We start from the raw sequence: 112,716 nt of genomic DNA, 5'->3' as shown, positions 1-112,716 counted from the left end.
TATTAGAATATATATAATAGATAACTTTTTAAATTTGACAGCAAATCAACTGGAAATATATGCTACAATTGTTTTATAAGAGTATTAATAAAGGAGTTCTAATTTATTATGAAAAAGATACTTTTTTTAATAATATCTATAACATGTCTACTTATGCTTTCTGGTTGCAGAAATATTAATAGTGTTGTTTTGAGAGGTTTCTACCAAAGCGAAAGAACTTCTGATGGATACATTGTCCAGATTTCAATATACTCTGATGAAAAAAGTTTTGTAGAATATATTGATAACAGAGAGGTTAACAGAGGGACTTTTGATATTTTAGATGGCAAAAAATATAGCTTAGTTGGAGACAAACAAACTATTGAAATAAACTTAGATAAAAATAATTCTTTTGAAATTACTATAAAAAAAGTTAATGATGGAAATCCTATTCTACTAAAGAACATGAGTGATACTACAACTCGTTTCTCTACACCTTTTGATGATATTGATAAATATAAAAATTTAATAAAAGAATAACTTTAAAAGTTGAACATAAAAAACCTTAGTTTTAGAATTGATAGGCTTTGATAATGGACATGTAAAAGAATCAGTTGAAAATGGAAAAAAGCCTATATATGTATTTAAAAAAAGTATTGATTTTGAATAATAGAATTTTGGGAGGTTTATAAAAATGAAAAAATTTATTTTAAGTACTCTTTCTCTAATCTTAATTTCTCTTTTAATAAGTTGCAATAATAAATCTTTAACTATACAAAAATCTATTGATGCCTTCTTTAACAAAAACTCTTCCAATGAAAAAGTAGATATTTTACTTATAAAAGAAATTGGTAATGAGAAACTTATTTTAGCTCATAAACTTGAAAAAGATGGAGAGCAATCCACTAATCTTTTTTTACTCAATGAAAATAATGAGATTTTAAGTTGGACTAGTGGCCAAATGCCAATTAGTCAATGTTTTACTGTAAATACTTTAATTTATAATGACAAAAGAATTATTTTTGGCAGTTTTAATGATAGTAAGTACATTCCTTCCGAAGATAAAAAGATAGGTGTGAATATTTCTAAAATAGATATCATTCTTACAGCCAACAAAAATATTTGTGAAGATGTCTCTTTAGATAAAGGGTACCTTTTAGTAATTGATGATTCATCTGATATTCAGGAAGTTACCATTTTAAATAATAACAATGAAATTCAAAGCACACTTAGCGATATCGATAATATAATAAATCAAACTGATTTTATTATATATAAAAAATAGTTTGTTTTATATACTATATTCTAAAATTACTATGTAAATTTAGTTTATATGCTATTTGAAATAAGGACTAACTAAGGTAATAAGCTTTAATTTCTCTATTCTTTAAAAGCGAAAAGAACAACATTTGCAAATTATTATACTATAAATCTATTTAATACTACTTTCTATATTTTTGTATAAATATATGCAAAAATACAGAAAAACTTAATAAAAGCAATACTATACCAGTTAACTGTATGGATGTAAATAAATTAGAAGTATCTCCTGATTTTCCTATTACTATTAATGCTGTAGAAAAAATAGATCCTTCTATTAATAATAAAAGCTTATCTTTAAGTTCTACATTCTTTAATAAAATGGATAGTAAAGTTCCAACCAAAAATATAATGGCTATTAAACTTACTATTATCAATAAAGTCATATTAAATTCTCCTCTCTTTAATAATTTCTATTATACCATTATTATTCTCATATTGTTTGACATATTCTAGTTTTTTATGTATAATAAGTTATGTAAGATATATCCAAATAAACAAATAAGGAGGATTATTCTATGAAGAAAATATCTAATTTACTTGATTATTTAGAGACATCTAATGTAAAAGCATTTGCAACTACTCCCGAAGCTTTAGCTATATATGAAAAGGTTAGAAGCAATGCACTTAATGTTACTATTAGTGAGGCATTTGTTAAATACGACAACAATGATGGAACTATAGTAACATATGACGAATCTAATCTTACCAATATTCCAGAAGAGTTTACTTCAAAAAATATATCTATTTTATCTAATGCTTCAAGTGATTCAGGGAATAGATATTCTTGGATTAAATTGACGGTAGAAGCTTATGATTTTGGAAATAACAGTTACATGTTTTGTGGATTTTTCAAATGGTTAACTAAACCTTTCTTTTCTGGAAATGATGTTATTACTCTTGGTCATGATGCAAGTATCTCATTTGATACAGATAGTGCTTTCGGATATTACCAATGTGAATATATGACCTCTCCTACTAGTGGAACTATAACTAGTAACAGAAGTTTTAATTTTAGTTTAGATAAGAAGAATACTACTGCATCTACTACTGGAGTTGGTGCTAAGTTCCCTCTTCAAAAAACACCTGATGCATATCCCGCAGTTCATAGTGGAGCTTTATACTGTAATGGTTGGATAAACAATAATGAAGGTGGAAATATACAAGTATCATATGGTCATAGTCAATTAAGTTTTGATTTTTCACTTGAAGGTGCCGTAACATGGCTTCCAAGTGGAGGAATTAAATTTAATGTTACTGGATATCAAGATGTTGCAACTCATGGAACAGCGGTAAGAAGATAATATAATAGAACAAATTTTAAATTAGCTTATATTTTACAGAGAATCAGCAATGTTGATTCTCTGTTTATTTTAATAAAAATTTCTGCATATTTGTGACTTTTTTAAACTTTTGATATTTTAATTAATAAATTATGATAATATAGTATCATTTAAGCAAACTTACAGTATCTTCTATTTCTCTATACAAATAGAAGTCACCATAAACTCAATTTGTGATGACTTCCTAACTTTTCTTATAAACTTAAAAACTTTTCAAATCTTTCTCTAACCTTTTCTTCACCAATTATTTGCATTATTGTGTAAAGATCTGGTGTATTAGTTCTATGAGCTAAAGCTATTCTAACTGCTCCTGCAACATCAGAAATCATACCTTTATATTGATCAGGATTTGCTTTAAATTCTTTTCTGTTAGCGCAGTAACCAAGGTTTGCTCCTATTACTTTTAAATCTTCAAACCAAGCTTCTTGGCTTCCAGCATTGAAGTTAAATTCATTTTTATAAACTTCAATTATTGCCTTAGCTGCTTCTATTGTAAGACCTTTTGGAAGTTCTACTTGTTCCAAAGTTTCTTTGTAGAACAATTCATCAAAGAAATAGAAAATCTTTTCTTTAACTTCATCCCATTTAGCAAAGTCTTTTCTTGGTTTTGGACCTTCTTTATCTATGTTGAAGATTTCTTTTGACATCTCTTCATTTTCTGTAACTAATTTATACATTTCTTCATCAAATTCTTTAGCCCAAGCTATGTAGTTATCATAAACATCTGAAGCCTTCATTAAAGCTATACGATCTTTAGCAACATCATTTAACTTAACTAAATCAAATAAAGCTCCGCTTTTACCCATTTTTTCTAAGTGAATTTCAAACTCATGATAATCTGTTGCAGGATTTTCTGCTCTCCACTCTTCAAAAGTTGAATTAACTATGTTTAATAGATATTCAATTACTGTTACTGTAGGATACCCCACTTCTTTGTAGTAAGATACAGCAGCCTCTGCATCTTTTCTCTTTGAAAGCTTTCTCTTAGATCCCCCATCTTGCTTCATTATTGTTGGAATATGAGCATATCTTGGAGCTTCAAAACCTAAAACTTCGAATAATTGAACATGTATAGGAAGTGATGATAACCACTCTTCTCCTCTTATTACATCTGTAGTTCTCATTAGATAGTCATCTACAGCATGAGCAAAATGATAAGTTGGAAGTCCATCTCCTTTTATAAGAACTATGTCTTGATTATTTTCTGGGAAAGATATATCTCCCTTTATTAAATCATGAAACTCAACTCTTTTTTCTGGATTTCCTGGGGACTTTAATCTTATAATATACTGCTCTCCATTTTCAATTCTCTTTAGGGCTTCTTCTTCAGTTATATCTCTAAACTTAGCATATTCTCCATAATATCCTGGAGTTATTTTGTTTGCTACTTGTTTTTCTCTAAGTTCAGCTAATTCTTCTGGAGTTGCGAAACATGGATAAGCTAATCCTTTTATAAGTAAATCTTTTGCAAAAGTATTATATATATCAGCTCTTTGACTTTGTCTATAAGGACCGTATTCTCCTTTAAAAGTTTCTTGTCCAGTCATTCCTTCATTAAAGTCCATCCCAAAATCCTGCATAGTTTTTATAGTGTCTTCTATAGCACCTTGTACTTCTCTTTTTTGGTCAGTATCCTCTATTCTTAAATAGAAAACTCCTTCTGTTTGACTTGCTAATCTTTCATTAATTAGTGCAGCATAAACTCCACCTATATGTTGAAATCCTGTTGGACTTGGTGCATATCTTGTAACCTTTGCACCTTCTTTTAAATTTCTGTTTGGGTATTTATTAGTATAATATTCTCTTGAATTTTTAACCGCTGGGAATATTATCTCTGCTAATTTTTCAAAACTCATTACTACATCTCCTTTGAATATAAATATAATTACACACCTATGCCCTGTAGAAGCGTTCCTTAGCTTCATTAAAGTCTTTTAAAGAAAGATTAGAACAACATCTACAGTATAAACGTGCATAAAAAATAAAAGCCTCCCATCCTAAAACTACTTAGGACGAAAGACTAATTCCGCGTTACCACCTAAATTGATTAATTTCTTAATCCACTTAATTTATCTTTAAGGGAATAACCCCATAAATATACTACGCCAAAAGGCTTTCTATTCACTGCTCCAAAGCTTCCTTCAATGGTTTTAAATGCTGGGCTTTCACCTTCCCCAAGCTCTCTAAGATTTAAAATATCATCTACTCTTCTTTATCATTGCATTTTCTTTAATTATTTACAAAATACAAATCAATTATACATGGGTAGCAGGTGGATGTAAAGTTTTTTCTAAGCTTAGCTATTTCTTTTAATACGCTTTAGGTTATATATATTAGATGCACCTGTAGTTATCCCTGCTATGCAAGCACCTAATCCATAAACAGTTCCTGTAGCTACCCCTATAATTCCAACACTTAATAAAATGCCACCTATTCCAAGGCCTACAACTGATCCAGCTTTAGCTATTTTCTTGTTTGGAAAAGTTCCATTACCAGCTTTTTTAGAAATTTCATAGTATTTTTTAGTATGTTCCTTTACATCAAATTTTTTCAAAACACAACCTCCTATTCAAAAATATCATCTATTAAATTATCAATCATAAACGCAAATACTTTTTTGCCATCACACAACATATTGTCCCTTTGAGATACTGTAGATAACATTGCAAACAAAAGAGAAATGGCTAAGTCTTCCTCAACCTTTAAAGAAAGAAATGGTTTGTTAATCATGAATTTGGCACCAATATGGCTTCTATCTTCCATCTCACTTCTTTGCTCAGTATTAAGTTTATTATAAAAGCTTAAAAAATCAGGATTATTTACATCATACATGAAACTACTTTGACTATATTCAAGATATATTTCTTTCAATGCATCAGCAACTCCATATTTATTTTTCTTTTGAGAAATTTTTTCTTCTACAGTAGCATAAAGTTTTTCTAATGTATTTTTTAACACCTCATAAAATAATGCTTCTTTGCAATCAAAAAAACTATAAAATGAGCCCTTTGAAATACCAATGTTTTGACAAAGAATATCTACGCTAGTTTTCTTATATCCATACTTTTGCCAATTTATTTTGCACTCTCCTATTAGCTTTTCATTGATAATCTTCTTTTCATCTCCAGTAAATCCTTTTGGCATAACAAATTGCCTCCTTATGATATATGACTAAATATTTTTATATAGTCATATATTATCCCTTTAATAGCTTATTGTCAATAAATAAAAAAATAGCCTGTAGATCTCATTTGAGAAATACAAGCTATAATAACCTTTTATTGAATTATATTTCAGTAATCTTTATACTTTTCATTTTTATCTTTTTCTATCTTCTTTTCCTTAATTCTAGATGCTATAGCCCAGATAAGCATTCCTATAGATCCAAGTATAACTCCAGCCCATAATAAGATAAACAAAGCTCCTATAAAAAAGGCAATATCCATATATTCACCCCTATTTTATAACTACAGCTGTTCCATAAGCCACCATCTCAGCGGCACCTTGTACAATTGAAGAAGATGCTAATCTCATTCCTATAATAGCATTAGCTCCCATAGCTTCAGCTTCATCAACCATTCTACCAACAGCTATTTGCCTAGCTTCATCCAACATTTCAGTGTAACCTTTCATTTCTCCACCAACTAAATTTTTGAAGCCAGCCCCGATATCTTTACCTATGTTTTTACATCTTACTGTACTTCCTTTTACATATCCCATTATTTCTTCTATCTCTTTTCCTGGAACATTTTCTATTGTTAGTATTAACATTCTTTTACCTCCTAGCACTTATATTATTCGTTATATAGTATTCCATCTTTTCTTTAATATCTATATATAAATTAATACGCAACTGGAGCAAGAAGTATTCTTCCTGAGCCTCTATATACATTAACTAAACCTTCACCAGAAACAGCTGAACCTATTAAACTCTTACCTGATTTTTCAACTCTAAGCTCTAAGGTATCTGACCAAGCTACTGCATAGTTACCATCAATTTTAACTTCATCTTTCTCAACTATAAGCTCTACTAGCTCATCTCTTGGAACAGGACTTTCTAAAACTGCAACACCTTTTCCTTTAAGACATAAATTAAACAGACCTTCCTTTGCTAATAAAGCTGACGATATATTAGTTCTAGCTACTACTTTTTGTTGAACAGTAGATTCACAAGCTAAAAATAATCCATCATCTAAAACCATGCCTCCCCAGTCTTCTACATTTTCTAAAAGAATATGTTTATAAGTAGGCTCCAGCATCAATAATCCATTTCCTTGATACTTAGGCTTAATTGCTGATTCTTTTGTAACTTTTGAAGATAAAGCTTTTCCAAACAAATCACCAAGTCCTTTTACATCAGCACCCATAGTAACATTTCCAGCTGTCCATTGCATTGCCCCTGCACTTATAACATAAGCATTCCCTTTAAGTTCAATAAGAACTTGTCTCCTTCTTATATTCATTTGTGATGCATAATAAGAATTAATAGCAGTTTGAAAATTTACACTTAAGTCCTTTCTATATTCAAGAACTTTTATGTCTCCTTTCGATTCTACAATTTCAATATTATCGTTTTCATAAAGATTTTTGTAAGTTACCATATTCTCATTCCTCCTTTATTTCCCATCATATCAATTATATAGCTTGATTAAGGTTTTTACTACTAAATTTCTCACATTAACATAAACTTGACATATGCTTAATATCTAATCTATATTTAGTACATAGATAGACAAATTTCTTCACATACTAACAATTATGTGAGAAGTCTAAATTTTTACTTTTTGAGGTGTTGTTTATGGAAAATGTTTTTGATTATGAAGATATACAGCTGATACCAAATAAATGTATAGTTAACAGTCGTTCAGAATGTGACACTACTATAACTCTTGGTGGACATACCTTTAAACTTCCTGTTGTTCCAGCAAATATGCAAACTATTATAGATGAAAAGATAGCTACTTATTTAGCTGAAAACGGCTATTTTTATATTATGCATCGTTTTAATCCTGAAAAAAGAATTGATTTTATTAAGGAAATGCAAGGTCGTAATTTAATTGCTTCTATAAGTGTTGGAGTTAAAAGTGAAGAGTATAAATTTATTGAAAAATTAGCAGATGAAAAACTTTGCCCTGAATTTATAACAATTGATATAGCTCATGGTCATTCAAATGCAGTAATAGATATGATCAAACACATAAAAGCTCTTCTACCTAAAAGTTTTGTAATTGCAGGAAATGTAGGAACTCCTGAAGCAGTAAGAGAACTTGAAAATGCTGGAGCTGATGCAACTAAGGTTGGAATAGGTCCAGGTAAAGTATGTATAACTAAAATAAAAACAGGTTTTGGTACTGGTGGATGGCAATTAGCTGCTCTTCGTTGGTGTTCAAAAGCTGCAAGTAAACCAATTATAGCTGATGGCGGTATTCGTACTCATGGTGATATAGCTAAATCAATTAGATTTGGAGCAGCTATGGTTATGATAGGTTCATTATTTGCAGGTCATGAAGAATCACCTGGAGTAACTATGGAGAGAGACGGAAAGTTATATAAAGAATACTTTGGTTCAGCATCAGAATTCCAAAAAGGTGAAAAGAAAAACGTTGAAGGTAAAAAAATGTTTGTTGAATATAAAGGTTCATTAAAAGATACTCTAATAGAAATGCAACAAGATCTTCAATCTTCTATATCTTATGCAGGTGGAAATAAACTTGATGCTATAAGAAATGTTGATTATGTTGTAGTTAAGAACTCTATTTTTAATGGGGATAGGGTTTACTAAGACAGTTTATAATTAATAGATTAAATATTAGAAGTAATTTTTTTACTCCAACTATGATGATTAGGTGTTTATCGTAGTTGGAGCATTTTTTTACAAAAATAAAAAATAATATATTATATGAAATATGCTGTAGTTATAAGTTCCTGAGGAATATATATATCTATATATTTTGCTATATATCTATATAACTATATATAGTGTTTATGCGGCTTCAGGGCACTTTTGTGATTAGGATTTTAATATTAAGTTCTACTTAAAAATAATATATTTCTTTTAACTTTTATTTTTTTCTATTTTCCATATATTTTTCTACATCATTTAAATCAAGTTCCCCCTTGTGGACTTTATTAACTACCTCATTCTCTTCTGTATACCAAAGTATTTTTCCTGTTTCTACTTCCATTTTTAATATAGCTCCTCTTGGAGTAACAGTCTTTACTTCAACACCATCCTTATGTGATATTGTAACTTTATCTTGTAATATATACTCTGATTTTCCATCATAAGATTTAATATTTTTTTCAAGTCCTTTTATGAATCCTTTAATAGACTCTTCTGAGGCATACGTTACATAATGTATTAAAGGACGTTCTCCATTGATATTTACATATGATTCTACTAGCTCTTCTTGATTTTCTATATTTGTTATCTGACTATTAGAAGTTTCATCATTAGTAACCGCTAATACTTTATTTGTATTTAATGTAAATAAGGTTCCTCCAATAACAGTTAGCGTTACTACTCCTGCCACTATTCCCTTTTTCTTAGATCTTAAATTTAACATATTCTCTACCCTCCTTTTTGTTATATTTACTTTTTTATTAGTTAACTGTGATGACATTATAGAAAGCTTTAAAGTATTTTTATATCTAGCAGATTTCACTAAAAGCATTGCATATTCTTTAATATCTTCTGTTTTAGAGTCATGAATAACTTTCTCATCACAGGATAACTCACATTGTTCGTTAAAGAATTTTCTAAACAAATATATTAATGGATTGAACCAATAAATTGCTGTTCCTAATATCATAAGAAGTTTTGTAATATTATCTTTTCTTTTAAAATGAATTAACTCATGTCTAAATATTAAGCTTAACTCTTTATTTGAAAAGTCTTGCTTAGGTAATATTATGGTAGCCCTAAATAGTCCTATTAAAGCTGGCGATGAAAGTCCATTTACTACTTCAACCTTTATATCTTTAGTTATACTTAAAGCTTTTCTTTCCTCATTTAAAATTCCCTCAATTCTCTTGTCTGTTACACTTGCCATATTGTTTTTAATTTTTGAATAAAATCTCCCTTGAAAATAAGCATAGTAGGATAAAACTGCTATTAACCCTATAACCCAAATCCACATTCCAATATAAGTGTAATCAACTAGACTTATGTTGTTTGCAGGCACTTCAGTGAAGTTATATATAACTTTATGGTAAGTGGTGTATCTTTCTTTTGCAAAATCAGCTATATTGACTTTAAGCTTAATGCTTACTACTAAAAGCATTCTTATGATAACTATAAGCGCTAAAAAATAGTTAAATCTATGACTGTATCTGACTAAGAACTTATCCTTCGTAAACATGATTGCAGCTATTAATATACTTACTAACAAGCTTGTTCTTAAAACTTCTAAAAAAACCTCTCTCATATCCATTACCTATTCTTTATCCATTTTTCAAGTTCATCTAAATCTTCATTAGTAATTTCATCACTCTCTTCTAAAGTTGATATAATACTTTTTAAGGACTTTCCATGTAGATAACTAAAGAAATCTTTAGTTTCAAATTTTAAATAATCATTCTCCTCTACTATTGGGCTGTAATAGACTTGTTTTCCTATTTTCTCAGTTATAAGAAATTCTTTTTCCACAAGTCTTGATAGAGTTTTTGATGTGGTACTAAGCTTCCATTCTAAAGCTTCTTCCATATGTATAGCTACATCTTTTGTAGATACCTGATCTTTTTTGCTCCAAATAAACTTCATTATCTGAAGCTCTGTTCTAGGCAGTTTCTTCATTTTATAATCATCCTTTCTTCCATTATTAACCTAAATAAATCATATACGACAATTGTCGTAGTGTCAATATAAATTTAGTATATTTTTACTGTAGAAGTATTTCTTAGCTCTATTAAATCTTTTATCTTTTAAATTCTTTATATGCATTTTGGTTTTAACTATATAAAAATTAGGTTATAATTAACTAATAGAGGTTTAAAATAAACACTTGGAGGTGGTATATCTGCTTGAACAAATAAACTTAAACAAAGAACTTTTAGAAGAAATAATTGATATATGTAAAAGACATGCCGAAATTGAAAAAGTAGTTTTATTTGGCTCTAGAGCAAGAGGAGATAATTCACCTAAAAGCGATATTGATTTGGCAATATATGCCAATTCTAACTTTTCAGATTTCATTGAAGATATGGAGAATAATACTAGAACTCTATTAGAATTTGATTTTTCAAATATGCGTACAGTAAAGGATGAATTTTTTATTGAGCAAGTTAACAAAGAAGGGATTATTATATATGAGAAGTGTTGATTTTAAATTTATGAATTTAAAAAATGCCTATTCTAGGTTAAAAGAAGTAAGTGATATTTATGATGGGAAAAATGATATTATAAGAGATAGTTTAATACAAAGATTTGAATTCACCTATGAACTTACTCATAAAACCCTAAAAGAATTCATGAAATACTTAGGTGTAACGTTAGAAAACTCATTTCCTCGTACTATATTTAAAAAGGCTTTCGTAAACAACTTGATTTCTGATGATAAAGTTTGGATTAACTTATTGGAAGATAGGAATTTAACTTCTCATATTTATAACGAAAACATGGCTGATGAAATCGCAGATAGAATAGTTACTAAATATGTATCCGCTATTGAAGAATTGGTAGAAAACTTAGGAAATTTATTATAGTACTTAAAGTGAAGGAATCTCAGATTTATTGAGTTTAACCTTCACTTTTAACTTTCAATAATTAATTATTAATATCCAGCTATAAAATCCTATACTTCTGCCCCTTACTTCTTATATTCTCTGGTATCGTATAAGTTATAAGCTTCTTTTCTAACAACTTACATAGTGATCTTTTTATATTTCCTGGTACATTTTCATATCCTAGATATTCTGATATTTCTTTTTTTGATAAAGGCCCATCAGCTAAAAGTTCTAATATCTGGTCTTCAACTTTTCCTATGAAAACATCTTTTTGTTGTTTTTCATCAATGTATAAGTCTTGATATTCATCATCAAAATAACAAGTGTTTTCATATAATTTGACTATGAAATATGCCCTGCTATCATCAGTTTCAAATATAGGCTCTGGTGAATTGTTATCTTTCATAGCTTTTATCATTCTGGCTAATCCAACAGCATTTCCATTTGCAAGTCCCAAACTTTCTAAATACTCACCTATTCTTCTATTTCTATAAATTCTAGCTGTAACTTCACCCTTATCTATATCTCCCTTTGCTATAAACTTATCTGGACCAGGATAACTTACAACTACAATCTTTTCCTTATCTATTCTCACTTCTATGGGGGTATTTTGTGCGTAATCTCTATGGTAAAAAGCATTTACTATAGCTTCTTTTATAGCCTTTAATGGATAGTTAAAAAATATCTCACCATCTATATTTTTTGATTTAATAATGGCGTTCTCTATATAGCTCAAAACTGCTTTTATTTGCTCATGAATAGGCCCATGAAACTTCTTTTCTATAAAACCATCACAAGTTGTTCCAAGAAAATGAACCAATTCAAGTTGACAACCTGGAATGAATTTTTCTGGACTATCAGAAAAAATCAAAAGACCTATATTCTTAGGTCTTAGTTCATCATCAATCATATCTAATTTTTTTAACAGCTCTTCTTTTGAAAGTTTTGATATCTCTTCATATAGTTCATTTCCTGTATCATAAAGATATTCTTTGATTAAAGACAGTCTCATATCTTCATAATTTGCATTTAAGTTTACTTCATCATCAAAGGGATTATCATATTTTTGACTTAATGTTTCTGATGAAGTCGTTATACTTTCTTTTTGATTATCTATAGCTTTCTTTCCATTCTCTGTAATACGAAAGATTTCAATGTCACCTTTTGTGGATTTTATAGGATTATTTTCATTTACTACAAGTGATTGAATTTCTATATTATCTTTTGAGCTTTCCAACCTTTTCGTATTTTTATCCATTTTAATTTGTACTAGATCTTTTATATTAAACTCTTTTATAATTCTTCCATCAGGTACAACATCACCATATAAAAAATCAGCTAAAGCCTCGTATTCATCTCCTTCCTGACTATCAAGATTTATATTTGCTGATTTCTTAACTTCCTTGTCTTTTTTATTTTTCTTAGTTTTCTTCTTATTGATTTCATTATCATAGTAGCTACATATAGCATCATTTAATACACTGCTCATACCAATATCAGGCTCTTTATGAACCTTTATTATTTCTAATATTTTATGTGTTGTTTCTTCACTGAGATTTACATCAACTAAAAACATGTCTTCTAACTCATCATTTTCACTAGCCTTCATTGCAGCCTCAAGGCTTTCATATTTCTTCATATATATCAGCTCCCTATTTAAAAGTTCCATGTATTATATGAAAAAACTCTAGAAATGAATCCACCTTATTAGACATTAACCCCTTTAGATAACTTCATTATTTCTTCTTTTCTTTTTGGATCAATAATATCTAGATATTGATGTAGCTTTTCATGCCACTCTTTTTCACTTTCCGTACCATAATCATATTCATCATACTCATTAGATATTTCTTTTAAAAGTAAAGCTATTTCAAAATCATCTAATACCTTGAATAATTCTATAAACTCGTCTTCAAAAATACAATCAGCACCTAATACATCAACTAAATCATTTAGGCTATGAAATTCTTCTCTGATTATCTCTATTTTTTCTTTCACATCTTCACAATCTCTGATTTCTTCTGTTATTTCTTTGAATATACTGTTATCTAGGCTTTCCCCATCTTCATATTCAATGATATCTTCAGATGATTTATCTAAGCTAAGGAATATCATTTCTAACCTATCATTCTCCAGACTGATTTTTATATGTGGTATGAGTTTTTCTACAACTATTTTTATATATTCAATCATGTTTTGATTTTTAATAGATAAACTCTTGATTATCTTTTCTGTTCCATCATAAATACTTTTATTAAAATCATCAGATGTTTCTAATTTATCCTTTAGATATATTCTATCACCTTCGCTGATATCTAATTTTGTTATTTCTTTTCCAGCTAATGAACACCCGAGTGAATTCGTGAGTACAAGGGTGAAGATATTAATAAGCAGATGATGTGATTGAACATTAAAGCCTTTTAGTAAGGCTTCTATGTCTTCTTGTTTAAAATAAGAACAAAACTTATTTTCCATATCAATTTTCTTTAAGTAATCTTCTATATATTCAACTCCAACAAGTTTCATTTCATCATATCCAAGAGGGTAATCTATAGATCCTTGAGTTTCATGGGCCCCAAACCTAACATCATACTCCTTAAAAAACAAGGGAATTCCATACTCCAAAGTATCTACATAGGCATAATTTATAGTTTCAAGTCTTGTTTCATGTACCTGTTTTAATAGATTTTCACATTCTTTTACTTTTTCTTTGATTATTTCTTCTCCATCCTTAAATAATTTCTTGATTTTAAGCTGTTTCATGGCTCTTAGCTTAGCATTAACATGTGCCTCTTTTTTTAGTGATAGGCCTATTGTGTAATAAATAGATAACATGATTTTATCTGCAACCTCAACTCTTACTGATGAACTTTCATTTCTAGTGTAATAACCTAGAGTTTCAGTTAAAATGTTTAAAATCAGGAGTTGGATATTCTCTACCTCTTCTATGGTTAAAAATCTGTTTAAGTGCAAAACTTGTAACAGAGATTGAAGATAATGCTCATCATTTAGTTGATTTTCAAGTAGATCTTCTTTATTAATAATCTTGTTGTTCATCTTCCTCCTGATCCTCCTCTTTATCATCAATCTTCAAATAATCTTTTACGCCATATTTAATATTGTGGGCTATGGAATCTAAATACTTATCTCTTAGCTGTTCTAGCGAACCTTGACACTCATTATCAAAATAATTTTTCATGATTTCTATTAATTCATCATCACCTACAAAATCTAAAGTTTCGTTTTTGTAATAATAAAAAATTTCTATAAGTTCATCTAAAGTCTCTAAATAGTTATATTGAGAAATGTATGGTGAATCACAAAATACTTCTATGATATTTTTAATTATTGCTCCACCAAACTCAACTCTACCATTATTCCTTAAAGATTCGCTTCTTGTTCTTAATATGGTTTTTATGTCCTCATCAGAAAGTTTTAATCCATATTCTAGGGTTTCTTCATTAAAGGCTTTAATCTCCATAAAAGTCTGTTTAGTTACTACAGAATCAGAAATTTTCATAAGTTTATTTTCTTCCATAAAATCCTCTCCTAAAATTTTATATTTTACTATTGACTTTTTGTTTTAAATATGTTAATATTAAATTATATATACTTTTCATTGTTTCAAGTAATAATTTTACCACTGGCTATATCTATAGTCAATGGTTTTTTCGTTCAAAAAGACCGCTTCAATAAAGATTAAAAATCTTATTGCGCAGTCTTTTCTAATTAGAAATAAAGTTTCTATAACCATTGCTTCTCTTTCTAAATTTGTCGCTTTATGTCTGCTTTATCTTATACACTTACCTAAACTTCTTACAACATTGTTGGAAATAAAAGTTGGCGGTATTAGGACTCCTATTAAATCCCACAAGCACTCTCTTTATGGATATTTTCATTCCTTAAAATTTCACCCTTATAATTTACATTGCTAAAATCCGATACCTTCAGTTGCTTCTTACCTGTGATAAAATTTTTGAATAATACAAAACACTTATTAGATTCCTCTAAAACAAGAACAAACCAATTTATATAAAAACTTAAATATTTGCTCGCTACGTTATGAAAGTCCTTCAGAAACTGTTTGAACTCTCTCCCTCTTTTCCTAATTTTCAAATTATGCTTACCATCTTTATTTAAAATAACAATCTTTTTAAAATATTTTAAATTAAAACCCATTGATCCATCTATTTTAGCTTTAATATTATTGTCTTTTGCAAAATAAAAATAGGCCCAATTCCTTGGAGATGATATATAATCGCTTGTCTCATTAATTATTGGTTTTAAAATTTTATTTAATATTTCTCTATTAATAGTTGATTTGCTAGATGGCTTTATGAATTTATTATCATATTTATCTTTACAATTTAAGATTATAATATTTTTTCTTTTAAGCCTTTGTCCTTTTAGCATATATTCTTCTTTATCTATCCTTCTAAATAGAAAGTTCTTATTAAAAGTATGATTTCCCTTAAAACTTTCCTTGATTTTAACCTCATCCACTTCTATATTAAGGAGTTTTTTATTCATTATCTTAGTTCCTGCAGCGCTTAATATTTTATGCCTCCAATGAAAAGCTGTTTTTAAATCTATTTTTAAAGATTTAGCTATCTGTCTAAGAGTTGCCCTTTCCTCTATAAAAAACATATATTTAATCCATAAATCAATAGGTTTTTTGCTGTAACTTAAAGGTGATCCTGTTATGTCAGAAAAAACTTTTCTACACTTTTTGCATCTATATCTTTGTATTCCTCTATTGCTTTTACCATATTTAATCACATTATCTGCACTTTTACATATAGGACACGATTTATGATTATTGGGTTTAAAAAGTTCTCCTACATTCTTAACATACTCTTTTAAAAATAAATCTTTTTCAGCTATTTCCCTAGGTTTATTTTCTATAATTAAATTTGCAATGTTATCATAGTTCAAAGGATTCATCTCCTAAAAAATTAATCCTTTGAATTATTACCTTTTAAGTATATTTTAAATCATTAATTTTCTTTTTCTTATAATTATCTTTTAAAATATTTTAATCTAGCTGGAGACTTTGTTGCAACCACTTAGTTATATACTACAGATAGATGAGAAAAGGATCTTAATGTAACCACTTCGTGGTGTACTACAGAATAGATGAGAAAAGGATTTTTATGAAGCTCCTCGAGCTTCTACAGGATATATGAGCAACTTTTTATTCCAACAATGTTGTATGGGTTTGGGATAGTTCTCCAAAAGGTCTCAGCCAAAAATCGACATGACGGCATTATTTCTAAATGCTTAATCTATCTGTATTTTCCTATAAACAAGAACTAAAATTCCTAATGATACAATTCCTATTAAAAATAGTGGAGATATTAATTTAATATTCACATCACCTAGCGAAGTTAAAATATTCATTCCATGAGTTGCAGGAAGTATATTAGAAACCCTTCCTATAACAGTTGGAAGCATTTCTCTTGGAAACATAGTTCCACTTAAAATCATTGATGGAAGAAATATTAATTGTGAAAACATGGTCATAACAGTATTACTTTTTGATATTAGCCCTATTAAAATTCCGATTATAGAACTAACTGAGATAACTAAGATCAAAAACAAAAAATACATTAATATATTATTTGGTATATCTGCTTTAAAAATTATAGGGGAAATTATAAAAATTATTGCTGAAACTATTAGTATATGAACTAAAGCTGATAGAAAGGATGTTATTAATATTACCCATAAAGGAACGTTTCCCACCTTATAAGTTTTCTTGATATCTGATGAGAATATTTCTACTATTGGTACTGGTGTACCAAGATAAGCCGCCATCGAAATTGCTACTATACTCATTGACTGTATTATTCTGCTTTTAGCATTTGGATCTATTGTAGTAAACACTGAACCCATAATTAAAAAGAATATTAGGGGCAAAATATAATATACAATCAGAACATTTTTATTTCTAATATCTAACTTACATTGTAGCCAAACACTATACATATTAGTGCACCTCTTTCTTTATATTTATAAGTTCTATAAATCTTTCTTCTAAAGATAAACTTTCAACCTTTAAATCTACTAGAAAATCTTTTTCTGCTTTAACAATATCTACAACTTCAGAAATTGCTTCAGTTAAATTTTCTGATAATAAAGTTACGCTATATTTTGTTTTATCTACAATGCTAGAATTTTTGAATCTGGTATACTTTAGAAGTGAATTATTTATGGTGCTAACTGCAATCTTCTTTTCTTTTTTTCCTTCTGTTACTATATCTCTAGAATTGCCCAAGGCTCTAACTTCACCTTTAACTATTATCACAAGCCTATCACATAAGGCTTCAACCTCAGCCATATCATGACTTGCTAATATTATAGTTACCCCTTCCTCCTTAAGTTTTCTTATCTCTTCATGAAGAGCTACTCTTCCTTCAACATCTAAACCTGCTGTAGGTTCATCTAATATTAGAAGTTTTGGATTATTAGCTATAGCCAAAGACAAATGAAGTCTTCTTTTTTGACCAGTAGATAAATTTCCATAACGATTTTTGTACTGTTCTTTAAGCCCAAACTTATCTAAAAGATCAACTCTTGTTTCTAGCTTCCTCCACTTGCAAAAAAACTTCATAGCTTCTAAAACTGTTATATCTTCTTGAAGTGAAGTAGATTGAAGCTGAACTCCTATTAGATTTTCACAAGAAGTATCTTTCCTTATGTCCTTACCAAAAACCTCAATAATTCCACTATCAAAAGACTTTATTCCCTCAATACATTCTAAGGTAGTTGTTTTTCCTGCTCCATTTGGTCCAAGTATCCCAAATATCTCCCCTTCATTTACATCAAAATCAATACTCTTTAAAACCTGGAAATCCCCATAGCTTTTCTTTAGATTATTAACCTTTAAGGCTACACACATTTTATTCCCCTCCTATTCCTTCTGGAATTTCTATATTGTTTTTTATTATATAAGTTTCTAAGGCTTTATTAATATAATCATCTGCTCTTTTCAAAAGTATCTTGAAATCTTCTGGCCAGTTATCTACATCTTCACGAAAATCCATGAGCTTTCCAAACACCTCACTATTACCATTAGTAAACTTCATGATGTTCCCCCACCACTCCTTTGCAAGCTCTTGTCCTTCAAAACTTTCTGGATCAAGGCCCTTACTCTCAAGTTCGATAGCCTTTTCACAGCCTGATTTCCACCAATCTATAGAAGTATCCGATTTATTATTTTCATAACCCTCAGCCAAAGTATTTAGCGTATTTTCATCTAAATGATTAACCACCCAGTAAAACTCATTATTTTCATTTACCAGATTCATCATCTTAGCATATTTAGACCAATCAATATTGTTAGTTTCTTTTATTTCATAACTTAACATATTTATAGATTCCTCTAATTTTTGAAGCTTAGATATCTTATCTCTAATTATTTCTGCCTGAGTATTTAGTATTTTTGTAGCATCACTTGGCTTATTAACAGGCATTATTCTATCCTTTATATCATTTAAAGAAAACCCTAAAGATTTTAAGGTAATTATCTGATGAAGTAACGCCATATCTTTACTGTTATATAATCTTCTTCCCCCTTCGCTAAAACTTGAAGGTTTCAAAATATCTATTTTATCGTAATACTGAAGAGTTCTTACAGAAACATTGGCTTCCTTTGCAAGTTCTCCCACAGTCATCATTTTGATATTCTCCATTTTCTACCACCCCTTAATTTAATTATAATATACGACGTTACGTCATGAGCAAGAGTTTTATTAATCTATTTATAAATTTTCACAAAAAAATATAGGGTATCTTTTTATAAAAATACCCTATAACCATATCAAATGATTATAACCCTATCGCATTTATCTGCCACATTTTTATCATGAGTTACGATTATTATTGTTTTTCCTTTTTCTTTTAATAAGGCTAATAATCTTAATATATTAATTGAATTTTCTTCATCTAAAGACCCTGTTGGTTCATCTGCCAACACAATTTTACAAGGTTTAAGTATAATCCTAGCTAGAGCAATCCTCTGCTGTTCTCCTCCACTTAATTCAAATATTTTGCTATTTCCACACCCAGATAATCCAACATCAGATAAAGCTTTTTCCATAAGTACTTTTTTTTCTTTTTTACTTACCTTAACATATCTTAAAGCTAAATCTAAGTTGTAATATACCGTTTCATCATCTACCAATGCAAAATTCTGAAACAAATAACTTATCTTTTCCCTCAATATCTTTGTTGCTTTCATAGAATTCGGCTTTAGATTACTTTCTCCATCTATTATTAATTCACCTTCATCAAACTTTTCCAAAAGCCCTATTATATTTAATATTGTGGTTTTCCCTTTTCCACTTGGTCCAGTTATAGCTATCATCTCACCTTTACTAATTTCCATCGAAAAATTATCAAGTACTTTTTTAGTTCCATACTTTTTTATTATGTTCTTTAATTCTATTATTGCCAACCCTATGCTCCTCCCTTTATAAATTCTACAATTTTTTTCTTTTCAATCCTATTTAGCATTATAAGGGATACCATAGATTCTATAGAAAAACCTAGTATAAATACTATTATAATAACTTTAAGCGATGCTAGTGAAAATGTAGCTGAAATTAGTATAGTAATTACCCAACTTACCATAATTAAAATAAAATATTCTTTATATTTTTCTATATTTCCATATCCATATAGCTTTTTTATAGCTAATCTTATTTTAAACTGCTCAAAAAAGTTATACACATTTTGAATTATAATTATCACTATAATAAGTAAAGTCGAAAGTATTCCTGTAACAATCCATACAAACATCTCTTTATACTCTTTTGTTGTAGACGCAACTTGTTCATCTGCATAATTTATATTAAGTCCATATGATAAATATCCAAATTCATTTAGAATTGGCTCTATGAACTCTTTATCAGTCATACTAGGGTCTACCTTAACCTTAAATGGATTTCCTTGAACATTAAATAATTGAGAATTCCACATTGGGAGCCCTCCTTTTTCTGTACCAACAAACAAAATAGGATCAGTTACATAGTATCCTTCATCTCCATTAACCATAAAATTATAAGAAAAGAACTTTTGTCCTGATTTAGTCCATATTATCTTAATCTCACGTCGAATATCAGGAAATGAATTTATCCACCTTTGATGAAATTCCTTAATCTCATTCTCTTTGTCTTTATATTTATCAGGTACTAATAATATCCAACTATCGTCATTCTCAGATATCGAAACCTTATCTCCGTTTAAATCATATGCTGGATTTTCAAGTAAATAATTAGAATTAATCAAAGCAAATCTATTAGTGTCTGGTAAATCTTTATTTAACTCCTTACTTATTTTAGTATAACTTTCAAATTCAGCAAATATAGCTCCTCTCTCATTAAAGTATTTATAAATTTCTATATTAGTATCTGAAAACTGCATTTCTAAACTCATTTTATTTAAACTTAGTACTCTATAATTAGAAACCTCTTCCCATTTTTTATAAGAATCATCAAAAGCTTTTTTTATATTGTCATAATTTATAACCTGCTTATTAATAAAAAATATTAACCCAGTAAATAGTATTACCTTAATTATAGTATTAAAAAACAATATTTCTTTTGTTGGTTGGTTATTCTTTATAGCTACTGTTACTTTGATATTCCCTACATAAACAAATGGTATAGAGGCTGTTATAAATGTGAGCAAAGTTAAAACTATATATTTGAGTACTAGGTCTTTTAAGAAATATAAATGATATATATTAAACTCTTTAAACAGTATTAAACTCATAATAATTATTGAAACAATAATAGTTATGAATTGCAAAAGCAATATTATAACTATTCTTTTTTTCCATATATCTAAGGTTGAAAATCCTAACAATTTTTCTACAGCAACTTTTTTATATGATTTCAATACATCATACAAAATTAATAGCATAATCATAAAAAATAATACAGCTATCTCTAAATGACTGTTTTTTACAACTCCTCCTATGTCTCTTGACACAGATGCATCTATAGTTCTTATTCCTAATCCATCCTTTAATCCATCAGTAAAAAACTCAATACCTTTTCCTTCTGGAACAGTCACAGTACAAGGTCCATCTAAAAAGAGACCCTCATTCAACATGCTTTGAATTGTTCGTATTTCCATATTTATTCCATCAAAACTAGCAATTCTTCCTATCTGATTTTCCTCTCCAGTATCCTCTGTAGATAAAAAATAATCACTATCCATTAATGTCTTATCTAATTTTTTCCCCCATACAAGCTTAAAATTATCTATATAATCATCATTTGTAGAATATATATATTTGATTATCTTTTCTTCTTTTCCATTTCTCTCAATTCTGGTGAAATATATTGATGAATCCTGTCCATTAGAAGAATCTAATATTTTTTTATATTGAGCTTCTTTAGGAAATGAATTAATTTTAGATGGTATAATAACTTCATAGCTATTCGGTAAATGACGTTCTACATTTTTCATATTAAATATTTGAGTTTCTTTTTGCTCTTTATATAATATGAAAAAAGAGAACATTGAAATTGTTAAAAGCAATGCTGTAATAAACTTTTTCAATGTCTCTCCTCCAATTTAATTTATTATTTTACCAACCAGAAACTACATAATCTCCAGCTCCATCATCTCTTACATACTTCCAAGATGATGTATATGTTGCAGCATATATTCTAGCAGTATCATAAGATGGATAACTATCAGAACTAGCATTAGCAGTTACTCCAGGTGCTGTAAGTGCACTAGTTACAGACGAACCACTTAATACAGCTTTAGCTGCATGACTATTGGCAGAATTAGAGTAATAGCTATAAGCCATATAATAGCCATTCCCTCCTGAATATATACCTCTTGTCCATTTATCAGATCCTGGTAAGTTCCTTGTATTTCCGCTAGATTGAAAGAAAGATACAGCAAAAGCTGATATTCCTGTCATTGCTATTAAAGAAATCCCTAATAAAGATGTAACTAAAAACTTTTTCATCAAATCACTCTCCCAAAAAATTATTATGTAACAAGCTTGTTTACTTAAGATAATATAACACATATTCAAAAATATGTAAGTAGAATTTTGTCGTAAAATAAATAATTTAATCGACATTATTCCTCTTTTGTTTTTTTATAAAAAATTTGACTTTAAATACAGACATTTATATCTTTTATTTAAATATAACTATATAAAAAGGATGCTGCTTTACACAACATCCTTCTAAAAATTATAATTCTAAATACTTTTTAACTACATTTTCTACAGTGAATCCAAACTCTTCTATTACCTTTGGTCCTGGTGCACTTGCTCCAAAATGGTCTATAGTAAGCGTTGCTCCATCAAGTCCTACATATCTTTCCCAACCAAAACTTGCTCCCATCTCTATAGCTAGACGTTTGCGAACATCATTAGGAAGTACTGATTCTTTGTAAGCTTTATCTTGCTTTTCAAATAAATCCATACTAGGCATAGATACTACTGAAATATCTTTTCCTTTTTCTAATAAGGCCTTTTGAGCATTTATTGCTAAGTTAACTTCTGATCCAGTTGCTATTAATATACCTTCAGGTTTTGCTCCTTTTTGAGGTGATAGTACATATGCACCTTTTTTTAGATTACCAGGAGCTAATTCCTTTGTTCCATGAATTACTGGTAAGTTTTGACGAGTAAGCACCAATAATGTTGGATGATCTTTTGATGTTATTGCAAGTTTCCAAGCCTCAACTACTTCATTACCATCTGCTGGGCGAATTATATTTAGGTTTGGTAATCCACGTAAGCTTGATAATTGTTCTATAGGTTCATGAGTAGGCCCATCTTCTCCAACTGCAATTGAGTCATGAGTTAAGACATAAGTTACAGGAAGATTTTGTAGCGCCGCCAGTCTAATAGCTGCTTTTATATAATCTACAAATACAAAGAATGTACCTCCATAAACTCTTGTTCCACCATGTAACGCAATTCCATTCATAACTGCTGCCATGGCAAATTCTCTAACTCCAAACCATATATTACGACCCTCATATTGACCTGGTTCAAAATCTTTTTGTCCAGCTATCATAGTATTATTAGAAGATGATAAATCTGCTGAACCACCCCAGAAGTTAGGAATATTCTTTGCAAGTGTTTGAATAGTTTGATTGCTAGTTACACGAGAAGCTGCACTTGAACCTTCTTCAAATACTGGTAAATCTTTATCCCATCCTTTAGGAAGTTCTTCTGAAAATGCCTCTTCAAATTGAGCTGCAAGCTCTGGATAAGCTTTTTTATATCCATCAAATAGATCTTTCCACTTCTCTACTTCATTTTCTCCTGAAGCCACAATAGTTTCTTTAAATCTCTTAGCTACTTCCTCTGGAACCTCAAAATCTTGATGGGCCCATTCATAGCTCTTTTTAGCATGAAGTACCCCTTCTGCTCCAAGTGGTGCACCATGAACTTTTGATGTACCTTGATTAGGTGCTCCAAAACCTATTACAGTTTTCACTTCTATTATAGTAGGTTTATCTTTTTCTAACTTAGCTTCTTCTATAGCTTTAGATATTGTAGCTAAATCATTTCCATCTTTAACAAGTATATATTGCCAGCCTTGAGCTTCAAAGCGTTTTCCAACATTTTCTGTAAATGCCTTTGATGTAGGCCCATCAAGAGATATATCATTTGAATCATAAAGCAAGATAAGTTTTCCAAGTTTCATATGTCCAGCCATACTAGTTGCTTCTTGTGATACACCTTCCATCAAGTCTCCATCACCACAAATAGCATATGTGTAATGATTTATTACCTCATATTCAGGTTTATTATAAACTGCTGATAAATGAGCTTCTGCCATAGCAAAACCTACAGCCATAGCTATTCCTTGGCCAAGTGGTCCTGTAGTAGCTTCAACTCCATGAGTGTGATGCACCTCAGGATGTCCTGGCGTTTTACTTCCCCATTGTCTAAATTCTTTTAAGTCATCTATAGTTACATCGAATCCAGCTAAATGTAACAAGCTATAAAGCATAGCTGATCCATGTCCTGCTGATAAAATAAAGCGATCTCTATCTACCCACTTTGAAGATTTTGGACTCACCTTTAGATGTTTGCTCCAAAGAGCATATGCCATAGGAGCTGCTCCCATTGGTAATCCTGGATGACCTGAATTTGCTTTTTGAATAGCATCCATACTTAAAGTACGTATTGTATTTACTGCTAATTGATCTACATTATCGAACACTTTCATTCCTCCTTCTTCATTTTGAAACTCAACATTAGTATTCCTGTACTTAACTTAATTATATACTTTAAGTTATGGAAAATAAATATTTTGGCATATTTTTCTTAATTAATAATTAGTTTCTCTTCATTCTCATACAAAAACTTTAACATCTCTATATTAATATCAGCCAAGTTTTTATATTTATTGAATTTACTAAAGTAAGCAATACAGACAATTTGAATTGAATAAATAACATAAGAAATTGCTTGTTTCTCTTCTTTAGATAAGTTACATTCTTTATATTTTCTTTCTGAATATGATATGACAGAACATTTACTTGTTGGTGCTAATGTGAACTATTTAAGAAACATTGCTACAAAGACTTTATCGCCTTCATAAAAAGTAGTATAGCAAATGATAATTGCAAAATGACTATTTTCTCTTTTGTCTCTTTTATTTCTGATAGTAACATGTTATTGTCTCGTGAAATTCCATGAGCAACAGAATTTCTTGATTTTAATGTTTGATTAATAAACACTTGCCACAAGCAATCCTTATCCACTCTACTATTCTCCAAATTAAACCCTATATTATCGATATCTATTAAATAAGGAAACTCTACAGTACCATTTATCAACACTTGTTTCATTTTGGAAATAAGAGTAATATTAAATTGGATATCATTTTCAAATACCTTTTCAATATCACAATCAGTTATGAAACCAAAAAAATTTCTCCCTCCAACTTCACCAAATATTTTTTCAACTACAGAAGCTTTTGGATTTTTATTATTTTCATACAAAAATGGTTCAATAGTGTATTTTGTATCCAATTCATCAAAAATAGTTATCAACTTTCTAATTTTTTTCTCATTGCCCTTCTCATTAGAATCAAAAAACTGCATACAATAAGTTTCTTTCATTTTCTCTGATGTATATTTAAAGTATTGATTACTATTAATATCTCCAATTAGGCACTTCAATGATTCACTTAAAAACCCTTCTAGATTTGCTACCATTAATACAATAGTAGCTCTACATATAACCTGAAATTTAGGATCATCATCACTCAATTCATCTGCCATATTTATTAATATATCAACTTCATTCCAACGAGCATCAAAGTCTTGAAAAAAATCACCTGACAATGTGCTCATTTATGACAATACCCCCCTTACTCTTTCAATTCTAGAAATAATTTTCGATTTATCATTTGTACTTCCTGAAATATCATCATAAAATTCTTTATCTTTAAATAACTCCCCAAAAGCTTTAACATTATTACTGTTTATTTTCAGAGTACCATTACGTTTATTTTCAGATACTGCTATAGCTAATGCATCATATACTGCAGCATTAAAGCTTGACTGTAAAACGTACGAATTAGATTCATACTTATATTTTGCAAAAGCTTTCTCTCCAAAATTTTTATATATTATATCAATAACTTCAGTAAAGTGCTTTTTCATAATTTCCAATTCATCTTCACTTAGTTTATTATACTTTTCCATCTGTTCTGACAAAAATTTCTTAAAGGATTTTTTCATTAAATTAACTTCATTGTTATCCAGAGCAAAAAAACGTAATACATATTCGACGTCTTGCATTTTTTTTACTTTAACTTCATTATCTACATCACGAAGATTTATATTAAGTAATTTCATGTATTTTTCATATTGAGCTAATACTTTTATCAAATCATTAAATTTTCCTCGGTATATTGCATTTCTTAATTCTTGAGCTTCAAGTTGTACTGCTCCTGAGTTAAGTCTTTCAAAAATATCATATTTTACTTGAGTATCTATTGTAGAATCAATTCTTAAACATTTTATTGTACGTTCTTCTAGTCTTCTTACTAAGAACGGTGGTAAATCTTTATAATACGATCCATTTAAAGGTTTCAATGCCTCAAGCCCTTCAAGAGCAAAGGTATTTGTCATAAATTCATTTATAGCTGTTAATCTCTGTTGTCCGTCTATGACAGAATAACGAGATATATCTTCCTCTACCTCTTCATCAACATCAACATCTTGAGATAAATATATTGTTGGAATAGGAATGTTCAGTATTAAACTTTCAATTAATTTTGATGATGCTACATTATTCCATCTATGATTTCTTTGATAATCCGGATTTAACTTGATAATTCCTTTCTTTATTTTTTTCACGAGTGTTTCTAAGTCATATTCTATATTCTGTGTTTTCACCGTTCTTTCTTTCGCTAATTTCTGCAATTTTTCAAGACTATCCTTTAAATTATCTTCATCCTTCATCTTGTCACCCCCATGATATTTATATATTTCAGTTTATCATTTAAAATATTCTTTCTTGCTTTATTATTGAACAATTCAATCTTTCTTAATATAACATGCTCATCACTTAATTATAATTTATCAATCAACCTATCAAAATCACTTTTGAATATTCGATCTTGAGTAATTCTATATTTTTCAAATTCACTTTCTGCAAATGCTTTAGCCATCTCAGATGTTACTTTACCACTATTTTCAAGGATTTCTCGTTCATTAAATTGTAAAAATGCATTCAATTTCTTTGCCCAATCCTCCATAGTCACTGGGATTCGTCTTCTTGCTTGATCTTCTGCATAATCAAGATACATACTTACAATTCTATCCAAGTTTTCTAATTCCTCTTTTACCAGATAGTTTTTTGCAATCGATACATCTCGTTTCACAATCTTTCCATCTGGAGCATTCTTCCATGTGGTTAACCCCATATGTTCCTTAGTAGCATCTGCTCTCTTCATGATAACTTCTGCAGCTGTATGCCCATGGATTGCGAAATGAAGCTTATTTTGTACAACTGCAAAAAATTCTTTTGTAGTTGGCGAATTCACATTATAATCCATTGCCGTTGCATAAATATCGGTAATTTTTTGATAAAATCTCCTCTCACTTGCCCTGATTTCTCTAATTTCATCAAGTAGGTGTTCAAAATAATCCTCATCAAGAAAAGCACCGTTTTTCATTCGATCATTATCTATTATATACCCTTTTACAGAATAGTTTTTTAAGATATTAATTGCCCACTGGCGGAATTGGACTGCTCGTGTTGAATTTACCTTAAAGCCAACTGAGATAATTGCTTCCAAACTATAAAATTTACGGTTACGTTGTACTTTGCGCTCACCTTCAGTTTGAACTGTTGAGAATTTCTTAACAGTTGCCTCTTCATCTATCTCTTTTTCTGTATATCCATTTTTCAAATGTAGGCTAATATTAGATTTTGTAGTATCATATAATCTTGCCATCATATCCTGAGTTGCCCAAACATTTTCTTCTGCGTACATAACTTCAATTGATTTTTCACCAGCCTCCGCCGTAAATATCAAAAATTCAGCAGTACTATTTCTTATTTGAAGTTTTTTGTTTTTCATAATTCTCACCACTTTCTTTTGGTAAAACTTCCATGATATCTCCTATGTCAACTTTAAGAGCATTGCAAATCTTAGCTAATATTTCAGTTGTAATATTTTCATTTCTTCCAAGTTTTGCCATGGATGCTGTACTGATTCCGGATAGTTTTATCAAATCCTTTTTTTTCAGTTCTCTATCAATTAAAATTTTCCATAATTTTTTATAACTCATTGACATGAATCCACCTCAATAATCTTTATCATATTTAAAATCATATTATCTATTTCTAGTGTTATATCTATATTTAGATTACATCAAAAGATTTCTCGTTACAATAAATATTTACATCCGCATACTTTTTTATTCATATATAAATATAATTATTATGAATAAAAACAACTCCCCTTATTATTGCTCCTTATGTAAATTAGTATAAACCAGGTTTTCGCTCATCTAAAAATAAGAAAGCCCTCTGCAAATTACTTTACAAAGAACCATATTATTTTTATTACCTTCATTTTTAAACTATATACACTATCCAATAATTAATTTATCCTCATTCTCATACAAAAACTTTAGCATCTCTATATTAATATCAGCTAAATTTATATATTTATTAAATTTACTAAAGTAAGCAATACAGACAATTTGGATTGAGTAAATAACATAAGGAATTGCTTGTTTTTCTTCCTTGGTTAAGTTACAAACACTATCATATCCTTCTATTATTTCTTTGAATATGATAAACCAAACTTCTAATTCTTTAGATGTTTTTTCAGGGAAAGTTTCTGATAATATTGAGGTTGCTGCATAACATGGATCAAAAATTCTTAAGTTTCTCTCTGATAATTCAAAGTCTATGAAACTTACTAGTTTATCATCCCTCATAATTATATTACTTGGATTAGGATCTCTATGAATAATGTGCTTATTTAAATAAGGGTATAGTTTTCCAAACTCCTTATCATATTTCTTATAGAAATCTATAGGTAGGTTCATGATATTTTTAATATCTTCATGGGCCCCTGATGTTACATTTTTGATATCAGGTTCATTACATATTAAATCCTTGTCATATCTCTCTAATATCAAATGAAGTTGTCCTATTATTTCACCTAGATATCTTGCTTTATTTAAATCCTCATAAATTTCTTTGCTTGTTAAAGAACTTCCATGAATTTTTCTTGATAACATGAAATATATGTTTTGATATTCCACATACTCCTTGTTGTTTGTTGTTTCTATTGGTATAGGCCCATCAAACCCAGCTTCATGTAAGTCCTTTGATATCAAGATATGTTGTTTTAATCCTGATAGATTTATGCTTACTTTTAATATAAACTTATCATCTATACCCCAAACATTTTCAAGTTTACTTCCATTGAATCCATATAAATTTTTAATGTCTGCATTTTCTCTTAAATCCCAATTTAATAAAATCTTTTTTATTTGTTTTTCTGTTATCATAACATGTTCCTCCTGCTTTAAATTGATTCTATAAGGTTTGTTAACCTTATACTTTTTCATGTATTCCTTAGGAGAACATCCATACTCACGTTTAAAAGCTTTAAAAAATCCTGCATAAGTATCAAAGCCATAACTTAATGCAACATCTATATTCTTTTTCCCTAAACTTATTTCATATATTGCACTATGAAGTTTTCTTTTTAAGATATACTTATTTACAGGTATACCTATCCCCTTTTGAAATAAGTGATAGTAATGAAATATTGAAAATCCTGCTTTTTTAGATAATTCCTCATCTGATATCTCAGACTTCAAATTATCTTCAATATAATCAATGCTATCTTGAAGAATATCTAAATAGTTCATATGGGCCTCCTTTAAGCAAAATTCACTTGCAAGCTTATTTACTAATATCATGATAACAGATATTTTATTTATTTGATTTCCTGCTTTGCTAACATAAAAGTAGGTTATCTCATAAAATGATATGAAAATCATCTAGAGATAACCTACTATTAAACTTTGTAGATTCTATTCATTACAGCTTCTATTAATGCCACCAATATAATTGCTAATAATAAGAGTATAGAAACATCATTTAGTAGAGCAATAGACACTATGATACAAGTAGATAAAAAAACATAGATATATCCAAATTTTTTTTCATAGCTTCTATCTATTTTAATTAGAATGAGTCCACTAAGTAAATAGAATAACGAAACTAAAAACAAGATTATTTTTATTGAATTATTTTTAGTCAGACTACATGGCATAAAGTTTTTAGTTGCAATTAATTGGATAACCGCAAATAACAAAAGAATATATATGATGTTTCTTATAACATGTACATATTTCACTTTTATACACCCCAAACTTAAATGTACGGTTTAAATATCACCTTTAAAATCTTCCACTATACCTTTAATTCTATCACTTAATAAATCCATTTCTGTATTATTTACTTCAATAGACTTTCTTAGTTCTTTTGCATTTCTTTCAATCACTCTTAAAGTCCTATTAACATTGTTAAGTGCATTGTTTATTTTATCTTGTACCATGATATCTGAAAAGAAATTATCAAAAAAGATATCAGTCATATCACTAAAATCTCCAGATACATATTTCATATCTAAGGATATATTTACATCATTTAATTCTTTTTTGAAGGATTTTACTAGATATTGCACTTCATTTAAAACTCTATTTGCGTTTTCTATATGCCCACGTTTTATCATTGAGGACATTACTCCTCCCCCAAACATATCTAGAGTTCCCCAGCTTTTAGCTGATTCAAATTCTTTTTTTGCCTCTTCAAGAACTTCTATCAAATACATCCCTAACTTACTTAAGTATAAACTTCTCTATAACCTCAGCTAACACACCTTGGTTGTTATCATTTTCACATACATAATCACAAGCTTCTTTCACTCCATCTACTGCATTTCCAGCAGCAACGCTTAACCCTGCAACCTTAAGCATAGACATGTCATTGTAGTTATCTCCAACAGCTATGGTTTCTTCAATTTTAACTCCTACCATTTCTGCCAAATGAATAAGAGCATCTCCCTTATTAACCCCATATTTATTCAATTCTAAATATCTATTTGAAGAATAACTTACACTTATAACTCCATCTGTTATATCTTTCATCCCTTCGCCAATACTCATAAGATATGGAATATCTAAGCTTTGATATATTATCTTAGCAATAGGAGTATCCTTTAAGAAGTCAATTGAGGCTTCCTTTAATTCAACAAATTCGTTATTTTGATTTATGAATCTATTTTTTTCATCTTCATTTAGGTTATATAAATAAACGGTATCTGGGGTATATATGTGAATACATACATCTTTATCAAGTCCATATTTAAATAATTCATCCGCTTTTTCAAAGGAAAGCCCATTAAAAAATAAAGTTTCATTACTGAAATTTTCAATTAAAGCACACCCATTAAAAGAAATAACATACTCATCTTTCTTTTGAAGTAAATCTAAGTCTCTTAATACATTTTGGATAGCCCAGTATCCTCTTCCTGTAGCTGGTACAAACTTTACGCCCATTTCAGTAGCCTTTTTTATAGCTTCCTTATTTCTTTCACAAATTTCATGGTTGTCATTTAGTAAAGTTTCATCTAAATCACTAACTATCATTTTATACATATAACTTCTCCTTAAACACTTTACTTGTTTCTATACTACTAATTTACCACATAATCATAGTAATTCTTTTCTTTTTTTGAAATATACCTTATAATTGTACAGATTTTTAGTATATTTTAATTACTCAAGCTAATTATAAATATATCTTGAAATAAAGTGAGGTAATGCAATTGAAATTCTTTATTCCACTACTTATTAGCTTAAATTTATCAGTAACCCCTGCTCCTGCAAACTTGCCAAGGCAAACAGGCTCTGATGATATTATAAATGCATATGTTTTAGCTTATGAGGCAATGTATACAGGCGATAATGAAAAACGTAGAGACTATATTATATTAGATATGGAATCTGTATATTTTACTGATACTACTTATGAACAAAGACAGCAAGCCATTGAGTACTTTAAAAAATTTAATAAACCAGTTTTAAGTGCCTCTATATTCAAATTACAAGAAATTGGATTAGCGGATAAACGTGGTGAGATTAATAAAATAAGTGCAGATCTATTAATGATAACCTGCGCACAACCCTACACAGATGGCATGATTATTGAAGGTTACAAGTGGACTGGTCCAATTGCTGCATATCAATATAAAATATATCTAAAATTTATAGATAATAAATGGAAAATTGAAAAAGTAGATTTGCTGGGAATATCTTAATGTACATTAAATAAAGAAAGCTAAGTTTTTAGCTTTCTTTATTTTAAAAGTATTAATTCAATTTTTTAAGGTTAAATATAAACAATATATATCCACAGAAACACATAAAAATACAAACCCCAAGGGCTGCTTCTATAGATATGTCTGCTGCTTTTCCAAGAAATACATTCCCACCTGCTCCTACTAAATCTCCAAACATGGAAAATATGGATAACAAAGTGGCTCTATCGATATTATCTATATTTTTATTTTCAATATCCAATATTAGTGGTGATAGGATGGCATAACTCCCGCATATTAAAATTATAGAACCAACAGTTAATATTCCGTTAGATGTAAAAAGAAGCACCACGCAACCAGCTGTTATAAGCATATATAAAAGTTTAATGCTTTTATTTTTTCCGAATCTTTCGCTTAGCTTATACCCTCTAGCAGAACTCAATCTCACAAGCTGAACTATAACTCCAATTAACCCAAAGTATTTAATATCAATTCCACTTTTTAAGTACTGAGATTGATTTAAAAATACACTTACCGCTTGAACTACTTCCCCTATTAAGGCGGCAGAAACCACTAAAATTACGATATTTTTCTTTTTTAAAGCTTTTAATAAACTTTCTTTAAACTTTGGTTTAGTTTCATGTTTAACTTCAACATCTTTTATAAATAAAGTTAAAACCAATGCTAATCCATAAGGTATCATTGTCCAAAAAGCTGTACTATCAATAGATTTCCTTATAAGAAATGGTGATAAAAGCGAAGCAATTAAATACCCTGCCGTTGATGAAGCGTTATATCTTCCAAATACTTTTTCCCCCTCTTCTTCCTTTATGGAAGAATAAATAAGTGCGGAATCACATCCAGAAACACCAGACAAGGCTAAAGCCAAAAGTACTCTTTCAAATAAAAACATTTCAAAAGAATAGGCATTATAAAAAACCACTTTACTTAAAAGATAGACTAGATTTGATATGATTAAGGTCTTTTTATAACCAAACCTATCTCCAAACCAACCCCAAGGAATCTCAAAAATAATAACTAAAATCCATGATATAGATTCTATTAAAAATATATTAGACAAGGATAAATTCCTATTTTCCCTGTAAAGCACAGCCACAGGCCCATAGAAAACAAACCCTTGTAGAAATATAATCCCGTACATAAGATAAATGTTTAATCTTTTATTCAATTTTAATGCACCTCCAAAATTACACGACAAAAAGACCTTCAATGAAAAAGGCTTAAAAATAATTGCAATTCTTTGGTACATTAAATCGGTCTAAACATTCACTTATCTCCTCTTCACTTTATTATACATTTATAATATCACATTAATCTTAAAATTTGTATAGTATCTTTTAGGATACTTACCATTAGAAATACTAGTACTTGTTTATAGAAATTCACATGATTATAATAATCTATATCAAGTTTTTGCTTGAGCAGATATATTATATTGATTGGAGATTTTATTTATGAAAACTATTGAAGCAATTGCCCTTCGTCAATCCACTAGAAGTTATAAACCAGAACAAATCAGTGAAGATGAATTACAAACTCTACTTACTGCTGGATATGCTGCACCAGTTGGGATGGGAGCTTATGACTCTCTTAACTTAACAGTTGTTCAAAAACTAGATTTATTAGCTAAGGTTACTGAAGCTGCTGCTACATTTTATGGTAATCCAAAGGCTAACCCACTATATGGCGCTCCAACATTAATTATTGTATCCTCAACAATTAATGAAAAAGCACCAAGCATTGGACTTGCAAATGGATCATGTATAGTTGAAAACATGAGTTTAGCTGGTACAGATTTAGGATTAGGAAGCGTATACTTAATGGGAGCTGTAATGGCTATAAATACTAATGAAGAACTTTTAAAAGAACTAGCTTTACCTGAAGGTTTTGTTCCTGTTTGTGCTTTAGCAGTAGGATATCCAACTAAACCTCTTGAAGAAAAGTCTAATAAACATCATATAAAAACTAATATAATCAAATAGTTAAAAAATCCCTCTGAGTTTTTTCTCAGAGGGATTTAAATATCTCTTATTAATTTTTAGTAGTTGAACTTTTATCATTATCTACAGGATAATTACGAACTACAAAAATCTCTACTCTTCTATTTTTAGTTCTTCCATCTTCAGTTGAATTATCATACTTAGGCTTATATTCACCATAAGCTCTTGTAGACATATGTGATGGGTTTAAACCACCTACACCCACCATATAATTAAGTACATTTATAGCACGTGAAGAACTTAAGTCTAAATTGGAATCATATTTACTATTTTTTATAGGAACATTATCAGTGTGACCCACAATCTCAATTTCATTATTAAGTGGCTTAAGAGACTTTGCAACTTGATTAAGTAAGGGTTCTACATCTTTAAGTATAGATGCATCTCCCGAATTAAATAACACAGCATCTTGTATTATTATGTTTAATCCTGCACTGTTAAGGTCAACTTTAACCTTATCTGAATAACCACTTGAGGATATTTCTTTTTCTATCATTGCCTTAACATCATTCATTTGATTTTCTTCCATGGTTTCATTAGTAACCACATCATCTACAGAAACCTTATCTCCGCTACCTTCCATTATCCCATTTCCACCACCAAGAACTGAATTAAATCCTTGGCTTACACTCTTTAATTTATCTTGATCTATCTTGCTCATAGCAAACATAACTATAAATAAAGCAAGTAAAAGTGTTAGCATGTCTGAATAAGGAATAAGCCATGTTTCATCTACGTGGTCTTCTTCATGATGTTTTTTCTTAGCCATCCCTATTCTCCTTTACTTTGATTTTCGTATCTCTCTCTATCCTTAGGTTCAAGCATACCAGAAAGCTTTGTTTCAATGCTTTTAGGGTTGTCCCCTGATTGAATAGATAAAATCCCTTCAAGTATTATGTACATTTTCTTAACTTCATCAGCTGATTTTCTTTTAAGTCTAGTTGCAAATGGATGGAAAATTACATATCCAAAGAAGATACCATAAAGTGTTGCAACGAAAGCTGCCGCAATCATATGTGCAAGCTTCTCTGTATCATTTAAGTTTGCAAGAGCACCTATAAGTCCAATAACCGCTCCCAAAACTCCAAGTGTTGGTGCAGAACCTCCCGCAGTTGTAAAAACAGAAGCACCTACACGATGTCTTTCTTCCAAAGAATCAATTTCAATTTCCAAAACTTCTTTTATGTAGTCAGGGTCTATCCCATCAACTACCATTCCTAATCCTTTTTTCAAGAACTTATTGTCCATCTTTTCTATTTCTTGTTCTAAGGATAATAATCCATTTTTTCTAGTAGCCTGAGCCATGGTAACTATTTGACTAACTATTCCTATTGGATCTTCTCCTTGTTTATCACTAAATAAGGCTCCAAATATTTTTGGTATTTTAAGAAAATCCTTTTTAGGAAAAGAGTTCATTACCGCTGCAAATGTACCAACAAGAATTATTATTGCTGCCGCTGGATTTAATAATACTGCAACATCCGCTCCTTTTACAATCATTCCTACAACTATTGCTAAAAGTCCTGTAATAACACCTATAATTAAAAATATATCCATATTATCCCCCTGAATTGCTATTATAACTTACAAAATTAAAATTAATTATATTATAACACTCCAATTTTAAATCAAAAAATCCTTTATCTAATGTATTTTTGTCTAAAATTGCTTACAAAATCTTAATTATATCCTTATAGCTCAACCATAGTACATTATTTGTTCTATTGTTATAACCAAATTAAAAAATATAACACAAACCTAATAATATTTTTAACTTTAATTTACAAAATTTTCTCTATCTATAGTTTTGTATACGTTTCTCCAATTCTTCTTTCGCATAAGCCCTTAGTTCTACAGGGGACATCACTTCTCCATAACCTATAAGTCCTAATATATAGTCCTTGGCATAATCATATTTATATAGATTTATAGTAGCTTTTATATACTCTACCTCTTCTTCCACTTTATAAATCTCAAAGTTCTTTAAAACATCATCGTTAATCTTTTTTATTTTAATAACAACTGGATATTTTTCAACTTCTGATCGACTGTTTATAAATTCCTTGCTACTTTCATTCCAATACTCTTCTAAAGAAAAGCTTCCTGGCAAAACAAATTCCTCTTCCAAAAGACTACATTCAAGTATCCTATCACATTTAAAAGTTCTTATCTCATTACTCTTTTCACAATAACCTATGATGTACCAGTCCATCTGCTTCACAACTATTCCATAAGGTCTTATATCTCTCTTTGATGAACCTCCTTTTTTATTTTCATAGCTAATGTTGATTTTCTTAAGCTTCCATATAGCTTCCATGAGAACATCAAGGGCGTTTATCTTGTTAAAAATTCCCCACCATGGAGTATCATCAACATAAAATCTTTTAGATATGTTGTTTATGTCTTTATTGATTTCAGCTGATAGACCTTTTTTCATTTTTAAAAGCGCATTATTAACCTTCATTGCCATGTCACTTTGTTTATCTGGTTTTATTCCCATTCCATTTAGATATAGGTTAATAAGTTCAGAGGCCTCAAAGTTTTTTATACCAACAGTATACCCTTCTACAAAGTGAATTCCTCCGTTTGGCCCAGTATCTGTTGTTAATGGGATTCCAGCTTCACATAGAGCATCAATGTCTCTATATATGGTTCTAACTGATGTTTCTAACTGATCTGCAAGTTCTTTAGCTTTTATTTTTCCCTTTGCTTCCACCAAAAGCAGTATTGAAATCATTCTATGTAATCTCATGAACATCACCTCATATTTTAAGGTAAATTATAAATTTATGACAATAAGTTGTCAACAATATCTTGTTATACTTAACCTATCAGAAATTGAAAGGGGAACTATTTATGAAAATAGGTATTTTAGGAACAGGTTTTGGAGCTTATCACGCTCAAATTTACAGTAAACTAAAAAATATAGATTCAATTATAATATGGGGAAGAGATGAGGTGAAACTTAGAAATATAAAAAATGATGTAAATATCGAGACAACAACAAATATCACTGATATTCTTGATGACCCTAATATCTTTTTAATAGATATATGTCTTCCAAGTTCATTACACAAAGAATATACTATAGAAGCTTTAAAAAATGGAAAACATGTATTTTGTGAAACCCCCGTAGCATTAACTCTTGAAGATGCTATTTTGATGGAACAAGCTTCTAAAAAGTATAACAAAAAAATCTTTGTAGATATGTTTATAAAGTTTGATGAACCTTATGATATTCTTTATAAGCTTGTAAAAGAAAATAAGTATGGAGAATTAAAAGCTCTACATTTAAAAAGAAAAACACCACCCTTATGGGGCTCTTTAGGTTTAGATGAAATTACAACAAAATTGATGTTACATGAATTTGATTTTGCTACTTGGCTCTTAGGCCCATCAGATGATATTCTATCAACCTCAACCCAAAAAGATAAAGATAAGGCCCATGTAGAAACTATCATGAACTATGAAAACTCCTTTGTTGAAATTCAATGTTCTTCCATGATGCCAGAATATCATCCTTTTACAACCTCTTATGAAGCTATATTTGAAAATGGAACCTTAGAATATTTAGAAAACGGATATTATAATAGAACAGAAAAGTCTTTAAAGCTATTCACTGATGACTGTCAGCAAGAAATCGAACTTTCTGAAGTTGATTGTTACGAAAGTGCAATCAAACATGTACTTGAGTGTATAGAAAAAGATGTACCAAGTAAGCTAAGTATTGATGATGCTATAATTTCATTAGAAACAGCACTTAAGGTTAAAGAAATCATATCATAATTCTGATAGGCCTTTACTTAAGAATTAGGCCCATCACACTAACTTATTTAATAAATTTTGTGATGGGCCTAATTACTTATTTACTTTTCTCTTTTATAAGTCCATTTTTATAGGCATATAAAAGCATGTTTAAATCACTTATCTGTTCATTAAGTTCGACTCCTATATCTGTATCTCTTACTCTTTGCCTTAGTTTAGCAGTTTCTAAGATAACTCTAGAGGATAATATATCAGTTTCTTCTTTGATAGCTTTTTCAGTAGATTCAAAAGGTTCATGAGAAACTAATAAAAGTCCAAAGGAGTTATATATCAAAGTGTATCCTGCTATTCCTGTCTTTTCTTGATAACTTTTAGAAAAACCACCATCAATGACAAGAAGTTTTCCATTTGCCTTAATAGGGCTTTCCCCTTTTATTCCTTCAACTGGTACATGTCCATTTATTATGTGATAGTTTTCTCCTTTAAGACCAAACTCAGCTGCAATATTATCACATAGAAATTCTTCATCTCTATATTTATAATAGTAGTTTTTCTCTTCTTTATGAGTTTTCTTATCCTTAAGAAAATATCTCTCAAAGGTAGCCATTTTATTTTTCCCAAACAAAGGAGAATTTTCTCCTATCCAAAGGTACCACATTATATCCATTCCATAGGATTTTCTTTCATTATCATCTTTATTAAAATATCCTTCTCTAGCTAGGGTATCAAACTTATCTAATAGATCTTTTCCCTTGTATACTCCACCATCTATTTCAACAGCCTTAAAATCTCCTTCTTCATCTAAAGGTATACATCCATGATACAACAAATTACAGTTGAATTTTAAATACATGCTACCTTTAGCAAACAAAAATCTTATATGCCTATTTAGTTTCTCGCTATTTATAAAAGAATGTGTAAGTTTATTTATAAGTTCCTCTTCCTCAAGAGTAAGTTTATAAGGATTGTCCTTATCTATCGTTGGAAAAAAGCTATCTATAAGCTCATATTCTTCCCCCTCAAGTTCAAGTTTACCATTAGCGAAATTAATATTATTAAGAATAAGCCTATCATCCATCTTAAACTCTTTTCTTCTTTCTATAATTTCTCCTTCTAGTTTAAACTGAATTACACTTATAGCTTTATGCATCTTTGAGATAAGTACTGCTTCTTTATTACTATATTCCCTGCTGCATTCAAAGGTTGGTATAAATCTTTCACAGGGATCATCTTTGTAATACTCAATTGCAAAGGTAGCAAGTGGCAATAAATTAATTCCATAACCATCTTCTAAAGTATCTAGATTCGCATATTTCGCTGATATTCTAAGAACATTTGCAACACATGCCCTAGAGCCTGAAGCTGCCCCCATCCATAAAATATCATGGTTTCCCCATTGAATATCCACAGAATGATATTTTTCTAAAGTATCTAATATTATATCCGCTCCTGGTCCTCTATCAAAAATATCTCCTATTATATGTAGCCTGTCTATAACAAGCCTTTGTATAAGATTAGAAAGTGCTATGATGAAATCTCTAGCCTTATCTATATCTATTATAGTTTTTATGATTTCTTTATAATAAGCATCTTTATCTTCTTTATTTTGATGTTCATGTAAAAGCTCTTCTATTATATATGAAAACTCTTTAGGAAGTGCTTTTCTAACCTTAGAACGAGTATACTTTAAAGATACAGTTCTACATAGTTCAATTAATCTATATAGAGTTATTCTATACCAGTCATCAACATTCTCTTCTTGCTCTAATATAATATCTAGTTTCTGCTCAGGATAGTATATTAAAGTTGCCAAGCTTCGTTTATCACTTTCCCTTAAGGTTTCTCCAAATATATCATCTAATTTTCTCTTTATTACTCCTGAAGCGTTTTTTAATATATGCTTTAGAGCCTCATTTTCTCCATGAACATCTGTAATAAAATGTTCTGTTCCTTTAGGTAGGTTTAAAATAGCCTTTAAGTTAATTATTTCGGTGCTTGCTGCATTTATTGTTGGGTATTGTTCTGCTAATAAGTTCAGATATCTTATATTTTTTATTACATTTTCTTTATTTATCTGCAATTCCTTATTCACAAAATCACTCCTAATTCACAATTAGTATATCACATATACATTTATGCTATATTATTAAAGTTTAATAACAATATCTTACTACGTTCACCTTTTAAAAACAACATTTACTGGAAATTGTAACTTTTTATTTACCACGTTGTTTATTTTCATGAACCATCTTAATGAAACTTTACTTTATATGTTAAAATAGTATTATACTTATTAGATATTAAAAGGAGTTGTTTTATATGCAAGATTTTAATTTTTACACACCTACTCAAGTTGTTTTTGGTAAAAAAGGTGAAGATAAGGTAGGAGAACTAGTTAAAGCCCTAAATTGTAAAAAGGTATTAGTTCACTTTGGAGGAAATAGTGCCAAGAAATCTGGTTTATTAGATAGAGTTTTTGATTCTTTAACCCAATCAGGAATCGATTACGTAAGTCTTGGAGGTGTAGTTCCAAATCCTAGACTTTCTAAAGTTTATGAAGGTATCGATTTATGTAAAAAAGAAAATGTTGATTTTATTTTAGCTATTGGCGGAGGAAGTGTTATAGACTCCGCTAAAGCAATTGGTTATGGTATGGCAAATGATTGTGACGTGTGGGATTTTTATATGAAAAAAGCTGTTCCAACAGGCTGCCTACCTATAGGAACTATACTTACTTTGTCTGCTGCAGGTAGTGAAATGAGTAATTCTTCTGTAATAACTAACGAAGAAGGATGGCTTAAGAGAGGCTGCAATTCAGACTACTGTCGCCCAAAATTTGCAATAATGAATCCTGAGTTAACATATACACTTCCACCATATCAAACAGCTAGTGGTTCTACAGATATTCTTATGCATACCATGGAGCGTTACTTTACTCAAGGTGGAACTATGGAACTTACTGATGGTATAAGTGAAGCTCTTATGAGAACAGTAATTAATAATTCCAAAATACTTATGAAAGATCCAACTAACTATGAAGCACGTGCTGAAGTTATGTGGGCTGGAAGTCTTTCTCATAATGGATTAACAGGTTGTGGTTCTATAGGTGATTGGGCTTGCCATCAATTAGAACATGAACTAGGTGGAATGTTTGACGTAGCTCATGGTGCTGGATTAGCTGCTGTTTGGGGAAGCTGGGCAAGATATGTTTATAAATATAACGTAGCTCGTTTTGCTCAGTTTGCTGTAAATGTTCTTGGAGTTCCTAATGATTTTTCTGACCAAGAAAAAACTGCTTTAGCTGGTATTGAAGCTATGGAAGCTTACTATAAATCAATAGATATGCCTATTTCTATAAAAGAACTTGGTGTTGAGCTTAATGATGAACAAATTCACGAGCTTGCTTATAAATGCAGCTTCCAAAAAACTAGAACTATTGGAGGCGTAAAAGCATTAAATATGGAAGACATAATAGAAATCTATAAAATGGCTAGATAGTTAATATAAAAGAGTTAATAGTGATTGTTGAAAATCCTTCACTATTAACTCTCTTAATTATCAATATAAAATGAGTGCAATGAAACTATAGACATTCATAAATAGATTCTTCTAAAACATCCATCCCATATTTAACCTGTTCATCGGTCATAACTAATGGCGGTAAAAATCGAATTACATTTCCTAAAATTCCTGCATTTAAAAATATAACTCCTTTTTTATAACACTTTCCGATTATCTCTTTTACTAAAGCTGAGGCTGGCTCTTTTGTTTCTTTATCTTTTACAAGTTCTATTGCCATCATGGAACCTAGTCCTCTAACATCACCAATTACATCGTATTTTTCTCTCATGTCACTTAGTCTTTTGTGCATATATTCTCCAAGTTTTTGTGACTTTTCACATAGGTTTTCTTTTTCTATTTTTTCTATTACTTTAAGGGCAGCTATACATCCAAGTGGACTTCCAGAATAAGTTCCCCCTATGCCTCCAACACAAGCAGAATCCATTATTTCTTTCTTTCCTACTACTGCACTTAAAGGAATTCCTGCTGCAATGGATTTTGATAAAGTTATTAAATCTGGCTCTATTCCATAATGTTCATAGGCAAACATCTTTCCTGTTCTTCCAAAACCAGCTTGAATCTCATCTACTATAAAAACTATATTATTGTCATTACAGATTTTTTGAAGTTCCTTCATGTACCTTGCTTGTGGAACTACGAAACCACCTTCCCCTTGTAAGGGTTCAACTATAAGGCAAGCTATCATATCTGGAGAAAGTGTTGTTTTCAGCATACTTTTTAAGCTATCTATACATTCCTCAACATACTCTTCTTCTGAAACCCCAAATGGTGCTCTATAAGCATAAGGAAACTCAAACTTATAAGTTTCTGGTGCAAATGGACCAAATCCATTTTTGTATGGCTTGTATTTACTTGTTATAGACATAGTCATGTTGGTACGTCCATGGAAAGAACCTGTAGCTGATAATATTCCTGTTTTCTTAGTGTAGGTTCTAGCAAGTTTTATTGCATTTTCTACTGCCTCTGCTCCACTATTTGCAAACATAACCTTCTTCTCATAATCACCAACTGTTATTTCAGTTAACTTCTTTGCCAAAGCTCCATAAGATTCATAAGTCACTACATTGTAGCCTGGATGTATATATTTTTCTATTTGTTCTTTTAAAGCATCAACAACCTCTTCATCGCAATGCCCAACATTTTGAACCCCAATAGCTGCTGCAAAATCTAAAAATACATTTCCATCAACATCTTTAATTAAAGCTCCTTTTGCTTCTTCAATAGCTATATCCGTGGATACAGATACGCCGTCAGCTACATACTTTTTTCTCTCCTCCAAGATCTCCTTTGATTTAGGTCCTGGTATTTCGGTTACTATTTTTACGTTTAATTCCTCTATCATAAATAAGTCCTCCTAACAATGATAATCAAAAAAAAATGAGAGCCCATGTTAACTAACATGAAGACTCCCTTGTCCCTAATGGTTCAATTTAACTTATATTTATCTGATGTCTAGCCACTGTAACTCTCCCCTATTAAAATGGGAGATAACAGGGGCACGACCCTAGATAAGTTCNNAGTTCAACTAACCTTCAGTGGGAGATTAAAACTCCCTCTGAAGCTAAGTTTCACTTATATTCTAATACTTTCACTTTCATATTTCTATGTCCAAGTCCCATAAGCTTTTTGTCTATATTGGCTAAAGCATCTTTTGTATGTTTAGTGCTATTCTCACTTTCATACAATCATTAAAGTTGTGCAAATCACAATTTAATAATTCTTCTATTTTTTTAATCTTATACTTAAGAGTATTTCTATGCAGAAATAACTTCTCTGCAGTAACTGTTATATTACAGTTTTCATTTAAATAAGTATCTAATATCTCAATTAAATCTTTATCTTTGTTATCTTTACTGCTGATTGCTCCTAGGGTATCTCTAAAGTAATTTTCTAAAACATGTTTGTTTTTAATATTAAATAAAAGAGAATAAACTCCCGCATCTTTATATTTTATTACAGTATTATTAAGTCCTTCACATTTTAAGCTATCAATAGCTATCTCAGCTTCATTTAATGACTGCTTCATCATTTTTAAATCCTTATACGGATTCCCAATACCTGCACTTACAGTAATTCCATCAATACGTTTGTGAATTAACTGCTGAATTTCTATTAAAGCCTTCTCCACTCTTTTCATAAAGTTTTCTTCTGACTTTGCAAAAAAGATAACAGAATCATCCTTATCTATTATTGGAACCTTTAGTGCGTGTTTTTCTAATACATCTTGTACTAATTTTCTGAAAGTTACTTTAAGTTTAGATATACTAACTTCATCATCTAAATCTTTTAACTTCAAATACTTTTCAAATCCATCTATATCTATGACACATATACAACATTCCCCTGATAAATTGTACCCAAAATAGGCAGCCTTTTGTATAGCATCCCCTTCTAATTCTCCATCTCCAAAAAGTATATTGCTTAAAAAGTGAGTAAGAGAATTTTCTTCTATACGAGACAGAACAATTGCGTTACTTATTTCTCTTGAAACCTCAACTAGCTTTACCGCCCAAGGAAGTTCAAACAAAGGCATTCCTAGTTTATTTGCAAGTTCAATAGCTTCACTTGGCACAGTTTTTATATAAGGTCCAACATTTACTACTAGTCCTGCTCCATTTCTTTCATCAATACCCTTTATAAAATCTAATAACATCTCAGTATTATCCTTAATACCAACCCCAGTTATAAAGATAATCTCTCCCCCTTGAAGCCACTTAATTCCTTCTAATGGGTTTTCAAAACATTCCGCTACATATATCCATTCTACACACTTCTCAAGTCCAGTTTCCCCTCCAACAATTTGAAGAGTTTTTAATGAATCTAATTTAAGTATATCTCTCACAGAAATTGACACAACATCCACCCTATTTCATAATTTATTTTAAGAAATCACCATTTACTTATATTATTTTTATCATATATTTATATATAAAAATACCCTTTTAGGTAATTTCTTTAATAAATTTAGCTGAATTTCTGCATCCTTTTTTCTAGCATTTTAACCAACTGAGAAAGAGGTAGGCTTAAAATAAGATATGCTACTGCTAAAAGCGTATAAGATTCAATTGTCAAAAATGATTGTGACGCATAACTTTGAGTTCGTAGAAGTAATTCACTAACTGCAACATAAGCTAAAAGTGATGTATCCTTTAACATCATAACCAAATAATTACCGAATACAGGAACAACATTTCTAAGCGCTTGAGGAATTATTATTCTTACTAATAGCTGTGTGTTAGTAAGACCAAGCGCTAAAGCTGCCTCAGTTTGTCCAATCTCTATTGCAAGTATTGAAGATCTTATTACTTCTGATATATAACATCCATAGTTTATTCCAAGTCCCAAAATCCCTGCTGTTAATGAGCTTATCCTAAACTGATACCCAGGATTCCAAAACTGTACAATCATTGATATCAATAAAGGTACAACATAATACATATATACTAGTTGTACTAAAAGCGGTGTTCCTCTTATAAACTCCAAAATCACAGTTAAAATGCCTCTTAATATCTTAAATTTACTTATACGCCCAATTGCTATAAATAATCCTAATATCATTGCCAGTAAAAAACCAAATATAGTCGCCTGCAAAACAATCCATAAACCATCAATTAATGAAGGCACTAAATACTTAAATGCAGTATAAAAATCTAAGTTAGCTAAAATATCCATATAAGTTACCTCCTCTTTCTAAAAAAGAATCCAAAAGGATTCTTTTTTATTATTTACTCTGACCATCTTCCACTGAAACAAAATAATCTTTGTTCATTCCATACTTCTCAAGTAATTTAAGTACTGTTCCATCTTCTTTCATCTCATCAAGCTTTTCATTAACTGCATCTGCTAAACTTGTATCATCTTTTCTAACAGCAGCTGCTACCATTCCTGAAGCTTCTGCTTCATATGGAGATAAGATCTTTAAACTAAGACTGCTGTCTTGTGATAATGTGTATCCTGCAACCATACCATCTGTTATACATGCATCAATTTTTCCAGTGTTAACAGCTAACATAAGTTCAGATTGACTACCAAATACCTTAACTTCTTTTACTTGACCTGCTTGTTGCCATTTTTGAGCTGTTTCTAGGAAGGCTGTTCCCTTTTGTCCACCCAAAACTAAATTTTTCAAATCATCTTTACTAGTGACTTTAGAATCTTTAGGTATAACTATAGCTTCACCTTCTTTGTACCATATGTTTGTAAACAAGGCTAACTTCTTGCGTTCTTCTTTAACATACATTCCGTCTGTTACCATATCAACAGAGTTATTATTTAACTCAACTAAAAGATTTTCAAAAGGTATCTGCTTCATTTCAACTTTATTAATTCCAAGTCTTTTTGCAATTTCTTTAATTATTTCAGCATCAATACCACTAAACTCATTTGTCTTTGCATCAATAAAAGCAAATGGTGCATCATTTGAAGATGCTACTGTAAGAACCCCTTTTTCTTTTATTGTAGTTAAAGTATCCTTTTTCCCACTACTTGCTGCTGTGGACTTTCCACCACATCCTGTCATTACCGAAACTGAACTTATTAACGCAAGAATAACTAATAATTTTTTATATCCCCTTTTCATATACATTCCCCTTTTTATGTTTATTTTTAAAGCCTAAGCTTCTAAAGCAAAATCACTTAATACTCTTGATAAAAACTCTTTTGTTCTTTTGTGTTTTGGTTCTGTAAACATGTCTTTTGGATTTCCTTCCTCAACTATATATCCTTTTTCCATAAATATAACCCTATCTGATACATCTCTTGCAAAACCCATTTCGTGAGTTACAACCACCATTGTCATTCCATCTTTAGCTAATCTTTTCATAACATCTAATACATCTCCAACAAGTTCTGGGTCTAGTGCAGAAGTTGGTTCATCAAATAAAAGCATTTTAGGCTCCATTGCAAGTGCTCTAGCTATAGCAACCCTCTGCTGTTGTCCTACTGATAAAGTTTTCGGATATGCTTCTGCTTTATCCTTTAATCCTACTCTATCTAAAAGTTCAAGTGCATAGGCTCTTGCTTCTTTTTTACTTTTTCTTTTTGTAAGAACTGGTGCAAGCATAACATTTTCTAAAACTGTATATAAAGGAAATAGATTAAATCTCTGAAATACCATACCTACCTCTTCTCTAAGACTTCTGCTATCAATACCCATATCAAGAACATTGTTACCATTATAATAAAGCTTTCCATCGTTAGGTATTTCAAGTAAATTAAGACATCTTAATAATGTACTTTTACCTGATCCTGATGGGCCTATTATGCATACTACTTCCCCTTCTTGTATATCCAAACTTATATCCTTCAAAACTTCTAAATCACCAAATTTTTTAGATAATCCTAAAATGTTATACATCATTTTATCACCCTCCAACTCAAATAAAAAAGGTGCACTGATTTCTAATTTCAGTGTACCTTTGCATTTAAAATTTACTTATTTATATTCTTTTATTTATAATCTTATCTATCAGATAAATGTATATTATCATATTTCTAATCTCTAAGTCTATTTACTTTACTGACAATATTTTAGTGCAGTATGAACAATATATTTTAAAAATTTGTTTAAAGTGCACTATAATAAATTTCTTTAATTTCTTCTATGGTAAATTCTTTAGGATGATTTAGGATGCTTGGTTTTGAAACCTTCATACAATTATCAGCCATCCATGTAACGTCTTCCTTTTTAACTCCAAGCTCACCTAAGGTAACCTTAAGATTAAGATCTTCTAAAAGCTTATTTATAAGCTCAGAACATTCACTGGCATGACTTCCCCCTAATAACTTAGCTATATCACCATACTTCTCTATATCACTTTCCCATGACTTTTGGGCTATTACAGGCGTTAAAGCCGCAAGTCCTTTTCCATGGACAACATCATAAAGCCCACTTACCGGATGTTCAAGTCCATGAGGCGCTGTAACTCCCGCTATACCAATTACCATTCCTCCTAAAGTACTTGCCAAAGTTACCTTTTCTAATGCATCTAAATCACTAGGATCATTATAAACCTTCACTAAATTCTCAGAAAGCAGCTTCATTCCATAAAAAGCCTGTATACTGGTTAGTGGTTGACCAATCTTAGAAACATAAGCCTCCATGTTATGACAAAGAGCATCAAACCCTACTGATGCAAGTATTGCTTTCGGCATAGTCATCATAAGTTCTGGATCTATAATTGAAGCTTTTGCAATGATTGCATTAGTTCTAAGTGATTTTTTATCCTTGGTTTCAGGATTTGTAAGCACTGAAAAACTATTTCCTTCACTGCCTGTACCACATGTAGTTGGTACTAAAACTGTAGGTAAAGCTTCTGCTCCTTCCTTTAATCCAAATATATATTCAGATATATCCCCAGGATTTTTTGAGGAGAAAGCTATACTCTTGGCTGCATCCATAATACTTCCTCCACCAAGAGCTAAGATAACATCACAACCTGTTTCCTTTATTATATCTACTCCCTCATATACAGTTGTAGTTAAAGGGTTTTGTTCCACCTTATCAAAAATCTCATATTCTATATTTTCTTCCTTTAGTAAAGATATAGCTTTATCAAGTAAACCACTTTTTTTAGTACTACTTCTTCCTGTTACGATAAGTGCTTTCTTTCCATACTTGGCTACCTCTATTCCAATCTCTGAACTTCTTCCTCTTCCAAAAAGTAAATTTACAGGTAAATTATAATTAAAATTCATCATAAGACCTCCCAAACTTCATCCATAATATAAAAAAGTGCCTTTATTAATAAAATAAAGACACCTTTGTTTACACAATAATAGCATATCACTCTAAGTTATTCTATAAATCCTCTAAACAAGATTTTAGTGCAGTTTGAACAAATTAAACCCCATTATCAACTAAAGCCTTATTTTTTATAAGGAAAAAGCTTAAGATAAATAGAAATGTACCTGTTCCTATAAGTAAATATTCTATTTTAATCATATCTGCTATAGGCCCAAAGACAAGCATCCCTAAAGGCATCATAGAACTAGATATCATTCCAAACACTCCAAAAACTCTTCCTAAATAATCAGGTTCAACTTTCTCTTGTAGTAAAACTGTAGAAGGCGTATTAAACATAGGCATAACTATTCCAAAGATCCCCATAAACATTAAGTATATATAAAAGCTTGGAACTATTCCAAGGGCTATGGTGCATCCTGCCGAAACAAAACTTGAAAAAGCCATAGAGTATACCCTATTTTTAAAACCTCCCCATGAAGCCATGATGATTCCACCTAAAATCATACCTATTGAAAAGGTTATTTCTATAGCGGTTAATCTCCATACATCATTTCCAAAACTCCTAGTAACTTGAAGTGGAGTTAAAAAAGCTGCTGGCGTAAACAAGAAGAAGAAAATTGCACAAAATATAAAGAAATTTCTTACATAATGATGACCCCTTATATATGCAAGACCTTTGAGCATGTCTTCAAAATAACTTAAATCTGAATTTTCTAATGCTTTTTTATGAGCCTCAACCCTCAAGAATATCACTAAAATAGAAATACCTATAAAAGCTGTAACTATATCAATAAAGAAAATAGTTACTATTGAAGCTTTAGTTAAAAGTGCTCCACTTATCATTGGAGATACAAGCATAATTATTGATTGTATACTTCCATTTGCTGCGTTTGCTTTTGTTAATTTATCTTCTGGCACTATCTGCGGCAAAAATGCACCAACTGCAGGTGTTTGAACTCCCGCGCCTAATGCTCTAATAGCTGCTACAACAAAAAGAAGCCACATCTCTCTATATCCTAACATAAATACTATAGCTAAAATAAGTGTTGCAAGTGCAATTGCGGAATCTGCTGCTATAATAAGTTTTTTACGATCATATCTATCTGCCCATACTCCTGCAAAAGGAGATAGAAAAAATGTAGGTAAAAATCCACATATAATGTATACAGTCATCATTACTCCAGATTGAGTATTCATGGTAACATACCACATGATAGCATATTGAACTAATGATGAACCAAAAAGCGATATTGTTTGGCTAGATAAAAAAAGTACTATGTCTTTTTTCCAGTTTCTATTCATATTAATTATTCGCTCCAATCATTTAAAATTTAGAAGTGAACTGTTGTTCTTATATTATATATAAGGATAGCTGCTTTATCAAATACTTTTTAACTTTTTATGGATAAATTTTAAACAAAAAAGAACGCTGCGAGTATTCACAACATTCTTCTCTCTTCTATAATTTAAATCTATATCCTGTTCCCCATAATGTCTCAATAAATTCTGGATTAGAAGGATCTTTTTCAATCTTTTTTCTTATTCTTTGAATATGTACTGGTATAGTTGCAGTATCACCATAAAACTCATCTCCCCAGATTTTATCAAAGATATGCTCCTTGGTAAACACCACATTAGGATTTGAAGCTAAAAGTAATAAAACTGAATATTCCTTTGAAGTCATCTGAATTTCTTTTCCATAAACCAAAACTCTGTGAGATGAAGTATTTATCTCTAGTCCTCCATGGCTTATTATTTCAGAAGAGCTTTTGTCATTTCCCTTAAGTCTTTCATATCTATTTATGTGGGATTTCACTCTAGCTGTAAGTTCAGCTGGGCTAAAAGGTTTTGTTAAATAATCATCTGCTCCAAAGTCAAGCCCTCTTATTTTATCTATATCCTCACTTCTTGCAGATACAACTATTATAGGAATCTCATACTTTTTTCTAACTTCTTTTATTATTTCATAACCATCTACATTGGGAAGCATTAAATCTACTATTATTAAGTCATATCTACCTTCTAAGGCGAGTTTAAGTCCCTTTGCTCCATCAGTAATAATTTCTGATTTATATCCATTAAGCTGAAGATAATCTCTTTCCATCTCAGCTATATTTATATCATCTTCAATAATTAAAATTTCTCTCATCTCTTACTCTCCTTCTTCTATGGGAAGTGTTATAGTAAAACAAGTTCCTTCATTCATCTTACTTTCAGCCTTTATACTTCCTCCATGAGCATCAACTAATTCCTTAGATATAGCTAAACCTAACCCAGTGCTCATTAAGTCTTTAGTTCTAGCATAATCTATTCTATAAAATCTATCAAATATATAAGGAAGTTTTTCCTCTGGGATTCCCTCTCCATTATCCTTTATATCAATATTTATAAAACCATTATTAACATATAGCTCAACATCTATCTTAGTTTCTTTATTGGAATTATCGTTAATTCCATCTGTAGGTGCGTATTTCACTGCATTTCCTATAATATTTCTAAAAACCTGATGTATCCTTTTTCTGTCTATTTTAACTATTAGCTCTTCTCTTATTTTACTTTCATAACTAAAGTATATATTTTTGTCTTCCAGTTCAAACTGAAATTCTTCCATTAAATCTCCCATAAAGTTTCCTATATTTATTAATTCAAAATTAAACTCTAACTTCTGCATATCAAGCTTTGAAAACAAAAATAAATCATCTATAAGCTTATTCATATAACCAGCATTATTATATATTATCTGATTATATTTCTTTATGGTTTCTTTCGGTAAATCTTCAGTATAGGCCATAGTTTCAATATATCCTTGAATAGAGGTTATTGGAGTTTTTAAATCATGTGAAATATTGGCTATAAGAAGTTTTCTATTTTTCTCATACTCTTTTTTTAATTCTTCACCCTCTTTAAGCCTTTTTGCCATTTCGTTAAAGGATTTTATAACCATATCAACTTCACTATTTTCCTCACAAGCAACATTAATCCCATAATTTCCTTTAGCTATCTCCACAACTCCCTCATTTAAATGTTGAAGTGGAACTAAAATTCTTTTCTCTATACTAGCTAAAAATAATATCTGACCAATTCCTCCAAGTAAAATTAATGACATATAGATAACTCCTATAGCACTAAATCCTATATATCTAAATAACACATAACATATAACTAAATTAAATACTAAGAAAAAAAACCTGGTGTACTTAACTTTAGAATAATACCACTGAAATCCCCTATTGTTTCTATGTATCCTTTCAAGGCTCTTCTTAAAATTCTTCTCTATCCTATGTTTCTCCTCATGTCGTTCCCTATTAGTTAGATAATCTTTTTTAGTAAGTTCCTCAACGTCTTTTTGATATTCTCTAAACAATTCAAAAGAGTCTAAATTAGTTTTTATATTCCTAAGATCCTCTTCAGCATGATACTGTATATGCCTATTGAACTTTATCTCAAGAGATTTTTTCAAGTTTTTTAATTTTTTCTTCATTATATATGCTCCTAGATTTAATAGTATTAACCTTATTTTACATCTAACTCTTAAACATATTTTAACGTATTTATAAAGAAAGTATAAAGTGAATTTCTATTTAAAAATTATTTATATTTGTTTATAAATTTTTTATAGCTCTTTTAAATGAAGTTTAAACCTGTCCATTAATATAAACCTGTAAGAAAAATTCTAGGAGGAAAAAACTAATGGCAAATATTATTGAAGTAAAAAATTTCACAAAACAATTTGGAGAATTTACAGCTGTAGACAATATATCTTTTGAGGTTGAAGAAGGAAGTATATTTGCATTCTTAGGACCAAATGGTGCTGGAAAAAGTACAACCATAAACACACTATGTACCATCATAGATAAAACTGATGGTACCTTAACCATAAATGGAAATGAGGTATCTAAGGAAAAAGGAAAGGTTAGACGTGATATTGGAATAGTATTTCAAGATTCAACTTTAGATAATAAACTAACTGTAGAAGAGAACTTAAAATTTCATTGTGAATTTTACAATGTACCAAAGGAAGACATTCAAAACAGAATAAACTTTGTATTAAACTTAGTAGATCTTGAATCTTGGAGAAAAGCTCCTATAAATAGCCTTTCTGGAGGTATGAAAAGAAGAGTAGAAATAGCAAGAGGACTAGTTCATTACCCTAAAGTTTTATTTCTAGATGAACCTACTACAGGTCTTGACCCTCAAACAAGAGCGAACATCTGGGAATACATATACAAGCTTCAAAAACAAAAAAACATCACTATCTTCTTAACAACTCATTACATGGATGAAGCTGAAATATGTGACAAGGTGGCTATCATGGATCATGGTAAAATAGTTGCTTTTGATACACCTAATAATCTTAAAAAAGAACACACAGGACTTGTAACTAAAATAGGTGTATCAAAGGTATATGATTTTGTTGAGTATCTAAAAATGAACCATATAAAGTATAAACAGGAAGAAACCATGTTTACCCTATACTCAAACAACTTAAAGAAAATAATAGAACTAACATCTAATTTTAAAGATATAATCACAGATCTAGAAACTACTAAAGGTACACTTAACGATGTATTTTTAGCTATAACAGGAAAGGAGATAAGAGCATAATGCGTGGAATGACTGCTATTTTAAAAAGAAATCTAATAAACTTTACAAGGAACAAAACTCAACTTATATTCTCAATAGTTATGCCTTTATTTATGCTTTTTGTTTTCTCATTTGTTATGAAACCAACAACAGCTGATATCAGTCAGCCTATCAACTATTTGATATCAGGCATAATAATAATGTCAGTTTTTCAATCTTCCTTAAGTAACTCTACTAATATATTAGAAGATATATCAATGGGGTTCATGAAGGAAATCATAGTCTCACCTATAGAAAGATGGAAAATCTCTATTGGACAAGTACTATCATCAACTATCATAGCTGTTATTCAAGGTCTTTTGATTATCATAATTGCATTATTCATGGGTCTCACACTTGATGCACCTCAATTTATTCAAATGATAGCTGTGATGACCCTAGTAGGTATAACCTTCAGTTCCATGGGCCTATTCTTAGCAACTGTTGCTAAGAAATCAACTACTTTCCAAGTTATGATTACTGCATTTACTTTACCATTAACCTTTTTGTCAGGCGCTTATATACCTACAACCATTATGCCAAAAATCCTTAGACCTTTTGTATACATAAATCCATTAACCTACACAACATCTATATTCAGATATATAGCTTTAAAAATGAATGATCTATCAACAGCTGAACTTGTAAAAGAAGGAGTTTCTTTTGATATTCATGGTTTCATAGTTGGGCCCTTCACAGGAATACTAATCATAATCATCATGGGCCTTATCTTCTTCTCACTATGCGTATATAAATTCAATAAGGCAGACTTTTCAGATGTTAAAGTATTTAACCCTGAAAGATAGTCATATATAAATATCAAAGGCCCAAGTTCATGAAACTTGGGCTTATGTTTTTATGATGGGCCTCTTTATGGGCCTTTTATATTTTCTTATATTCTCACTATCTTAAACCACCAATATATGAAACATTTAATATTTCCTCCTAAAAAATTAAATACCTTAACCAAGCATCTCTTTAACTTCACTTTCTTTCTGAAATAATAGACATCCTCCATCATGTTCTCCCATAAGCATTCCTGTTTCATTAAGCTTTCTAAACAAGGGTGATTTTAATGCTGCCCTCAATGAATGTTCCTTAAGGTTTATATCTGAATAAGGTGAAAATGGACATGGTTCTGCTGAGCCATTAACATTTATATGAAAGAAACCTCTTCCAGCAGCTAAACATCCACCTGAATATTTCTCATCTCCTGGGAAGGATATAAACACTGCATCTTCATAACTTGCTCTTAGTTCTTGCTGCTTAATTTCTAATATTTCACGTTCTAAATTAGTTGGAGCAAGATACTTGGTTTCCTCTATTACAGGAACATACTCAACAAAAACTACAGCTCTACAACCTTTGTCATATAATTTTTGAAAGAATTCCTTGCTAGTTACTGTATTTACATTCTCTGTAGTTACTGTAACGGATGCTCCATACAAAAGACCAGCATCTTTTAAGGTATCCATTGCTTTCATTATAGTATTGTAAGTTCCAAACCCTCTTCTATTATCTGTCTGCTCCCTATCCCCTTCAATACTTATGATAGGTACAAGATTTCTATTTTTATCAAACAACTTTAAATTATCTTCTCTAAACAAAGTTCCATTTGTAAACACAGGGAAAATTATTTCCTTAATCTCAGCCGCTTTTTCTATAACATCTCTTCTCATTAAAGGCTCCCCACCAGCAAGTAATATAAATGAAACTCCCATTTCTTTTGCTTCTTTAAATAATTCTGCCCATCTTTCTGTACTCATTTGTTTATTCTCTAAGCCTTCACCACAAGATTTATTTTCTCTAGCATAACAACCCTTACAAAATAAATTACAGTTACTTGATATACTTGAAATTAAGAAAGCTGGAACATTCTCTCCTTTTTCTATAAAAGCTTCCCTTCTCTTTTTAGCTTCTTTACTTGCTAAAGCATATTTAACCACAAAAGCAGTTTCCTTTGGATTTTTAAGAGAAGCTTTAACTATTCCCTTAACTATATTCTCTATCCCATTACTAACATAATCCGATAATAAGTTTTTCTAAATCTTTTCATTTTAAAGCTATTTTAACATATAATTTTAACTATAATGATTTACCTTTTATAAAATTTATAATATACTATAAATATAAATATCATATCAATTGATATTCATTTTCATTATGTAAGATTGTAATTTGAGATTATATATATTATCACTTTAAAGGAGGACGATACATGAATAACGTTTTATTTGCTTTTGGACTAACACTTTTTGCTGGTTTATGTACTGGCATAGGAAGTGCGTTAGCCTTTTTCACAAAAAAGACAAACACAAAATTTTTATCTATAAGCCTTGGTTTTTCAGCTGGAGTCATGATTTATGTTTCTATGATTGAAATATTTTTTAAGGCCAAAGATGCTCTTGTAGCTGAACTAGGATTAAAGTCTGGTTCCTGGGCTACTGTTGGTGCATTTTTCGGTGGAATGTTTATAATAGCACTTATTGACAAGCTTATCCCAAGTGGAGAGAATCCTCACGAAGTTCATTCAGTTGAGGATATAAACGACAAAACCTCAGACCCAAAATTACTAAGGATGGGAATATTCACAGCACTAGCTGTAGGTATTCACAATTTTCCAGAAGGGCTTGCTACTTTTATATCAGCTCTTCAACAGCCATCTATAGCTATACCAATAGCTGTAGCCATAGCAATTCATAATATTCCGGAAGGAATAGCTGTATCTGTTCCAGTATATTATGCAACAGGGGACAGAAAAAAAGCTTTCTTCTATTCATTCCTATCTGGACTTTCTGAACCTATAGGCGCATTGATTGGATATTTAGTATTAATGCCATTTATAAATGACTTTGTATTTGGAATAATTTTTGCAGGAGTTGCTGGAATAATGGTATTTATATCTTTAGATGAACTACTTCCTTCAGCACAAAAGTATGGCGAACATCATCTATCCATATACGGCTTAGTAGCTGGTATGATAGTTATGGCAGTAAGTTTATTGCTATTTATATAAGAAAAGACCGTGTACTGGTTTGAGTATACGGTCTTTCTTTCTATTTACTTAGATCAATATCTATTCTATATCTATCATCAATTTCAGGTTCTGTAATCATAGGTATAGCAATCTTATATTTTTTATTCTTATCAACAGCTGGTAGTTTTATTGAAACAATTTTTTCTGCTTGATTCTCCATTACAGCTCTATCTCCATCTTCTGCTCTTTCAGTGTCTTTATAATCTTCATCCAAAATTACAGCCTCATTAATGTTACCATAATCGTAAGCTCCATTTCCTTCTAACTTAAAGGTTAATTTCGTATATTCATGTGTAACTTCAATATTCTTTATTGTAACTGAATTATTATCACTAACTTTTATCGTTTGGTTAATAAGATTTTCCATAGGTACAAACTCCCTATTCTTGTCAATGTTGTATACATGGATTACTTCATCTAGTGCATATCCCTTTGACTTCTCTTCTTGTGTTACAGGTCTGCTTTTAGTTATAACTTCCTGCTTATCACTTTGATTGTTTTTTGTAGTTTGTAGTATTGGATATGAAAATCCATTAACATCTTGCCTCTTTTTTCCCCATTCCTTAAACACCGGAACTACAGTTAATGATTCAACAGTGGATAGATCATCAAATATCTCTATCTTTCCTTCATTTGTATTATCATATTTTCCTGAATAATTTATGGTGTTTCCTAAGGGACTTATGGTCATTTTATCAAGAGTTAATGTACTATTTGGTATTTTTATGTTTTTATCTAGGTTTATAACTTTAGAATTAGAAACATTGTTCATTTTGCTTACATTAAATGTAACTATTTATCTTCAAGCTTGTCTACATAGTTTATAATATCTAATCGTTCTTCTAATTTTTGATTTTCATGATAATTTGTATCCTTTTTTACTACCTTTTCTATTTCAATAATTCTTTTCTCTTTTTTTATTACATCTAAAGCATTGTTTATCAAAATTCTTGTTATCCAAGTTTTAAAATATTCAGGCTTCTTTAATTTTTCTATAGATATATACGCTTTATAAATAGTTTCTTGAAGAACATCTAATGCATTCTCTTCATTTTTCACGTAACTATAGGCTGTCCTATAAAGATTCTCTTTAAAAGTATTTATTAAATACTCAAAGGACTCTTCATCTCCCTTAATTGCTAGTTTAACTCTATCATCTAAATTCATTATTATGCTCCTTAAACTCAAAACTCCTTCTACCTTTATATCGTAGCTACAACTATTAGACAAGTAATTTTTCAAAAAGGTTTTATTTATTTTAATCAAATTTCCATTTTAATTTTCATTATTAAAAAAGCAGCAAAATCACTCTAGATTTTACTGCCTTCTTATATACTTTCAAATTAATGTATGAAATTCATATCCTTCACTTCTTAGTTTATTTATGATTTCTGGTAGCGCCTCTGCTGTAGCTTCTTTTCCATATGTATCATGCATTAAAACAACTAGATTACCATCTCCAGCAACCTTTGTTTTTGTTTCATTAAAAACATCTATGAGTCCGTCTTTACTTTTGGGTTTTCCTTCTGCATCTCCCACGATACAATTCCAATCTATGTAGGAATAACCTTTTTGAGCTAGAATTTTTTCCATCTCAGATAGCCCCTTCCATGAGTAGCTTCCTCCTGGAAAACGAATTACTCTCGTTCTATATTTTTCTCCTAATTCTCCTATGATTAGATTATTAGTTTTTTCTATTTCACCTATAAATGTATTGATATCAATTTTACCACCAGGATATAGTTTTTTATAGTTATGAGAATATGTATGAGCCCCTATTGCATTCCCTTCTATTACTATCCTTTTTAATATTTCTTTAGATTTATCTGATTTATTTAACTCATTTCCAACTATAAAAAAAGTACCATTAACTTTATTTTCCTTAAGTATGTCTAAAATTTTAGGAGTTACAGTTACTGATGGGCCATCGTCAAATGTAAGATATGCAACCTTTTTTTCCAAACTTTTAAAATTTCCAGACTTTAGCATGTTCATTACAGCCATGCTGTCAGAAAAGATACCCATATCTTGATATGCCGATTCTATACTTTCACTAATACCATCGGTGTACAATTCTTTAGAAAAATTAGTTATTATCTTTTCTTTAAGGTTAGTATAATTATAAATAAAAAATGCTACAGCTAAAATAATTATTCCATAAATCAATCCCTTAACTACAATTCTATTCTTTTTCTTTTGTCTAAATATATTTTCCATTTCCCCCTCCTTGTCTTTTATTTTCTTTTCATTATTTATTATGCTTTAAAACTGTTGTATTATTTAACTTTATTGACATTCCCTCTATTTTACAGAAAAAAGACAATCACTTTTTAAAATGATTGTCTTTTTCTATATTATTAAATTAAGAGGCTTGTCTAACTGCCTTAAGTTTCTCAATATTTTTTCTACCCTTTTGTGGTACTTTTATTAAAGCAATTATAACTATTGATACTATACACATAATACCTACAACTATGAATGTTGCTTTAAATCCTCCCAATGCTGAGGCTATAACCGATCCTGATATTGCTCCTATTCCAAAACCTTGATATATTATTCCATAGTTCTTAGTTTGATTATCAAGGCCAAAGAATTCTCCTACTATTGGTGGGAACACTGTTATATTTCCACCAAAACAGAAGGCAATTCCTGCAACACAAGCAAAGAATATTCCAAAGTTTAATGGCACTAAACTTAAAACCAATACCGAAATTGCTGTTACTGTAAAGGTGAAGAATATTACCTTTAATCCCCCAATTTTATCTGATAATGTTCCTAATATTATTCTTCCAGCCGTATTAAATATTGCAACCATTGCTACTGCATTTGCTGCTGTAGATGCTGATAGCCCTACCATCTCAACTCCTATATCTTTTACAATTCCTATTAGATATAGTCCGCTCATACAAGCTGTAAAAAACATTATAAATAATAAATAAGCTTCTTTAGTTCTAAGCATTTCTTTAACTGAAAAATTTCTTTCAGCTAAGTTATCACCAGTAGTTATTTTAGCTGGAGCATCTTTTAGTAATTGTGCCCCCGTAACTATTAACACCATAGCAATTATCCCCCAAATTAAGAAAGTGCTAAGAGCTCCATTTGAGTTTATAAAACTTCCATTTATATATTTAAATACCAAACTTCCTGTTCCATAGGCTCCGACAGAAAGGCCAGATATAAGCCCTTTTTTATTTGGAAACCACTTTATACAGTTAGATAGTGTAGTTATGTAAGCAGCTCCATCGGCAAATCCCACTATAATTCCTGCTGTAATATATAGCATTGAAATAGAGTTTATTCTAGATGTTAAAATAAGTCCTGTTCCTAATAGTATTCCACATATAGTTACTAATTTTTTTATTCCTAATTTCTCTTGAAGTTTACCTGCAAATAATGTTGCAAAAGCTAATGAGAAACTTGTAATTGAAAATGTCATAGACACTTTACTTAGTTCCCATCCAAACATATTAACAAGAGGCTGATTAAATAGGCTCCAAGTGTATATTGTTCCTAATCCCAACTGGGCAATTACAGTTCCTAATATTATTAGCCAAGATTTTTCCTTCCTCATTTTTAAGCATCCCCTTAATTCATTTTTATATCTCTTTTCACTTCAAATTATAGTTGAATTATTTTCTAATCTTACAAAAACGGAATGAGATGCATCAAAAACTACATTAAGTGCACTTATACCTTAATTTTGTGCATAACAAAAAAGTGGCTATCGCCACTTCGCTATATAACCCAAAAAGGAAAGTCCTTTCGAACTTTCCTTAAAATAAGCATTTCTGTATTATCTTGAGTTACTGTCATATTTCTTTAGATCATGATGAACTACGCGCAATACAGGCAGCCAAATCACTATTACTTCTTTCTAGATTCTATATTATATATAGAATTGCTAGCCACTTCTTATATTAATATATACAATTAAATTGAATTTTGTTACAATTTATATCCCCATTATCTCTTTAAATTCTTTTATATGACTTCTACTTACAGGTATTTCTTCTTCTATATCTTTTAATTTTAAGTTATAGGTATTATTAAACCAAGGTATTATTTCTTTTATCTTATTTAAGTTTACTATATATGATCTATGGCATTTAAAAAACTTATTTTTTGGTAAACCATTGTAGAATTCAGATATACTGGTATTAACTGAGTACTCTTCTTTTTTGGTATATACAAAGGTCACTCTTTCTTTTGCAACACAGTAATATATATCATCTAGATCAACCACTATTATCTTTTCATTTTTCCATAAGTTTATTTTATCTATTATACTGGTTGTTTGGCCACTGTCTTTAGGTACACTATAACCTTCTTCTAATTTTCTTAGCATAGATATTATTCTACTTTCTGAATAAGGCTTTAATATATAGTCAAAGGCCTCAACTTCAAAAGCTTCTACTGCGTGTTCCTTATATGCTGTTATAAATACTATAGCCGGCTTTTTCGAGAATTTACTCATATTTTGTGCAAGTAATACTCCATCTAAAGAAGGTATGTTTATATCTAAAAATATTACATCTACTTCATTTTGCTGAATGAATTTAAGTACCTCTATTCCATCTTCAAGCTCATCTACCACTTCTATATTACTGTAATTTTTGATAAAGTATTTAAGCTCCTCTCTTGCCAAAAACTCATCCTCTACTATTATAGCTCTCATAGCCTTCCCCCTTGATGTAAAACTCTATTTTTGTACCTTTTTCTAATCTATTTATGATAAGTCCTTCTCCATAAATAAGTTTAAGTCTTAAATGAACATTATATAATCCTATCTTATTTTCTGGAACATTATCATTATAAACTTTATCTATTATATCCTCATCTATCCCTAATCCACTGTCCTCAATAGATATTTTCACCTTGTTATCTTTATAGTTTTTTACACTAATTATAACAGTACCCTTTCCTCTATTTTTTAATATACCATGAACTATAGCATTCTCTACTAATGGTTGTATTGATAGACTTGGGATTTTTATATTAACATCATCAATATCATAGACAATGTTTAACTTATCTCCAAACCTAGCTTTTTCTATTTCAATATAGTCTTTAACTTGGCTTAACTCTTTATTTATATCTATAAACTCATCTTTAAGTTCTAGGTTAAATCTTAGATAGTTCGATAGATTTATTATAAGTTCTCTAGCTTTATCTGGATTTATCCTAATAGATGAAGCTACAGCATTTAAGGCGTTAAATAAAAAGTGAGGATTTATCTGAGTTTGAAGTGCCTTTATTTCTGCCTTATTAGCCATTTCCTTAACCTGTTCTATTTTAGAAACTTCCATTAATGTAGATATTATCTGCGAAAGTCCTATTGCAAGAGTTTGAAGCGTATAAGTTATTTTATAATTCTTTGTATAATATATTTTTAAAGTTCCTATAACTTCATTTTTCTCTTCTAGTGGAATTACAAGTGCAGACTTTAATATTCCGCTTTTATCTTGAAAATCGCTGTTTTTTATTATTATCTTTCCGCTTTTTATAGCTTCTCTAGTTGTATCAGTTATTATCTCATGCCCTATATTATAGAACTCTTCTCCAACACCAACATAAGCTAAAATATTATTTTTGTCAGTTATACCTACAGCATCTGCATGTATATCCTCTTTTATTATTGTGCATATTTTACTCAAGGACTCGCTGTTTATATTTCTAAAGTAAGGTAAGGTTTTGTTCGCAATATCCAAGGCAAGTTTAGCTTGTTTTGCTGCTATTTTCTCTTTGTCATCCTCTACGCTTTGTACCATGAGCACTATAAATCCCACACTTATCTGCCCAAAAATCATAGGGATTGCAATTTTTGATACTATATCAAGCCCTAAGGAAAATGGTTTGCTAAATACAAGTATAAGAAGCATGGTTATTGTTTCACTTAACATTCCTGCTCCTATACCAAATATCCACCTGTAATTTCTTTTAATCTTTTTATTTATATATCCAGATACTATACCAGCAACTATACTGCTTATAAGACATGGCAATGAAGTAATTCCATGTACATCTATTAAAAATCTATGTACTCCAGACACCACCCCTGTTACTATTCCTATAACTGGGCCAAAAATTATTCCTCCTGAAACTATAGTTATGGTTCTTACATTTACTAATGAACCTTCAACATTTAAACCTGTGTAGTTTGCTAAGACAGCAAACAAGCTAAAAAGCGTGCCTATAATAATGTAGTCTTTTTTCTCATAACTTTCTTTCAAGAAAATCTCTCTAAAACTCTGCAGCCTAGTTACTGCAAATATACACACAAGTAATAAAGCTGCTCTATCTACAAATTGCATTATTAAGTCATACATATCCTATCATCTCCTATTAATTACCTTACATTATACTACAAGTTAGAGTAAACATTTCAATATGCTGAATTTTCAAAATAAAAAGCCTTAGTTTCCTAAGACTTTTAAAATGATACTATATCTTATCCTCTGCAATTGAATCTTCATGCTTACTAATCCATTCATAAGCATCTCTCTTTCCTGCGGTCAGTAGTAGATATAAAGCTTCTATAACAACCATAGCTGATACTCTAGAAAAGCTGAATTCGTCTAAAAACAATTTTTCTCTTGTGGCCGTGTTTATATGATATGTACTTTTATTAGCTAGTGGAGATTTTTCGTGATTAGTTATACTGATTGTTGTAGCTCCCTTTTCATTTGCAATATCCAATAAAGTTACAAGTTTTTTTGATGATCCAGAATTTGATATTGCAATTACTACATCGTTTTCTGTTAATGTGTAGGTGTAGGCAAGTTGAGTTTCCCATATGGTATTTACAACTGAAGATATTCCTAATTGATTAAATTTATAGGCTCCATCCATAGCTACAGGTATGGTATTTCCTACAGCAGTAAATTGAACTATTCTAGCATTTTTAATTATTTCTAAAATCTCTTTTATTATATCTCCATTCATCATTGATATGGTCTGTTTCAATTCTTCAATTTTATTTGCTAATATATTTTGAAGGGATTGCTCTATATTATTTGTATCTAAGTCATTAGATATATTAGTTTCCTCTAAACTTACCATTTCCTTTGCAATACTTATTTTAAGATCGTGAAAACCTCTAAAATCACATTTTTTACAGAATCTTATTATAGTGGCTTCACTGACATTACTTTTATTTGCTAACTCTGAAACGGTCATTTCAATAACCTTTTCGCTATTATTTATAACATAATCTGCAATCTTCTTTTCTGCTTCAAATAAATTTCCATAAACTGATAATATTTTATCTAAAACACTTTTATCTATATTTTTCAAGCCCTTATACTCCTTTACTTAATTTAATTGTAATAACTAATTATACATAAACTCATAATATTATAGTTATAAATTTCAGTCAATATAGTAATGCAAAAATAAAATTTTATTTTTTGTATATATAATCATATGAATTTTAATTTTGTATGTTATAATTATATAAAATGTTATTTTTGAGGAGGTTTAATTGATGAGAAAATTTAATTGGGCTATTTTAGGCACGGGCGTTATAGCTAGAGAAATGGCAGCAGCCTTAAATGAAGTAAATGGTGAAATATATGCTGTATCAAATAGAAATATTGAGAAAGCTCAAGCATTTGCTAAAGAATTCAACATCTCTAAATCTTATACGGACAGTAGTGAAATGATCAATGACCCTAATGTTGATATTCTATACATTGCTACCCCTCATAATCTTCACTACGAATACTTATTAAAAGCTTTAAAGAACGGGAAACATGTACTTTGTGAAAAAGCTATAACTGTAAATGCAAAACAGTTAGATGAGGTAATTTCCATTGCTAAAGAAAAGAATCTAGTAGTAGCTGAAGCAATGACTCTATTCCATATGCCTTTATATAAGAAGTTAAAGGAAATTATTGATTCTGGGTCTATAGGTAAAGTGAAAATGGTTCAAGTCAACTTTGGCAGCTGCAAGGAATACGATGTTACTAATCGTTTCTTCAGTAAAGAATTAGCTGGTGGAGCTTTACTAGATATAGGTGTTTATGCTGTTTCTTTTGCAAGATATTTCTTAGAAAAGAAACCAAATGTAATTTTGACTACGGTTAAATATTTTGAAACAGGGGTAGATGAACAATCAGGAATTATTTTGAAAAATGATTGTGATCAAATGGCAGTAATATCTTTAACTATGAGGGCTAAACAACCTAAGCGTGGTGTTGTCGCAGGAGATCTTGGATATATAGAGGTAAATAATTATCCTCGTGGAGACAAAGCTACCATAACTTACACTGAAGATGGAAGAACAGAAGAAATTACTTTAGGAGAAACTTCAAAAGCTCTTAATTATGAAATTATTGATATGCAGCAATATATTGAAAATAAAACTGGAGAAGATCAACTTCAATTATCTTCTGATGTAACTCATATCTTAAATGATATAAGAAATCAATGGGGACTAGTTTATCCCTTCGAATAAACTCTAAAGTTTACATTTAATAAAATGATTATTATACTAACATTATAATAATCATTTTAACTTTTTATTAATGGGAGGATTTTTTAAATGTATAAATGTTGTATTTTTGATTTAGATGGTACTTTAGTAGATTCTATAAAAGCTATTTCCTACACTTCTAATTTAACCTTAAAAAAATATAATCTCGGTCCAATAGATGAAGACCATTATAAAATTTTTGTAGGAGATGGCTATAAAAAATTAATTGAAAGAGCTTTAATTTATTGTGGAGATAAAGATTTAGTTCACTATGAAGATGCTCTTTTAACTTATACAGATTATTTTGAAATTCACTGTATGCATGAAGTTAAACCCTATGATGGGATTAAGGACATGCTTCATAACTTAAAAAACAAAGGTATTAAAATAGCAGTCTTATCTAACAAACCTCATGCAAGAACCCTTGATAATATCTATGGTGTTTTTGGTGAAAATTATTTTGATATGGTCTCTGGAGAAAGAGAAGGTGTTAGAAGAAAGCCTGATCCTGCTGGAGCCATTATTACTGCTGAAAAATTAGGTTTCTCTCCTAAAGAATGTCTTTACATAGGTGATACAAATACAGATATGCAGACTGGAATAAAAGCTGGCATGGATACAGTAGGGGTTACCTGGGGATTTAGAACTCGCCAAGAGCTTGAAAGTTATTCTCCTAAATATGTTATAGATCATCCTAGTGAAATCACTAAAATAATTTCTCTTTAGATAAAATTTATAATTGATAAAAGAGAGTTGATAATTATGGAATCATCCTTAATCATCAACCCTCAATTGTCATATTTTCTAATATTGGAGTTAAAGTACCTATTCTTCTAAGTTATCAGTATAAATCACAACTGCATCTCTTAAGAACTTTGCAAGTCCTGGTTTTTTCTTGTCATAGTAAGCTGTAAAACGCTCATCATCTACATACATTTGAGCTACACCAGCGTGAGCCTCTTTTGAATATCTTTTCCATGCAAAGGTAATCCATTTGCGGTGCAATTCTGCTACTTCTTGAGCAAGTTCTCCTGCTGGATCTCCTGTTTCAAAAGCTTTCTCTAGACTATCTAAAATATGCTGTCCTAGTTCTTCAAATTCTGAATACTGCTCTTTTGTCATGTTCTTAAATCTTTTATTAGATTCATCAACAACATCATCACCGTATTTTTCTCTTATTTCTTTACCATATCTCTTCTCGTTATCTTCAACTAGCTTTTGTTTAAAGCCTTCAAATTTTTCTTTATCTGACATAATAATTCTCCTCTCATCCTTATCAATAGTTTTCTCAACATTTTTAATAAGTGCATCTAATTGATTTCTTCTTTCAAGGAGTTTCTTATGATGTTCTTTCAGTGTTTCTGTTCTATCAAAACCCTTAGATGTAACAAGCTTCCTTATATTCTCTAAACTTACATCTAATTCTCTAAAAAACAGTATTTGCTGAAGCATATCAACTTCTGCTTCACCATATATACGATATCCTGAAGAATTAATTCTTGCCGGCTTAAGAATTCCTAATTCATCATAATAACGTAATGTTCTAGTGCTGATACCTGCTAATTTTGCTAACTTGTTCACTGTATATTCCATAAGCTCCCTCCTGACATCTTAAATATACACCTTTACGCTGCGTTAAGGTCAAGAGTTTTTAGAATTTTAATTAATTATTTTCACTTCGTTTTCACTAACTACTATAACTTTAGATACTATATTAGTAAATAGAGATACTTCTATAACTCCAGAAATGTTTTTCAAAGTCTTTTCTAACTCACTAGGATTTTCTAAATTATTAAATTTAACATCTAATAATAAGTTTCCATTATCAGTTATTACAAATCCGTCTTTCACAGGAGTGCTTCTTACAGAAAGTTCTCCACCTAACTGAATAATTTTGTTTTCCACATATTTTAAAGAATCCTTTAATATTTCTAATACTATAGGATGTTTTGAAGTAAGGCTTTTTACAAATTTATTTTCATCTACAAGCAGTATATACTCTTTAGCCATATTTGCTATTAATTTTTCTTTTGTATGAATTCCTCCTCCGCTTTTTATAGCATTTAGATTTTCATCCACCTCATCACAACCATCAAAAGCTACTGATATTCCATCTACATACCAGGTAGGAACAACTTCTAGTCCCTTTTCCATGCAAAGCATTTTTGTTTTAAAAGAAGGAGTAACCACCTTTATATTTAAATCTTTTTCTTCTTTAATATATTCTATTAAATATGCTATGGTAGCTCCTCCCCCAAGTCCTATTATTGTGTTATTTCTTATATACTTCATTGCTTCTTTTGCACATTTTTTCTTTAAATCAGTACTCAATTTATTACCTCCATTTTTGCTACGTTAAATAGGAACTGTCACAATAAGAATTAAAAATATCCTTCTTCACTTTCAACTCTCAATTCTCAACTTTATATATCTTCAACATATTTTATTAAGTATTCTTCGGCTTCCCAATTCCATAGCCCATCATATTTGTCTAATATTTTGTTTAATTCTATCATAAACTTACTATCCTTACCATTCTTTATCTCGGATATAGGAGTCAAATTTAGTGATTTATGAGTATATACAAGTTTTTTTCCTCCTGATATCTTAGGAAGATTTAATGTTGTATCTATAACCTCATTTAAACCAAGTATATGAGTTACAATCTTAGAAACATTTATTTTGTTTTCTTCTATTAATCTTAATCCCTGGCGCATATCTTCAGTATTTCCTCCACTGGTTCCTACAATATGAGTAGAGTTATAATGAATATCATAAAAATTTAGTAAAGCTGAGAATTCTTTATTTTTAGGTCCAGAGAAAAAATTCAAACATCCATCATAAGCTAATATATTGCCAGCAGTCTCCACTAATTTATTTACTGGTGCAAAAATAAATACATCATCAAAACCATAATTGTCTTCAGTGAAATTTCTTAGATATTTTGCTTCTTCTTCCACATCTCTAGTATTTACATATTTTAATGTAATTCCTTGCTTCTTAGCTTCATCTTCAGTATATAACTTTTTAGCTAAAGCTATCTTTTCATCTGTTCTACCTGTAACTAATAGGAATTTAGGTTTTATTGGCCCATGCAAAGCTAAATCTATAGCTAAAAATCCCATAGGTCCTGTTGCCCCTAACAAAGCTAAGTTCCCACCTTCACGTATTCCCATTTTATGCTCATATCCATTTGAGGAATTCATATGATAATTTGCATTAAAAGCTCCAATAACACATGATAATGGCTCTACTAGTGAACCTTCAAAAAAGCTTTTTCCATTGTACTCTAAAAGACATCCATTTTCCATTACTACATTAGGAATAATTATTTTAGTTGCATCTCCTCCTATATATTTATAGGAATATCCTGGAGCCAATCCTCCTTCTACACCAAGGTTAGGCTGAATTACAAATTTCTGACCTTCTTTGTACTTCTCTTTCCATTTATCTCCCACAGCTAATATCCTTCCTGAAAATTCGTGTCCTATTATTATTGGATTATCTTTAACATCATCCGGTACCTTCTTGTGCTCTTCTCCCTGTTCTGCTGCTTTATAGCTAGACATACACAAACTATCTGTAATTACTTCTGCTAATATTTCATCCTCTTGAATTTCTGGCAAATCAAATTCTTCTAATCTTAACTCCTTTTTTCCATATAATCTAACTGCTTTTGTTTTCATATCCCCAATCCCTTCCTTCGACAATTATTTAATTATGCTCCGTATGCCTATAAAATTTATTGGTGATTACTTTAAAATTCCTAGCCAATAACCAACTATTCCTACTGCAAATAATATAAATATTAGAGCTATAGGACTTATCTTCTTTTTAAGTAGTTTACTAATTGCTAAGGTTAATACTAATGCCAATAATCCAGGAACTAATTGATCTAAAATAGTCTGTACAGTTGTAACTACCTGATTTCCATCTGCTCCTGTTGTACTTGATACTACTACAGGTATATTTATTGTTGTCCACTTTGATACTAGTGATCCCATAACAAATAATCCTAATATTGAAGCTCCTTCTGTAAGTTTTTGAAGGGTATTTCCTGCTAAATCTTTAACTACATCTATTCCTTTTCTATATCCATAATCAAGACCAAACCATAGGAATGCCATTCTTACCAAATTAAATAGTAGGAAGAATAAAAGCGGCCCCATTATGCTTCCTGTTAAAGCCATTGATGCTCCAAGTGCTGCTGTTATAGGACGTAAAGTTCCCCAAACTATAGGATCTCCAACTCCTGCAAGTGGTCCCATTAATCCAACCTTTAAACTGTTTATAGAACTTTCTCCTATAGGTGCTCCATTAGATTTACTTTCTTCCATTGCAGCTGTTATTCCTAGAATTGGGCCAGTTAAAGCTGGAGTAACATTGAAAAATACTAAATGTCTTTTTAATGCTTCCTGTCTTTCTTCTTTGCTTTTATACAATCTTTTTATAGCTGGAATCATATCATAACAGAATCCTAAAGCATGTATTCTTTCGTAATTAAATGATGCCTGCTGTAGATTACTGCGAATAAACATACTTATAAGATCTTTTTTAGTAAGCTTTTTTTCACTATTATTTTCCTTATTCATATAATACACACCATCCCTCTTATATTAAAATTTAATCATCTAACTCATCATCTAATTCATTATTTTTTGATAAAGTAGTGCCTGCCTCACTAACAGCAAGTTTAGATATAGCAAATTTAGGGTTTAATTGTACATATATAATAGCTAATATTGCACCTATAACTCCGAAAGCCACTAGATTAAATTGAGTAAATCCGGCTATTATAAATCCAAAGTAGAAAAATGCCATTAAATATTTTGCTTCCATCATGTTTAATACCATTGCATAACCAACTACAACTATAAATCCACTAGCTACTTGAAGTCCTCCAGTAACCACATCTGGTATTAAATCTAACATGGCTTTAACTCCTTCTGGACTTACAAAAAGGGAAATTGCTAATACTGGAAGAGCTACACGAAGTGCCTGTACAAGTAATGCTGCTATGTGACATATCTCAATAGCTTTAAAATTAGCTTCTTCTGCATATCTATCTGCAGCATGTTGAAATGCAACGGTTATGGTTCTAGCAAATACAGTAAGTACTTGTCCTGCAGCTGCTACTGGAAGTGCAACCGCTATTCCTGCAGATATTGATTGATTTCCCACTATAACTAATATTGTAGAAATTATACTAGCTAGTGCTGAATCTGGTGATTGAGCTGCTCCTATATTCATCCACCCTAAACATATAAGTTCTAAAGTTCCACCTAAAATAATACCTGTTTTAACATCCCCTAATACTAAGCCAATTAATGTACATGCAATTAATGGACGGTGAGTTTGAAATGAATCCAATACGCTTCCCATACCTGATATAGAAGAAATAATAAATATTAATACAATTTGAATAACGCTTAATTCCATAATTACACACCCCTTATAAATTATAATTTTTCCATTAAACTTACCTTTGGATCTGTAGCAATAGATCTAATTTCTAGTTCTATTCCTTTCTTATTTAATTCTTTGAATGCTTCTTTATCTACTTCATCTACTGAAACTGCTTTTGTTATTTGAATTTTTCCAGTTTTATATGCCATTCCTCCAATATTCACACTTTTTATTCCTACACCCCCTTCTACCATTCTTAAAATATCCTTTGGACATGTGAATAAAAGAAAAACTTTATCATTTTCATACTTAGGATTATTGTACACTCTTATAGCTTTCTCCACTCCTACAACGTTTACTTTTATTCCAGGCGGCGCTACTTGAAGTAATAATCTTTTCCTAATCTCATCCTTCTCAACTTCATCACTGCATATTAATATTCTTTCTGCTTTGGCTTCTTTAGCCCATACAGTCACTACTTGTCCATGAATTAATCTATCATCTATTCTAACTAAATTAATTATCATATTAACTCCTCCTCATAAATAGCTTCATTTAATTCTTTAAATGAACGGATATATTCATTCTTACTATTTTTTATACTCTCATTAATTTCCTTAATTAAATTTATTCCATCTCTAATTGATAGGATTTCTAATAACATAGGCAAACTCACACCTGTTAAAATTTCTAACTTATCATTTATCATAGCTATTTCAAAGGCTGCATTATATGGACTTCCTCCAAATAAATCTACTAATATAAGTATTTCTTCATAATTTTTAAGTCCCTCAATTTTTTCATTATATTTTTTCTTTAAATCCTCTGTATTTTCTCCCGGTAAAAAGGTTATTTTCTGAATGTTTTCCTGTTTCCCAAAAATCATTTCTGCTGAATTTACTAATTCTTCGGCTAATCTCCCATGGGCTGCTATAATAACTGGTATCATGTTTACTCCTCCTTATAAATTCTATCCTCTTGTTTTCCCGCCTGCTATATTATAAGTAACTCCATGAATATAACTGGCTCTTTCTGATGCTAAAAAACATACTAGATCTCCTACCTCTGTTAATTTTCCTGATCTTCCTAGTGGAGTTGTTGAGGTTTTACTATAAGATTCTCTCAATGCTTGTACTGTTATTCCACGGGTATAGGATAAAGCTTCTTCATATTCTAATGTCCTTAATCCAGTTGCTTCTAATATTCCAGGTGCTACTCCTATAACTCTAATTCCATACTTTCCCAACTCCTTGGCCCAAGATCTTGTAAATGAATTAACAGCATTTTTAGTTGCTGCATAAGCACTTTGTCCTTCTGAACCTTCAAGTCCACTTTCTGATGACATATTTACTATTACTCCTCCCTTATTTTTAATCATTTCTCTAGCTACCGCTTGTGCACAAAGAAAAACTCCTTTTTGATTAACGTTTACTATTTTATCAAAAATATTTTCATCAAGCTCATATTTGCCTTGAAAATCTTCAGGATCAACTAATAATCTTGGTATATTAATTCCTGCATTATTTACTAAAATATCAATCTTTCCAAAAACATCTACGGCCTTTAATATCATTTCCTCTACATTTTTTCTGCTGCTTACATCTGTTTTTATATAAACTTCCTTTCCACTGCACTGTTCTAAATTAAACTCTGGTTCCTTAGGATTCATATCACTTACAACTACATTTGCTCCATTATTTAAAAATTCCTGTGCTACAGCTTTGCCTATTCCAGATGCTCCCCCTGTTACTATTACAGTTTTCCCTTCTAATTTTAACCACGAATTTTTCATATCTAAACTCCTCCTAATAATTATTTAAATCCCCCTTCGAGAAATTTTATTTTTTATTATTATTCCATTGTAAATATTTGTTTTCTGTCTATGGTTTTATATTATTATAAATATTTTATTTCGTCAATATATTTATATAAAAAATAAAATTTTATTTCTTTAATATTTTTATATAGAAATTTATTTTTTTATGTATCAAATAAACATTATAATTAAAAAGGGGCTGTGCAATAAAATTTGTAAAAAAATATCGTTGCACAGCCTTTGTAGTTGAGAGGGTAAAGTGGAGAATTGCAAGTTATTGCTGATTTTTTATCATAAAAAAAAGCCAAGCACCTAGGCTATTCCTAAGTGCAAGGCTCTTTAATACATTATAGTATTTAATCTTCAAAAGTTTACATCAACTTTCAATGTATATTTAAAAGCAAAAGCCCTCACGCCAAACACCTTTGCAAAGCGTGGGACCTTTATAAAATAATTTATGTTATAAATTATTTGTTTAAAGCTTCTTCTATAGCAACTGCAACTGCAACAGTAGCTCCTACCATTGGGTTGTTACCCATTCCTATAAGACCCATCATTTCAACGTTGGGATAGGAAAAAGCATACAGAACCCGCATTAAATCTATAATTATGTAAGTCTATTATAATTTTCCAAGACACGTTTTATCACTTTTTTTATAATATACTTTTTTGACAGAAATTGCAACATAATTTTTACAAATTGAATATAAAGATTCACCCTTGTCCATAATTCAAATGAGGTGAAAGAATATGAAATTTACTAAAACTAAAGACTCTTTTAGAATAGATACCATTGTAATTTTATGTGTATTTCTAATAATTACATTAATAATACTTCCTGTAATCTTTCTATTAATATAGTACCTTTTATTTAAATAATACATATAATATATTAAGGGATTTGAGATTTTTTCTATTGACATTTTTGTGTTCACCGTCCTTTAACGGTAAACTAGCCCCATTAAGTTGGGGCTTTTTATTTTTATTAATCTATTTATATGAGGTAGCCTTAAATTAGGGCGTCCCTTTTGTTTCCTTCGTCATGTAGGAGACAAAATATAATTATCGTCAATTTGGACGAAAACTTTTATATATGATGTTGATACTATCCACTACATCTTACATTGTAACTCTGCTCCACAAAACTGTGGAATGAGATATAATCATAAAAAGTGATAATAACTTTCTTACTATCTCTTTAAATCCCCTTCGACAAAATTGACGAAGCTAGTAAATATAAGCTATTATCCCAATTTAGGATTTTAGATGTCGCTTATATTGACATCCGAATATAAACATATTAATAAAAATGAACTGACCTTCCAAGTGAATATCAGTCCAAAAAAGGTAAAAGGGGCTACCTAAGATCGGTAACCCTTGATAAAATCTATGTAATGTCCTTTAAGAACTTTACTATATGAAGATAGCACAATCTTGTGCAATCATCCAAGGTTAAGCAAAGTTTGCATACCCTTTAGAAACAGACCGTTTCAACCGACCTGTTTTGATTATGCATATCATGCATTTTAGAAGTGTTTATTATGCACATCCAAAATGGTCGGTCTAAATTCCGTTCTCGTTTGAAACGACCTCGGATTATTTTCTATATACATCTATAAAACTATCAAAACCCTTATCTTTTAAAGCCTTTACTTGTATTTCTGCGTTGGCTCTATCCTTATAACTTCCAGTAACTACTCTATAAAAAATATTACTATCTGTAGGTTGTATGACTGGTTTAGGTTCTTCTATTGATTTATTTAATATACCTTCTGCTATTAACTTCCCTATGTAGTCATAGCCTTTTTCTTGATATATCCTAACATCCTCAGTAGCTTCTACAAAACATACTTCTACTATTATGGCAGCCATATTAGTTTTTCTTAATTCATATAGATTTTGACTTACCTTAACTCCTCTATTTCTTAATCCTGTTGTAGCTATCCTATCAACTATTCTTTTAGCTACTGGTTCAGCTTTACCACCAGTTCCATAAATCCAAGTTTCTGTTCCTATAGCACCATTATATGAATCGTAGGCTTTGTTAAAATGAATTGATATGAATAACTCTGCTCCCCATTCGTTAGCTTTATTTACTCCATATGCTAAGTCTGTATTAACATCACAATCGGAAGGAGTTACATCTAAGACTTCATGACCTTCTTGTCTCAACCATTTGATTACAGAATCTTTTACTTTTCTATCTTCTGTAGTTTCATCTATAATTGCTCTTGCTCCAATAGCTTGGAAATTATGTCCTCCACGTACTGCTATTTTCATATGTCCTCACCTCTCAATTATTCATTTTAGCTTGTCTAGCTGTACTTTGTCCAAAATAAAAAGCAATCACTAACGAAAATACTGTTAGAAACTGCTCTGATGTAACTTGTTTAGTTATCGCTAATACACAAAATACTATAGTAAGTAATAATGCTATAAGCTTCTTTACTTGTAATAGATTTTTCAATTCCTTCATTATATATCACTCCTCAAATTATCTTTTAAAAATATGGTCTTTAACCTCTTTTACATCTGATTTAATATCTTCAATAATACTAAATTTTTCTGTCAGCTTATCTAATAAATCCTGATATCTCTTTTCTCTATTTCCTGTGGTTTTTAATACATATAATAATAAAAATACAAAAAGTGCATAACCAAAACCTTGGCTAAGTGCTTCTTTCATTAAGTCATCCATATTAACACGTCCTTTCTTTAAATTTCATAATCATCTCCTATTAATTTTTTATATAACAAAAAAGACCCTGAAATTAATCAGAGTCTTTTAATGTCATAGTATTCTATTTTATGTAAAGCTTGTATTAATTTTTACTATTATAAAAATATTCTATAAACTGAGTTGATGTCATCGTCTTAAAATTTTCTTTTATTTCCAACATTCCACTTCTTATATCGTCTGAAATTAAATAATCTGCTTTTCCTTCAATAGCACATTTTACAAACATCTCATCATAGCTATCAAATATCTTTATATTTCTAGTTTCAGATGTATTAATAGAGGTAGAATAATAAAATAATTCCATTAGTTCTTTTAGCATTTCTATCCTATCTTTAACATCTGAAAGATTATATCTGCAAAAGTTTTTAGTTAAATAAATCAATTCACCTATAGTATCTTGTGCAAACAATAATTGTATTCTTCTATGTTCTATTAATTCCATTATTTTATCACAACTTTCATATTTATCAGGATAAAACCACCCATTTATAAATATATTTGTATCCAATACTACTTTAGGTTTATTATATCTCATATCTTCTTATACCTAATGATTTTCTAACTTCTTTTTCACTTAATCCTTTTGATGTAATAGCTTTTTGTGCTATTTTAGTAATTCTACTCATGCAACTTAATGTTTTAGGTTCAGCTTTAATATTCATAAAAACACCTCGTTTATTCCATTTCTTTATTATCATGATTATATCACTCCCTAAAACATATAACAATAACTTATTTGTATATTATATGCTAATTGTGGCTAAATATAATAATTATTTGACATTTTATTAATACTAATTTCTCACTAAACATCCAATAAAATCATTGTTTTATGTTGTACTGTTTTGTTTGATTGATTCGCAATAATTTTCATATACTTTAGTAACATTATCAATAAGACTTTGACATTTAAATACCTTCATAGGATTACCAGCTAACCTTTCATCTTCTTGTGAAATAACTTTTTCAACCTTAATGACTGTACTGGATCTATCTTCATTTTTTATTCTAAATCTTATCTGATTAATTTCTCCACTTCTAGTAAACCATGCTACACACTCAATATCTTTTGCTATTAACTTCATTTAGCATCTACTCCTAACAATATTGAATAAATTACTAATCTCATTATAGCGAACTGGTGTTTCCATGTAAAGAAACATTTTTAAGCTTCTTCTTCAGTTTTATTAAGTACTTCTTCAACTTTTGCTTTCCATGTACCAGGTACTTTATCTATGGTCCATAGTCCAGCATTTATTAAATCCACATATAATTTAACCATCTTTATTCACCTCCTAACAATGCATTTGTAAGTTCTCCTATAGCTTCTGCTATAGCTAATTGAGTTTCTAATTTATCCTTTTCCCTTTGTGCATCAAGCTCTGCTATTGCAATCATTACTATATCGCTTTGAGAAGGTTCCTTAATTATATTTTTAATTGCATCTATTTGTTCTTGTGTAGCACCCTCAATCCACTCTATACCTGTCCATTTAGGCTTATAAAATCCATTAGGGCACTGAATTTGAATGCAATCACTAGGAACTATTTCATTATCTTTTAAAATTACATCTTCTACAAAAAATCCACTTTCATCTATTTTTAATACTTTTTTCATAATTTATCCTCCTATTGCACTGCTTCAAAATTAATAGTAGATAAGTCTATATAACTAAAAACTCCACCTATAAATATTACTTCTCCAGTTGCTTTTACTGTCATTTGTCCAAGTGTCGGACCTGCGCACATAACTGGGAAATAATATATTCTATCTGGTCTATATCCGACCGGTAATATAAATATAATTGTACTTGTTCCAGTTACTTGTATTACGCCTTTCAAGTTTACTATACCAAAATTATTTTTTCTATAACTAGCTAAATTAAAATTATTCACATCTTGATTTATCGTTCCATTTAGTAGAGTTGGAGAAATCCAATTTTCTTGTATTTTATTCGCTTTTTCTTCCAATTGCGAAGTATGAGTAGCAACAGTACTTTGTAAATTATCTATATCTGCATTTATATTATTTATATTTGTTTCTATGGTGACTATTTCATTATTTATATTATCTATATCTTGAAGAATTTCTGGTTTTCCTAATGTCATAAAAATCATCATATCCTTTCATTTTTTATTTTTTAATAAAACAATAAAAATAGCAAAATATATTGATACATTACTATTTTTATAGGTTATAATTATTAAATTGTTAATAAAAATCTCTTAAACATCCATTAAAAGAGGGAATTTATTCGATAGATTAAGGCAATAAAAAAGAGAGCTGCTTAAAGCTCCCTTAGTTCGCAATTCCTTTTATTACAGTTATATAAATTTTTTGTCCACTATTAATTCCCCAACCCAAAGTCACTAATCGTGTTGATTCAGTATAGGTGTAATTAACATCTTCCTCTAAAACCACGCCTCTATATCTCAATTCCAATACATCAACCAGTTTATTATATAATCCTAGTTCCAACGTAAAAGTTGTAGTGTTATTGCTAGTTGCTGTAAATACTCGTTTTATTGGTTGCAATATATTAGTATTAGTAGCATTTAAATAATCAGTTTTAATTTGTTCTACTTCTTCTAAAAATAGCTTTTGATCGGAACTTGGAATGCCTTCTAACCCTGTTGGTTCAATTTCTATAGGAATCATAAAGGATGATATTCTATTTCCATCTTTCTTTATTTCAATTTCAACACTTCCATATCCTACAGACCTTACACAATCAGCCAATAAATCTACTTTAATAATTCCTGTAGATGCTTGGCTTCCATCAAATCCACTAGCTTGTTGAACTATAGTATTGTTTGGTTTATTAAAGATTAAAGAAAAAGAGTTACCCACTAGATTTTGAGCAACTCCACTTTTATTTATGTAAAATGTTAATTCTGTTTTATCACCTTGTTTTAATATTTTAGTATCATAATTTTTGCTATTTAAATCTACTATAATAGTACCTTCTCTGATTGCTTCCATCTATATCACTTCCTTATATGTATTCTATTTCATTCTCTATTTTTACTAACTTCTTGTTAACTACATCAACTTTATATGCCCCTCTAATAACCTCATTAAGAAATGATATCTCTTTAGAAGAATCCTTTAAATTAATGTTTATAGAATCATATATTAAATTCATGTCGTCAGCTCTTTCTCCAAAAACATCTTTAAAAGATTGTTCTACCTCACTAGCTATACAAGGAGCTGTTATTTTACCATCACTTTTATAATATGTTATAAATATCACACTTAATCCCTCCATTTATTTAGAACCTAATACTCTATATCTTATTTGTAATTGTCCATCATTTACCCATGTAATATTATCATTGACATATAGTAAATGGGTAACTGTGCCCTCTAAAACTAACTGATTATTTTCAATATAGTAATCATTCATAAAAAATTCTCCTAAAGCATAATAAGTACTTCTTAAAGTAGCTATAATGCTAACCTGTACGTTTTTATAACTACAGTAATTAAAATCTTCACTGAGGTTTATTCTTGTTTCTTGACCGCTATTAATCCAAACTGTACCAGATTGTACCTTACTTACATAAGAAAAATATAAATCGCCAAGTTTCTGTTTAAAATCCCCCGTTGCTTTAACATCTTTATAAAAAGTTACTGGATATTCATTTCCTAAAGCCCCCATATCAAAATCTAGCCAAGCATCTGATGAAGTTGATCCTGCTCTTTTTGAAATACTAATATATCTATTATTTTCTGCAATTATAGATAATCCATTTTTTGTTGCATCACCTGTTTTGTAAGTAGAAGATATAGTAGCAGAAACTAAATTTGAATTATCTTGAAAATCATAAAAGCTCATAGTTTGATTTTTTATTCTAATAGCTTTTCTTCCACTTGTATCATATGTTGTTAGGTTTCCAGAACCTATATCAAGTTTGAAAGTACCATCTAGAGAAGATATTACTCCAACTTTTATTAGTGAAGCATCTAAAGTTCCCGTCTTAATAAAATCAGCTACAATCTCCCCATCCATTGTTATACCGATTGTAAAGTCACCATTATAACCAGTTGAACTATAACCAAGTCCATTTAAATTCCATCTCCACACCTTAGTTGCAGTAGCTATATCATCAGTATTCATTATTAAAAACTCTCCCTCTCGAGTAAGAGTGTGACCACCAAGAGCCTCTTTAATCTTATTAGTTATGTTATAGTTTTCTGCTTGAAATTGAATAACTTTGTTATTTAAAATTTGACTAGATGAATATTGAGATTTTGTATAGTCTCCTAATTCTAATTTAGTATATTTCTTTTTAGCACAATCCCAAGTATATTTCCTTAACCTAGCCTTTACATCAATATTTAATTTTTTACTATGTATTGTAACTATATCTCCTAAATATAACTGTTGTAATATCCCTAACTCTTTATTTTCTCTTATATTTCTTCTATCTAAAAAATCAACACTAAAATTAATAGCAGGTCTATCTACAAAACTTTCTAGATACATTAATGCTACTTGTCTTCTTAGTTCAGTATAAACTGCTTCTTTATTAGCAAAGTCTGTTGGAGCATCTGTTCTTGATACTTTTATATTAGGAAAATCAACATATTTTATTGAAGGTGTAGGATAATTATTTATTAAAGGACTATCAATAAACTGCTCTGGTAATTCAATTACTTTATCATTTTCATCTCTTCCAGTTGGCATTATTCTAGTAACTTCTTGTCCCTCGATAGTTTCCTCTATATCAATTAAATTCTTACCGTTTTCTATTCTAAAACCTCTATCTGCACCTAATTGAGATAGTATATTAAAGTTAAATTTATTCCTGTCTAATTCCCCACCCCAAACATTTAAAAAGCTATTCTCATCACTTCCCATAATTGCATCTAAAAAGTTCTTTCTAACATAATAGGCAGTGCCAGTTTTAGTGATATTAGAACTAAAAGAAAACCTTGTAGGATATTGAAGTCTGTCTTTCATCCAGTTAAGAGCGTTATATCCATTAAGTCCTGTTGGTCTAACATCAGTTAATCCATTTCTACTTAATTCATCACTTATTTGTACACATGTAACTTCTATATCAGAAGATTTTCTTCTAGTTTTTTTAATAATAAAATATTCTTCCCCTCTTGGAGCATCAGCTTTTATTACATTACCTTTTTGTAAGTATTTACTCTTTGTATCAACTATAGGATTTTCTAATGTAAGAGTATAATCTCCGTTTATTTCTTCATTTATTTCAGCCTTTGTATATTTATCTAAAACGCCTAAGCCATTATTAGCAAAATCAGTTGTATTACTCACATATACACAAATCAATACATTTCACCTCTCTCTTAAAAAGTAAATAACCCCTACTGGATTATAAACTTCTCCAGTTTGGGGTTATTTCTATTTTTGTTACACTTCCTATCCAACTAATAGTATTTAAACCACTCTTTAATATAGGAAACTCACCATTTACTTTATTATTTAAATTTTCTACAGTATCACTATAAGCTTCAATCAATGTAGAATTTAGTATTATATGATTGCTTATGGATTTCAATAAAATATCCTCATTGTTTATTGTTAATGTAATATTTCCACTTCCATAAACCTTTATTAAAGGTCTTGCATTATAAACTAATTCATTACTATAAAAAGAATAATTATTAGTTGTAATAGTGATTAAATTATTTTGATTATAGTATTTATAAGGCTCACATGTAAAACTTATTGTAAATATACCCTTTACTTTTAATTGTCTTTCAATATCTGTATATTCAACCATTTTAACTTTATAATGACGTTCTATATCATCAGCAAAATATAAATCATAATCATTGATTTTATTAAGCCAATTTAATATTTTAGTTACTTTAATATGTATATTCTCTCTGTCTATAAAGTTAAATTCTATATCTACTTTAACATCCTGAAATGTCTCTAAATCTTCAACTATTTCTCCATCGCCCTCTTGAATTTCATATGTTTCATAACGTCTTTTGGGAAGTGGAAAATTAGGACGTTTAGTTACTTTTAAGCCTAAATCTAAGCTGTTTAATTTATTAAATACTATAAAATATTTCCTTGCCAAATAATCCACCTCCTAAATTTTTAGATAATTAATTTCTTCATCTACGTATTTTGCTATTCCTCTACCTACTTGTTTCCCATCTAGTTCACTTACTACAGTTACATATATTGGTTTATTATTGTTATTTACATTTAATCTTTCTGAAAGCCTATCAAAATTCTTGTCCATTTGGTTCCATAGTTGTTGTAAAGGAAGAATTGCTTCCGCTCCAGCTTCTCCACCAATCATTGCGTTATTTCCATTCATTCCAAACATAGTAGGACTAGTCATTATACCCCCATTTTTATACCATTCAACACCTATTTTAGGCATCCTTGGAGGTACTAAACTGAACTCACCTTGTACAGAAAAATGAGGTAGTTTTATTTTTGGAAAAGAGAAGTTTTTAACTAAATTCCACACTGTAGATATAGTATTTTTTATACCTTCAAATGCTCCGTTAACCATATTTCTAAACCAATCAACTTTATTATATGCTAATACAAAAGCACCAGCTAATAAACTTATTACTAAAATAACTTTTGAAATTGGATTCATATTCATTACAAAATTTAATGCCCCCTGTGCAATTGACATTAATTTCGTTGCACCTTCGGCTAAAAGTGTAGAATTTTTTAGTCCATCAAATAACTTTATTCCATCGCTTATTCCACTAGATAATTTAGATACTGCTCCAAGTCCTAATCCAGAAGCTACTACAAATCCACCTAATCCTAATACTACCTTTCGAGAACCTTCGTCCATGTTATTTAACCAACTTGTTATATTGGATATTCCACCAACAAAACCTTCTATTAATGGACTTGCAGTATCTCCAAACTGGATCATGGCATTTTTGCCTTCATTTAAACTTTCCTTTAATCTTTGACCACTTGTATTATTAACTTTTTCAAAAGCTAAGTCTGTTGCTCCCGCACTATTTTGCATTTGTTGTAGCATGTTATTATAGTCATTTCCAGCGTTTTGAGATAATACGAGTGCCGCCTTTCCAGCTTCTGCACTTCCAAACATATCAGATAAACTTTTTCCACCTGTACTTGCATTATCGCTAAGTAATTTTAATACATCTCCTACACTTTTGCCACTAGCTGTTAATTGTGAAAAAGATTGTCCAGTCATTTCTTTTAATACTTTATCTGAAACACTTCCACTTTTACCAAGTTCATTAAGCATAGAATTTAAATAAGTTGTAGTTTCAGCGGACTTAATACCATTGCTTGTCATAATTGCATAACTTGCACCAAGTTGACTTAAATTAACACCTAATGCACTTGCTGTAGGTATAACCTTCCCCATATCTGCTGATAGTTGTCCTACTGTAACCTTACCTTTGTTCTGTACTTGTATAAGCAAATCACTTACGTCTACTACTTCATCACTTTTTAACTTATAGGCATTCATTATTGTAGTAAGTATATCTAAAGATTGTCCTGCTTCTGCAAACCCTGCTTTCGCCAGTTTAGTTGAATTAGTAACAAAATTAACTGCATCACCAGTTTGTTGACCTGCTGATATAGCATCATATACGTTGTTAGCAATTTCTGTAGAAGCAATTCCAGTATCGTTAGATAAATTGAGTATAGACTTTCTTAAATCTTCAATTGGTACTTCTGCGTCATCAGAAATTGTACTAACTTTTGCTATGGAATCATCAAATTCCATACTCAATTTAGCACTAGCAACCCCAAGTCCTCCTATTGCTACACTTGCACCTTTTAATTTATCAGCCATTTCACCAGTTTTTTGGGAAAAAGCATCTATTTTAACAGTAGATATTTTAGTATCTAAATCCTGTAATGCTTTAGTATTTTGTATTATAACTTTTTCAGTTTCATTTGCTTTTATCTTATAGTTATTCATTTGACTTTCAGCTCTTGACATAGCCTTTTCATTTGCTGAATATTCTTTTTGCAAAGTTTCTAATTCTTTTTGTAACGCTTTAGTTTCTTTACTATCTTCCCCAGTTAGCTTAATTTGTTGCTTTAATCTATCTTCCACACTAGATATAGATTTAGCCAATTCTGTATTCCTATCTCTATATTTTTGAATGTCTGTAGCTAAAGCTGAAACAGTCTTGTTTTGCAATCCTAGCAAGGTTGTATTACTTTTTAGATTATTAGATAATTGGGTATGTTGTGTCTTTAATTTATCTGTTTCACTTCCAAATAATTTAGCCTTTTCTGAGGATACATCTAAGTTAGAACTTACTAATTTTAAATTGCTTGTTACTTCCTTCATTTCAGTTATAAACTGTTTACTATCAGAAGATATTTTAATATTAGCTCCCAACTACCTCACCTCACTTTCTCTATTATTATTTTCTATTGGATTATCCAAACAATAGCAAACATAGTCAATGTATTCACAAAAATCTACTTTAGTACAATCTATATAACTAGATCCTTCTGCTATCATTCTCCTATATAACATGTAAACTATATCTTTATGTGTTCTTTTCTTATTTTCAAATTCAAATTCTTCTTCATCATATCCATTTTCTTTGTCATATTCATCAAAGGCACTACCCTCATTTTCTTCATTAGAGATAGTAGTGCCATTTATTTTTTTATTAACTTTTCAACCTTGCTTTGCGTCTTTTGGTTTATTTCTACTCCTATACCTATCCAAAATGTCATTAAATCTATTACATCTAATTCATTATCTATGTCCTCAGTTGTAAATTGGTTATTATAAAAATTTACTAAAAATTCTTTTATTAAATTAAAGTCAGCTTTTGTTGTTCTTCCATTTACCTTTTCACTTTCACTTACAGCATCCATAACGTCATAATAATCCGTCATTTTTCCACAAGTTATTTTAGTTACTTCATAGGTTTTTTCACCTAATTTAATCTTCATAATATATAAATCCCTCCTAATTTTAAATTAAAAAAGAGTAGAAATTAATCTACTCTTAAGCTTCTGTTAATGGTTCTGGTACTGCTGTAAACCATACTATTTTATTTGTTTCACTGTTTATTGCTAAAAGTGCTTTCGCTTCTGTATCTCCAACTTGTAACTCTAATTCATTTATATTAACTCCGTCTTTTCCATCTTTTTCTCTATCTCTGCAAGTAAATTTAATAGTTCTTTCTGCAATCGCAGGTTTATCTGCTTGTGTGTTGTGTTCTGCTCCAAATGGTTCTGGTTTACATACATATTTCCACACAAATTCATATTTACCTGTTTTAGCAACCTTAGTTCGATATCCTACTGCAAAATCTGGACATTCATCCTCAGTACTTTCTATTCTCATTCCCTTTACTGTTTTTTGTCCCATTAATAGAGCTTCATTTTCTTGAGATAATTCTTTTACAACAACTTCTAAACTTTTAGCTGTTAATCCTTGTAAAACATCGTCTAATTTATCATCATAGAATGAATTCTCCATACTTCCACTATAATCTTTTTTAATACTTCCAACTTTTCCCAATAAAATAGGTTCATCTGTAGTATAAGAAGTAGCTGTATTAGTCAATACTTTTGCAAAATAAAGGTCTTTAACTCCTAAATAAGCCATTTAAATCAATCCTTTCTTGTTATAAATTTTCTTCATACAACCATCGAGAAGTTATATGATATAATGTACTTCCATCTGTTTCTGTTTCAGTTTGGTCGGCTCCATCCTGGTAGAAAAAGCCACCTAATTTTAATAGTTTTTTTATTTCTTTTTTTAACTCAGTAACTTCTGAACTATCTTTAGTCCATAAATCTACCGTAATATAATGTTCCTCGGTTGTAGATTCATCATCAGCAAATTCACCCTCTGAATTATCAAATTCTAAATAGGTGATATGAGTATCATTTAAATTTTTATCATACCAACCATATAGAACATCTAAATTTAGGGGTTCCAATGCTTCTGCTACTAGCTCTATAATATCCACTCAATATCACCTCTACTTATTTAAACTTTCTAGTAAATTATTGTACTCTTCTATAAAAATACCTGTCCATTCTTTCCTTTGCTTAATAAAAGCTTTCTTAAATGGAGCGACTGGGGGCATTTTTGAAGTACCAAATTCTATAAATTTCATGTAAAAATATGGACTATTGTCACTCTTTTCCCATCCAATAACTATTTGTAAATTACCTTTTACTTTACGTATCGCCATAGGTATCTCATCCTTAGAATGTTTAAAGGTTCTACTTCCAGCTCTACCACTTCTGTAAACTTGTTTTGATACTGGTAAAGTCTTTTCCAACTCTTTATCTACCAAGTCTCCACATCTTTCAAGAGCTTTATATTCAGTTTTTTCTATTTCCTTTGGTGTGGCTATTTCCTCACACTTTTTTATAAGTTCTTTTAATCCAGTAACTTGTACAGTAGCCATTTAGCTCACCGCCATTACTTGTAAAATTATGTCCTTCTTGGAGTTCCCCATGGTGTCTATAAAAACTATATTAAATTCTTTATCTCTCCATATAACCTTATATTCTTTAGTTTCAAACAACATATCCTTTAATTTATTACAAGTTCTACACTTAAACTTCAAGCTATTTTCAAGTTTACTGTTGTACGCTTCATATTTCTCTTTTCCAAGAAGGTCTAATACTTCACACCAACAACTATAGTAGTCAACCCAAGACTCATTCTTCTTACCTTTATCAATTACTACAACTCTTTTTTTAATAGATATTCTTTCATTTAGCATTTACACCACCTCATTAAATAAGGATAATCTTGCTAAAATGCTTTCTGTTATTCTATCTCTAGTAATATTATTGGCTGTGTTTGTACTTCTATTTTCATACATATCACTAATTAGTTTCTTCTGTAGTAAATCAGCTAATTTCAAGCCTTTTTCATCTGTTTTATATCCTTCGCCTACCATTTCATCGATATAAATACTAGATACTTCTATAAAACTCATTAACTCAATATCTTCTTCATCATAATCTATTTTTAGGTAGTTTTTAATTTCTTGCAGTGTCATTTTTATATCCCATCCTCTCATTTTATTTTAAAGAGAGAAGGGAAAACCCTCTCTCAAATTAAAGTTCTACATAGAAACAAGCTCTAGCATCACCTTTAACTACATCAAATCTTTCAACAACCTTTGTAAATGTTTGGTTATACACGAAACCAGCTTCTTTAGATGTAGCTATTTCGTATTGTTTTCTATCAAAGAATTTAACTAAAGCATATAGATTTACAACATAGAAAGGTAATTTTCCTTCTGTAGCAGGTACTAAATCAGCATTGTCCATAACAACAACTTCTTTACCTTTAAACATTTTTCCACCTTCTACGGCTAAAGAGTCAGTTAAAAGTGGTCTTCCTTGAGAATCAACTAAACCATCTAAATAGTCATATCCATCAACGTTAGTTACTACAACTAATCCTCTTTTTAAAGCTGGAACTACTTTGTTTATAGTTTTTTGAATAGCTTTATAATCTGTTCCAGTTGCACCAGCTACTTTATTAGCTTCTATTATTTCAATTATTTCTTCGTTTTCTGAGTTAACTGAACATTCAGCAACATCGGGAGCTAATAAAGAGTTATAGAAGTCAACTCCAGCATCTTCTAATACAGAATTTTCTACTGGATATATTTTACCGTAATCTTCTACAGCAAATTCTATTGGTTCAGTTGTAATCATTTCTTGTACCATAGCAGTATCAGTTGCTAATTTAGCTAATTTTCTAGTAGTAGACCCCTTAGAAACAGGCATCTTACCAGTATTAGTTGTAACAGGTATTACATGACAATATGGTTTTAAAGCGGGGAATCCTTTTTGTTCTAACTGTACTTGTGCAATGAATGCTTGTGGCAATATAGCACCACTATTAGATACATTTACAGATGCTCTTTCTTCTTCAGTTAATTCTTTTCTTGCTAATATTTTGCTGATTGCTCTAAATTCTAAATCAATTTTGTTGTTTTCCATTTTTACATCATCCTTTCTTTCTTCAACCTTGTTTTGTTTTTCTAAATCTCTTTTTTCTTCTTCTTCTAACTCTTCTGCAATAACTAAGCTTTCTTTTAAAGCTCTTAATTCTTCATTTGCTTTTTTAGAATTTTCTAAATCAGATTTATCTAAAAACCCTCTAACTTCTATCTTTTTAGCTTCAATTGCATCTCTAATTTCTTTTACCTTCATTTAAAATCAACCTCACTTTTTAATAATTTTTTTGTATAAAAAAAGAACTAGTCTAATAGTTCTAGTTCAATCTTTAATAATTCTAATTCTCTTTGTTCTTTTTCTTTATTTAATTCTTTATTTTGGTTATCTTTATATTCCTTATAGCTTCTAACATCAGCCGAAGTTTGATTATAAGCAGGAATAGGAGTAAGTGTACATTCTAGTAATGTAACATCTAGTAATGTTCTTATATCCTCAAAATTATTATTTGTTGACCAAGTTTCGTTATTAGTTATAAATCCAAACGAACAACCTTTTATTAACTTCTTTTTAACAAGATTATAAGCATCCATAGAATAGCTTATTGACTTATCCAATGTTAAACTAAATCTTAATCCAATATTATCTACAGATAAACTCAATGTATTTGTTTCTGTATCTGCTAAAGGCTTATCCCAATCATGGTTATACAACATAAAAATATTATGCCCATCTGCAAGAGTTGAATCAAATGCTCTAGGGTCTATTACTTCATAAAATCCCATGTATTTACTTTTAGAATTAAATGTAGCAACATAACCTTCAATAACCATACTTCCATCTTCTGTAGCTCTAGTCTCAATATTTTCTACAATCAATTGTCTTATTTCTTTTTCCTTATTCATTTAAGCACCTCCTCCCTGATTAGCATTATCTTTAGCTGTTTTATATAAATCTTTTATTTTCAAAGTTCCAGAAGAAGCCAATAAATCATCTCCATCTTCTTTCTTAACTTCTCCTAAAATTCGTCTCACTTCATTTGGTGTGTAAACAGAATTTTGAATATAACTATTTAGTATCTCTGCTTGTTCTTTGGCACTTACTCTTAATAAAACATTTTGATTAGATTCAAAGAAATATCCTTTCTTTCTATCAGCTTCACTTAATAATTTATAAGTTAGCTCTAATTCATTACCTTCAAATAAGATAAGCAGCGTATTTACTAAGTAACTTAAATTAGATTGCTCTAAAGAGTTATTATTGTATCCATCCATTATTCCGATTAAATGTGGTGGAACTCCAAATGATGTACATATATCTACTTGACCCATTTTCTTTAATTCACTGAATTGACTATCTGCAAGGTTTAACTCTAATGGAGTCACAACGTATCCACTAGGCACCGTAAGTATTCTTTTGCTAGATGTGTATAACCTATCAAACATTGATTGTGCTTCTTTTAACTTCTTTTCATCCTTAATATCTGACATGAATTGAACTACAGCTTTTGAACTTAACCCATTTGAAAATAAATCCTTTTGATAAATTTGAGCATAAGCATTGGTGTTAATGGTATCTCTTAAATTATCTTTAACACTAATACTATTAATTCCATCTAGAGTCATACCTTTAAAGTGTAATATATCATCATATGTGCAAGTATATTCTTTTAAGTCTGGACTACAAGTATAATAAACTAATATAGCATTATTCTTTTTTGTCTTAGCTAATCCAATATTGTCAATTAGTAACTTAGTTACATTTATAGGATATAATCCAGTTATTTTGTTAGCTTTCCTAGTTATTAATGCAAAAGCTTCTCCCTTGTGTTGTCTATTGGCTTCCATAGCCTTAAAGAAATCAACCGAACTCATATAAGGATTAGGTCTAAACTTTATTAAATCATATAAATAGTTCTCTTCTGCTCTAACATCTCCTATATCAGTTCTTTGTTTTAGAATAACTGGAACTTTTGCAACATCTTCTGCTAATCTTTTTATACATTTAAAATATGTACTTTCTTTAAATTCTCCATCTGTTATGGCTACTCCAGTTCCAGTAGTCCAAGAATATTTATTTAAATCTTCATATGTCATATTTCTTTTTTCATTGTTAAAAAATAATCCCATTTAATCACCCTCTTCCCATAAATACAGCTATAATTATTAAAAACAATGCTAATAAATAAAAAGCTATGTATACATTTAGAAGAAAAGTGGTAATAAACACAATTAAAAAAGCCAACACAATAAGCAAATCTGCTATTATATCAGCCTTAAATTTTACTATTAAGTTTTTTAATTTTTGTTTCATGTCATTTTCACCTCTTCTTATTATTACCAATTCTGTTTTAATAAAGCATCCGCAGAATCATAACCGTTGCTATTATTAAATACAGCTCTTGTTAAAGCCATTACTAAAGCTATAATTCCATCAATTTTATTTTTTGCCTTTGACTTATCGTATTTTATATTTCCTGCTGGGTCAAAAGTTGCAACAACATTACTTGCCATCCAAGTTAATAAATTATTGTTTGCTATTATTAATCTTTTATCTAGCATTAAAAGTTCAAAGTCTTTTATAGCTGGACTCATGCTCTTATAACCTTGTCCAAAAGGAAATATAGTGTATTTTTCTTCCAATCTTGAAACTATATCTAAAGCTCCAAACCTATCAAAAGCTATTTCATTTGTATCAAATCCATAATTACTATTCATATCATCTATATAATTAAAAAGTTCTTCTGGATTAATATAACTTCCACTTAATGTTTTTAAATCTCCATCTTGTACATATACATCATATCTAACTTTATCTTTTTCAGAACGCTCTAAAAGTGTATCTTTTGGAGTAAATAAATGTGGATATATAATAAATTTATCATTATTAGGGTCATAAAAACATTGAACATAAGCAATAATATCTTTTACAAATCCTAAGTCTAAAGCTCCCCAACATTCCATTCCCTTTAAATCTTCTAAATTTATATCTTGTAAACACTCTCTATAATCTACCATGTTAATGGCGTTTTCTCCATCAAGTGCTACATGCTGATTTAAATATAATCTTCTTGCTTTAGCTTCAAAGGATTTAATTCTACTAGCCTTTATCATAAAGTCCTTTAGATCTTCATATTTTCTGAAAATAGATAAAGCTGGATTAGCATTATACCATTGTTTTTCGTCCATTAAATCACATTTTGCTTCGGCTTCAAATATAGCATAATAGAAATTTTCATCTTCATATTTTCCACTTTCGATATCTTTAGAGTAATTATATAATTCAAATTCAAGGTTATGTGGGTCTTGTCCTGAACTTGCAGTAGTAGTACAAAACATTAATGGTTCATCCCACAAACCCATACCAGTTCTTAATTTCTCATAGGCATCACTGTTTTTGTATTCATGTACCTCATCTAAAATTACAACATAACTTGCGTAGGAATCTAAATTTGCTCCGTCATTCGCTAAGACTCTTAAATTACTATTTGTTGCTTTCCTAAACATCATTTTCTGAGATTCAGTTATCTTTACATGCTTTTTTAATGTCTTATTGTTTTTAATCATTAACTGAATAGTATCAAATAGGTTAGTAGCTTGTTTCTTATCATTTGCAACTATTATGTATTGAGCACCATAAGCTGGGTCTGTAAAATACAGATAAACAGCAATCCAAGAAACTAAAGAACCTTTCCCATTCTTTCTGCTAATATCTAAAAGAGCTTCTCTATGTTTTCTCAATTTAGTATCTTTATTTTTTACACAAAGTAGTTCAGAGGTTATGATAAATTGAAATTTTAAAGGCTTTATTTTCTGACCTTTTTTACCCTTATCTAATTCTAATTTACTAATAAATTTATAAAATCTTCTAGCTTCTTCCTCATCATAAAAAAATTTATCACTATTCCATTTATTTTTTAGCTCTTCAATTAAATCATCTAAGCTATAATTTGTTTGTTCTTCAATATGTTTTAACTTATAATCTTCCAATATCACCACCTACTTTACTATCATGTCTTCCATTTCCTCATCATCTGAGTTTCCATTAGAATTATTTTTATTCATTCTACTTCTAGATGCAGGGGTGAAACCTAATTCTTTTGACCAACTTCTCATATCATTCAATGCTTTATTTGAAATTGCAATCTCTGGTCTTTGCTGTACATATCCATTCGGTGTAGTAAATGTATATCCTTGCTCTTGCAATATTTCCTCACATAATCTCCACTTTGAATACGATTGGCAATAACCTTCTAGAGCTTTTGAATCAATTTCCAATATTTCTCCCTCTGCATCTAATTCTTTAATTATTCTTTTCCATTCTTTTTTTGCTTCTGTATCTAACCAAGTAGGACATTTTAATTTAGGCATATTCTTCACCCCTTTCTCCTGTTTGTTTACTCCCCCTATAAGAAAAATCCAAAAAAACTTGTCTTTGACTAGACAAGGCGACGTTTCTAAGTATTTTCAAAACTTTCGATACCCCACTGGGTATATTTAACGCAAAAATAAAAAGTATATAATAAAATATACTTCTATCCTCCAAACTCTTTTATAAACCTTGCCTTTAACTCCATCAAACCCCTTATAGTATTATCCTTAGTCTTACTATTCTTCTTATATAAGTTATGTATGTGTTGGTGGTTACTCTCACTAAGATATATTAAATTATCTATATCTAATCTCTTGTTCCAATCCTCATCTAACTCTATAATATGATGTACTGTATAACCCTCTACAATCTTTCCTGTTCTATAGAACTCTACTATATCTATACCATATGTACTATCTATAACAACATCTCTAGCCTTATCCCATATTGTACTACTATAAAAGTCTTGGTACTTCTTCTGTTCCTCATCTTGTCTTCTTCTGTAGCTGTATTCCTTATATCGTTCCTTCTCAGATAATTGAAACTCTTCTTTATGTTTAATACAATACTTAACACCATAATCCACTAATACATTACAACCCTGTCTACTACACTTCTTCTTTAAAGGCACTTTATCACCTCTTAGACTTTGACTTTCCTTGACTAAAAAAATAAAACTAGACACAGTTTATAGTGCCTAGATAAATATAAACTTATTTGATTTCCAATTCCTTTTCACATCTCTTAATAAAAGAAGTAACTCTATATTCGCTACCGACAATAATAGTTGCAGGCTTTTTAGTTGTCAAACTCCAATAATTTATAACTAAATAATGTTTATTTTTCATTTTTGTTTTTGAACCTATTCCAGACATTCCACCAACTAAAGCTCCAACGGGTCCCAATATTAAACCACCAACAACAGAACGTCCTATAACAGACTTATCTTTTGAATATAGCTCTTGTCTAGTTGTTTCGTTTAAACTAATTATTTGAGTAGAATGTATTTCCATTATAGGTAAATAGAAACTCCCACATAAATTTAACCCATTGCTACATAAAATAACACGTATTTTTCCAGTAGGTATATTATCTAAAGAATTTTCAGCATTATCAAAATACCCATCAACACATGCATCGCCGCCCCAGTTAACAATTTGCTTACCTATAGATAAATCTGCTGGTAAATCTGGAAATACGAACCCATCTGATTTGTCTATTGCTTGTACAACATTATTTAAAGGGTATCCACAATTAGGACATGAAACAGCCTTATCACTTATATCTTTGTTACATTCTGGACAACTTATTATCATTATATATCTCCCCCACAAACATCATTATACATATTATAACATATATTGTATAATAATACCTTTACAAATTCTAAAGTTCAAGATGTGACCTTTAAAGTTATCGTTTCGCTACTAACCATATCGTATGCATAGATCACATCAACCTTATGTAAATAAAATGAAGGCATAGAATATGAAATCCTACGCCCCTTATTTTCTATATTGGATATAATATATCACTAGTTCTATCAAGTACACTTCTTATATACCCATTTATATTATTTTTAGCATTGAAAGAACTAAAACACTCTGCAAAAAACTCTCGTTCATCTACTAATGCATATCTACTGATGGATGATATACACCTAGAATCAATATTACAATCATCATAAAATCTATTATATAACCCTTTAATAATTTCATCATCTGATATATTATACGTACAATCTAGTGCATGAGCAAACTCGTGACATAGATATTCTTTTAACGTATTTGGGACAAAGTCCGATTTTATTAATAGCCTTTTATCTTTAATATTGTATCTTCCACCAATCTCTGTTCCGTTTTTGTTTATTTCACAATCCGCTATTCCCATAATCATGCTATAAGTATCAAAATCCCCTATTTCTTTAATCTCTACCTTATAATACCTACTAATTAATTCTTTGAATTCTTTGGTAACAAATTCTATTGACTCAATAGGCATATGTTTTAAATCCCAATATGCTTTAATACCTATTGAATCATAATAATTTATTACAGCTTTATATCTATCATAATGGTCTGGCTTAATTAGATATCTAAAATCATGCATTATTTATTCACCGTCCTATATATTTTACATTTAACATATTCTACAAATCGCTCTTAAACCCTTTCAATGTCGAACGGTTCTACACACTTTTCTCTCCTATATCTAGCAATAGCAAAATTAACATTCTTAAAGCTCTTACAATACATATTTAAGAAATCATTTTCTCTAAACTCCTGTAGTAGCTTTTCTACTTCATCGGTTTTTTTAAACAAGAAAAATACTTGTAATTTACCATTCTCTATTTCTTCCACAATCGAATCTTCAAACATATTATTTGTATATAGCCACGCTATTTTATTTTTGCTTCTAAGTTTTATATATCTATTCTCCATTCATCCTATCCTCCAACGTTTTAATTTTCTCCTCAAATTTTATATGTTGTTTTATATTTCTTATTGCTAAAGCCAATAGAGAAGCTGCTAATGCTATAACACTTAAATCTTTCATTTATATAGCCTCCTTGTTCATGTTTTTCAATATTTTATCTAACCTATCAATCATTTTTTGATTGCTCTCATCCAATTTTTCAGCTAACAAATCTACATTATCTATCAATTCTTCCATTAACTCCTCATTAGTTTTTTTCTTACTATCCTTTATTGTTATCAAGGTAGCTCTCCCTACCTTATTTCTATCAATGCCATTAATTCTATTTCCATTTATTCTAAATCTATCTTTAATCATATTTAATCATCCTCCTTAATCTAAATAAGGTCTTAATGCTGTCTTACGACATGTGCCTTATGTTTTTATAATTTATGTGTTGACTTTAATCATTCTATGTATTATCATTATATTGGATATTTATAATCTTATGCTATAAATGAAGGTTTAATCGGCTTTAAATGAATCCATTTATATGCTCCTATTAAATATATATACGAACCTCTAATACCTATATCTTTATACATTTCTTCTATTTCTTTTGCTTTATATCCGTTCATTTTTAACCATAATATATTCGATATCACCATCTCATTATATCTACTATTTGGGTTATTACTTCCAATGTTAGCTCTTTTTCTTTTTATTGTACTTAATTCATCTCTGTTACTACTAGTTCTATTTACAACTTTTTGTGTATTACAAACACTATCCTTATACATCTCTATATAAAATTGCTCTAAAACCGAAAGAGCTTTATTCAAATTTTCTTTTTCTTCTTTACTCATTTCAGAAATCTTTGTATGACAAGACTCTTTAATAACTTCAAATACCAACTCTTGCAAGTCATATTTTTCTTGTAGAATTGCTTTTTTCTTATCAGCATACAAACCACGTTTTAAGAAATATAAATGCCTACTTAAACAATCATTTATTTCTAACCCACTCCCAATGTAGAGATATTTGTCAGAACCCTTTTCTCTCATCCCATAAACTCCAGCACAATAAATGTCACCTTTTATCTCCATCTTATTAACCATTAAAATCTCTCCTTTCAGCTTTTGAGGATAAGCCTAACCATATATTTTTATATTTTTAACGTCCACAATTTTGTGAACGTTCTTTATCTCTCAATTTCTTTTCTAAACTTCTTAATATCTCTCTTGTGCATTAAATAGAACCCAACTAAAATTCCCAAATACACAAAGTTTACAATTAACCATTCCTTCATATCACTACCCCCTTTATTTTTAAAATTATTTTCAAAAAACTATTGCATTACCCCTTATTTCTATGTTACAATTAAGGTGGGTTATTTTATAGTTTTAACAGAAAATAAAAAAACAAATAAGAGAGATAGAATTTTCCATCTCCCTATTTAAAGATTTTACGAGGTTTCCCTCTATTCCATTATAAGAATTTACAAATCTTGTTCAAGCCTATTATTCAAGCCATTTACAAGCATTTACTTATAATTATTTTTTATATTTTATAACCTTCTAAGCTAGTATTCATGCCATTTACACAGCTTTTTTAGAATCCCCTTTAACCTTTTTATGAGTTTGTTTTTTAGAACATTTAGTACATCTTATGTGGTTATTAGCTTCTTTTTTAACCCTAGTTCCACATTGATTACACATTATATGTCCTTTATCTAAAGATTTTTTAAGATTAATGTTTAAATTATTTATAATCTCTTGTCCAAATACATTCCATAGAAAAGCCATTTTTAAATCATCTTGCTTAAATGTGTATTTAATAATACTGTCTATTATATCTAACAAGGTAATATTATTTGCCTTTCCCCAATCCTCAAATTCTTTTCTAGCAGAACTATAGAATATTTCTTTAAAGTCTGTTTTCTTCATATCTTCATCATCATCTTTTTTATATTCTTTTACATAAGCATCAATTTCACTTGTAATAGAAGCTTCTAATAATTTATATTTCTCGATAACTTCTTTATTAACTTCTATATTGTTTTGGTTAAACATTAAATTCTTGACTCTAAATGTACCAAATCCCTTAGAATAATCAAATTTTGTATTACCTATACTTTCTATACTAGAGCAAATTCTGTCCATAACACTATTAGACTTTTCTAAACATTTTCCTTCTTTTTTATTTTTAGCATATTGGAAGAAATAAGGATATTTAGAATCTTTTATAACATTTTTTACATCTGTAGGTAATTTAGGAATAGATAATGTTTTAGCTGAGTCAATTATGTCATTATTGTAGGCACATAGCTTTTGCATTAGTTGATATTCTCCCATAGGATTTTCGGTGTTCCATATCTTAGTTAATGTATTACTAACCTTACCTATATTACTTTTTTCATAAACAAACAACAATGATTTAGCTATATTACTATTATTAATTTGCATTGCTCCTGCTTTACCCATTTCATAGTACTGCGGTCTTATATCATATTTTTCTATCATTTCTTCCGCTAATTTAATAATCCAATCAGTATCTAATACAAGAGCTTCATCACCATCCACGTCAAATTGTAATATTTTACTAATTATATCATGTGTACTTGTGTAAATACCATTAGTTGCAAACCATTTATTTTCTCCTTCTGTTCTTACATTATTTCTTATTACATGTTCAAAACTTAAACTTGGACTTCTTAAAACATCTAATTTGTCAGATTTCTTAAACAAATTACAATATACTTCTCCATCTTTTAATACTCCTTCTGGTACTTTAATATTACCAAACAGCCAGTCAACAAAGGCACAAGGGTCTGATAATATATATACCCTTCTACTTCCTTTAATCTTTATTTTACCGCTACAAACATCCTTTTTAGCCTTTGTCATAGTCTCACTTATTTTCTTCTTTACAAAAGCTGAATTAAGCATCTCTGGATAAATTCTTAAAGCTTCTTGAAAATAATTTCTCTTTTCATTCTTATTTGTAGCACCTAAAAATTTAAGCTGACTATTCCTATCTGTATGTACTTGTTTTATTAACTTCTTAAAATCTGTTGTAAGTATTTCTATTTGTCCATCTGTCATATTAATAAGTTGTTGTAGCATTTGATAATTAATTTCCATATCCTTATATTTATTTTCTTTAACTTCATCTGTTGCACATATATTAGCAGTACAATTATACTTTTTAAACTTTTCTTTATAATCATCCCAGCTACTATAAAATTTCCACAATTTGAATTGAGATTTTGTAAAAATTATTTGAATATTATCTTTTACTACATCATATTCTTTTTCATATATATCTTTAATTTTAGTGCTATATCCTTTTTCTTGACAGTACTCAATATAATTAAAAGGGGTAAGCAATCCTTTAAGCCAGTTTAAGCGAACTTGCATATTTGTTTTAGATATACAAGGTAACATTATTCCTAATCCATCAAAATGAGGTATTGGAATATCCATTGTTTCACCTTTTTTTAATTCCCAATTAGCTACATTTTTAACTCTTTCTCTTCCAATTTTATCTATATATTTAATTTCTTTAACTTTTCTATCAATATAGTCAACTTTGGCACTTACAAATGTTTCAAAATCATCAACAACAATGCATCTATCAATATCAAACCCTTCCCAAACCTCAGAACCACTGTTATTAAGAGCCAAGTAAGCAAGAAATTTATTTATATTCATACCCTGTTTGTTTATATCTTTTATAGTTAATCCGCACATTAAACTCAACATTATTTCATTTAAATCTTTATCTTCCTTAATCATCATGAATTTCTTTTGTCTTGTTTGTCCTGCTCCTGCTGTAAAGAATTGATATTTTTCATTATCTATTGTTAATCCATCTTTAATTATCTTTTCTGTGATTAAGTTATCCATGTCCCCAATCTTAACAGTTATAATCTTATCTGTAAAACTACCTAAATTAAGTCCCATAGTTCTAACTAAGTTATTAGATCCTATGGCAATAACATCTTTAGTTCTAATGTCTTTAGAATTAACAACCCTATCTATATCTTTATTTTTTAAATATATTTCATGTATTTTTTTCTTAATTATTTTTAGCTCTTTTTCTATTTGCATATACCTTGTACTATTTTTAATTATTTCTTTAAATAATATACTGCAATCATTGTTCCATACTTCAACATTAAATTGTTTCTTTACATATGTAGATAATCCTTTTCTAAAGTTATATTTTCTACCTTCTATGTCCCTTCTCATGTTACTGTAAGAGTTTTCCTCTTTAGTTCTAACTAAATTTAACTTAATACAATACATTTTTACTTGTTTATTCATTTTACATCATCCACCTTTATATTTATTTTCTTATACAAATCTATTAAATTTGCTAACATTATTATTTTGGAGGGTTTATCCCGAACAAAATAATAATGTTAGCATGAGTAAAGGGTTCTTTTTACCCTTTACGAAACTATCGTTAAAACATTTCATCTATTTCCTCTAATGAATAATTACAACCCCAAATAACACCTTTATTTCTATCTTCTAATTCATTAGATTTAGTAAATCCTTTTTGTAGTCCTTTAGGTTTTGGCTTATCTTTATCTTTAATATGCTTTTTAACACAATTTCTATAATAATCATGCTTTTCTTCTTCATAATTTGTAATTACCCATTCATAGTAAGGATATTCAACTAATAATTCAAAATCTTCATCCACTAAACCTAAATCAAGCTCCAATCTATAATACTTTTCTCCAGTATCATATTTACCTAAATCATAATAAATATCTGAAATTATTTTATCTTTGTGGCTTTCCAATAAGGCTTTGATTTTATAAGCATCTTCATACTCCTGAGATTTAAGAAATAAAATATCATTCTTATGTGCTATGTCTTTATCTGTAGCAACCCCATTCTTTTCTTTTTTAACAATAGATCCTAATAGACCATTCAATTTCCTATTGTTATGTAAATATTCTCTACTATTTGTAAACACCTTATTGCTATTTATTTCTAATGTTTTATAGTATTTAATACCCTCTTTAAGATTTAATTTACAAAGTTCTTCTGTACTATTAAATAATAAACAATAGAAATTAGGACTTTCTTTTATAACCTTATTTTTGTCAGATATGTAATACCAAAATCCAGGATTATCTATCCTAATCAAATCCAATTTAACAAGTACATCATTATATTTATTAATTGTTTTATCTGTAATCCCTAAATCCTTACATATAGTTTCAAAGCTTGGATAACATACTTCTGCTCTACCACCAACATCTACTGTTAATTCTTGCGTTGCTCTTTTATACATTCTTGCTTTAAGATAACAATAATAAGTAAGCAACTTAGAATTATCTAATTTTTCTATGTCTTGTTTCAATATCTTTTCTTTTTCTTCTTCAAAAAGTTGAATAAATTTATTATCTAAATTTATTTCTAAAGTACAGGAAATTAACTCTTTTGGTTTTACTTCATTAAAATCATATTTTGAATTGATTAACCTTAATTTTTGTAATTGTACAAGTATTTCTTTAAATTGTTCTACACTCCTATTTTTCTTTGTACTTACTGTGTATCCACTTTCTAAAATAATATCTTCTAAAGTAAATTTAATAACATCTTTTCTATTTGTATTTATAAATAGATAACACATAACAAGAACTAACTTACTATTATTAATTAATTGAAATAGACTTTTTTCTTCTTTAACTGGAACAAATAAACTATTGGATAATTTTATAAAATTAAACATATTACATTACACTCCTATCACGTTACTTTTTTGTTTTTTGTTTGCTCTGAAATAATTTATTATTGCAGAACAAGAGAACATTATTCTTTATTATTAATTAATTATTCTCTATTATTACACCTTCCTAGTGCCCCTAAAATTAGGGACGTAATTCTAGCTAATACTATTTTTGTTGCCCCTAAAATTAGGGACACAGTTTTTTAGCTTATTTTATAGCTATTTTCTTTAATCATTTTTTGTTTATGTAGGCTATAAAATATTATTGCTTCTTGTAGTAAATCTGTATTTTTAAATAAGTAAACTTGTTCTTGTTTTAATGTTTTATCTGTAGCCTTTCTATAATAGAATCCTAAACAATATAAATAGTCTCTTAACCTTTTGCTTGTAACTACATACTCCATAATCATGTCCCTCCTTCTTCTACTTTTTCAAACTTGTTTTGATTAGTTTACAGTCCTTTATTTCCAACATTGTTAAATCTTTTATATAGTATTTTTTATCTACTTCAATTCCTCTAGCTAATTTTCTATCAATTAATTTTTCTATATCCTGTGGCATTATATTACAACCTATTTCCCACTTATAAAGGCTGTTGTAAGCTTCTTTTTTATTGTTTTTATCCATGCTTTTTATACATGTAACATCTTTATTAGCTAAATATAAACCTGTGTTACTATAACTTGTACTAAATCCAAAAGTATTCATATATGCATTAGTAGAACCCATATTCATTTTTAATTTTTCTGCTATAGTTTCATAATGTTTGAGTAACTTAATAAGATATTTTTGTAATTCTTTATAACTCTTAATCTCCTTAATATCTTGCTTTATTTTACTTTTATAAAATCCTTGTTCACATTTATGATGTGTAATCCCTTTAAAGAAATAAAGTAAAGATAGAAATATTGGACTTGAATCATAGTGAGACCCTTTTATATCTACAAAGTCCTCATAATTCTCAAAGCAAAACCCATGTACTAACTCATGTCTTATGGTGCTTTTTAATTGCCATTTGTAAAACCATTTACCCCAAACTTGATTTTTTTTGTTATAGTGTACATACTGGTTTATAACTTTACTATTAATCGTTATCTTGTGTGTGAATTTATAATGGTTATATTTATCTTTGTCTGCATCTTCCCATGTTCCTGCTGTTGTCTCTCCTAAATCTTCTTCTACTACAACCACTTTGTTATAAAGCAATGGTCTATGCTCATATTTAAAGCACTTTCTTTTCATTTCCAACATTTCTTTTTGTAATAATTTTTCTAATAATTCCTGTCTTTCTCCCATTTTTTCTAATTCCCCCTTAGTTTTTTAATTAGTTTTGTAACCCACCTGTCCAATATATTGGATTTTTTTCGAAATCTTCTTGACTTAAAACTTGTCTTTTACTATAATTAAGTTAGAAATTTTATATTTGTAGTCAACAGTCTTAGTTTTTAAGATTTTATTTTTAAATGTATAGACTCTCATAATTTAGGCAATAATTAAAATATCAATATTTAGTTATCAAAGAACAAGATAATACATATAAAAAGAGTACAAAAACTACACTACTCCAACAAATAGTAGTGCTGATAATTCAATAAAGATAATATTAAAGTAAACTATACCTCTATCAGATTTTGAGCGAACTTAATAGAGATATAGCTATTTTTGTATAGACTAATAGCCCAATTTAAATTATAACACATAACTAAATATTGTCAATAGTGTGCAAATGTAGCTAAAATGGCTACTTTTTTATTTAAATAAATCGTCACAAAATCCATCTGCATCCCTGTTTTCTTCTATTATTTCTTCTACTTCTTTATAAAACTCTTCATATTGTTTTTTCATTTTTTCGGCTTCATTATCTTCAAATATATCAAACATACTCATATCTTTCAATACTTCTGCTTCTGGAAATCTCTTCAAAAAATTATCTATTTGTTTCTCATTTTTCTTCTTATCTAAAGTTATTATTTTGCTCATTTGGATTACCCCCTAACTGTATCAAAGATATCTTCCACGCTTCTCCAGCTATTAAATGTAGTAGCTTTGGGAAACTTATCTAAAAACTCTTGTTGTAATTCTATAAATTTCTCTTTATTAGTTTCTCTGCATAGTTTACTTGTTGTATTAGTATAATATCTTTCTACATCTTCCATTTCCTCATCTTCAAATCTTTCTTTATCTAATCCTAGTTCTTTAAAAACATAGAAAATCCTATCCCATTTTTCTTCTTCCCACTCCATTGCTGCTTCTGTCAGGATACATTTCAAAGTCCAATCTAAATTGTGTTCAAATCCTTTATTAACTATCTTTTTGTGTATTCTAGTAGCTTCTTTTATTTTGTCTTGTACTAGTAGAGCAGGTACTTCAAAAACCTCATTATTTAATATTGTTTGCATTTCCATAATTTTTAACATTTTGTTATCCCCCTTAAATTTTTATATTTTAATAAATTTTGTGGTGTAAGATCTATTCCAAAAGCTTCTGAAATTAATATAAATTGTTTTAATATCTTTATATTCATTGTTTGTCCCTCCATAGTTATATATTAAACTATTCAATTGAATTTGTCAACTATTTAATTGATTAATTTAACGGTTGATTTTTTCTTTGTTTTAGTATATTATATAAATATAGTAAAAATAACAATGTTAAGGGGTAGGTAATACATATATGAAACTTGAATTAACAGATAATAATAAAGATATGAAGAACTTAATCAAAGGATTAATAGCATCCGATGGTATAACTATGGAAGAATTAAATAATAAAATAAATGAAAAATATGGACGTAATAAATCTTTACAAAACTTAAGTGCTAAACTAAGTAGAAATAGCTTAAGAGCAGATGAATTACTAGAAATATTACTTGTTTTAGGATACACTATAGAAATTAATAAATAATACATATCAAGGCTCCAACATAGGAGTCTTTTCTATTGTCCAAAAACAGTTAAAAAAACAAGGTATTTTACTGTAAATTTAACTTATATAAGTTTAGTAGTGTTATATATCCTATAAGTTATTTAAAAGTAACTTCTTCTATAATTTTTTTAATTTGTTTTTCAGATAGCTTTTTTCTTTTAATTGCTCTTGAAAATATACTGCTTATCATATCCCAATCTGATTCTTCTTGTTTATTTTCTAGTGAAAATGACTTGAAATCTGCTACTTGAATTATATTGTTCATATTTATTCACCTTCTTTTTTAATTTCTATTGTCGGTTATGTTGACTTTTGAACTAAAGCTTGATATTGTTTGGGAACTGTTATAGATTTTTGGATATAGTAAAGCCGTGAAATAGCGACTTTTAACTATTGTTTGGTTTACTGCATGAGTTCCCATCAATAGGTTTCTTAATTGTTACTATCTATTATTCACCCTAGACATTAAGAAACAAGCACAATGAATATTCCACCACTCTAATATTTAAAGTCCTTTGAGCGTTGGACTTAAGGTATTTATAGTATGTATATACTACTTGTCCCCATAGATTTTCTGCATTGGCTCTATGTAACCTACTCTATATTATATTATGTTGCTAGAGTGCATAAACAACTAACCTATATCTAAAAAAGAGTATAGGAAACAAAGCCTTGCAATTTCCTACTTTTTTTGAGATAATCTATTTACGGGTTAGATATCTCCCAGAGGGATATTATAAGGTTTATTAGGCGATATTAAGTTATTGTCACGAGCAGGTATTGGCGTACTTGCTCTTTTTATTTTTATAGAATAATTTCAATTAATTTTAATAGAAAGGCTCCTCAGAGTCATAATAGTCAATGAGATCAATTTTAAACTTTTCTTCACTGAAACTTACATACAGATTTCCTATCTCATTAAATTTCACCTCATTAACTTTTAAGTAAAGTGTTTCTTTTAACCCTATTTTCCCTTCATCACCTTCATTGTTTTTCTCTTTGTATTCATCAATTATTTTTTCCATTCTTTCTATTCTTTTAGCATTAAATCTTACTTCATATATGCCTATAGCACTGTTAAATGATATAACGTTATAATCTAACTTCTTGAGTATATCTAATATGTTCATATGTTCTATCCTCCTATTTATTTAAATTTTCTTTTTCTATTCTTTGTTGTTCCTTTTGTTTCTTATAGGCATCTTTAAAAGCTCCAATAAAGGCTAACAATACAACTAGTAAAAATGTTGCTATAATTAGCCAACCAAAACCAGATGCAAGTAATAATAAAACCATAATTACGCTTCTCCTTGTATTAATTTATTAAATTCTTGCAAATCTCTTAAACAAATTACATTCTCGTCAACAATTGACTCTTTGTTTAAATTATCTTTAGTGTTTAAATATAGTGTATTATTGGTAATACTGTAAACTTTAAAGGTAATATAACCATTACTAGTTGTCTCTTTTGTACATTTCAAAACCCTATAATTGTAACTCTTTAAATTATTTATTCTACCTTGTACTAATTTTCTTAAATCTTCTGGCATGTCCTTAAGTTCTAGCTCTAAAATATTCATTTTCTCATTCTCCCCTTCTATTTTTTAAACTTTATATAGCTCTTATTAAACTCTTCTAAAATATCATAATTGTCAATTTCCCTCTTTAAATCTGATACTAGTACATTTACATAGTTCTGCGTGATTAGTAAAGATGAATGTCCTAGGAGCTTCTGCAAAATTGCTATGTTTTTATTCGCTTGTACGAATTTACGTGCCGCACTATGCCTGTAACGATGTATTCCCGTAGTTGTAACATTTCTACTTCTGTTATAAGATATTAAAGCACCATTTAAAGTTTTTTTGTTTAGTTGATTTCCAAAAACATTGCAAAACAGAAAATCATCTACATTTTTGTATTGTCTTACCTTTAAATATTCTTTAAGAATTTTGATTATAGTACGGTTTAAAGGTACTATAAGAGGTTTTCTATTTTTAGTTACATTCACATATACAACCTCATTTTCAAAGTCTAAGTCTTTTATTTTGATGTTTATAAGGCTATTTAATCTAATTGCTGTGGACATTAAAAAATTTATAACTACCCAAGACCGATACTGTGCAAAACTTGTTTTCTTCATGTCTGGTTTTTTCAAAAGAATTGCTAGTTCCGCATCTGAATATGTCTCTATAGCCTTTTTATCTAATTTAGGTAATTGAATTTTAAACGTATTTAGATATCCTTTTTCCATAAAATAATAAAGAATAGTTTTAAAATCTCTACTATAAGTGAATAATGTTTGGCTACTTACATCTAAATTGTCTCTTACATACCTTACAAAATTATCTACTGTACCTTTATTTATATCTTTAACTTTTGTATCTTCATCCAAGAATTTTGTTATAGCTCTATAACCTTCTTTATAGTGTTTTATAGTTGCATCTCTTAAATTTCTAGCTTTACAATTATCAATGTATTCCTCAAATCCTTCTTTAAATGTAATAGAATTATCTGTCTCAATTTTTAATTTTTTACGCATTTTTAGTATAAATCACCTCTTTTTTGAGGACGAAAAAAAGACACGTCCTTAGCTTTTTTTACTAATAAGACGTGTCTTGTCTTTTCTAGAAAACTTACTGCAAAATCTATATTAAGCAATAAATTCTCTTCTATTTTTTAATCAATCCCTAGAAGTCAATACCACTAGAAGCGTTGATATTACTCGCTTTACAAAATTATTTGTTTAAAGCTTCTTCTATAGCAACTGCAACTGCAACAGTAGCTCCTACCATTGGGTTGTTACCCATTCCTATAAGACCCATCATTTCAACGTGAGCTGGAACTGATGAAGATCCTGCAAATTGAGCATCTGAGTGCATTCTTCCCATAGTATCAGTCATACCATAAGAAGCTGGACCAGCTGCCATGTTATCTGGGTGAAGAGTTCTTCCAGTACCACCACCTGATGCAACTGAGAAGTATTTCTTTCCTAAATCTATCATTTCTTTCTTATATGTTCCTGCAACTGGATGTTGGAATCTTGTTGGGTTAGTTGAGTTACCAGTTATAGATACGTCAACTCCCTCATTGTGCATTATAGCAACACCTTCTCTTACATCATCTGCACCAAAGCATCTAACTTTAGCTCTTGGTCCGTTTGAGTAAGCAATTTCGTTAACTATTGCTAATTCTCCAGTGTAATAGTCAAACTTAGTTTGAACATAAGTAAATCCATTAATTCTTGAGATTATTTGAGCTGCATCTTTTCCAAGACCGTTTAATATAACTCTTAATGGCTCTTTTCTAACTTTGTTAGCTTTTTCAGCTATTTTTATAGCACCTTCTGCTGCTGCGAATGATTCATGACCAGCTAGGAATGCGAAACATTTAGTTTCTTCACTTAAAAGCATAGCTCCTAAGTTACCATGTCCTAAACCAACTTTTCTATCATCTGCAACTGAACCAGGGATACAGAATGCTTGAAGACCTTCTCCTATACAAGTAGAAGCGTCAGCAGCTTTTTTAGTTCCTTTTTTAACAGCGATTGCTGCTCCTAAAACATATGCCCAGCCAGCATTTTCAAATGCTATTGGTTGAGTTTCTTTTGCTATTGTATATGGGTCAAATCCAAGATCTTGACAAATCTTTCTTGCTTCTTCTAGAGATGCAATACCGTACTTTTCAAGAACTGGAGTTATTTGTCCTATTCTTCTTTCATAACTTTCAAATAATGCCATTTTAAAATCCTCCTTCAACCACTTTATTATGCATGTCTTGGGTCTATTACTTTAGCAGCTTCATCGAATCTACCATATTGACCTGTTGCTTTTTCTAAAGCTTCTTGAGCATCTGCTCCTTTAGCGATAGATTCCATCATTTTTCCTAAGTTAACAAACTTGTATCCTATGATTTGATCATCTGCATCTAAAGCAACGTTAGTTACGTATCCTTCAGCCATTTCTAAGTATCTTGGTCCTTTTGCTAAAGTACCATACATTGTACCAACTTGGCTTCTTAATCCTTTTCCTAAATCTTCAAGACCTGCTCCTATAGGAAGTCCACCTTCTGAGAAAGCGCTTTGTGATCTTCCGTATACGATTTGAAGGAATAGTTCTCTCATAGCTGTATTAATAGCATCACAAACTAAGTCTGTGTTTAATGCTTCTAATATAGTTTTTCCTGGTAATATTTCAGATGCCATTGCAGCTGAATGAGTCATACCTGAACATCCTATTGTTTCAACTAAAGCTTCTTGAATAATTCCATCCTTAACGTTTAATGTTAATTTACAAGCTCCTTGTTGTGGTGCACACCAGCCTACTCCGTGAGTTAATGCCGATATATCTGTTACTTCTTTAGCTTGTACCCATCTTCCTTCTACAGGAATTGGTGCTGCGCCATGATTTGGGCCTTTGGCAACTACACACATTTCTTCAACTTCTTTTGAATACATCATTTTTTTTACTCCTCCCTAACAAACGAATTTATAGCCTATAATTAAAGGTTACTCGAAAGGGCTATTCTTCACACGGGAACTTTTTAGTCCCGCCGGGTTATTAATTACCTACATATATTCTATCAAATGAATATGACTCAAACAATATAAATTTTTCAAAATTTAAAAATTCCTCCTGTAATCTTATAATAATGCATAAATTTTCTTATATATCCTTTCCTTCGGAAGTACTGAAAAGTGTGTGTAATACTATCTTTATAGCTTGAACCCAATATATGTTAATGATAAAATAGTAATAATTTGAAAGTGAGGTAATATGAATGAAAAATATAACTAGTATTGTTGTTCAAAAGATGATAGCTTACTTTGAGAAAGATGTTAGAAGGATAAATCATGCGCTAAAAGTTTATACCTTTAGTAAAACTATTGGAGAGATGGAAGGACTAGATGATAAAACTCAGTTAATACTTGAGATATCTTCAATTTTGCATGATATAGGCATTAAAGAAAGCGAAAGAAAATATAATAGTTCTGCTGGAAACTATCAAGAAATAGAAGGGCCTCCTGTTGCTCAAGAGTTACTTAAGGATTTGAATTTGGAAGATGATATTATTAAGAGAATTAGTTATTTAATAGGAAATCACCATAGTTATAACAATATAGATAGTATTGATTTACAAATATTGGTTGAGGCGGATTTTTTAGTGAATGCTTATGAAGATAACATAAAACCAGAGTCCATAAAAGTCTTTAAGGAAAAATATGGACAAACTGAAACTTTTAAAACATATCTAGATTCTATGTACTAATAAAAAAATACAGGTAGCAAAATCTGCTACCTGTATTATATTTATTATAGTCCTTTAGCTATAGCTTCTGCTACACCCTTAGCTCCAACACTTCTCCAAAGCGCTACATCTTCTGAGGCTTCTACAAAAAATGCTTTTATAATAATTGCAGGCATTTCTGTTTTAGCTAATTCTATTAAATATTTAGCATCACCTTTAGCCCCTCTTGACCTGAATCCAATTTTAACTAAATGCTTCTCAATATTTTCTGCATATATTTTTCCTTTATTGCTCCACTTATAATAAAGAACCTCTGATCCTAATGCTCCATTAAATCTATGATAAAAATTATTAGTTTGGCAAGATATATATAAATCTGCCCCCCAAGCATTAGCTTTTTCTACCCCATAATCAATACTATCAGCTAAGCTTCTATGAGCTTCTGGCGGAGTTACATCTAAAACCTCATGTCCTAAAGCTCTTAACTGCTTCATTAGTTCTATATGATAATCTTCTGCAATATCAACCTCTCTTAAAAGCCCTATGGCACCTAAATCTTCTCCAGTTCTTTGATATCCTCTTCTTACGGCAATTCTCATTAATATTTCCTCCTTTGTAACTTCATGGGCAAGTATCGTTCTTTATTAATATATGTACCGTAGTCAGAATTTGTTTTCATAATAAATGGAAAAAGCCAGTAGAAATAATAATTTACTTCTACCGACTTAATATATTATTGTGCTTTGCCTTGATTCTCAACTTCTAGTTTTGACTTTTCTATCTCTGCAATATTTCCTAGGTAATAATGTCTAATTGGTTTTAAATCATCATCTAGTTCATAAACTAGCGGAGTTCCTGTTGGAATGTTTAAGTTTGTAACTTCTTCATTAGATAAGTTATCTAGGTATTTAACTAAAGCCCTTAAACTATTTCCATGAGCTGCTATTATAACTTTTTTATTTAACCTAATAGTTGGAGCTATAACATCATTCCAATATGGTATTACTCTATCTATTGTATCATTTAAGTTTTCTGTTAATGGTATTTCATCTTCTTTAAGATCCTTGTACTTACTTTCTAGTCCCGCATATCTTTCATCATTTTTATCTAATGCTGGTGGGTAGACAGCTGAATCTCTTCTCCACTTATGAACCTGCTCATCTCCATACTTTTTAGCTGTTTCTGCTTTATTAAGTCCTTGAAGGGCCCCATAATGTCTTTCATTTAATCTCCAAGATCTTTGAACTGGAATCCATAAAAGATCTAACTCATCTAATGCATACCACAAAGTCTTTATTGATCTTTTTAATACTGAAGAAAAAGCTACATCAAATGTATATCCTTCTTCTTTAAGCACTTGTCCAGCTTTTATTGCTTCTTGTACACCTTTATCTGATAAGTCAACATCAGACCATCCAGTAAATCTATTTTCTCTATTCCAAACACTTTCTCCATGTCTTAATAATACTATCTTTTTCATTCTTAATCCCTCTCTTTAAACCAGTTATTAAATATGTACTATCTCTTTTCTATATATTAATTTTATCACTACTGATTTAAAATATCACATCTCAAATATCCTAATATAATGAGTTTAAAACTGATTTAAACCATTACTTTGTGTATTTATGTTTAAAATCATCTTATTGATAATTATTATCAATAATCTAAAGACTTAGAATTGCAAAGTTTAATTGCTTATTAACCATTTCAACCTTATTAGGGAGTACTTTACTAATCTCTTCTATAAACTCCATATCTAATCCTAATTCATTAATTATATTGTTGTTTAATGAAAAGCTAGTACTTACTTTTACCAATTTCTCATAATATAGCGTACTTAAAGCATCAGCAACACTCAATATCATTACTTCTAATTTATAATTCTCAGCTCCCAAAGGAGTGTGATGGTGTTTAACTACTGTTTTTATATCCTCATGAAGATTCCATTTCTCACAGAGCACTTCCCCTATATCGCTGTGAGTACAGCCTCCCATTATCATTCTCTCAGCAACAACTTGACTTACTCCTTTTTTCTGAATTTCATATACCTCATCAACTATCTCAGGGAAACACACATCTAATGCAGTGTACCCAATATCATGAATTAGCCCATAGGCAAAATATCTATATTTATCTTCAATTCCAAGCTTTTCAGCTATTAAATTTGCAGCTATTGATGTACCCAAGCAATGTTTCCAATACATTTCACTATTTAACTCTTTAGAATTACCTAAATTAGTAGGTAAAAGAGATTTTATTAAATATGCTACTATTAATTTCTCTACTGTTCTCATACCTAAATAAACAACCGCATCTTTAATTGATTCAATTTTTCTTTGAAGTTTAAAATATCCAGAATTAATATTAGTAAGCAAAGCTTCTCTTAAATTTCCGCATTCATTTATTTTCAATGAAAGTTCAGTAATATTTATGTCCTCTTCTTTGTTTATCATTATTATTAAATCGGATATTTCTGCCTTAATTGTTGGTAGCTTGTCTGTATTTTTAATAACACTTATTACACTTTCTTTTGATATTTTCATTCTTAGCACCCCCATAAGTCTTTTCAGAAAATTATTTATGCTATTTCTTCTCTTTCCCCATTTACAAGTTCTAAAATAAATACAAAGAGTGGTATTCCTATTATCATACCCCATGCCCCTAAAAAGTGCTCTGATAATATAAGAACAGTGAATGTTATGAATATAGGTAAATGTATAGCCGAAGACATTATCTTTGGATTTAAAACATAACTTTCAAAAGCATGTAGTACTACAATCATTACCACTACAGATATTAGTTTAGATATTCCTCCAATCTGTAGTGCACATATACTTAAAGGAATAAAGGAAACTATTACTCCAACTACAGGCATTAATCCTAGTATAAACATCATTGGCCCAAGTATAAAGACATTTTCAAAGCCAAGTAGAGTTAATATTATGCTCGATATTATAGAATTTATTAAAGAAATTACTAGCTGCATTTCTATAACAACAACAAATGATTTCATAAAAATTTTAGCTAAAGATTTATAATATGTATAAAGAAAACTTCCTTTTCCAGTCTCAAATCTTTGAAAAAATGCTTTAAGTTTATGTTGTTCTAATATGTACATAAAAGACAATAATATTGAAAGACCTATGTTAAAGCCTGTATTTTTAATATATCCCACTGCTTTCATAGTAAGTACATTAATGCTGGATAATCCCTTCATTAAAGTATCTTCTTTTATATCTAAATTATATTTATCAAACTTTGATATAAACTCACCAAAATCATAATCTTTAATTCCATTTATCAATAAATTTACTTGATTAGCTATATTAGGAATAAAAACCACTAAGAATCCAATTAAGCCTAACACTACTAAAAAATATGATATTATATCAACTATTCTTTTAGTAAATATCCTTTTAAACCTAGCTTTTTTATACAAGGTTTTTGAAAGATCCAGTATCAGTATCACCTCGATTAGAGTTAGCAGTATTAATGACATAAAGTCTTTTAATAGAAATAATATAATTACTATTAAAACTAGTGCTAGTACCTTTTTAAACGAGTTACTTGTCAAATTTCTTTCAATAAAGTTCAATTCATCATCCCCTATAATTTTACACAATAATCTAATTCTATACCATAATACATACTTATATCAATGTATTAATCTTTACAAAATATAAAATTTATTTAAACTTTATTGCCTATCTCTCCTCCCCCTAATATCTAAGGTTAATTCTTTATCTATAAGAAGATTATTCCTTATCTTGTATATATTCTTCATTGAAAACGTTAGTGTAATGCTTTATAAATATATTATAAGAGGGGGAATTAATATGAAATTTATTAAAAAGTTTTTAATGCTGTTTCTAATATTCATAGTATCATCTACCTCAATCGCTATAGTTAAAGCAAATGCAGCTACTGTTAGTGGACAAGATATAGTTAATGAATCAAAAAAACATCTAGGAAAACCTTATGTTTATGGCGCTACTGGACCTTCATCCTTTGATTGTTCTGGGTTCACAAAATATGTATACGGTCAATTAGGTGTAAACTTATCTAGGACAACCTATACTCAAATCAAAGAAGGAACCTCTGTAGCTAGAGCTAATTTACAGGCTGGTGATCTAGTATTTACTAACTCTGGACATGTTGGTATCTATGTGAGTGATGGACAAATTATTCACGCACCTAGAACTGGAAGTGTAGTTAAGATATCACCAATATGGACATTTATTGGCGCAAGAAGAATATTAAATTAAAACAATAAAGGATGTACTAAGTTATCACTAACTAAGTACATCCTATTTTTATATAATTATGAACCTATATAATCACCTAAATGCTGCTTTACTAGTTCCTGCATATCATTAATGTAACTCGCTTGTATATCATTTTTAACAGAGGTTATATCTTGAATATAATCTTTATATTCTTCTGGATTAACAAAACTATAATCTCTAATTTCATTAACAATTTTGTCTATCTCACTAAATAGAACTTCTCTATCTCTAGTACTTAACCTATCAATATTATTACTTATTTCCTTATCTACAAGTTCACTGATATCTACATTATAGCCATTTGTCTTCATATTATTGATATACTCTTGTGCCCTACATATATTTAATAATTCAGTTTGTGTAAACATAGCTTTTTCCATCATTTGTATCAACTCCAATTTAATTATTCCACTAAATTAATATTTGTATTAAGATATGCTTTTATTCCTTTTAGTTAATAAATTTAGTGGAATATAAAGTTAATACTTTAACAATAGTATCGTAAGTAAATATATTCATATCGTGATAATATATGATGCAGCTTTATTTGCTGTTTTTAATGTCAGCTATAGCAGTTTCAGCTGCTAGACGTCCTATTACAAATGATACTGTCAATCCATGTCCTAGTTGACTTGCAGTTTCTCCTCCTATATAAAGCCCTTCAATAACAGTTTTATCTTCACGTAATGCATGTGCACCTGAATCAATTAATACACCACCATTTGTTATTTGGCTTGCAGGAGAAATTTTAGCTCCATAGTATTTAGGTGTATCAATACGACTAAACATAGAATCTTTACGACCAAACTCTTCATCTTTACCTGCATCAAAATATTTTTGATAAGTATTAACCGTTTCTACTAAAGTTTGTCCATCGTCTAAGCCAAGCTTTTCTGCTAGCTCTTCTAAAGTATCAGCTTCTGTAAAATAACCACTATCTTTGTATTCTTGCATAAGAGCTGCATTATCTACTGACACTTGGTCAAATACTAAGTATGCATATCCAGTAGTTTGCTCAGTGATTTTTTCACCAAGTTCAGTAGTATTAGCTAATTCATTTACAAATCTTTTTCCTTCCTTATTAACTAATATAGCTCCATTGTAACGCACATTGGTCAAAGACACTGCACCATTACCAGTATCAAATGCAACAGTTTGTGGAGATGTAACATCCATATTTCCTATTCCAGCTCCTACTTCCATAGCCATAGTAATACCATCTCCAGTTGCTCCTTCACTTGCTGTCGAAGGATATCCAGCCCACTGAGGAGTATATTTTGCTACCATTTCTGCGTTAGATGCAAATCCTCCTGTTGCAAGAATTACAGCCTTCGCATTTATTTTGTAGTTACCTTTATCGCTTTCAATTTCA

The 112,716-nt window shown here is 29.7% G+C and carries 128 protein-coding genes, 1 pseudogene and 1 other annotated feature (1 of these 130 cut by a window edge); of the genes and pseudogenes, 18 read left to right on the top strand and 111 right to left on the bottom strand.

The window, feature by feature from the left end:
- The first annotated feature begins 108 nt into the window (after positions 1-108).
- Positions 109-519 (top strand): hypothetical protein, encoded by a 411-nt coding sequence (locus B3N22_RS18700; protein ID WP_286909472.1) that lies wholly within the window; start codon positions 109-111, stop codon positions 517-519.
- A 154-nt stretch (positions 520-673) separates the two neighbouring features.
- The gene (locus tag B3N22_RS18695; protein WP_286909470.1) at positions 674-1,264 is read left to right on the top strand and encodes a hypothetical protein; all 591 of its coding nucleotides are present in this window, start codon (positions 674-676) and stop codon (positions 1,262-1,264) included.
- Between the two features lie 157 nt (positions 1,265-1,421).
- On the opposite strand, the gene B3N22_RS18690 is transcribed toward B3N22_RS18695, so the two are convergent.
- On the bottom strand, positions 1,422-1,685 hold the full coding sequence (locus tag B3N22_RS18690) for a hypothetical protein (RefSeq protein WP_286909468.1): 264 nt from the start codon (positions 1,683-1,685) through the stop codon (positions 1,422-1,424).
- A 132-nt stretch (positions 1,686-1,817) separates the two neighbouring features.
- Between B3N22_RS18690 and B3N22_RS18685 the strand changes: the two genes are divergently transcribed.
- Complete coding sequence (locus B3N22_RS18685) at positions 1,818-2,603, top strand: hypothetical protein (protein WP_286909466.1); 786 nt, start codon at positions 1,818-1,820, stop codon at positions 2,601-2,603.
- 233 nt (positions 2,604-2,836) lie between these two features.
- Here the strand turns inward: B3N22_RS18685 and gltX are convergent, their stop codons facing one another.
- The 6 genes from gltX to B3N22_RS18655 all read right to left on the bottom strand — a co-directional run bounded on the left by gltX (position 2,837) and on the right by B3N22_RS18655 (position 7,243).
- Positions 2,837-4,498: a glutamate--tRNA ligase gene (gene gltX / locus B3N22_RS18680; protein WP_286909464.1), complete on the bottom strand. Its 1,662-nt coding sequence runs from the start codon at positions 4,496-4,498 to the stop codon at positions 2,837-2,839.
- Between the two features lie 149 nt (positions 4,499-4,647).
- Positions 4,648-4,870, bottom strand: a binding site (T-box leader).
- Positions 4,871-4,938: 68 nt separating this feature from the next.
- Entirely contained in the window at positions 4,939-5,196 is a 258-nt protein-coding gene (locus tag B3N22_RS18675; protein WP_286909463.1) for a hypothetical protein, read from the bottom strand.
- 11 nt (positions 5,197-5,207) lie between these two features.
- A complete protein-coding gene (locus tag B3N22_RS18670; RefSeq protein ID WP_286909462.1) occupies positions 5,208-5,786 on the bottom strand; it encodes a TetR/AcrR family transcriptional regulator in 579 nt (192 codons plus the stop codon).
- 149 nt (positions 5,787-5,935) lie between these two features.
- Entirely contained in the window at positions 5,936-6,088 is a 153-nt protein-coding gene (locus B3N22_RS18665) for a hypothetical protein (protein WP_286909460.1), read from the bottom strand.
- A 10-nt stretch (positions 6,089-6,098) separates the two neighbouring features.
- Positions 6,099-6,413, bottom strand: coding sequence for a heavy metal-binding domain-containing protein (locus tag B3N22_RS18660; RefSeq protein WP_286909458.1), 315 nt, complete (start codon positions 6,411-6,413; stop codon positions 6,099-6,101).
- A gap of 71 nt (positions 6,414-6,484) precedes the next feature.
- Positions 6,485-7,243, bottom strand: a complete 759-nt coding sequence (locus tag B3N22_RS18655; RefSeq protein ID WP_073017397.1) for an AIM24 family protein — start codon at positions 7,241-7,243, stop codon at positions 6,485-6,487.
- A gap of 197 nt (positions 7,244-7,440) precedes the next feature.
- Between B3N22_RS18655 and guaC the strand changes: the two genes are divergently transcribed.
- Entirely contained in the window at positions 7,441-8,424 is a 984-nt protein-coding gene (gene guaC, locus B3N22_RS18650) for a GMP reductase (protein WP_286909455.1), read from the top strand.
- Positions 8,425-8,704: 280 nt separating this feature from the next.
- Here guaC and B3N22_RS18645 read toward each other — a convergent pair whose 3' ends face one another.
- Positions 8,705-10,069 (bottom strand): M56 family metallopeptidase, encoded by a 1,365-nt coding sequence (locus B3N22_RS18645; RefSeq protein WP_286909453.1) that lies wholly within the window; start codon positions 10,067-10,069, stop codon positions 8,705-8,707.
- A gap of 5 nt (positions 10,070-10,074) precedes the next feature.
- On the bottom strand, positions 10,075-10,437 hold the full coding sequence (locus tag B3N22_RS18640) for a BlaI/MecI/CopY family transcriptional regulator (RefSeq protein WP_021802651.1): 363 nt from the start codon (positions 10,435-10,437) through the stop codon (positions 10,075-10,077).
- A 214-nt stretch (positions 10,438-10,651) separates the two neighbouring features.
- Between B3N22_RS18640 and B3N22_RS18635 the strand changes: the two genes are divergently transcribed.
- Both B3N22_RS18635 and B3N22_RS18630 read left to right on the top strand, forming a co-directional pair.
- On the top strand, positions 10,652-10,963 hold the full coding sequence (locus tag B3N22_RS18635) for a nucleotidyltransferase domain-containing protein (RefSeq protein WP_286909485.1): 312 nt from the start codon (positions 10,652-10,654) through the stop codon (positions 10,961-10,963).
- Positions 10,950-11,345, top strand: coding sequence for a nucleotidyltransferase substrate binding protein (locus B3N22_RS18630; protein ID WP_286909451.1), 396 nt, complete (start codon positions 10,950-10,952; stop codon positions 11,343-11,345). Before B3N22_RS18635 ends, B3N22_RS18630 begins: the two co-directional genes overlap by 14 nt.
- 79 nt (positions 11,346-11,424) lie before the next feature.
- On the opposite strand, the gene B3N22_RS18625 is transcribed toward B3N22_RS18630, so the two are convergent.
- From B3N22_RS18625 to B3N22_RS18535, 19 genes are all read right to left on the bottom strand, one after another.
- Positions 11,425-13,005: an ATP-binding protein gene (locus tag B3N22_RS18625; protein ID WP_286909449.1), complete on the bottom strand. Its 1,581-nt coding sequence runs from the start codon at positions 13,003-13,005 to the stop codon at positions 11,425-11,427.
- A gap of 68 nt (positions 13,006-13,073) precedes the next feature.
- Complete coding sequence (locus B3N22_RS18620; protein WP_286909447.1) at positions 13,074-14,423, bottom strand: DUF6179 domain-containing protein; 1,350 nt, start codon at positions 14,421-14,423, stop codon at positions 13,074-13,076.
- A complete protein-coding gene (locus B3N22_RS18615; RefSeq protein ID WP_286909445.1) occupies positions 14,404-14,904 on the bottom strand; it encodes a DUF6323 family protein in 501 nt (166 codons plus the stop codon). The genes B3N22_RS18620 and B3N22_RS18615 overlap by 20 nt, the downstream gene beginning before the upstream one ends.
- Positions 14,905-15,227: 323 nt before the next feature.
- The gene (locus B3N22_RS18610) at positions 15,228-16,301 is read right to left on the bottom strand and encodes an IS1/IS1595 family N-terminal zinc-binding domain-containing protein (RefSeq protein WP_286909443.1); all 1,074 of its coding nucleotides are present in this window, start codon (positions 16,299-16,301) and stop codon (positions 15,228-15,230) included.
- 345 nt (positions 16,302-16,646) lie between these two features.
- On the bottom strand, positions 16,647-17,354 hold the full coding sequence (locus tag B3N22_RS18605; protein ID WP_286909441.1) for an ABC transporter permease: 708 nt from the start codon (positions 17,352-17,354) through the stop codon (positions 16,647-16,649).
- A gap of 1 nt (position 17,355) precedes the next feature.
- Entirely contained in the window at positions 17,356-18,267 is a 912-nt protein-coding gene (locus tag B3N22_RS18600; protein ID WP_286909439.1) for an ABC transporter ATP-binding protein, read from the bottom strand.
- A 1-nt stretch (position 18,268) separates the two neighbouring features.
- On the bottom strand, positions 18,269-19,060 hold the full coding sequence (locus B3N22_RS18595; protein WP_286909437.1) for a MerR family transcriptional regulator: 792 nt from the start codon (positions 19,058-19,060) through the stop codon (positions 18,269-18,271).
- A 128-nt stretch (positions 19,061-19,188) separates the two neighbouring features.
- Entirely contained in the window at positions 19,189-19,824 is a 636-nt protein-coding gene (locus B3N22_RS18590) for a putative bacteriocin export ABC transporter (RefSeq protein ID WP_286909435.1), read from the bottom strand.
- A 2-nt stretch (positions 19,825-19,826) separates the two neighbouring features.
- The gene (locus B3N22_RS18585; protein WP_286909434.1) at positions 19,827-21,938 is read right to left on the bottom strand and encodes a bacteriocin-associated integral membrane family protein; all 2,112 of its coding nucleotides are present in this window, start codon (positions 21,936-21,938) and stop codon (positions 19,827-19,829) included.
- A gap of 28 nt (positions 21,939-21,966) precedes the next feature.
- Positions 21,967-22,359, bottom strand: a complete 393-nt coding sequence (locus tag B3N22_RS18580; RefSeq protein ID WP_286909432.1) for a lactococcin 972 family bacteriocin — start codon at positions 22,357-22,359, stop codon at positions 21,967-21,969.
- 232 nt (positions 22,360-22,591) lie between these two features.
- Entirely contained in the window at positions 22,592-24,583 is a 1,992-nt protein-coding gene (tkt, locus tag B3N22_RS18575) for a transketolase (RefSeq protein ID WP_286909430.1), read from the bottom strand.
- A gap of 355 nt (positions 24,584-24,938) precedes the next feature.
- A complete protein-coding gene (locus tag B3N22_RS18570; RefSeq protein WP_286909429.1) occupies positions 24,939-25,721 on the bottom strand; it encodes an MAE_28990/MAE_18760 family HEPN-like nuclease in 783 nt (260 codons plus the stop codon).
- Positions 25,722-26,837 (bottom strand): DUF262 domain-containing protein, encoded by a 1,116-nt coding sequence (locus tag B3N22_RS18565; protein ID WP_286909427.1) that lies wholly within the window; start codon positions 26,835-26,837, stop codon positions 25,722-25,724.
- A gap of 110 nt (positions 26,838-26,947) precedes the next feature.
- Entirely contained in the window at positions 26,948-27,961 is a 1,014-nt protein-coding gene (locus B3N22_RS18560) for a virulence RhuM family protein (RefSeq protein WP_286909425.1), read from the bottom strand.
- On the bottom strand, positions 27,930-28,178 hold the full coding sequence (locus tag B3N22_RS18555; RefSeq protein WP_286909423.1) for a helix-turn-helix domain-containing protein: 249 nt from the start codon (positions 28,176-28,178) through the stop codon (positions 27,930-27,932). Before B3N22_RS18555 ends, B3N22_RS18560 begins: the two co-directional genes overlap by 32 nt.
- Before the next feature lie 297 nt (positions 28,179-28,475).
- A complete protein-coding gene (locus B3N22_RS18550; protein ID WP_286909421.1) occupies positions 28,476-29,774 on the bottom strand; it encodes a helix-turn-helix domain-containing protein in 1,299 nt (432 codons plus the stop codon).
- Between the two features lie 149 nt (positions 29,775-29,923).
- On the bottom strand, positions 29,924-30,265 hold the full coding sequence (locus B3N22_RS18545; RefSeq protein WP_286909419.1) for a hypothetical protein: 342 nt from the start codon (positions 30,263-30,265) through the stop codon (positions 29,924-29,926).
- Positions 30,266-30,295: 30 nt separating this feature from the next.
- Complete coding sequence (locus B3N22_RS18540; RefSeq protein WP_286909417.1) at positions 30,296-30,736, bottom strand: hypothetical protein; 441 nt, start codon at positions 30,734-30,736, stop codon at positions 30,296-30,298.
- A gap of 13 nt (positions 30,737-30,749) precedes the next feature.
- Positions 30,750-31,568, bottom strand: a complete 819-nt coding sequence (locus B3N22_RS18535) for a Cof-type HAD-IIB family hydrolase (RefSeq protein WP_286909415.1) — start codon at positions 31,566-31,568, stop codon at positions 30,750-30,752.
- 170 nt (positions 31,569-31,738) lie between these two features.
- Here B3N22_RS18535 and B3N22_RS18530 point away from each other — a divergent pair, with 170 nt between their 5' ends.
- Positions 31,739-32,230, top strand: a complete 492-nt coding sequence (locus B3N22_RS18530; protein WP_286909413.1) for a hypothetical protein — start codon at positions 31,739-31,741, stop codon at positions 32,228-32,230.
- A gap of 52 nt (positions 32,231-32,282) precedes the next feature.
- Here the strand turns inward: B3N22_RS18530 and B3N22_RS18525 are convergent, their stop codons facing one another.
- Complete coding sequence (locus tag B3N22_RS18525; RefSeq protein ID WP_286909411.1) at positions 32,283-33,419, bottom strand: MFS transporter; 1,137 nt, start codon at positions 33,417-33,419, stop codon at positions 32,283-32,285.
- A gap of 286 nt (positions 33,420-33,705) precedes the next feature.
- Between B3N22_RS18525 and B3N22_RS18520 the strand changes: the two genes are divergently transcribed.
- Positions 33,706-34,233 carry a nitroreductase family protein gene (locus B3N22_RS18520; RefSeq protein ID WP_286909408.1) on the top strand — a complete coding sequence of 176 codons (528 nt, stop codon included), beginning with the start codon at positions 33,706-33,708 and terminating at the stop codon, positions 34,231-34,233.
- 49 nt (positions 34,234-34,282) lie between these two features.
- On the opposite strand, the gene B3N22_RS18515 is transcribed toward B3N22_RS18520, so the two are convergent.
- The 3 genes from B3N22_RS18515 to B3N22_RS18505 form a co-directional block, all read right to left on the bottom strand.
- Entirely contained in the window at positions 34,283-35,020 is a 738-nt protein-coding gene (locus B3N22_RS18515; protein ID WP_286909406.1) for a flagellar motor protein MotB, read from the bottom strand.
- Positions 35,021-35,022: 2 nt separating this feature from the next.
- Positions 35,023-35,808 (bottom strand): flagellar motor stator protein MotA, encoded by a 786-nt coding sequence (gene motA, locus B3N22_RS18510; RefSeq protein WP_286909404.1) that lies wholly within the window; start codon positions 35,806-35,808, stop codon positions 35,023-35,025.
- A gap of 238 nt (positions 35,809-36,046) precedes the next feature.
- Positions 36,047-37,003: a helix-turn-helix transcriptional regulator gene (locus B3N22_RS18505; protein WP_286909402.1), complete on the bottom strand. Its 957-nt coding sequence runs from the start codon at positions 37,001-37,003 to the stop codon at positions 36,047-36,049.
- Between the two features lie 104 nt (positions 37,004-37,107).
- On the opposite strand from B3N22_RS18505, the gene B3N22_RS18500 reads away from it, so the two are divergent.
- Complete coding sequence (locus B3N22_RS18500) at positions 37,108-38,037, top strand: Gfo/Idh/MocA family protein (protein WP_286909401.1); 930 nt, start codon at positions 37,108-37,110, stop codon at positions 38,035-38,037.
- A 76-nt stretch (positions 38,038-38,113) separates the two neighbouring features.
- On the opposite strand, the gene B3N22_RS18495 is transcribed toward B3N22_RS18500, so the two are convergent.
- The gene (locus tag B3N22_RS18495; protein WP_286909400.1) at positions 38,114-40,108 is read right to left on the bottom strand and encodes a fructose-1,6-bisphosphatase; all 1,995 of its coding nucleotides are present in this window, start codon (positions 40,106-40,108) and stop codon (positions 38,114-38,116) included.
- Positions 40,109-40,335: 227 nt separating this feature from the next.
- Here B3N22_RS18495 and B3N22_RS18490 point away from each other — a divergent pair, with 227 nt between their 5' ends.
- Positions 40,336-41,514, top strand: coding sequence for an iron-containing alcohol dehydrogenase (locus B3N22_RS18490; protein ID WP_286909399.1), 1,179 nt, complete (start codon positions 40,336-40,338; stop codon positions 41,512-41,514).
- Between the two features lie 85 nt (positions 41,515-41,599).
- Here B3N22_RS18490 and gabT read toward each other — a convergent pair whose 3' ends face one another.
- The 9 genes from gabT to B3N22_RS18445 all read right to left on the bottom strand — a co-directional run bounded on the left by gabT (position 41,600) and on the right by B3N22_RS18445 (position 51,824).
- Complete coding sequence (gene gabT / locus B3N22_RS18485) at positions 41,600-42,940, bottom strand: 4-aminobutyrate--2-oxoglutarate transaminase (RefSeq protein WP_286909398.1); 1,341 nt, start codon at positions 42,938-42,940, stop codon at positions 41,600-41,602.
- 297 nt (positions 42,941-43,237) lie between these two features.
- Positions 43,238-44,452 carry a PucR family transcriptional regulator gene (locus B3N22_RS18480; RefSeq protein ID WP_286909397.1) on the bottom strand — a complete coding sequence of 405 codons (1,215 nt, stop codon included), beginning with the start codon at positions 44,450-44,452 and terminating at the stop codon, positions 43,238-43,240.
- 110 nt (positions 44,453-44,562) lie between these two features.
- On the bottom strand, positions 44,563-45,270 hold the full coding sequence (locus tag B3N22_RS18475; protein ID WP_286909395.1) for an amino acid ABC transporter permease: 708 nt from the start codon (positions 45,268-45,270) through the stop codon (positions 44,563-44,565).
- Positions 45,271-45,319: 49 nt separating this feature from the next.
- Positions 45,320-46,177, bottom strand: coding sequence for a substrate-binding periplasmic protein (locus B3N22_RS18470; protein ID WP_286909393.1), 858 nt, complete (start codon positions 46,175-46,177; stop codon positions 45,320-45,322).
- Positions 46,178-46,210: 33 nt separating this feature from the next.
- Positions 46,211-46,954: an amino acid ABC transporter ATP-binding protein gene (locus tag B3N22_RS18465; RefSeq protein WP_286909483.1), complete on the bottom strand. Its 744-nt coding sequence runs from the start codon at positions 46,952-46,954 to the stop codon at positions 46,211-46,213.
- Positions 46,955-47,163: 209 nt separating this feature from the next.
- A complete protein-coding gene (locus B3N22_RS18460) occupies positions 47,164-48,294 on the bottom strand; it encodes an iron-containing alcohol dehydrogenase (RefSeq protein ID WP_286909391.1) in 1,131 nt (376 codons plus the stop codon).
- 145 nt (positions 48,295-48,439) lie between these two features.
- Entirely contained in the window at positions 48,440-49,645 is a 1,206-nt protein-coding gene (locus B3N22_RS18455; RefSeq protein ID WP_286909389.1) for an MFS transporter, read from the bottom strand.
- Between the two features lie 157 nt (positions 49,646-49,802).
- Positions 49,803-50,492: a response regulator transcription factor gene (locus B3N22_RS18450; RefSeq protein WP_286909387.1), complete on the bottom strand. Its 690-nt coding sequence runs from the start codon at positions 50,490-50,492 to the stop codon at positions 49,803-49,805.
- 3 nt (positions 50,493-50,495) lie between these two features.
- Positions 50,496-51,824, bottom strand: a complete 1,329-nt coding sequence (locus B3N22_RS18445) for a sensor histidine kinase (RefSeq protein ID WP_286909385.1) — start codon at positions 51,822-51,824, stop codon at positions 50,496-50,498.
- Between the two features lie 209 nt (positions 51,825-52,033).
- Between B3N22_RS18445 and B3N22_RS18440 the strand changes: the two genes are divergently transcribed.
- Positions 52,034-52,948, top strand: a complete 915-nt coding sequence (locus B3N22_RS18440; protein ID WP_286909383.1) for an ABC transporter ATP-binding protein — start codon at positions 52,034-52,036, stop codon at positions 52,946-52,948.
- Positions 52,948-53,772, top strand: coding sequence for an ABC transporter permease (locus tag B3N22_RS18435; protein WP_073017488.1), 825 nt, complete (start codon positions 52,948-52,950; stop codon positions 53,770-53,772). Before B3N22_RS18440 ends, B3N22_RS18435 begins: the two co-directional genes overlap by 1 nt.
- Before the next feature lie 156 nt (positions 53,773-53,928).
- On the opposite strand, the gene B3N22_RS18430 is transcribed toward B3N22_RS18435, so the two are convergent.
- Positions 53,929-54,975, bottom strand: coding sequence for a radical SAM/SPASM domain-containing protein (locus B3N22_RS18430; RefSeq protein ID WP_286909481.1), 1,047 nt, complete (start codon positions 54,973-54,975; stop codon positions 53,929-53,931).
- A 209-nt stretch (positions 54,976-55,184) separates the two neighbouring features.
- Here B3N22_RS18430 and zupT point away from each other — a divergent pair, with 209 nt between their 5' ends.
- Positions 55,185-55,982: a zinc transporter ZupT gene (zupT, locus tag B3N22_RS18425; protein WP_286909380.1), complete on the top strand. Its 798-nt coding sequence runs from the start codon at positions 55,185-55,187 to the stop codon at positions 55,980-55,982.
- A 40-nt stretch (positions 55,983-56,022) separates the two neighbouring features.
- Here the strand turns inward: zupT and B3N22_RS18420 are convergent, their stop codons facing one another.
- From B3N22_RS18420 to B3N22_RS18390, 7 genes are all read right to left on the bottom strand, one after another.
- Entirely contained in the window at positions 56,023-56,775 is a 753-nt protein-coding gene (locus B3N22_RS18420; protein ID WP_286909378.1) for a DUF5643 domain-containing protein, read from the bottom strand.
- Between the two features lie 20 nt (positions 56,776-56,795).
- Positions 56,796-57,170: a sigma-70 family RNA polymerase sigma factor gene (locus B3N22_RS18415; RefSeq protein WP_286909376.1), complete on the bottom strand. Its 375-nt coding sequence runs from the start codon at positions 57,168-57,170 to the stop codon at positions 56,796-56,798.
- A gap of 171 nt (positions 57,171-57,341) precedes the next feature.
- The gene (locus tag B3N22_RS18410; protein WP_286909374.1) at positions 57,342-58,220 is read right to left on the bottom strand and encodes a polysaccharide deacetylase family protein; all 879 of its coding nucleotides are present in this window, start codon (positions 58,218-58,220) and stop codon (positions 57,342-57,344) included.
- 145 nt (positions 58,221-58,365) lie between these two features.
- Complete coding sequence (locus B3N22_RS18405) at positions 58,366-59,574, bottom strand: L-lactate MFS transporter (RefSeq protein WP_286909372.1); 1,209 nt, start codon at positions 59,572-59,574, stop codon at positions 58,366-58,368.
- Between the two features lie 381 nt (positions 59,575-59,955).
- The gene (locus tag B3N22_RS18400; RefSeq protein WP_286909370.1) at positions 59,956-60,678 is read right to left on the bottom strand and encodes a LytR/AlgR family response regulator transcription factor; all 723 of its coding nucleotides are present in this window, start codon (positions 60,676-60,678) and stop codon (positions 59,956-59,958) included.
- Complete coding sequence (locus tag B3N22_RS18395) at positions 60,653-62,329, bottom strand: sensor histidine kinase (protein WP_286909368.1); 1,677 nt, start codon at positions 62,327-62,329, stop codon at positions 60,653-60,655. Before B3N22_RS18395 ends, B3N22_RS18400 begins: the two co-directional genes overlap by 26 nt.
- Before the next feature lie 115 nt (positions 62,330-62,444).
- Positions 62,445-63,296 carry a MurR/RpiR family transcriptional regulator gene (locus B3N22_RS18390; protein WP_286909366.1) on the bottom strand — a complete coding sequence of 284 codons (852 nt, stop codon included), beginning with the start codon at positions 63,294-63,296 and terminating at the stop codon, positions 62,445-62,447.
- A 190-nt stretch (positions 63,297-63,486) separates the two neighbouring features.
- Between B3N22_RS18390 and B3N22_RS18385 the strand changes: the two genes are divergently transcribed.
- Both B3N22_RS18385 and B3N22_RS18380 read left to right on the top strand, forming a co-directional pair.
- On the top strand, positions 63,487-64,458 hold the full coding sequence (locus tag B3N22_RS18385; RefSeq protein WP_286909364.1) for a Gfo/Idh/MocA family protein: 972 nt from the start codon (positions 63,487-63,489) through the stop codon (positions 64,456-64,458).
- Positions 64,459-64,545: 87 nt separating this feature from the next.
- A complete protein-coding gene (locus B3N22_RS18380; RefSeq protein WP_286909362.1) occupies positions 64,546-65,202 on the top strand; it encodes an HAD family hydrolase in 657 nt (218 codons plus the stop codon).
- Between the two features lie 99 nt (positions 65,203-65,301).
- Here B3N22_RS18380 and B3N22_RS18375 read toward each other — a convergent pair whose 3' ends face one another.
- From B3N22_RS18375 to B3N22_RS18140, 48 genes and pseudogenes are all read right to left on the bottom strand, one after another.
- Entirely contained in the window at positions 65,302-66,069 is a 768-nt protein-coding gene (locus B3N22_RS18375; protein ID WP_286909360.1) for a MerR family transcriptional regulator, read from the bottom strand.
- A 66-nt stretch (positions 66,070-66,135) separates the two neighbouring features.
- Positions 66,136-66,807, bottom strand: a complete 672-nt coding sequence (gene rpiA / locus B3N22_RS18370) for a ribose-5-phosphate isomerase RpiA (protein ID WP_286909358.1) — start codon at positions 66,805-66,807, stop codon at positions 66,136-66,138.
- Positions 66,808-66,899: 92 nt separating this feature from the next.
- Positions 66,900-68,162 carry a zinc-binding dehydrogenase gene (locus B3N22_RS18365; protein WP_286909356.1) on the bottom strand — a complete coding sequence of 421 codons (1,263 nt, stop codon included), beginning with the start codon at positions 68,160-68,162 and terminating at the stop codon, positions 66,900-66,902.
- A gap of 66 nt (positions 68,163-68,228) precedes the next feature.
- Positions 68,229-69,068 (bottom strand): PTS system mannose/fructose/sorbose family transporter subunit IID, encoded by an 840-nt coding sequence (locus B3N22_RS18360; protein ID WP_286909354.1) that lies wholly within the window; start codon positions 69,066-69,068, stop codon positions 68,229-68,231.
- Positions 69,069-69,099: 31 nt separating this feature from the next.
- Complete coding sequence (locus B3N22_RS18355; protein WP_286909352.1) at positions 69,100-69,915, bottom strand: PTS mannose/fructose/sorbose transporter subunit IIC; 816 nt, start codon at positions 69,913-69,915, stop codon at positions 69,100-69,102.
- Between the two features lie 20 nt (positions 69,916-69,935).
- Complete coding sequence (locus B3N22_RS18350; protein WP_286909350.1) at positions 69,936-70,409, bottom strand: mannose/fructose/sorbose PTS transporter subunit IIB; 474 nt, start codon at positions 70,407-70,409, stop codon at positions 69,936-69,938.
- The gene (locus B3N22_RS18345) at positions 70,406-70,831 is read right to left on the bottom strand and encodes a PTS sugar transporter subunit IIA (RefSeq protein ID WP_286909347.1); all 426 of its coding nucleotides are present in this window, start codon (positions 70,829-70,831) and stop codon (positions 70,406-70,408) included. Before B3N22_RS18345 ends, B3N22_RS18350 begins: the two co-directional genes overlap by 4 nt.
- Before the next feature lie 21 nt (positions 70,832-70,852).
- On the bottom strand, positions 70,853-71,674 hold the full coding sequence (locus tag B3N22_RS18340) for an SDR family oxidoreductase (protein ID WP_286909345.1): 822 nt from the start codon (positions 71,672-71,674) through the stop codon (positions 70,853-70,855).
- Positions 71,675-72,165: 491 nt separating this feature from the next.
- Positions 72,166-72,264: pseudogene (locus B3N22_RS18335) on the bottom strand (GGGtGRT protein); the annotation flags it as partial.
- A 1,030-nt stretch (positions 72,265-73,294) separates the two neighbouring features.
- Positions 73,295-73,978: an N-acetylmuramoyl-L-alanine amidase gene (locus tag B3N22_RS18330; RefSeq protein WP_286909341.1), complete on the bottom strand. Its 684-nt coding sequence runs from the start codon at positions 73,976-73,978 to the stop codon at positions 73,295-73,297.
- Positions 73,979-73,991: 13 nt separating this feature from the next.
- Positions 73,992-74,174 carry a hypothetical protein gene (locus B3N22_RS18325; RefSeq protein ID WP_286909339.1) on the bottom strand — a complete coding sequence of 61 codons (183 nt, stop codon included), beginning with the start codon at positions 74,172-74,174 and terminating at the stop codon, positions 73,992-73,994.
- Between the two features lie 18 nt (positions 74,175-74,192).
- Positions 74,193-74,396, bottom strand: coding sequence for a BhlA/UviB family holin-like peptide (locus B3N22_RS18320; protein WP_286909337.1), 204 nt, complete (start codon positions 74,394-74,396; stop codon positions 74,193-74,195).
- Between the two features lie 124 nt (positions 74,397-74,520).
- Positions 74,521-74,973, bottom strand: a complete 453-nt coding sequence (locus B3N22_RS18315; protein ID WP_286909335.1) for a putative toxin-antitoxin system toxin component, PIN family — start codon at positions 74,971-74,973, stop codon at positions 74,521-74,523.
- On the bottom strand, positions 74,963-75,136 hold the full coding sequence (locus B3N22_RS18310; RefSeq protein ID WP_286909333.1) for a hypothetical protein: 174 nt from the start codon (positions 75,134-75,136) through the stop codon (positions 74,963-74,965). The genes B3N22_RS18315 and B3N22_RS18310 overlap by 11 nt, the downstream gene beginning before the upstream one ends.
- Positions 75,137-75,268: 132 nt before the next feature.
- Positions 75,269-75,523, bottom strand: coding sequence for a hypothetical protein (locus tag B3N22_RS18305; protein ID WP_286909331.1), 255 nt, complete (start codon positions 75,521-75,523; stop codon positions 75,269-75,271).
- Positions 75,524-75,603: 80 nt separating this feature from the next.
- Positions 75,604-75,720: a CD1375 family protein gene (locus B3N22_RS18300; protein ID WP_286909329.1), complete on the bottom strand. Its 117-nt coding sequence runs from the start codon at positions 75,718-75,720 to the stop codon at positions 75,604-75,606.
- Between the two features lie 2 nt (positions 75,721-75,722).
- Positions 75,723-76,055 (bottom strand): hypothetical protein, encoded by a 333-nt coding sequence (locus tag B3N22_RS18295; protein ID WP_286909327.1) that lies wholly within the window; start codon positions 76,053-76,055, stop codon positions 75,723-75,725.
- Positions 76,056-76,066: 11 nt separating this feature from the next.
- Positions 76,067-76,546: a hypothetical protein gene (locus B3N22_RS18290; RefSeq protein ID WP_286909325.1), complete on the bottom strand. Its 480-nt coding sequence runs from the start codon at positions 76,544-76,546 to the stop codon at positions 76,067-76,069.
- Positions 76,547-76,736: 190 nt separating this feature from the next.
- On the bottom strand, positions 76,737-77,420 hold the full coding sequence (locus tag B3N22_RS18285; RefSeq protein ID WP_286909323.1) for a BppU family phage baseplate upper protein: 684 nt from the start codon (positions 77,418-77,420) through the stop codon (positions 76,737-76,739).
- 13 nt (positions 77,421-77,433) lie between these two features.
- Entirely contained in the window at positions 77,434-77,691 is a 258-nt protein-coding gene (locus B3N22_RS18280) for a hypothetical protein (RefSeq protein WP_286909321.1), read from the bottom strand.
- Positions 77,692-77,706: 15 nt separating this feature from the next.
- Positions 77,707-79,743 carry a phage tail spike protein gene (locus B3N22_RS18275; protein WP_286909319.1) on the bottom strand — a complete coding sequence of 679 codons (2,037 nt, stop codon included), beginning with the start codon at positions 79,741-79,743 and terminating at the stop codon, positions 77,707-77,709.
- 43 nt (positions 79,744-79,786) lie between these two features.
- Positions 79,787-80,503 carry a distal tail protein Dit gene (locus B3N22_RS18270; RefSeq protein ID WP_286909317.1) on the bottom strand — a complete coding sequence of 239 codons (717 nt, stop codon included), beginning with the start codon at positions 80,501-80,503 and terminating at the stop codon, positions 79,787-79,789.
- Between the two features lie 12 nt (positions 80,504-80,515).
- Complete coding sequence (locus B3N22_RS18265) at positions 80,516-82,792, bottom strand: phage tail tape measure protein (RefSeq protein WP_286909315.1); 2,277 nt, start codon at positions 82,790-82,792, stop codon at positions 80,516-80,518.
- 269 nt (positions 82,793-83,061) lie between these two features.
- A complete protein-coding gene (gpG, locus tag B3N22_RS18260) occupies positions 83,062-83,361 on the bottom strand; it encodes a phage tail assembly chaperone G (RefSeq protein WP_286909314.1) in 300 nt (99 codons plus the stop codon).
- Between the two features lie 55 nt (positions 83,362-83,416).
- Positions 83,417-84,022, bottom strand: coding sequence for a major tail protein (locus tag B3N22_RS18255; protein WP_286909313.1), 606 nt, complete (start codon positions 84,020-84,022; stop codon positions 83,417-83,419).
- A gap of 19 nt (positions 84,023-84,041) precedes the next feature.
- A complete protein-coding gene (locus B3N22_RS18250) occupies positions 84,042-84,389 on the bottom strand; it encodes a hypothetical protein (RefSeq protein ID WP_286909311.1) in 348 nt (115 codons plus the stop codon).
- A gap of 12 nt (positions 84,390-84,401) precedes the next feature.
- Positions 84,402-84,836 (bottom strand): HK97-gp10 family putative phage morphogenesis protein, encoded by a 435-nt coding sequence (locus tag B3N22_RS18245; protein ID WP_286909309.1) that lies wholly within the window; start codon positions 84,834-84,836, stop codon positions 84,402-84,404.
- Entirely contained in the window at positions 84,837-85,157 is a 321-nt protein-coding gene (locus tag B3N22_RS18240) for a phage head closure protein (protein ID WP_286909308.1), read from the bottom strand. It abuts the gene before it with no gap.
- Positions 85,158-85,439 carry a head-tail connector protein gene (locus B3N22_RS18235; protein ID WP_286909306.1) on the bottom strand — a complete coding sequence of 94 codons (282 nt, stop codon included), beginning with the start codon at positions 85,437-85,439 and terminating at the stop codon, positions 85,158-85,160.
- 58 nt (positions 85,440-85,497) lie between these two features.
- Complete coding sequence (locus B3N22_RS18230) at positions 85,498-86,607, bottom strand: phage major capsid protein (protein WP_286909304.1); 1,110 nt, start codon at positions 86,605-86,607, stop codon at positions 85,498-85,500.
- 47 nt (positions 86,608-86,654) lie between these two features.
- Positions 86,655-87,254 (bottom strand): HK97 family phage prohead protease, encoded by a 600-nt coding sequence (locus tag B3N22_RS18225; RefSeq protein ID WP_286909302.1) that lies wholly within the window; start codon positions 87,252-87,254, stop codon positions 86,655-86,657.
- Positions 87,255-88,478, bottom strand: coding sequence for a phage portal protein (locus B3N22_RS18220; protein ID WP_286909300.1), 1,224 nt, complete (start codon positions 88,476-88,478; stop codon positions 87,255-87,257).
- Between the two features lie 4 nt (positions 88,479-88,482).
- Positions 88,483-88,662: a hypothetical protein gene (locus B3N22_RS18215; protein ID WP_286909298.1), complete on the bottom strand. Its 180-nt coding sequence runs from the start codon at positions 88,660-88,662 to the stop codon at positions 88,483-88,485.
- Between the two features lie 23 nt (positions 88,663-88,685).
- Positions 88,686-90,344, bottom strand: coding sequence for a terminase large subunit (locus B3N22_RS18210; RefSeq protein ID WP_414632247.1), 1,659 nt, complete (start codon positions 90,342-90,344; stop codon positions 88,686-88,688).
- Positions 90,345-90,347: 3 nt separating this feature from the next.
- Positions 90,348-90,719 (bottom strand): phage terminase small subunit P27 family, encoded by a 372-nt coding sequence (locus tag B3N22_RS18205; RefSeq protein ID WP_286909294.1) that lies wholly within the window; start codon positions 90,717-90,719, stop codon positions 90,348-90,350.
- Between the two features lie 164 nt (positions 90,720-90,883).
- Positions 90,884-91,351, bottom strand: a complete 468-nt coding sequence (locus B3N22_RS18200; RefSeq protein WP_286909292.1) for an HNH endonuclease — start codon at positions 91,349-91,351, stop codon at positions 90,884-90,886.
- A gap of 82 nt (positions 91,352-91,433) precedes the next feature.
- Complete coding sequence (locus B3N22_RS18195; protein ID WP_286909290.1) at positions 91,434-92,036, bottom strand: zinc-ribbon domain-containing protein; 603 nt, start codon at positions 92,034-92,036, stop codon at positions 91,434-91,436.
- A 196-nt stretch (positions 92,037-92,232) separates the two neighbouring features.
- Entirely contained in the window at positions 92,233-92,829 is a 597-nt protein-coding gene (locus B3N22_RS18190; RefSeq protein WP_286909288.1) for a hypothetical protein, read from the bottom strand.
- A 53-nt stretch (positions 92,830-92,882) separates the two neighbouring features.
- Entirely contained in the window at positions 92,883-93,161 is a 279-nt protein-coding gene (locus tag B3N22_RS18185; protein ID WP_286909286.1) for a DUF5659 domain-containing protein, read from the bottom strand.
- Positions 93,151-93,276 carry a hypothetical protein gene (locus B3N22_RS18180; RefSeq protein WP_286909285.1) on the bottom strand — a complete coding sequence of 42 codons (126 nt, stop codon included), beginning with the start codon at positions 93,274-93,276 and terminating at the stop codon, positions 93,151-93,153. The genes B3N22_RS18185 and B3N22_RS18180 overlap by 11 nt, the downstream gene beginning before the upstream one ends.
- Positions 93,277-93,513 (bottom strand): hypothetical protein, encoded by a 237-nt coding sequence (locus B3N22_RS18175; protein WP_286909283.1) that lies wholly within the window; start codon positions 93,511-93,513, stop codon positions 93,277-93,279.
- A 128-nt stretch (positions 93,514-93,641) separates the two neighbouring features.
- Positions 93,642-94,253 (bottom strand): GIY-YIG nuclease family protein, encoded by a 612-nt coding sequence (locus tag B3N22_RS18170; RefSeq protein ID WP_286909281.1) that lies wholly within the window; start codon positions 94,251-94,253, stop codon positions 93,642-93,644.
- Between the two features lie 480 nt (positions 94,254-94,733).
- Positions 94,734-97,463, bottom strand: coding sequence for an RNA dependent RNA polymerase (locus B3N22_RS18165; protein ID WP_286909279.1), 2,730 nt, complete (start codon positions 97,461-97,463; stop codon positions 94,734-94,736).
- 142 nt (positions 97,464-97,605) lie between these two features.
- Positions 97,606-98,889, bottom strand: coding sequence for a helix-turn-helix domain-containing protein (locus tag B3N22_RS18160; protein ID WP_286909277.1), 1,284 nt, complete (start codon positions 98,887-98,889; stop codon positions 97,606-97,608).
- Between the two features lie 200 nt (positions 98,890-99,089).
- Positions 99,090-99,290 (bottom strand): DUF5659 domain-containing protein, encoded by a 201-nt coding sequence (locus B3N22_RS18155; protein WP_286909275.1) that lies wholly within the window; start codon positions 99,288-99,290, stop codon positions 99,090-99,092.
- 19 nt (positions 99,291-99,309) lie between these two features.
- The gene (locus tag B3N22_RS18150) at positions 99,310-100,182 is read right to left on the bottom strand and encodes a hypothetical protein (protein ID WP_286909273.1); all 873 of its coding nucleotides are present in this window, start codon (positions 100,180-100,182) and stop codon (positions 99,310-99,312) included.
- Between the two features lie 453 nt (positions 100,183-100,635).
- Positions 100,636-100,866, bottom strand: a complete 231-nt coding sequence (locus tag B3N22_RS18145; protein ID WP_286909272.1) for a hypothetical protein — start codon at positions 100,864-100,866, stop codon at positions 100,636-100,638.
- A gap of 5 nt (positions 100,867-100,871) precedes the next feature.
- Positions 100,872-101,303 (bottom strand): hypothetical protein, encoded by a 432-nt coding sequence (locus B3N22_RS18140; RefSeq protein WP_286909270.1) that lies wholly within the window; start codon positions 101,301-101,303, stop codon positions 100,872-100,874.
- A 256-nt stretch (positions 101,304-101,559) separates the two neighbouring features.
- Here B3N22_RS18140 and B3N22_RS18135 point away from each other — a divergent pair, with 256 nt between their 5' ends.
- Positions 101,560-101,790, top strand: a complete 231-nt coding sequence (locus B3N22_RS18135; protein ID WP_286909268.1) for a DUF6471 domain-containing protein — start codon at positions 101,560-101,562, stop codon at positions 101,788-101,790.
- Positions 101,791-101,908: 118 nt separating this feature from the next.
- Here B3N22_RS18135 and B3N22_RS18130 read toward each other — a convergent pair whose 3' ends face one another.
- The 7 genes from B3N22_RS18130 to B3N22_RS18100 all read right to left on the bottom strand — a co-directional run bounded on the left by B3N22_RS18130 (position 101,909) and on the right by B3N22_RS18100 (position 106,267).
- The gene (locus B3N22_RS18130; protein WP_286909266.1) at positions 101,909-102,076 is read right to left on the bottom strand and encodes a hypothetical protein; all 168 of its coding nucleotides are present in this window, start codon (positions 102,074-102,076) and stop codon (positions 101,909-101,911) included.
- A gap of 562 nt (positions 102,077-102,638) precedes the next feature.
- On the bottom strand, positions 102,639-102,941 hold the full coding sequence (locus tag B3N22_RS18125) for a hypothetical protein (protein ID WP_286909264.1): 303 nt from the start codon (positions 102,939-102,941) through the stop codon (positions 102,639-102,641).
- Positions 102,942-102,954: 13 nt separating this feature from the next.
- Positions 102,955-103,107, bottom strand: a complete 153-nt coding sequence (locus tag B3N22_RS18120; protein ID WP_286909262.1) for a hypothetical protein — start codon at positions 103,105-103,107, stop codon at positions 102,955-102,957.
- A gap of 2 nt (positions 103,108-103,109) precedes the next feature.
- Entirely contained in the window at positions 103,110-103,391 is a 282-nt protein-coding gene (locus tag B3N22_RS18115) for a hypothetical protein (RefSeq protein ID WP_286909260.1), read from the bottom strand.
- A 17-nt stretch (positions 103,392-103,408) separates the two neighbouring features.
- Complete coding sequence (locus tag B3N22_RS18110) at positions 103,409-104,350, bottom strand: tyrosine-type recombinase/integrase (protein WP_286909258.1); 942 nt, start codon at positions 104,348-104,350, stop codon at positions 103,409-103,411.
- Between the two features lie 196 nt (positions 104,351-104,546).
- A complete protein-coding gene (locus B3N22_RS18105; RefSeq protein WP_073017525.1) occupies positions 104,547-105,548 on the bottom strand; it encodes a GGGtGRT protein in 1,002 nt (333 codons plus the stop codon).
- A gap of 26 nt (positions 105,549-105,574) precedes the next feature.
- Positions 105,575-106,267, bottom strand: coding sequence for an iron-sulfur cluster assembly scaffold protein (locus tag B3N22_RS18100; protein WP_021802716.1), 693 nt, complete (start codon positions 106,265-106,267; stop codon positions 105,575-105,577).
- A 320-nt stretch (positions 106,268-106,587) separates the two neighbouring features.
- On the opposite strand from B3N22_RS18100, the gene B3N22_RS18095 reads away from it, so the two are divergent.
- Entirely contained in the window at positions 106,588-107,076 is a 489-nt protein-coding gene (locus B3N22_RS18095; RefSeq protein WP_286909255.1) for an HD domain-containing protein, read from the top strand.
- Between the two features lie 44 nt (positions 107,077-107,120).
- Here B3N22_RS18095 and B3N22_RS18090 read toward each other — a convergent pair whose 3' ends face one another.
- The 4 genes from B3N22_RS18090 to B3N22_RS18075 form a co-directional block, all read right to left on the bottom strand.
- Positions 107,121-107,654 carry an N-acetylmuramoyl-L-alanine amidase gene (locus tag B3N22_RS18090; RefSeq protein ID WP_286909254.1) on the bottom strand — a complete coding sequence of 178 codons (534 nt, stop codon included), beginning with the start codon at positions 107,652-107,654 and terminating at the stop codon, positions 107,121-107,123.
- A gap of 134 nt (positions 107,655-107,788) precedes the next feature.
- Positions 107,789-108,535 (bottom strand): 2,3-diphosphoglycerate-dependent phosphoglycerate mutase, encoded by a 747-nt coding sequence (gpmA, locus tag B3N22_RS18085; protein WP_286909252.1) that lies wholly within the window; start codon positions 108,533-108,535, stop codon positions 107,789-107,791.
- 187 nt (positions 108,536-108,722) lie between these two features.
- On the bottom strand, positions 108,723-109,601 hold the full coding sequence (locus B3N22_RS18080; protein ID WP_286909250.1) for an HDOD domain-containing protein: 879 nt from the start codon (positions 109,599-109,601) through the stop codon (positions 108,723-108,725).
- A 35-nt stretch (positions 109,602-109,636) separates the two neighbouring features.
- Complete coding sequence (locus B3N22_RS18075; protein WP_286909248.1) at positions 109,637-110,653, bottom strand: AI-2E family transporter; 1,017 nt, start codon at positions 110,651-110,653, stop codon at positions 109,637-109,639.
- A 241-nt stretch (positions 110,654-110,894) separates the two neighbouring features.
- On the opposite strand from B3N22_RS18075, the gene B3N22_RS18070 reads away from it, so the two are divergent.
- Positions 110,895-111,323: a C40 family peptidase gene (locus tag B3N22_RS18070; protein WP_349676652.1), complete on the top strand. Its 429-nt coding sequence runs from the start codon at positions 110,895-110,897 to the stop codon at positions 111,321-111,323.
- Positions 111,324-111,379: 56 nt separating this feature from the next.
- Here the strand turns inward: B3N22_RS18070 and B3N22_RS18065 are convergent, their stop codons facing one another.
- Both B3N22_RS18065 and B3N22_RS18060 read right to left on the bottom strand, forming a co-directional pair.
- On the bottom strand, positions 111,380-111,727 hold the full coding sequence (locus B3N22_RS18065; protein ID WP_286909246.1) for a hypothetical protein: 348 nt from the start codon (positions 111,725-111,727) through the stop codon (positions 111,380-111,382).
- Positions 111,728-111,887: 160 nt separating this feature from the next.
- Positions 111,888-112,716, bottom strand: the 3' portion of a protein-coding gene (locus B3N22_RS18060; RefSeq protein ID WP_286909244.1) for an FAD-dependent oxidoreductase. 617 nt of this gene lie beyond the right edge of the window; 829 of the gene's 1,446 nt are visible here — the last part of the coding sequence; the start codon falls outside the window, past its right edge; the stop codon is at positions 111,888-111,890.

This window comes from Clostridium sp. UBA1652, assembly GCF_002320975.1.
GTDB lineage: Bacteria > Bacillota > Clostridia > Clostridiales > Clostridiaceae > Clostridium_T > Clostridium_T intestinale.
Note: the sequence above shows the minus strand (reverse complement) of the source record. Positions and strands in the feature narration are given on the sequence as shown.

Coding starts and splice junctions, on each gene's coding strand:
- B3N22_RS18305 (WP_286909331.1), bottom strand. CDS start 75,523: ATGAAGTTAATAGCAAAAGATATTGAGTGTGTAGCATGGTTTACTAGA.
- B3N22_RS18140 (WP_286909270.1), bottom strand. CDS start 101,303: ATGTTAAAAATTATGGAAATGCAAACAATATTAAATAATGAGGTTTTT.
- B3N22_RS18535 (WP_286909415.1), bottom strand. CDS start 31,568: ATGTATAAAATGATAGTTAGTGATTTAGATGAAACTTTACTAAATGAC.
- B3N22_RS18500 (WP_286909401.1), top strand. CDS start 37,108: ATGAAAATAGGTATTTTAGGAACAGGTTTTGGAGCTTATCACGCTCAA.
- B3N22_RS18195 (WP_286909290.1), bottom strand. CDS start 92,036: ATGATAATAAGTTGTCCAGAATGTAACAAAGATATAAGTGATAAGGCT.
- B3N22_RS18410 (WP_286909374.1), bottom strand. CDS start 58,220: ATGGAAAATATATTTAGACAAAAGAAAAAGAATAGAATTGTAGTTAAG.
- B3N22_RS18580 (WP_286909432.1), bottom strand. CDS start 22,359: ATGAAAAAGTTTTTAGTTACATCTTTATTAGGGATTTCTTTAATAGCA.
- motA (WP_286909404.1), bottom strand. CDS start 35,808: ATGGATATATTTTTAATTATAGGTGTTATTACAGGACTTTTAGCAATA.
- B3N22_RS18490 (WP_286909399.1), top strand. CDS start 40,336: ATGCAAGATTTTAATTTTTACACACCTACTCAAGTTGTTTTTGGTAAA.
- B3N22_RS18600 (WP_286909439.1), bottom strand. CDS start 18,267: ATGTGTGTAGCCTTAAAGGTTAATAATCTAAAGAAAAGCTATGGGGAT.
- B3N22_RS18630 (WP_286909451.1), top strand. CDS start 10,950: ATGAGAAGTGTTGATTTTAAATTTATGAATTTAAAAAATGCCTATTCT.
- B3N22_RS18400 (WP_286909370.1), bottom strand. CDS start 60,678: ATGAGAGCTATAATAGTAGAGGATGAGTTTTTGGCAAGAGAGGAGCTT.
- B3N22_RS18135 (WP_286909268.1), top strand. CDS start 101,560: ATGAAACTTGAATTAACAGATAATAATAAAGATATGAAGAACTTAATC.
- guaC (WP_286909455.1), top strand. CDS start 7,441: ATGGAAAATGTTTTTGATTATGAAGATATACAGCTGATACCAAATAAA.
- B3N22_RS18700 (WP_286909472.1), top strand. CDS start 109: ATGAAAAAGATACTTTTTTTAATAATATCTATAACATGTCTACTTATG.
- B3N22_RS18640 (WP_021802651.1), bottom strand. CDS start 10,437: ATGAAGAAACTGCCTAGAACAGAGCTTCAGATAATGAAGTTTATTTGG.
- B3N22_RS18240 (WP_286909308.1), bottom strand. CDS start 85,157: ATGCTAAATGAAAGAATATCTATTAAAAAAAGAGTTGTAGTAATTGAT.
- B3N22_RS18290 (WP_286909325.1), bottom strand. CDS start 76,546: ATGACATTAGGAAAACCAGAAATTCTTCAAGATATAGATAATATAAAT.
- B3N22_RS18360 (WP_286909354.1), bottom strand. CDS start 69,068: ATGAATAAGGAAAATAATAGTGAAAAAAAGCTTACTAAAAAAGATCTT.
- B3N22_RS18655 (WP_073017397.1), bottom strand. CDS start 7,243: ATGGTAACTTACAAAAATCTTTATGAAAACGATAATATTGAAATTGTA.
- B3N22_RS18440 (WP_286909383.1), top strand. CDS start 52,034: ATGGCAAATATTATTGAAGTAAAAAATTTCACAAAACAATTTGGAGAA.
- B3N22_RS18185 (WP_286909286.1), bottom strand. CDS start 93,161: ATGGAGAATAGATATATAAAACTTAGAAGCAAAAATAAAATAGCGTGG.
- B3N22_RS18435 (WP_073017488.1), top strand. CDS start 52,948: ATGCGTGGAATGACTGCTATTTTAAAAAGAAATCTAATAAACTTTACA.
- B3N22_RS18215 (WP_286909298.1), bottom strand. CDS start 88,662: ATGAAACAAAAATTAAAAAACTTAATAGTAAAATTTAAGGCTGATATA.
- B3N22_RS18665 (WP_286909460.1), bottom strand. CDS start 6,088: ATGGATATTGCCTTTTTTATAGGAGCTTTGTTTATCTTATTATGGGCT.
- B3N22_RS18310 (WP_286909333.1), bottom strand. CDS start 75,136: ATGATAATAAAGAAATGGAATAAACGAGGTGTTTTTATGAATATTAAA.
- gpmA (WP_286909252.1), bottom strand. CDS start 108,535: ATGAAAAAGATAGTATTATTAAGACATGGAGAAAGTGTTTGGAATAGA.
- B3N22_RS18300 (WP_286909329.1), bottom strand. CDS start 75,720: ATGGTTAAATTATATGTGGATTTAATAAATGCTGGACTATGGACCATA.
- B3N22_RS18285 (WP_286909323.1), bottom strand. CDS start 77,420: ATGGAAGCAATCAGAGAAGGTACTATTATAGTAGATTTAAATAGCAAA.
- B3N22_RS18620 (WP_286909447.1), bottom strand. CDS start 14,423: ATGAACAACAAGATTATTAATAAAGAAGATCTACTTGAAAATCAACTA.
- B3N22_RS18170 (WP_286909281.1), bottom strand. CDS start 94,253: ATGGTTAATAAGATGGAGATAAAAGGTGACATTTATTGTGCTGGAGTT.
- B3N22_RS18325 (WP_286909339.1), bottom strand. CDS start 74,174: ATGAAGGAATTGAAAAATCTATTACAAGTAAAGAAGCTTATAGCATTA.
- gltX (WP_286909464.1), bottom strand. CDS start 4,498: ATGAGTTTTGAAAAATTAGCAGAGATAATATTCCCAGCGGTTAAAAAT.
- B3N22_RS18245 (WP_286909309.1), bottom strand. CDS start 84,836: ATGGCTACTGTACAAGTTACTGGATTAAAAGAACTTATAAAAAAGTGT.
- B3N22_RS18375 (WP_286909360.1), bottom strand. CDS start 66,069: ATGGAATATACAGTGAACAAGTTAGCAAAATTAGCAGGTATCAGCACT.
- B3N22_RS18445 (WP_286909385.1), bottom strand. CDS start 51,824: ATGAAGAAAAAATTAAAAAACTTGAAAAAATCTCTTGAGATAAAGTTC.
- B3N22_RS18660 (WP_286909458.1), bottom strand. CDS start 6,413: ATGTTAATACTAACAATAGAAAATGTTCCAGGAAAAGAGATAGAAGAA.
- B3N22_RS18465 (WP_286909483.1), bottom strand. CDS start 46,954: ATGTATAACATTTTAGGATTATCTAAAAAATTTGGTGATTTAGAAGTT.
- B3N22_RS18460 (WP_286909391.1), bottom strand. CDS start 48,294: ATGAATTTTAATTATAATTTACCTGTAAATTTACTTTTTGGAAGAGGA.
- B3N22_RS18255 (WP_286909313.1), bottom strand. CDS start 84,022: ATGGCTTATTTAGGAGTTAAAGACCTTTATTTTGCAAAAGTATTGACT.
- B3N22_RS18165 (WP_286909279.1), bottom strand. CDS start 97,463: ATGAATAAACAAGTAAAAATGTATTGTATTAAGTTAAATTTAGTTAGA.
- B3N22_RS18395 (WP_286909368.1), bottom strand. CDS start 62,329: ATGTATGACTTAATAATGCAATTTGTAGATAGAGCAGCTTTATTACTT.
- B3N22_RS18565 (WP_286909427.1), bottom strand. CDS start 26,837: ATGAAGGATGAAGATAATTTAAAGGATAGTCTTGAAAAATTGCAGAAA.
- B3N22_RS18105 (WP_073017525.1), bottom strand. CDS start 105,548: ATGGCATTATTTGAAAGTTATGAAAGAAGAATAGGACAAATAACTCCA.
- B3N22_RS18340 (WP_286909345.1), bottom strand. CDS start 71,674: ATGAAAAATTCGTGGTTAAAATTAGAAGGGAAAACTGTAATAGTAACA.
- B3N22_RS18180 (WP_286909285.1), bottom strand. CDS start 93,276: ATGAAAGATTTAAGTGTTATAGCATTAGCAGCTTCTCTATTGGCTTTA.
- B3N22_RS18550 (WP_286909421.1), bottom strand. CDS start 29,774: ATGAACTATTTAGATATTCTTCAAGATAGCATTGATTATATTGAAGAT.
- B3N22_RS18505 (WP_286909402.1), bottom strand. CDS start 37,003: ATGAGATTACATAGAATGATTTCAATACTGCTTTTGGTGGAAGCAAAG.
- B3N22_RS18320 (WP_286909337.1), bottom strand. CDS start 74,396: ATGGATGACTTAATGAAAGAAGCACTTAGCCAAGGTTTTGGTTATGCA.
- B3N22_RS18605 (WP_286909441.1), bottom strand. CDS start 17,354: ATGTATAGTGTTTGGCTACAATGTAAGTTAGATATTAGAAATAAAAAT.
- B3N22_RS18130 (WP_286909266.1), bottom strand. CDS start 102,076: ATGAACAATATAATTCAAGTAGCAGATTTCAAGTCATTTTCACTAGAA.
- B3N22_RS18330 (WP_286909341.1), bottom strand. CDS start 73,978: ATGAAAATAGCAGTACGTGGAGGACATAATTTCCAAGCTATTGGAGCA.
- gabT (WP_286909398.1), bottom strand. CDS start 42,940: ATGATAGAGGAATTAAACGTAAAAATAGTAACCGAAATACCAGGACCT.
- B3N22_RS18230 (WP_286909304.1), bottom strand. CDS start 86,607: ATGAAGGTAAAAGAAATTAGAGATGCAATTGAAGCTAAAAAGATAGAA.
- B3N22_RS18100 (WP_021802716.1), bottom strand. CDS start 106,267: ATGATGTATTCAAAAGAAGTTGAAGAAATGTGTGTAGTTGCCAAAGGC.
- B3N22_RS18515 (WP_286909406.1), bottom strand. CDS start 35,020: ATGGCTAAGAAAAAACATCATGAAGAAGACCACGTAGATGAAACATGG.
- B3N22_RS18415 (WP_286909376.1), bottom strand. CDS start 57,170: ATGAATTTAGATGATAGAGTTAAACTAGCAATTAAGGGAGATGAAGAG.
- B3N22_RS18555 (WP_286909423.1), bottom strand. CDS start 28,178: ATGTCAATGAGTTATAAAAAATTATGGAAAATTTTAATTGATAGAGAA.
- B3N22_RS18615 (WP_286909445.1), bottom strand. CDS start 14,904: ATGGAAGAAAATAAACTTATGAAAATTTCTGATTCTGTAGTAACTAAA.
- B3N22_RS18120 (WP_286909262.1), bottom strand. CDS start 103,107: ATGGTTTTATTATTACTTGCATCTGGTTTTGGTTGGCTAATTATAGCA.
- B3N22_RS18295 (WP_286909327.1), bottom strand. CDS start 76,055: ATGAAAAAAGTATTAAAAATAGATGAAAGTGGATTTTTTGTAGAAGAT.
- B3N22_RS18645 (WP_286909453.1), bottom strand. CDS start 10,069: ATGAGAGAGGTTTTTTTAGAAGTTTTAAGAACAAGCTTGTTAGTAAGT.
- B3N22_RS18150 (WP_286909273.1), bottom strand. CDS start 100,182: ATGGGAGAAAGACAGGAATTATTAGAAAAATTATTACAAAAAGAAATG.
- B3N22_RS18175 (WP_286909283.1), bottom strand. CDS start 93,513: ATGATTAAAGATAGATTTAGAATAAATGGAAATAGAATTAATGGCATT.
- B3N22_RS18385 (WP_286909364.1), top strand. CDS start 63,487: ATGAGAAAATTTAATTGGGCTATTTTAGGCACGGGCGTTATAGCTAGA.
- B3N22_RS18235 (WP_286909306.1), bottom strand. CDS start 85,439: ATGACACTGCAAGAAATTAAAAACTACCTAAAAATAGATTATGATGAA.
- B3N22_RS18090 (WP_286909254.1), bottom strand. CDS start 107,654: ATGAGAATTGCCGTAAGAAGAGGATATCAAAGAACTGGAGAAGATTTA.
- B3N22_RS18455 (WP_286909389.1), bottom strand. CDS start 49,645: ATGAATAGAAACTGGAAAAAAGACATAGTACTTTTTTTATCTAGCCAA.
- B3N22_RS18115 (WP_286909260.1), bottom strand. CDS start 103,391: ATGAATATTTTAGAGCTAGAACTTAAGGACATGCCAGAAGATTTAAGA.
- B3N22_RS18595 (WP_286909437.1), bottom strand. CDS start 19,060: ATGGAGAATATCAAAATGATGACTGTGGGAGAACTTGCAAAGGAAGCC.
- B3N22_RS18685 (WP_286909466.1), top strand. CDS start 1,818: ATGAAGAAAATATCTAATTTACTTGATTATTTAGAGACATCTAATGTA.
- B3N22_RS18355 (WP_286909352.1), bottom strand. CDS start 69,915: ATGGAATTAAGCGTTATTCAAATTGTATTAATATTTATTATTTCTTCT.
- B3N22_RS18155 (WP_286909275.1), bottom strand. CDS start 99,290: ATGGAGTATGTAGTTACAAGCAAAAGGTTAAGAGACTATTTATATTGT.
- B3N22_RS18070 (WP_349676652.1), top strand. CDS start 110,895: ATGAAATTTATTAAAAAGTTTTTAATGCTGTTTCTAATATTCATAGTA.
- B3N22_RS18670 (WP_286909462.1), bottom strand. CDS start 5,786: ATGCCAAAAGGATTTACTGGAGATGAAAAGAAGATTATCAATGAAAAG.
- B3N22_RS18190 (WP_286909288.1), bottom strand. CDS start 92,829: ATGCATGATTTTAGATATCTAATTAAGCCAGACCATTATGATAGATAT.
- B3N22_RS18125 (WP_286909264.1), bottom strand. CDS start 102,941: ATGAACATATTAGATATACTCAAGAAGTTAGATTATAACGTTATATCA.
- B3N22_RS18110 (WP_286909258.1), bottom strand. CDS start 104,350: ATGCGTAAAAAATTAAAAATTGAGACAGATAATTCTATTACATTTAAA.
- B3N22_RS18520 (WP_286909408.1), top strand. CDS start 33,706: ATGAAAACTATTGAAGCAATTGCCCTTCGTCAATCCACTAGAAGTTAT.
- B3N22_RS18470 (WP_286909393.1), bottom strand. CDS start 46,177: ATGAAAAGGGGATATAAAAAATTATTAGTTATTCTTGCGTTAATAAGT.
- B3N22_RS18220 (WP_286909300.1), bottom strand. CDS start 88,478: ATGGGATTATTTTTTAACAATGAAAAAAGAAATATGACATATGAAGAT.
- B3N22_RS18345 (WP_286909347.1), bottom strand. CDS start 70,831: ATGATACCAGTTATTATAGCAGCCCATGGGAGATTAGCCGAAGAATTA.
- B3N22_RS18080 (WP_286909250.1), bottom strand. CDS start 109,601: ATGAAAATATCAAAAGAAAGTGTAATAAGTGTTATTAAAAATACAGAC.
- B3N22_RS18475 (WP_286909395.1), bottom strand. CDS start 45,270: ATGGATATTTTAGCTAACTTAGATTTTTATACTGCATTTAAGTATTTA.
- B3N22_RS18160 (WP_286909277.1), bottom strand. CDS start 98,889: ATGTTTAATTTTATAAAATTATCCAATAGTTTATTTGTTCCAGTTAAA.
- B3N22_RS18420 (WP_286909378.1), bottom strand. CDS start 56,775: ATGAACAATGTTTCTAATTCTAAAGTTATAAACCTAGATAAAAACATA.
- B3N22_RS18560 (WP_286909425.1), bottom strand. CDS start 27,961: ATGAAAAACAAAAAACTTCAAATAAGAAATAGTACTGCTGAATTTTTG.
- gpG (WP_286909314.1), bottom strand. CDS start 83,361: ATGAAGATTAAATTAGGTGAAAAAACCTATGAAGTAACTAAAATAACT.
- B3N22_RS18350 (WP_286909350.1), bottom strand. CDS start 70,409: ATGATAATTAATTTAGTTAGAATAGATGATAGATTAATTCATGGACAA.
- B3N22_RS18690 (WP_286909468.1), bottom strand. CDS start 1,685: ATGACTTTATTGATAATAGTAAGTTTAATAGCCATTATATTTTTGGTT.
- zupT (WP_286909380.1), top strand. CDS start 55,185: ATGAATAACGTTTTATTTGCTTTTGGACTAACACTTTTTGCTGGTTTA.
- B3N22_RS18365 (WP_286909356.1), bottom strand. CDS start 68,162: ATGAAAACAAAAGCAGTTAGATTATATGGAAAAAAGGAGTTAAGATTA.
- B3N22_RS18205 (WP_286909294.1), bottom strand. CDS start 90,719: ATGCCTAAATTAAAATGTCCTACTTGGTTAGATACAGAAGCAAAAAAA.
- B3N22_RS18225 (WP_286909302.1), bottom strand. CDS start 87,254: ATGAATAAGGAAAAAGAAATAAGACAATTGATTGTAGAAAATATTGAG.
- B3N22_RS18570 (WP_286909429.1), bottom strand. CDS start 25,721: ATGAGCACATTGTCAGGTGATTTTTTTCAAGACTTTGATGCTCGTTGG.
- B3N22_RS18405 (WP_286909372.1), bottom strand. CDS start 59,574: ATGAGGAAGGAAAAATCTTGGCTAATAATATTAGGAACTGTAATTGCC.
- B3N22_RS18095 (WP_286909255.1), top strand. CDS start 106,588: ATGAAAAATATAACTAGTATTGTTGTTCAAAAGATGATAGCTTACTTT.
- B3N22_RS18145 (WP_286909272.1), bottom strand. CDS start 100,866: ATGAGCAAAATAATAACTTTAGATAAGAAGAAAAATGAGAAACAAATA.
- B3N22_RS18695 (WP_286909470.1), top strand. CDS start 674: ATGAAAAAATTTATTTTAAGTACTCTTTCTCTAATCTTAATTTCTCTT.
- B3N22_RS18380 (WP_286909362.1), top strand. CDS start 64,546: ATGTATAAATGTTGTATTTTTGATTTAGATGGTACTTTAGTAGATTCT.
- B3N22_RS18315 (WP_286909335.1), bottom strand. CDS start 74,973: ATGAGATATAATAAACCTAAAGTAGTATTGGATACAAATATATTTATA.
- B3N22_RS18065 (WP_286909246.1), bottom strand. CDS start 111,727: ATGATGGAAAAAGCTATGTTTACACAAACTGAATTATTAAATATATGT.
- B3N22_RS18625 (WP_286909449.1), bottom strand. CDS start 13,005: ATGAAGAAATATGAAAGCCTTGAGGCTGCAATGAAGGCTAGTGAAAAT.
- B3N22_RS18450 (WP_286909387.1), bottom strand. CDS start 50,492: ATGAGAGAAATTTTAATTATTGAAGATGATATAAATATAGCTGAGATG.